Source organism: Salmonella sp. SJTUF15591 (assembly GCF_043356435.1).
GTDB classification, from domain to species: domain Bacteria; phylum Pseudomonadota; class Gammaproteobacteria; order Enterobacterales; family Enterobacteriaceae; genus Salmonella; species Salmonella enterica.
In genome coordinates this window covers 1-115,343 of the sequence record NZ_JBEUJO010000007.1, presented here as the reverse complement: position 1 = coordinate 115,343, position 115,343 = coordinate 1, and the positions used below count along the sequence as shown (strand labels likewise).

Sequence of the window (115,343 nt, the reverse complement as noted above, 5' to 3'; positions counted from 1 at the left end):
CGCGTCCCTGCTGGCTAATGTAATCTTTCTTGAACTGTTCCCACGCAGGCCAGCTACAGGCCGCCTGCGCATTTATTGCCGTCAGCATGACGATCATCGTTATCCATCCGCGCAGCATAGTCATCATGCGTTACTCATGGTCAGGGTCGAGACGACGGCGACTGAGAATACGTAGCAGACGCCACAATACCCACGCCAGTAATACCACACTGAGGGCCGCCAGTACCGCCAGCAGCACCGGGTGATTCGCCAGCGCATACCACAGCCGCTCAAACCACGGCAGATGTCCGACGTAATAGATATCGCCAACGCGCAGACTGTGAACGCCGGACTCGCGGATCACCGCCACGGAACCAAACATCGCGGCGCGTTTACCGCTGTCGTTCACAGCGTCGTTCAGTAGCTGGTAACCGCGCGGGCTATCAGCCAGCAGAGCAATCACGCTGCGCTGATCATTAAACGGCGACTGGAAGCCCACCATCGCCGCCATCGGGCCGCTGGCGGTGACGGTGGACTGCGCATCCGCCGCGCGATCGGCCTCATCCGGCATAATCGACGGGAAAGCGGTCTGCCGCATCGGGGTTTTTACCCAGCTTTGTGTCGCCTGCACCAACAGATCGATACGCTTATCGTCTTTTAGCTTGCCCGGAATAGCGCCAATAATCAGCAGGTCGGCGTCTTTGTCGGCTATCTGAGCGCTATCATCGGTGATGGTCAGATTAATTGCCGGGAAACCGGTCTGCCCGCCAATGGCGCCGACCGTATTCAGCAGCGTTTCCATTTGCGCTTCGGTTGGGGTCTTCGGCATCACCGCCAGCGTGTCAGACAAGTCGGCCATCCGGCTGAACGGGAAACCCGCATTGGCGAACGCGCGTAAATCCGGCATCGCGATAAAGTGGTAATATTTCGAAAAATCGATAGTGGAGTCATCCCCTATCACCACATGATTCGGTACCGGCTGGAAGGTAATACAGTTGTCCACCGACCCGCCCGGCATCGGATTCATGTAGCGGAAGTCAAAACGTAGTTGGTTCATCGCCCCCAGTTTGAGCGCCGGAATAGACACATCCGTTTTACCATCCAGCAGTCCCTGAAGTACCGGCAGGCGCAACAGGAGTCGATTAGTTTCCTGCGTGCTGTTAAGGCTAAAGGCTTGCAGGAACTGGTTATTCAGACTGATATCCAGCCGTGAACTGTCTTTGGTCGGCGGCGAGGTATAACGGTAGTTGAGATCCATATCAATACCGTTGCTACGCAGCAAATAGAGGTCCGGCGGCAGATTCAAAGAAACGTTGATGGGCGCCGGCTCCAGCCCACTCGACTGGAGCTGCTCTTCATAGGTTTTCAGCTCGCCAAAAGTGACCGGGCGATCGGTACGCACCCAGTTCGGCGCATCATACGGTTTGCGCGCCAGCAGCGGTTTTACATCGTTGACCACCACGCTGGAACCACGGAAGAGAATATTCCCTTGCGCGATACCTTTTGCCGCCTGCAACAGGTCTTTATCATCTCGACCAAACACAACCAGCAACTTCACATACGGATTATCCGGATGGCTCATCATCTCGATAACCGGCGCGTTAACCGCAGGATGATCGCGCAGGAAATCGGGGCGTCGATCGTTGGTGGCGAACACGATCGCATTGCGATCCGGCAGGTGATTATACAACACCGGGAAACGCTGACCGCGCCAGCCCGCCCGCGATCCAAACCAGGACGCGACAATAGAAGCCGCCTGCTGCTGCGCCAAATCAGGCATATCAGCAAACACTATCGGCAACGTCACCGGACGGTTATCCCGCGGGTCGAAAAACGGCACCGGGAAGTGGGACAGATCGTTATTCACCGCCAGCATGTTATAGGTCAGATCCAGGGCGCTATTTCGCCCGATGTCTAACCACAGAGTACTGCTGGCCGGGTTTTCACACACGTCGCGATAGTGGCCGACAAACTCCAGCCGCACCCGGTTAAAGTCGGTGATAAATAGCGGATTGATAGGTACCTGCGCCAGCGTCTTTTTCCCCAACTGCTCTTTTGTCACCGGCAGTACGCCCATCAGTTCATCATTGAGATAAACCTTGAGCTGCGACTGAACCGGCAGGAGCGACGGCGAGGGCGTATATTCCAGATTCAGCACCGCTTTCGACGCCACTTCATCGCTGCGCATACCAAATTCAATGCCGCCGTTAGGGTTAACGCCACGCAGCGCCATACTGCCCGGCGGCGGCGCGATTTGCGCAAAGGTCAGCTTGACCTCGCGCGAAGGCGCGGTCTGCGTCACGACGGGCGCCTCAGTTGCGGGCGACTGCGCAGGCTCGGTGGGTTCAGCATTTATCAATGGCGGCGTAGCAGGCGCCGCCGCCGTCATAAAAGCAGGAAACGCGCTTAATCCTATTACCGCCGCACAAATCCAGGACAATTTTCTTTTCATCGCATTATCATCATTGTTGAGCCTGAGCCATAACCCGATCCGACGGCTGTATCGCCGCTTGCCGCTCCGGGCGACGCGGAATAAACGATACAATCCAGGCAATTAACGCCGTCAACGATCGGAAAATTACTTTTACTGAAGGCGGCGCGAACTCCGCGAGGTGGCGATATCCGCGGAAGCCCAGCTTCAGAATATCCAGCAAGCTTTCCAGCGGTTTATCTTCCGGGAAGCTATCTTGCCAAAGCGCCCACGTATCGGCGCGCGCGAAGGTACACTGCACAAAATCAATATGTTGTTTGGTGGTGAGCGGCATCAGTTGTAGTCCGACCTCATTGCCCGTTACGCGCACCACCTGCGTTGGAAAGACATATTCCTGCTGCCCGCGTTTAAGCAACAGATTCACTTTCTGCCCTTCCAGCACCTGCGCCTGACCGTTGATCTTGATGCCTAACCCGCCGTCGGAGAAGTCATGTACGGTACAGGAGAACAAATGTCCATCTTCGCGGGCGATGGCCCCCGGCATGGCAATCTCGACCCGATGCGCGCGCCTGACCTGTTTACTCTCTACCGAAACCGCAACCGCGCCGCCGAGAATGACCAGGTTATAGAAGACCCACACCAGGCTAACGATGACGGTCAGCGTTTCATTTTCCGGCCCGTAATAGTATCGCCATACGCCCGCCGCCACGCCGAGCAGGTTAAGCAAGACAAGGAAGATATACGGACGCGAGATTACCCAGTCGACGTACTTCTCTTCCACCAGCCCGCCTTTCGCCGTGACGTTAAATTTCCCTTTGTGCGGATTGATCAACGCGACCAGAGTCGGCGGTGCGATATACCATGCCAGTACCGTTTCATAGATTTCACTCCAGAAAGAGTGACGATACTTGCCCTGAATCTTCGAGTTAGTCAGGCTGGCGTGGACCATGTGCGGTATCACAAATAGCGCAATCATCAACGCAGGCGCATAAATGATATAGGCGTGCAGCAGCAGAAAAGCCAGCGGCGCGGTCAGAAAGATCAGACGCGGAATGCCGGACAAGAAATGGAACATCGCGTTGAGGTAGCACAGCCGCTGCGCCAGTTTTAAGCCTTTACCAAACAGAGGGTTATCGAGGCGGAAAATTTGCACCATGCCCCGCGCCCAACGAATACGCTGCCCGATATGCGCCGACAGGCTTTCCGTCGCCAGCCCCGCCGCCTGCGGAATGCGCATATACGCTGAGGTATAACCTCGCCGGTGCAGCCGGAGCGAAGTATGCGCATCTTCCGTCACCGTCTCAACGGCGATACCGCCAATCTCATCCAGCGGCTTACGGCGAATCACCGCGCACGATCCGCAAAAGAAAGTGGCGTCCCACATATCGTTACCGTCCTGCACCAGTCCGTAAAACAGCGTGCCTTCGTTAGGCGTTTTACGAAAACGTCCCAGGTTGCGCTCAAACGGGTCCGGGGAGAAGAAATGATGCGGCGTCTGCATCATCGCCAGCTGTTTTTCTTTCAGGAACCAGCCCATTGTCATTTGCAGAAACGAGCGCGTCGGCACATGGTCGCAATCGAAGATCGCCACAAACTCGCCTTTCGCGTGTTTTAGCGCATTGTTGATGTTGCCGGCTTTGGCGTGTTCATGCGTGGCGCGGGCAATGTAATGCACGCCAACATGTCGGGCAAAATGACGAAATGATTCACGCCCGCCGTCATCAAGGATCCAGATATTCAGCTTGTCCTTCGGCCAGTCAATGCCAAGCGAAGCGTAAATGGTATTTTTGACCACGTTAAGGTCTTCGTTATAGGTCGGTACAAAAATATCCACCGTCGGCCACTGCGACATCTCTTTCGGCAACGGCACCGGTTGACGATTTAACGGCCACACCACCTGGAAGTACCCCAGCACCAGCACAATCCAGGCGTAGGTTTCCGCAAACAGTAGGATCAGCCCGCACACCAGACTGACCGGGTCGTCCCAATTTAGCGTCGAGGTATAGCGCCACCAGATATAACGACAGGAGACCGTTAGCGACAGCACGATGAGCATCAGCGCGGAAAAGCGTCCCGGCATACGTCGTACCAACAGCGCAACGCCCCACAGCAACAGCAGAAAGATAAATTGCGATAGCGGGTTAAATGGCTGCGTAATACAGATCAGCGCCAGTATCAGTGAAAAGGTCACGATAACGCCCAGAATAAAACGCCGGGCGCCGTTGCTAAGATGTCCCAGCTCTTTTTCCTTTTCCAGGTGCGTTGTCTTTTGGCGCACCCGTTCCGGTAAGGTATCCATCCATTGATGGTAACGTCCACGAACGTCCTTCAGGCGCGCAAATGACCGCCAGCGCGGTTCATGACGTTCTTTAGTCGACGAGATCATCACCAGCCAGAGGGTCTGAATGAGGTAACGGGCCGGGTCCAGCGGGCGCGGGCGGGCGGCGTTAATATGCGGATAAAGCGCTTTATGCCCGTCGCGAATACGCTGCCAGCGCGGATGCTCAAGCGGAAACACTATCCACGCCAGAATCATCCACAGGCAGCCGAGCGCTGCGCTAAACGGCGACGCGCCGTGGCGGCGGTAACCCTGATAGCGCTCGCTCAAACGCGAGCTAACCGGCGGGATAAGCAGCCACCGGGAAAGGGCGCTCATCGCAGGCTCCCGGCGGACGTTTTGTCGCCCGCATCATGCAGCAGGCACCAGTTCGCCAGCGTTAACACCTCTTCGGCGGCTAACGAATCGCTGCGATATTCGCCTAACGGCTGTTTCGACGCCATGCACTCCGCCATCGCCTCATCGCGATGGATCACAATGGGCAGCAACCGGCGCTGGCTTTGCAGCCAGACCTGGTACAGATCGTCCTGTAACTGGCTGCCAATGCGTAAGTCATTGATCAGAATATGCGCCCCGGCAGGCAACGCCTGCTGATGAAGGCGAATATGGCAGTTAGCGTCAACCTGGGCTATCGCCAGCGTATGGTCGCAGAGGCTCACCAGCTGCCGTGTCAGCGGTGACGCGCCGTAGGGCAAGTCCAGTAAAATCCAGCTATAACGCCCGCTCGCTTTCAGCGCCTGGATAGCCGATCCGATCTCTCCCAGCGTCTCCTGCCAGGCCTGCGGATTTTCCCGCTCCTGCGCGGTGAGCTGTCCAAACGGCAGTAGATCAAGCTGTGAGGTATAACGTAATCCGGCATCGCGCCAGTCCTGGCCGTCCAGCAACGATCGCGCCCAACCGCCCTGATGGACGAAGTCGACGTTAAACGACATGCGCAGCAGGTTATCGGGGCTGGCGTCAATCACCAGGACATTTTCCCCTAAGATTTGTAACGCCCAGGCGAGTGCTGCGGTGAGAGATGTGGTTCCCACCCCGCCACGCACGCCCTGCAGTCCCAGAATCGCCATTCATGGCTTCCTTAATGAATGTGGTTGCGCAAATTCAGCCAGGAGTGGCCATCTTTTAATCGCCGCCGCCAACTGTTCACGTTGGGAAATATCGGTGTAATCTATTTCGGGTAGTGAAAACGCCTGGCTTAATGCCAGAAAATCATTTTGAAAAGTGTAGCCCAACGTTGGATCGGACTGAGCGCCAGGTTCATTGTTATACATTCTGGTTGCTCCTTTTTAAATATTTCTCACTGGCAGCATTACGCCCCGTCGTCAATACGGGAGAACGCGCATTTTTCATCTTTCCGTGACATCATTTATAATGTGTAAAAATGCAAAGCGCAGAGTTACAGGGCATCCTGCCGGACAAATTGATTCACATGCTAAATCTGATGCGTTTTAATTTCAATGTTAGGTTTATTTCTGTGCTTTCGCTAGTAAACTGATAAACAGTTAAAATACTGACATGAGGGACACTGTGGACCCCGTATTTTCTCTCGGCATCTCATCATTATGGTATGAACTGCGCCATATGCCAACCGGCGGCGTCTGGTGGGTTAACGCCGATCGCCAGCAAGATGCCATCAGCTTGGTGAATCAAACGATTGCGTCACAAACGGAGAATGCAAATGTCGCCGTCATCGGCATGGAAGGCGATCCTGGCAAAGTAATCAAATTAGATGAATCTCACGGTCCGGAGAAAATCCGCTTATTTACCATGCCGGATTCAGAAAAAGGGCTATACTCTTTGCCCCACGATTTGCTTTGTTCTGTGAACCCGACGCATTACTTTTTCATTCTTATTTGTGCAAATAACACGTGGCGGAATATAACGTCAGAAAGCCTGCATAAATGGCTGGAAAAAATGAATAAATGGACTCGTTTTCATCACTGTTCATTGTTGGTTATTAACCCTTGTAATAATAGCGATAAACAGTCCTCGTTGTTGATGGGCGAGTATCGCTCACTTTTTGGCCTCGCCAGTTTACGTTTTCAGGGCGACCAACATTTGTTCGATATTGCCTTCTGGTGTAACGAAAAAGGCGTCAGCGCCCGACAGCAGTTATTGCTGTGTCAGCAGGACGAACGCTGGACGCTATCCCATCAGGAGGAGACGGCAATTCAGCCGCGTAGCGACGAAAAACGCATTCTTAGCCACGTCGCCGTCCTTGAAGGCGCGCCGCCGCTCTCGGAACACTGGACGCTTTTCGACAATAACGAAGCGCTATTCAACGACGCGCGCACGGCGCAGGCCGCGACAATTATTTTTTCGCTTACACAGAACAACCAAATCGAGCCGCTTGCTCGTCGCATTCATACTTTGCGACGCCAGCGGGGAAGCGCGCTGAAAATTGTCGTGCGCGAAAATATCGCCAGTTTGCGCGCCACCGATGAGCGCCTGCTGCTGGGCTGCGGCGCGAATATGATCATTCCCTGGAACGCCCCGCTTTCACGCTGTCTGACGCTTATTGAAAGCGTGCAGGGGCAGCAGTTCAGCCGTTACGTACCGGAAGACATCACTACGCTACTGTCGATGACGCAGCCGTTGAAACTGCGCGGTTTTCAGCCGTGGGATACCTTCTGCGATGCCATCCATACGATGATGAGCAACACCCTGCTCCCCGCCGACGGGAAAGGCGTTCTGGTCGCGCTGCGCCCGGTGCCGGGCATTCGGGTTGAGCAGGCGTTGACATTATGTCGACCAAACCGAACCGGCGATATTATGACCATCGGCGGCAACCGTCTGGTGCTGTTTTTATCATTTTGCCGGGTCAACGATCTGGATACCGCGTTAAACCATATTTTCCCTTTGCCGACGGGCGATATTTTCTCTAATCGTATGGTCTGGTTCGAAGATAAACAAATCAGCGCCGAGCTGGTGCAGATGCGCTTATTGTCGCCGGAACTGTGGGGAACGCCGCTACCGCTGGCAAAACGCGCCGACCCGGTAATAAATGCCGAACACGATGGCCGCATCTGGCGTCGTATTCCTGAACCCCTGCGATTGCTCGACGACACCGCGGAGCGTGCATCATGATGACCATCAGCGATATCGTGCAAATTATTCTTTTTTGCGCGCTGATTTTCTTTCCGCTGGGGTATCTGGCGCGTCATTCGCTACGCCGTATCAGTGATACAACCCGGCTGCTATTTGCCAAACCTCGTTATGTAAAACCAGCCGGAACTCTGCGCCGCGCTACGAAAGTCAAGGCAGACAAAAAATGACTCAGCATACTCAAACTCCTTCAATGCCTTCTCCGCTCTGGCAATACTGGCGCGGTCTTTCCGGCTGGAACTTCTATTTTCTGGTCAAGTTTGGCCTGCTGTGGGCAGGCTATCTGAATTTTCATCCTTTACTGAATCTGGTATTCATGGCGTTTCTGCTCATGCCAATACCAAAGTATCGCCTTCACCGGTTGCGCCACTGGATTGCCATTCCCGTCGGCTTCGCGCTGTTCTGGCATGATACCTGGCTACCCGGCCCGCAAAGCATTATGAGCCAGGGGACGCAGGTGGCGGAATTCAGCTCCGGTTATCTGCTCGATCTGATCGCCCGTTTTATTAACTGGCAAATGATCGGCGCCATCTTCGTACTGCTGGTTGCCTGGCTATTTTTATCACAGTGGATTCGGGTCACGGTGTTTGTGGTCGCCATCATGGTATGGCTGAATGTCCTGACATTAACCGGCCCGGTTTTTACGCTGTGGCCGGCAGGCCAGCCAACCGATACGGTGACGACGACTGGCGGTAATGCGGCCGCTACCGTCGCGACAGCGGGCGATAAACCAGTCATCGGCGATATGCCTGCGCAAACCGCGCCGCCGACGACCGCGAATCTGAACGCCTGGTTGAACACCTTCTATGCCGCGGAAGAAAAGCGGAAAACGACGTTCCCGGCGCAGCTTCCGCCTGATGCGCAGCCGTTCGACCTGTTGGTCATCAATATTTGTTCGCTCTCCTGGTCGGATGTCGAAGCGGCAGGCCTGATGTCACATCCGCTATGGTCGCACTTTGACATTTTGTTTAAACACTTTAATTCCGGTACGTCTTACAGCGGCCCGGCGGCCATTCGTCTGCTGCGCGCCAGCTGTGGTCAACCATCGCATACCCGACTTTATCAACCAGCCGATAACGAATGTTATCTGTTTGATAATCTGGCGAAGCTGGGCTTTACTCAGCATCTGATGATGGATCATAACGGTGAATTTGGCGGCTTCCTGAAAGAAGTTCGCGAAAACGGCGGTATGCAGAGCGAACTGATGAACCAGTCCGGCCTGCCAACCGCCCTGCTGTCATTCGACGGCTCGCCGGTATATGACGATCTGGCGGTCCTGAACCGCTGGTTGACAGGGGAAGAACGTGAAGCCAATTCCCGCTCCGCGACTTTCTTTAACCTGCTGCCGCTACACGATGGCAACCACTTCCCCGGCGTCAGCAAAACGGCGGATTATAAAGTCCGCGCGCAGAAACTGTTCGATGAACTGGACGCCTTCTTTACCGAACTGGAGAAATCCGGGCGTAAGGTGATGGTGGTGGTCGTACCGGAGCATGGCGGCGCGCTGAAGGGCGACAGAATGCAGATCTCAGGCCTGCGCGATATTCCCAGCCCCTCCATCACCAACGTCCCGGCGGGCGTGAAATTTTTTGGCATGAAAGCCCCGCATGAGGGCGCGCCGATTGATATTAATCAGCCGAGCAGCTACCTGGCGATTTCCGAACTGGTCGTACGCGCCGTGGACGGTAAGCTCTTTACCGAAGACAGTGTGAACTGGAACAAGCTGACCAGCAATCTGCCGCAAACCGCGCCGGTTTCAGAAAACGCTAATGCGGTGGTGATTCAGTACCAGGGTAAGCCCTACGTTCGTCTGAATGGCGGCGACTGGGTGCCTTACCCGCAGTAAACCGAAAAAGGCCGCAAGGTTTCCCCTGCGGCCTGGTTCGGGCGCATGTTGCCATTACGGCGGGCAAACGCTCAAAACGCGTTACTTCCTGTCACGTAGCCAGTTGACGATCACACTGGCGATAATGCCAGCAATGATCGGCGCCGCCAGATCGTGCCAGAAGGCCACGCCCAACTGCGTAAGCGTCATATAGCCGCCTTGTTGCAATGGCAACCGTTCGCGGCTATCCTTGATGTGTTGAGGTTCAAGTTAGCCCCCGTCAGGTTGCCAGGTTTATACCAGTCAACGTGCGGGGGTTTTCTCTATCCAGCAACCTATGCCGCCGGGGATCAAGCCCCCGCAACATTGCGCCTCACCGGGTAAACCCGGCTTGCTGCTGATATTACGGCAAAATCCCCGTCCCGGCACGGCGCTAACGTGCAATCTGCGTGACGCTTCGCAGACGATTACTTTTATTTGCCAGAATACATTCAGCATTTCTGAGGCTGGCAGTCAGCCGCTCAATTCTGTAAATTATGCCTCCTCGCGGCCAGTCCCGGTGATACCGAAACCCTCGTTCAGCATCCTGCGTCTATGACATATTCGCCTGTTGCGCCAGAGGAATGGCTAAAAGCAGGTATTACCGACGAACTTATCCGTCTTTCAGCGGGACCTGAAGATCCCGACGATATTATTCATGACCTTGAACGCGCCAGCAGAAAAGCAGCATTCTGACGATTGCTCGGCGAACCGCTGTCACCGGTTTGCCGCATCGGGTATCAAGGCACTATAGCCTGGTTATAGGCAGCATTCTTTATGAGAGAGCTGCGTATATTTTGGGCAGGGGGCTCTATGCAGGACGACACATTACCATTAAATAACAGTAACGCTACGACCACACCGCTTTCAACGAGATTACCGTTTACAAAATATGATTTTGGCTGGGTGCTCTTGTGTATCGGTATGGCGATCGGCGCCGGTACCGTCTTAATGCCAGTGCAAATCGGTCTCAAGGGGATCTGGGTATTTATTACCGCTTTTATCATCGCCTATCCCGCTACCTATATTGTGCAGGATATTTATCTAAAAACGTTATCTGAAAGCGAAACCTGTGACGATTATACGGATATTATCAGTCACTATCTTGGCAAAAACTGGGGCATTTTTCTCGGTGTAATCTATTTTCTTATGATTATCCACGGGGTGTTTATTTATTCCCTGTCGGTGGTGTTTGATAGCGCCTCCTATATCAAAACCTTCGGCCTTACTGAGGCCGATCTTTCGCAGTCTATTATCTATAAAGTCGTGATTTTCGCCGTGCTGGTGGCGATTGCCTCCGGCGGGGAAAAGTTATTATTTAAAATTTCCGGCCCGATGGTGGTGGTAAAAGTCGGGATCATTGTGATATTCGGTTTCGCGATGATCCCACACTGGAATCTTGATAATATTTCCGCCTTTCCCGCCGCATCGGTTTTCTTTCGCGACGTACTGCTCACTATCCCATTTTGCTTCTTTTCTGCGGTCTTCATTCAGGTGCTAAACCCAATGAACATCGCCTATCGTAAGCGCGAGCCTGACCGTGTGCTGGCCACCCGGATGGCGATTCGCACGCATCGCATTAGCTATATTACGCTGATTGCCATTATTCTCTTTTTCTCGTTCTCGTTTACCTTTTCGATTAGTCATGAAGAGGCGGTATCAGCATTCGAGCAGAATATTTCCGCCCTTGCGCTGGCAGCTCAGGTAATCCCTGGCCATATCATCCACATTACCTCTACCATCCTCAATATTTTTGCCGTACTTACCGCGTTCTTTGGTATTTATTTAGGTTTTCACGAAGCGCTTAAAGGTATTGTACTGAATGTATTGAGTCGTATTATGGATGTCAAAAATGTCAACCCACTGTTACTGACATCTGGAATCTGTGTCTTTATCGTGGTTACTCTGGTTATTTGGGTTTCGTTTCGCGTCTCAGTATTGGTCTTTTTCCAGTTAGGCAGTCCGCTTTATGGCATTGTCGCGTGTATTATTCCCTTTTTCCTGATTTATAAAGTAACGCAACTGGAAAAATTACGCGGCCTGAAAACCTGGCTTATTCTGTTATATGGAATATTGTTGTGCCTGTCGCCGTTATTAAAATTGCTTGAATAAGTCGTACCGGAGAGCCATGCCCGGTGGCGCTACGCTTACCAGGCCTACAGGTACGGTGTAGGCTTGATAAGGCGCAGCCGCCATCCGGCATAAAACGCAATTAACTCAGCGGTTTCTGCGGATTTTCATCCTGATCGACGGCAAAGCAGGCCACCAACTGGCCGTCGTACTCTTTAAGCTGCGGCTGTAACTGCGTACAGGGTCCGAAGCGACGGCTGCAGCGGGCGTTGAAGGCGCAGCCCGGCGGCGGGTTCAGCGGGCTCGGCAACTCGCCGGTCAGCTTAATCCGCTCACGGCGATCGTCCGGATTCAGCCGCGGCGTGGCGGAGAGCAACGCCTGGGTATAGGGATGACGTGGATTGTTAAAAATCTGCTCTTTGGTCCCTTTCTCCACGCAGCGGCCTAAGTACATGACCATCACTTCATCGGCGATGTGTTCCACCACCGACAGGTCGTGCGAGATAAAGACATAAGACAGCCCCATATCCTGTTGCAAATCCATCATTAGGTTCAGCACCTGGGCGCGCACCGACACGTCGAGCGCGGAGACCGGTTCGTCGGCAATCACTACGTCCGGATCAAGCATCAGACCGCGGGCGATAGCGATACGCTGACGCTGGCCGCCGGAGAACATATGCGGATAGCGGTCGTAGTGCTCGGTTTTCAGCCCCACCTTCGCCATCATCGCCAGCGCTTTTTCACGACGCTGCGCTTTACTCAGGCTGGTATTGATCAGCAACGGCTCTTCCAGAATTTGCCCCACTTTCTTGCGTGGGTTCAGGGAACCGTAGGGGTTCTGAAACACAATCTGAATTTTCTGCCGCCGCAGTTTCTGCGCGTGCGGATCGTGTTTGAGCAGATCCTGCCCCTGGTAATAAAGCTCGCCGCCGGTTGGCGTTTCAATCATCGTCAGCAGGCGACCCAGTGTGGATTTTCCACAACCGGACTCCCCCACTACGGCCAGCGTTTTACCGCGTTCGAGATTAAACGACACGCCGTCCAGCGCTTTTACCAGCCGTTCCGGAGAAAAGATCCCCTTCTTCACCGGATAGTGTTTTTTCAGGTCGATAGCCCGCAACAGCGGCTGTTGCAAGGTGGCCTCATGCGTGCTCATAGTGTGGGCCTCCCGGCATCATCGAGTGGGTAATGACATTTTGACTGACGTCCATCGTCCAGTTGGTTGAGAGCAGGTTCTTCCGCACGACATCTGTCCGTGGCGTAGGGGCAGCGCGGGTTAAGCAGACAACCCGTCGGTCGGTCATATTTCCCCGGCACCACGCCCGGCAGCGACGCCAGACGCGCTTTATCTTGCGCAAACTCTGGTAACGCACGTAGCAATGCCTGGGTATACGGATGACGCGGCGCGCGGAAAATATCCTGCGCAGCGCCTGTTTCGACGACCTGCCCGGCGTACATGACGATAATTTTGTGCGCCGCTTCCGCCACCAGCGCCAGGTCATGGGTAATCAGCACCAGCGCCATGTTCTCTTTTTGCTGCAACTCCAGCAGCAGCTCAATAATTTGCGCCTGAATGGTCACATCCAGCGCCGTGGTCGGTTCATCAGCAATTAACAGCTTTGGTCGACAGGCTATTGCCATCGCAATCATCACACGCTGACTCATGCCGCCAGAAAGCTGGTGCGGATAGACATCCAGACGAGAAGCCGGATCGGGAATACCCACCTGGTTCAACAGGTCAATCGCTCGCTGACGACGGGTTTTCTTGTTCCCGCCCTGATGTACCTTGATGGCTTCCATAATCTGAAAGCCAACGGTATAGCAAGGATTGAGGCTGGTCATCGGGTCCTGGAAAATCATCGCCACTTCAGCGCCCACCAGGTTGCGACGTTCCTTCTCGGAAATGCGCTTCAGATCCTGTCCGTTAAAGAGCAGGTTTTCCGCCATCACGCGGCCTGGGTAATCGATAAGCCCCATAATCGCCAGCGAGCTGACGGATTTGCCGGAACCAGACTCGCCGACAATACCGACCACCTCACCCTGCTTCACGCTGTAGCTAATGCGGTCGACGGCTTTGAACGGTGTCCCTTCGTCGCCGAAGTGCACCGATAATTGATCTACATTTAATAACGCCATCTCGAACCTCTTACTGCTTCAGTTTGGGATCGAGCGCGTCACGCAGACCGTCACCCATCAGGTTAAATGCCAGTACCGTCAGCAGAATCGCCAGCCCCGGGAAGGTCACGACCCACCAGGCGCTTTGCGCGAACTGCAATACGTCAGAGAGCATGGTGCCCCATTCCGGCGTAGGCGGCTGTGCGCCCATGCCAAGAAAGCCGAGGGCGGCCATATCGAGAATGGCGTTAGAGAAACCGAGCGATGCCTGAACAATCAGCGGCGCAAGGCAGTTCGGGAAAATATTGACGAACATCTGACGCATCGCGCCTGCGCCCGCCACGCGGGAGGCAGTCACATAATCGCGGTTCACCTCTACCAGAACCGCCGCGCGGGTTAAGCGGACATAGTGCGGCAGCGCCACAAACGTCAACGCCAGCGCAGCGTTGCCGATGGAGGGGCCGAAGATCGCCACCAGCACCAGCGCCAGCAGCAGGCTCGGCAGGGCCAGCATAATATCGACCACGCGCATGATGATGTTATCGACCAGACCGCCGAAGTAGCCCGCGACCAGGCCGAGAATAATCCCCATTACCAGCGACAGGACGACCACCAGACAGCCGACCAGCAGTGACAAACGCGCGCCATACATCAGGCGCGAGAGGACATCGCGACCAACATCATCCGTTCCCAGAATATGCGCCCAACTGCCGCCTTCCTGCCAGACCGGCGGCGCCAGCAGCGCATCGCGGAACTGCTCTGCCGGGTTGTACGGCGCAATAAAGTTGGCAAACACCGCAATCAGGATCACGATGAGAACATACGCCAGCCCGACGACCGCGCCTTTGTTGCGTTTGAAATAGTGCCAGAACTCCCGCAATGGCGTCATGGGCGCCGGTGCGGCATTAACATTATTTTCAGTAACCTGTGACATGATGGCCCCTTACTTCTTATGCCGAATACGCGGGTTCACCACGCCGTACAGCAGGTCTACCAGCAGGTTGACGAGAATAATCATCGTCGCTACCAGTAACACGCCGCCCTGCACTACCGGATAATCGCGGCGTTGCAGCGCATCGATCAGCCAGCGCCCCAGACCGGGCCACGAGAAGATAGTTTCTGTCAGAATCGCGCCCGCCAGCAGCGTCCCGACCTGCAGGCCGATCACGGTGACGACTGGCAGCATGGCGTTACGCAGAGCATGGACGATAATGACGCGCATCCTGGTCAACCCTTTGGCGCGTGCGGTACGGATGTAATCCTCCCCCAGCACTTCCAGCATCGACGAACGGGTCATACGCACAATGACGGCCAGCGGGATTGTGCCGAGCACCATCGCAGGCAGGATCATATGCGCCAGCGCATCAATAAAGTTACCCTCTTCGCCCCAGATAGCGGTGTCGATCAGCATAAAGCCCGTCAACGGATTGGTATCATCAAGGAACACCATATCGCTCACGCGCCCGGAAACCGGCGTCAGGTTCCAGTGGACGGAGACCAGCATGATCAGCATCATGCCCCACCAGAAGATAGGCATAGAGTAACCGGTCAGCGCCAGGCCAACAGCAGTGTGATCGAAGATAGAACCGCGCTTCACTGCGGCCAGCACGCCCACCGGAATCCCCACGGCGACGGCAAAAATCATGGCGCAGACGCCAAGTTCCAGCGTCGCTTTAAAGCGAGGCACGAACTCGTCCCACACAGGGATTCGGCTTTTCAGCGAGATGCCTAAATCGCCATGCATCACCCCCCGGATATAATGGAGGTACTGCTGCCACATCGGTTTATCAAGACCGAGTTCAGCCAGCAGTTGAGCATGACGCTCAGGGGAAATACCTCGCTCACCCGCCATGATCATCACCGGATCGCCGGGGATCATGTGGACAAAGGCAAAGGTGAGAAGGGTAATACCGATAAACGTCGGGATAACGAGTCCCAAACGTCGGAGAATGAACTGCAACATAACCCGAATTCTCTCTCATGACCCACGGCCTGGAACCGTGAGTCTGTATTGCTCACAAATCTTATCCCACGCAAACTGCATCGCGGATAAAGCATTACGCCGGATGGCGCTGCGCTTATCCGGCCTACACAACACCGGGGCGCAGCGCTCTTTTAATTATTCGACAGAGACGTTTTCGAAGTGATGTTTGCCTAATGGATCAACCACATAGCCTTTAACTTCTTTACGCACTGGCTCATAAACCGTGGAGTGAGCGATGATCAGCGCTGGCGCCTGGTCATGCATCACGACCTGGGCCTGTTTATAGAGCTCAATACGCTTGTTGTGGTCATCGGTCGCACGCGCAGGCTGAATCAGGTCTTCAAACGGCTTATAACACCATTTTGAATAGTTGGAGCCTTGCTGGGCGGCATCGCAGCTGAACAGAGTGGCGAAGAAGTTATCCGGATCGCCATTATCGCCGGTCCAGCCCATCATCACCGTCTGGTGCTCGCCATCTTTAGCGCGCTTGAGGTATTCGCCCCATTCATAGGTGACAATTTTGGCCTGAACGCCAATCTTCGCCCAGTCCGCCTGGATCATTTCCGCCATACGACGCGCATTCGGGTTATAGGGACGCTGTACCGGCATCGCCCACAGATCGATGGTGAAGCCTTTTTCCAGACCGGCTTCTTTCAGCAGCGCCTTCGCTTTTTCCGGATCGTAGCCGTAGTCTTTAATATCGTCGTTGTAGCCCCACATTGTCGGCGGGATCAGGTTTTTCGCCGCAACGCCCGCGCCCTGATAAACGGCTTTGATGATGGCCTCTTTATTCACGGCATAGGTCAACGCCTGGCGAACTTTGACATCATCCAGCGGTTTTTTCTGCACGTTATAGGAGAGATAACCCACGTTCAGACCGGCCTGCTCCATCAGGTTGATGTTTTTATCTTCTTTCATGCGCGCAATATCCGCCGGGTTCGGATACGGCATCACCTGACATTCGTTCTTCTGCAGTTTGGCGTAACGCACAGAGGCGTCAGGCGTGATGGAGAAGACCAGACGGTCGATCTGCGGCTTCGTGCCCCAGTAGCCGTCAAAGGCTTTGTAGAGAATGCGGGAATCTTTCTGATATTGCACCAGTTGGAACGGGCCAGTGCCGACCGGGTTCAGATCCACTTTTTCCGGCGTACCGGCTTTCAGCATGTTGTCAGCATATTCTTTGGAAAGAATAGAGGCGAAGTCCATGGCTAAATCGGCAAGGAACGGCGCTTCCGGACGCGTCAGCACAAACTGCACCGTGTGATCGTCTACCTTCTTCACTTCGCTAATCAGATCCGGCAGCCCCATGCCTTCAAAGTATTCATAGCTGCCGCCAGACACTTTATGGTACGGGTTCTGCTCGTTTTTCTGCCGGTCAAAAGAGAACACGACATCATCGGCGTTCAGCTCGCGCGTGGGTTTGAAATCCTTGCTGGATTGCCATTTCACCCCTTTACGTAGGTGGAACGTATAGGTTTTACCGTCTTCGCTGATATCCCACTTCTCAGCAAGACCCGGGATCACTTCCGTGGTGCCGGTTTTGAATTCAACCAGACGGTTATAGATAGGTACGGAGCTGGCATCATAGGTGGTGCCAGACGTAAAGAGCTGTGGGTTAAAGCCTTCCGGCGAGCCTTCTGAACAATAAACCAGGGTTTTGGCCTGTACGCTTGCTGCAACGGTCATGGCCACCAGGCTCAAACCAAGCTTCAGCATCCCTGACTTCTTCAAGGAAATACTCATTCTTCTGCTCCAATTGTGATGTATGTTGTTTTGCCCTTTGCAAAGGCTTTTACCGCCCGGCCTTTTTTGTTTTTTACCTGGTCAGGTCAGTAGTGAGAGGTGGGGATTCCGTTCGCATAATCGACTGAGTTGCAGTGCGGATTCTCCATAAAATGCCCCTCATTCCCTACAATCTGTCAATAGAATGTCAAAACGTCAATACAGGTAACCAGCTTTTACAACAACGGTGAGAATTAACAAACAAAGATTAAAAAAAGTTCAGAAGGGTATTTTCAGCAGGGAAATTTGTGCTATAGGCAGAAAGGCAGAGTTATTCACTTAATATTTTGCAACAGTTAGTGATTAACAATTAGACATTAATTGAAAAATTTCTTTCGATATGTTGATTATCTGAGCGATTAATACCACTAACGCTAAAACGCACAGGCGAAAATGCTGAGGTTATCCATAAGCCGTGTGCAAAAAAGAGTTATCCGGACATTGAAAAACACCATCGAATATGTCACAAAATTGTAAATAAGTAGGCCGTCGTGCGGCCTACCGCGATCACAAAAACTAACTTTTGACCCTGGCCTGCGTGCGCTTTTCGCTCCAGTTAAACAACGAGTTCACCAGAATCGCCGTCAACGTCCCCGCTGCCATGCCGTTGCCAAAGACCATCTGTACGCCCGCCGGGAAATTCTGATACAGGCCGGGTACCAGTATAGGTAGCATTCCCATGGCCAGCCCCATCGCCAGCGCGTAGGTTTTACCCGGCGTATGCAGTGGCTCACGCGCAATCATATCAATACCGATAACCCCGATAATGCTGAAGACAATCACCGCCGTACCGCACACCACCGAACCTGGCAGACAGGTCGCCAGACGTACCAGCGGCGCGAATATGGCAATCAGGATTAACAATCCTCCGGCAGCCGCAGTCACGAAACGCGATTTCACATTAGTGGTGCGTACCACCCCAATATTTTCGCCGGAGGTGATAATTAAGGAGGTGCCAAAAATCCCCCCCAGCAGCGACATTACCGCATCACCACGAATGGTACGTGGAATCGCCTGCTGCACATTTTGCGTGGAATTGACTATTTCCGCGGTCGCAATCGTTTGCCCGGTTGCTTCAGCCATAGAGATGACCGCGTAAATCAGCAACGGCAGCGAGGCGGAGAGATCAAAAATCGGCCAGCCGAACGGCAAAAGCTGTGGGAAACTAAACAGCGGCCCGTGACCAACACCGCTAAAATCGGTGCTGCCCAGCGCCATTCCCAGCAGCGTTCCCGCTAAAAGGCCGAACATCACCGCCAGCTGGCGCAAAATACCGCTAAACGCCAGCGCGAAAATCAGCGTTATCAGGATAGTCCCCAGCGATAAAATGATACTGGTTGGATGAGCGAAGTCGGCGCTCCCTGGCTGGCCAATGATCAACCCGCCGTACAGGCGAATAAGGTTAATCGACACCATTAGCAGCATGATGCCAATGATAAAGGGGGGAAAATGGTGCAGGCAGCGGCGGAAAATCGGCAACGCGATAAAGTAGAACAGCGAGGTCAGAATTACGGCGCCAATCGCGGTCTGGATATTGGTCTGTAAAGCGATCGCAACGAAAATCGCAATCGGCGCGCCCCCCGGTACCATAATAAACGGCAAACGCGCGCCCACCCCTTTCACACCCAGGCTTTGCAAAATAGCGCCCAGACCGCACATCAGAAAGGTCGCGCTAAGTACCGAGGCGGTCACCGTATCGGTAAAGTGGAGCGCTTTGGCAATCAGAAAGACGGAGGTAATGGGGGTGGCGGCAACGACCAGCACATGCTGAAGCGCCAAAAGTAAGGTGGTTTGCCAGGGTAATGCATCGTTATCCGGCGTAGTAAGGCCAGGCTGCGGCATGATTAACTCCCATAAAACATCAAAAAAATAACCGCCAGCGCGGGCTGGCGGTCTGTATTATTTCAACCAACTAATGGCATCAGCGGCATAGCGATGCGCACGGAAGGCGCTGTTCTGTTTTCCAGGAATAATGCCTTTACTGAGGTGCTCCGGATATTCATTAAAGAACGGAATGATATATTCCCATACCGTTTCGCCTTCCGGGGTGACTTCAAACAGGCGGCCAAACGCCGATTCACAGATAAAGGTGTTGCCGTTCGCCAGCCGCTGCGCGCTCCCCATATACGGCGAGAAAAACGCCGGCGGGAAGATATCGCGATACTGCCAGGTAATCGCTTTGGTCTGCGGATCGAACTCCAGCACCGTGGAATGCGGCGAGGTGACGCCGGGACGCAGGTTGCCGTTATCGAAAACCAGAATCGACCCGTTCTCCATCTCAACCGGCGTGTGCTGCTGCGCTACGACTTCCGGCCCTGCATGCCAGATAACCTTCCCGCTCTCTTTATCCACGGCAATGACGCCGGAAGTGGTACGCAGGCTCATCAGTACCAGGCCATCACGGGTGACGGACAGGCCGTTAATCATCGGCCAGTGGCGGCGGTCGAAAATATCATGAATCGGGAAATCTTCCGGATTCAAATGCTCCCAGGCACGCCACTCCCAGACCACTTCACCGTCGCGATTGACCTCTTTGACGACGTCACTCTGAATCACGCCGTCTGGCGCATCGCGGCGCGGGTCGCCGCCGGTAACACGGGCGGCGATATCGGCAGGTAACGGCGACGCGGCGGTATACAGCAGATTACCGTTCGCCAACCATTGCGCATCATGGTGATGGAAGATGTCTTCATAGTGCCAGACGATTTCGTTATCCGGCGTCACTTCGTAGAAGTCGCCGCCGTGCCAGAGATCCCACGCCGGATAGAGGTTCGCTGAAGTGCGGTGGCTGCCGTTATAACCCAGATTACCATTCGGCAGCAGCACTGCATCACGCCCGGCGCGAACCGGAAGCTGCCACTGATGCGCGACTTCGCCCTGCTCGTCCACCAGGTAAACCCGCCCTTCGGCGGTTTGCGGCGCAAAAAGCGTATAGCCGCCAAAGCTCTTCGCCTTATCAGCGTAGATAAGGCCCGCCAGACGGCGTCCAAGGGTGAAAGTCGAATCCTGAGTTAAGTGTGCCACATCGCCTCCTGAGGAATAAATTTGCGCCAAAATACCCCATTAAAACGTTTTAATGAAGAGTTTTTTACGATCCTCACCGAAAAAAAGCAAACGTTACCGTCTGGTAAATATGCTACCCTGTGCGCAAATTTTCGCAGGTCAGGAAGCAGATGGCTGTTCAAAATAAAAAACGCGCAAAGTTGATTGATGTTGCCCGCCATGCAGGCGTGTCGCCAGGGACGGTATCCAATGCCTTGCACAACACCCGCTTTGTCGAGCCGCAGACGCGACGGCGTATTGAAGAGGCCATTGTTGCGCTCAACTACACGCCGAATATTCGCGCCCGCCAGTTACGAACCGGCAAAACCAATACCATTGCCTTGCTCTCTTCGGTGCCGCTGGCGATTGCCTCCGGCGCGTCACGACTGGGATTTATGATGGAGGTGGCGTTAACGTCCGCGATGATGGCGCTGGAAAAACAGCATGCGCTGATTCTGGTGCCGCCGGGGGCAAATCCACTGGATGCCGTCAGCTTTGACGCGGCGATCCTGATTGAGCCGGCGGAGAACGACCCGCAGCTCCAGGCGCTGGCGCAAGCGGGCATTCCCTGCGTCACCATTGGCCGCACGCCGGGGACCGACACGCCTGTGCCGTGGGTTGAGCTGCACTCGGCGGCAACAGCACAGCTTCTGCTAACGCATCTGGAGGCCTCCGGCGCCAGAAAATGTGCGTTATTTGTCGGTAACACACGGCGAACATCAGTTCTGGAGAGCGAAGCGGCTTACCAGCGCTGGTGCGCGGGGCGCCAGGCCCCCGTCGTCTACTCTCTCAATGAAAGCGAGGGTGAAAATGCCGGCTACCAGGCCGCGCAGCAGCTATTACAGGCGCATCCCGACGTTGACGGCGTGCTGGTGCTGATCGATACCTTTGCCAGCGGCGCGGTACGCGCTTTCCAGGAACAGGCAGTCGCTATCCCGGAGCGGATGCGCGTGGTCACCCGCTATGACGGTATCCGCGCGCGCGAATCGCTGCCGCCGCTGACGGCTGTGAATATGCATCTTGATGAGGTGGCGCGACAGGCAATCACGCTATTATTTGATTTGCTGGCGGGCAAGAAGGTCAGTCACAGCGACGGGATCATGCCTGAACTGGTGGTGCGAGCGTCAACCTGCCGGTGATAGAGGATGGCTCGCCCTGCGGGCCGTTGCTGACGCAACGTTCTCTCGCTTCGCTCGGGTCGAACCTCTTGCCCCCGGAGGTTCTCATCCTCGTCAGGCTTCAGATACAAAAAAACCCTGCTCGTTGAGCAGGGTTTCTGAATTTGGTCGGTGATAGAGGATGACTCGCCACTGCGTGGCTCGCCCTGCGGGCCGTTGCTGACGCAACGTTCTCTCGCTTCGCTCGGGTCGAACCTCTTGCCCCGGAGGTTCTCATCCTCGTCAGGCTTCCGATACAAAAAAACCCTGCTCATTGAGCAGGGTTTCTGAATTTGGTCGGTGATAGAGGATTCGAACCTCCGACCCCTTCGTCCCGAACGAAGTGCGCTACCAGGCTGCGCCAATCACCGAATGCGGGCGCATCTTACTGCTCAGGCGCACGCCCGTCAATCCCTTAGTCGCAAAATACAATTCAATCGGCGAGAAAGTCGGCAGACAACCTACTTCGCGGCGACTTTCTGCGCATCGGGAATATGGCACCAGTTGTTGTTCTGGTTAATGCCGCCATCCGGCGATGTATACCCCAGGCAGCCCATTATCGTATCGTACAGCTCCACATGACGACGCGGCACTTTGATCTCCGCCTGCTGTTTCAGGTGAGCGAACATCTGCGCATGTTGCGGACTGGCAAGATATTTATCCGACATCCATACCAGCATCGGAACACGGAATTGCTCCGGCGGCGCCATATTGCGCGGCGTACCGTGCAAATGTTCGCGTTCGTTAATCGACTCGCCGTGGTCAGCCGCGTAGAACACAATCGCTTTTTTATCACGTAGCTGATCGAACACACTGGTAATAAAGTGATCCACATAGGTCACGGAGTTATCGTAAGAGTTGATCATCTGCGCTTTCGTGCAGCCGCTATCGACCCCAATACATTCGGGCTTCCACTGAGCGTAGCTGCGCGGATAACGCTGCGTATAGTTAAAATGCGATCCCTTGGTATGCAGGATAATCAGATGCTTACCCTCCGGATTCTGGGCAAGCGAGTTCTGCATCTCATCAATCAACAGCATGTCATCCACCGTTTTACCGCGGTTACGCGGCTCGGCGCCGATCTGCTCGCGGTAGGAGATATTATCCGCCATGGTATTGCTATAGAACCACATCTCGCTCTGCATGGCGTACAGATCGGAACTGAATCCGAGCTGTTTGAGTACGGCAAAAACATTCTGCTCTTTTAAGGTACGCTGCGGGTTATTATCCGCCCCGCCTTCCCGTACAAACATACAGCGTAAAGAAAGCTTCGTCGCGGTATCGCAAGAATAGCCGCGGAACGCCGCCAGATTTTTTTCCTGCGCCAGCTTCGGCGTGGTATTACGCTCGTAGCCGAAAATCCCCATGTGATCCCAACGGGTCGTCTCACCGATAATGAAAACGACGTAGGTGTCATCCCCATCCTTCGGCGCAACATAGGTAAATTTCCTGGCCGGGTTTATTAACGAATTATTGTCCGACGACTCATCTACCTGCGCCCAGGCATACAGCCCTAACGCAGATAACCAGTTTGAAGGCAGATAGGAGTTCGCCACCACGCCGCCATAGCTGGGTAAGTCGATACCTGTCGCCCGTTCAACCTTTTTTTGCTGTACATCCAGCAGGCGGATAGGCGCCCACACCATTACGCCTGCGAGTATCACTACAGCGGCGCTGCGAAAACGCTGCCCCGGCGTACGTAGCTGGCGCAACAACGTGTAGCGACAGTGGTTACTCCAGATAAAGATGAGCGGAAGCACGCTCACGGCAATCAGCCACAATACGAAGTGCAGCCCCACCACCTCTTTCGAGAGATCGATATCGGTGGTCATAACAGACGCAATAATGCCGTAGCCAATCACCACGTTCAGGAAGGTCATGTAATAACTGGCGCCAGCGGAAAACAGCACCACCAGCGTGGCCAGCACACGCCAGGCACGTCGGCCAAACAGTGAAAGAAGACGAAGTAAGAAGAAAGTGACCAGCACCGTGGCGCCAAGTTCGACAACTGCGGAAATGCCTTTCCAAATGGTAAATTCTTGCGCATAACTGCCGAAACGGCGGTAAAACACGGCGCAATTCATAAACAGACCGATATAGAGCGCAAGCAAGAAACTAAGTTTCTGTTGCGTCATCGATTTAATGTATCTCATGCAAACAAACCCTGGGAATCGGGATAAAAACGACCTGTACAACGATTCTTTAATCAAACAGGTAAATATGCGGCTAACGCAGATGTAAGAAAGTCTACAAGCACGGTTAAGTAGACCACAAGCAGAGGGGAAAGTGGCAACGGAGAGTGTGATCGGAGAAGATTTTTACAAAAAATCACTAAAAATGGAAAAGGGCCAGCGAACTGGCCCTCAGTGATTATTCGTATGTGACGCTAAAATTCACCGTCGCATTCGCTGGGCCAACGGTGGCATCCGGCTTAACAGGCACATAGCTGGCGATATAGTTCAGCTTGTTAGTACCATCAAACCAGACGGTGTGTTCTACGGGCGTAGAGTCGGTACTGGAGGGGTATTGTTGCACCTCGCCAGACGTTTTAATTTTTAACGCCACGCCCGTCGCGCCGCCGCTATCCAGGGCAAAAAGCGAGGGGTCAGTCGGGTCTGGAGAACCGTCCATCGTAACGCTGGCCTTTGTGGCATACGCGCAATCTTTTAAGCCGATGCTAAAGTTTTTCTGGTTCAGCTCTTTACCCACTTTTACCGGGCGCTGAAGCACCACAGTCTCCATATTGACGTCGATACTGTCGTTTTCCAGTTCACAGGTAGCCGCCTTAATAGTAATGGTAAAGTGGATATCACCAGCAGAACCGATATTCGACGGTGCCGCCATCGCGGAAGTGGTAAGCAGTAAACACGCTGGCATCAAAGCATGAAGGTTTTTCATCCTGCTTACTCCACATCAATACGCATGGTGGCAATTCCCTCGAAATCCCCGGCGGCCGGCAATTTGCCGGTGGTACTGATGGGGTAAGCCGAAATGGTCGTTGAGGCGGTACGGTGCGTGTCGTCAACAAGACCCGATACGCTCAGCTCCTGATTAACACTGGCGTCATTTGGCACCAAAATTTTACCGTTAGCGCCCTCAATGATGGCACCGATATCCGGGTTGCCCATGTCGATGGCATTCGAATCATTAGCGTTTGGCGTTCCCTCAATACGCAGGAAGATCTTTACGCCATCGGAAATATTGGTGCATTTAAACTGCAGCTCTTTGGTGAATTTCGTGGCGTTCTTTGCAACTTGTCCTTTGCGATCTTTAAAATCAGTGGCCTTAAATTCCCCAAACGGAATTTCCAGCGTGCTGCCGCTGGAGAGTTCACAGCCCTGTGGAACAATGATGCTCCCACTTAAATATACGGATGCCAACGGACTGGCATTATAAACGTCTACTTTGTGGGTTCCAAACAAGTCCAGTATCTTTGTACTCGGTATTTGCAGCTCACCGACAAATGGATGATTAATATAAAGAGATAATTTTCCTTTGCTTCCTGTTGTAAACCGTACATCACCCACAGTGCAGCCTGCTCTGGCGGCGGACAGATTATCTAAATTAGAAAATGGCGCTGTTTTATAATCCTGATAGTGTCCCTGAACCCAAACATCGACTGAAATCTGGATATTATTATTGATAATAAAATATTGGCGTTCGCCTTCGCTGTGGCCAGGAGCGAGGGGGGAAGTAGCTTTATAATATGTCGATGCCGTAGCAGTCCCCTCTGGACATTCACAAACAGCATCGTAATCCCCCCCTAAATCCCACGACCAAAAATCACGGAAAACCATACCTGAGGCATTCTTGGACGTATCGGTGATGGTTTTGTTCAGCGTGGCCGAAAAAACATGAGTCCCGCCGTCAGGCGTACACGCCCCCCAATCCGCTGCCGCCAGCGCCTGGCCAGAAAACAGCACCGACCCGCCCAGCAGGCCCGCAAACATCATCAACTTTTTCAACATAATCGTTTCCTTCCCTGTTACCGGCAGACGGCATTCGCCATCACCACGCCGGTATTATCCTGTTGTTCCGGCAGCGTAAACGCCACGCGGCATTGCTGTGCCTGGTCTTTACCCCAGTTCACCTGAAGGGCACCTTTCTCCGGCATCCCGCTGATATAAAGCTGACCGTCTTCACCCACAATGCTGCTGGACTCTTTTGTGGTATCCAGCAGCGTGGCGGTAGCACCAAACGGCACCGCTTTGCCATTGGCCTGCGTCAGGTTCATCAGCACGCGATAGCCCACTCGGGTATCGAAGCGGGCACGAACAATCGCGCCGCGCGTCGGCACTACGTTGACGGAGGCGGTATCCAGGTCAACCTGGTTGTTCAGGCTGTCGCTTCGCAGTGAGACTTCCGTTTCACGGTACGGAGTGAGATAAGGCACGACCGCATTACCCATCCAGTCCACTTCCACACCACCGTTGTTGATCACGTGCGCGCCGCGCGCCCCCGGCGCGGAGATAATGGCCATAGATTCACCCAGCGGTTGAGAAAGAGTGATACCTTCGCTATGGGCTATTACACCGCCGCGCAAACCGTAGTTCACCTGCTGGCCGTCACGGTTGTAGTTGTAACCCAGACTGGCGCTACCCACGCCGCCCTGGTAATCCAGGTTCACGCTGCCGCTGTTACCCACGCCGTTGCTGCCGTAGCCTTCCTGCACGCTATAGTTCAGGTTGTGGTCTTCCAGCGCGGTGCCGCTCACCCCTAACTGCTGGTTGGTTCGGCCATGCTGATCGGTCGTGAGGTGGTAGTTACTCCACACGCGTCCCAGTGGAATCGACATGGAGAATGACAGTAAACGATCGCTCTCATCCCACTCCGGGCTTTTCGTCCAGGTGTAAGCAATGCTGTAGTTCACGCGGCCAATACGGCCGTTATAACCGGCATTCAGCGAACGCTGTTTACCTTCATCGTTCCAGTAGTCCTGCTGCGTGACGTTAAAATAGACCGAGCCCCAGGCGCCCAGTTGCTGCGTTACGTTGCCCTGAATCTGACTACGTTTGTGGTACTGGCTATAAGAGCTGTCCGCATCGCTGCGCACATCCGTCGCTTCCTGGAAGGTGTAATAGCCGCTGGTCGAATACTTGTAACCCAGCAGACGGAAATCGGTACCGCTGTTAAAGCTCTTGGAGTAGAGGAAACGATAAGACTGACCTTCCGAATTCTCCTCATTTGCCAGCTTGCTTTTTGCCTGGGTTACATCGATGGAGATCGCGCCGATATAACCGAAGTTTTTACCTAATCCTCCCGCCAGCGAGTAATAGTCGTCAGAGAAGATCGCACCACCGTAAACGGTAAAGCCATATGGCAGACCGTACATGGCATCAAGCTGCCCGAATTTCGGCTCGGCGCTGTTATAGTTCCCGGCACGGTATTCCCCAGCGGAAAGGCTGTACTTGAGATGGCCTTCACGCTGGAGGAGCGCCACCGAGGAGAACGGCTGAACGAACTTCTGCTCACTGCCGTCCGATTCTTTAATGGTGACCGTCAGGTCGCCGCTGTTTGAGGTTGGATACAGGTCGTTAATTTCAAACGCACCCGGCTGAACAAACGTACGGTAAATAACGTAGTTGTTCTGCTCAACGGTGACTTCGGCGTTACTTTTGGCAATACCCCGGATGACGGGCGCAAACCCGCGCTGGCTGTCAGGCAGCATCTCTTCGTCAGAAGTTAACTGCACCCCGCGCATCTGAACGCTGTCAAAAATATCACCGGCGGTGGAGGTATCCCCCAACGTCAGCTGTGATTTCAGCGGCACAATGGCGCGGCTTAGGGATGTGCCAATGTTATCCCATGTGTTGTTACCGTCGTTTCGCGTCCAGGTACTATAGTTACGTAATCGCCATGCCCCCAGGTTCATACCGCTGCGCAGGTTCAGATAGTAGCTGTCGCTGTTGTAGTTGGTCTCACTGTCGTGCGCGTCATAGCTGGCGTTGCTGCCGGAGAAGTTATAATCCACCAGCAGGGCATTCACCCCTTCGTCCCACTGCGATTCTGGCACCGTACCGCGCGCTGTCTGCTTCATCGCAGCCTGCGGGAAGCTCATGATCAGGGTCTGGTCTGCAAAATCGAAATGGCTGGCGGCCTGGGGAATAATGTCGTCAAAAGCAACACAGGCTTCAGGCGGGGCCATTTTCAGCGCCGGGAAGCTATCAATACGCACGCCCATATCTTCAAGCTGCACGCGGCTTAAGCACGGCACCAGGGATTCACCCATTTTTGCGCGCTGCGCCTCTGTCGCTGCCTTAAACTCCAGGGTGCGAGACTCCATTTTTTTTTCGTTGACCACCACCGAGACGCGGTATTTACCTGGCAGGTGTTCAGCTTTATTGGATTCATACATTGAAAGGTCAACGTGCTGATCAATACCCGGCACATCCTCCAGAAAGCGCGGGTTAAATGTTCCCGCATACGCGGGGAACGTACTCGCTATCATCAGCGCAAGCGCAGACTGCGTGAAACGCGAGGTCTTATTGCCCAGAGGAAGATGCGTCCATGTCATAGTAATAATCCTTTAAAACGTGTTAGTTAACGCGCTGTGTCAACATGTCGCCAGCCGTGCCAAAGTCATTAATAATGTTGTATTTAACTTCGCTTACCTTGCCGGTGCCGGCTGGCAGTTCAATATTCAATGAGCCTTTTGCCGGAACCATTCCCGTTTTTTCAATATCACGGCCGTTGGCATAAAATTTATTAAACGTCAGGTTAAAGGCAGATGGGTTTTCCACTTTGATCTGGTTAGCCCCTGCGCTGGTGAACTGCAGTTTGTTCCAGCCGTCCATGCTATTGCCTTTCAGGCCCGCCGGACGATAGAACAGTTTTAAGCGGGTACGTACGGCGATCTGCAGTACGTTTTTAGCTTCCGCGTCTTCACTTTTGGCAGGAATAGCTTTTACGTTAATCCAATAAACGGACTCGCGATCCTGCGGTAACGTGCTCGTCGTATTAACAATACGTAAAACGTTATTTTTAGTCGGACTTAATTTAAATAACGGTGGAGTGATGATAAAGGGCGTCTTTTTATTACCGTTAGCGTCATCAATCCATGACTGAATGAGAAATTCATCCGTGGTGCTTTTATTATTTACCGTAAGAGAAGCTTCCTTTCTACTACCGTCATAAATAACACGTGTGCTGCTTAATGCCACGCCACCGGCAAAACTGTTTTGAGCAATCAGCGCCAGCACCAGTGCTGTGCAAGATATCAAACGTGAGCGGTTCATGATTCTCTTCCTGAGCCTCCGCTGGAAAAAATGGCAACGGGATTTCCGTTGCCATTATGATTGACTGTATTAACGAAAATTCGATTATTCGTAGGACAGGTTGAAGTCCACTTCTGCGTTACCGTAACCAGTGGTTACAGTATCTTTTGTTGCAACGTAGTTAGCGGTGTAGTACAGCACGGTCTGACCAGCAGCCAGCGTAGTGGTGGATTTACCGGTGTTCATTTCAACAAGCTTGTTAGCGTTGTCGTAGATACCGATGCCCACGCCAGTTGCCGCACCTGCTTCAGTGTTAACAGAAACCAGTGTCGCGTCGTCTGCATCTCCAACGCCAGCGAAGCTCACGTTAACTTTGGTTTGAGAGGTGATGTCACAGTCTTCCAGTTTGATTTGGAAAGGCTTGGAAACAGATTTATCGCCAATGGCTTTGAAGATATTTTTCTTAACCTGACCCAGCACAACTTCCTGGTTCTGAGAGTCAGTAGAAACGACGCATGGCGCGTCAACGATTTCACCGGTGAATTTAATGGTGCCGTCACCAGATTCAGCAGCGAAAGCAGAAGTGGAAACTACAGCGAGAGCAGACAGAGCAAAAACAACTTTTTTCATTAAAAACTCCATTTATGACGGTAGATAACAGAACGCATCCTTAGGGTTATCTGCATTCTGTGAGGAAATGGAGTGTATAGAGATGGGTATTAGATACTATAATTAGTATATATAAAAATATTTTTTAGTTAAGCTTAAAAAAAATAGAAATCAATATGTTACAAATGTAACGTACATAAATGTAAATTTTTATTAAGAATAAATTAATATAAATAATATATTATTTCTTCTGATTCATAAATAAGTTAAATGCATTCCTTATTTATTAGACGTTTTTTTAACTCCAATTGATTAGGTATTTGTGCTAAATAAAAATAAAGAGCACCAAATGGGTGCGCTGTACGCCTGGTGTTGCATGTGTTACGCAGACGCTTCGCTAACCCTCTCCCGCTGCGGCTGGCGAATAGTGGTGGAAACTGCCAGCGAGATGATTAACAGCGCAAAGATAACGCAGAAGGTTAGCACCCTACTTCCGCCACAAGATCTGTTATCACAGCGTTTCGATGGTAGTTTTTAAGTTAAAACCTGGCGCTCACCCCCAGGGTATACAAATAATCGCTATCCGTAGCGCTATTTTCCGCCTGGGAAAACGCCGCATACGCCGCCATGTGCGGGTTAAGTAACACGTCCGCGCCTACGGTGACATCCAGCCAGTTTCCCGCCTGATTTCCTGCGGTCATACGACTCAACCCGGACTGCGCTTTCCAGATATTTTCCCCAAACTGTTGGTTATAGCTGATTTGCGCCCAGGGACGGACATCGCCGAACTGCGAGTTTACCCGCCAGCCTAACGTACTGACGCTGGCGTGCCATAACGGATCGGTAAGCGCTAATGTCGTCGCGCTATCGCCATATTCGTTATACATTGATGACGTCGAACCGTCGTAATGCAACGCCGCGACCGGCCCAGTGGTCACACGTCGGGAAAGCGGAAAATTCCAGCCCATACTGATACCGCTGGTCGCATCAAGCGGGGTTTCATCCGCCAGGCTAAGCACCGGCCCCACCGTATTTTGCGTAGACTGAATACGTTCGGCCAGTATGTCGTTGTAATTCGGTTGGTGATCGCTGTCCCAGGTATAGCGTTCCGTCGTATGCCCCGGAGCCGCTTCAGCGATATATTCTTGTTGCCAGGCATACGTGGTATTGATAAAAAACGAGCAGGCCATAAGGCCCGCCAGACAACGCAATGTCCGGCGACCACGGCGTTTTCTTACAATCATCAACGCGACTCCAGAGTAGAGCCGAATTCGGCGATATTATTGTCATTGAATGAAGGATGTCGGGCATCAGCCCTGTATTAACTATTGTCCTTTTAGCGGGCCCGTCAAGGCGGGTTGAAGGAAATTTTCGCGGTAACCACAATAACGAGGAAGTCTATGCAGCGTTGCGACTGGGTCAGCCAGGACCCCCTTTATATTGCCTATCATGATAACGAGTGGGGCGTACCGGAAACCGATAGCAGAAAGCTGTTTGAAATGATCTGTCTTGAAGGTCAACAGGCCGGTTTATCCTGGATCACCGTGCTTAAAAAGAGGGAGAACTACCGCGCCTGTTTTCATCAGTTTGACCCAGTACGCATCGCAGCTATGCAGGAGGAGGATGTTGAACGCCTGCTGCAGAACACGGGCATCATACGACATCGCGGTAAAATTCAGGCCATTATCAGTAACGCCCGCGCCTGGCTTGCGATGGAGCAAAACGGCGAGTCTTTCGCCGATTTTGTCTGGTCATTCGTTGATGGCCAGCCGCAGATCACCCAGGCGGCCAGCCTGGATGAGATTCCTACCTCAACACCTGCGTCCGATGCGCTTGCTAAGGCATTGAAAAAACGCGGTTTCAAGTTTGTCGGTACGACTATCTGTTACTCCTTTATGCAGGCGTGCGGACTGGTCAACGACCATATTACCGGCTGTTTTTGCCATCCGGGAGAAAAACATGATTCGCAAATCCCAGAGTGAAGACATGGCGTCTATTCTGGCGCTGTGGATGAAAAGTACCATTTATGCCCATCCCTTTATCGAAGAACGTTACTGGCACGAGAGCGAAGCAATTGTACGCGACGTCTATTTACCCGCCGCGCAAACCTGGGTATGGGAGGAAAATGGACAACTGAAAGGCTTCGTCAGCGTACTGGAAGCCCGTTTTGTCGGGGCGCTGTTTGTCGCCCCCGACGCGTTAAGACACGGCATTGGCAAAGCGCTTCTGGAATATGTCCAGCAACGTTTTCCTCTGCTGAGCCTTGAGGTTTACCAGAAAAATCAATCCGCCGTAAACTTCTACCATGCGCTTGGTTTTCGTATTGAAGATAGCGCCTGGCAGGAGGATACCGCCCACCCCACCTGGATTATGAGTTGGCAGGCGGATCAAACGCCGTAAGCGGTAGCGCCGGGCCGGTATATTTCTCAAACCAGACCAGCGCGGTGTTGCCCGCACAACCGTTCCCCAGCCGGGAACTGGGAAGATCTTTTGTCAGGACGTTTACCGCGCCGTTTTTGCATATGCCGCCTGCGGTAGGTTCAGGGTCCGGCCATGCGCCTTCGTGAATACAGATAACGCCAGGCCGAATTCCGTCGGTAACGACCGCTCCCGCCAGAACCTGCCCGCGATGATTCCAGACGCGTACCGTATCGCCATCGACGATTCCGCGCGTTGTCGCATCCTGCGGATGAATCGTCACCGGTTCGCGTCCGGCTACCGCATACCGCTCCCGTAATGAACTGTAGTTGAGCTGGCTATGCAGACGGTGCGCCGGATGCGCGGAAAGTAGCTGAACTTGCCCCGCATCGGCGTTCCCGTGCCACTCATCCGGCACCAGCCACATCGGATGACCGGGACAATCCGCGTAACCATAGCTGGCAATGCGCGCAGAATAGATTTCGATTTTGCCGCTGGCCGTTTTTAGCGGATGGTTATCAGGATCGCGGCGAAAATCCGCGAAGCGCACAAACTGCGCGTTGGCGGGATTTTCCGGCATCTCCAGTAAACGGTTAGCCTGCCAGAATGCGGCAAACGGCGGCAGCGTCACCCCCTGGCTGGCGCCACGCTGGGCGGCAATATTGTAGAAAGTCTCCAGCCACGCCAGCTCGCTTTTTCCTTCGGTGAACCGAGCGTAACCACCGGCTTCCCACCGTTCGCTCAGTTCAGCAAAAACGTCAAAATCATTCCGCGCCTCCCACCGGGGCGACACGACCTGCTTCATCGGCGCCAAATGTTGATTGCTATAGTCGCCGGTCATGGTTAAATCGTTACGCTCATAGCTGGTGGTCGCAGGCAGAACAATATCCGCGTGTTTCGCGGCGGCCGTCCAGAAACATTCCGAGATAACGACCAGTTCCGGTTTTTGCCACGCGCGAATCAGACGGTTGGTATCCTGATGATGGGTAAAGTTCGCGCCGCCCGCCCACCAGATAAAACGAATATCCGGGAAGCGGCGATCCATCCCATTGTGTTGGTAAAACCCACCGGGGTTTTCCAGCGCCTCGACAATACGCGCCACCGGTATTTTATCTACCGCATCGACCCCGCCAGGGATGCTTCCCTGCATCGAGGCTAACACGGCGGCGCGGCGCGTCGGGTTTCCGCCGTTAGCAAAATGATAAGAAAAACCAAACCCGCCGCCAGGCGTACCAATTTGCCCCAGCATTGCGGCCAGCGTAACGATCATCCAGTGCTTTTGCTCGCCGAACTGCTGACGCTGCATTCCCCAACCGGCCATCAACATGGTGGTGTTATGATGAAATATTTCCGCCAGTTCACGAATTTTCACCGCAGAAACGCCGCAAATTTCCGCCGCCCATTCCGCTGTTTTGGCCGTACCGTCGGTCGTGCCCAAAAGATAGTCGGCGAAACGGTCATAACCCGTCGTGCAGCGGGCAAGGAACGCTTCATCCTGCCAACCGTTTTCCACCAGCGTATGGGCGATCCCCAACATTAACGCCACATCGGTGCCCATATGCGGGGCGATCCACTCCATCTTATCGCCAAAAAAGTCGACGCTTTCCGATCGCATCGGATCGATGCAGATCAGGCGTTTGCCGCTTTGTCGCAACGCCGCAAAATAGTCGAGCCCCTGTTCATCCGAGGCGTTCCAGGCAATTTTCAGAGTATTCAGCGGGTTCGCGCTCCAGAGCACCACCACCTCGCTGTGTTCCAGCACCACCGGCCAGCTAGTCTGCTGCTGGTAAACCTCATTGCCCCCCACCACATAAGGCATGATAGCCTGCGCCGCGCCGGTGGAATAATCGCCAAGATGGCCGGTATACCCTCCCGCCAGCGCCATGTAACGCTGCAATAGCGTAGCCGCTTTATGCAATACGCCGTTCGAACGCCAACCGTAGGAGCCAGCGAAGATGGACGATGGCCCATAACTTTCGCGAATACGTTTGTGCTGAGCGTGGATCAGATCCAGCGCGTCATCCCAACTTACGCGAACAAACTCATCCTGCCCGCGTATGCCTTGCGGCTTATCGGGAGAAGCCAGGAACCCTTTACGCACCATCGGGAAGCGAACCCGCGTTTTACTGTGCACCTGGTCATGCACAACGGTTTGCAGGGAGTTCTGGTGTGCCGTCGGGAGTTCGCCATACGAGGCAAAAATGCGTTCTCCGTCGGTTTCAACGCGGACTGGCCCCCAGTGTGCGGCGGTCAATACCGAATGACGCGATGGTGCGTGGGTCAAGGTTCGCTCCTGAATTATTGGGATTATTTATTTTGCCGATCAATGTTACTTACAAATTTCAGAGTTTTCCCTGGAATTTTCTTCATGTGCAGACGTCATAATCAACCGCCACGGTCGCTGTGGTAAAAATAAAAAAGTGATAAGGATTTAAGATGAAAAAACGTGTATTTGTGATTGCTGCCATCGTGAGCGGCGCCCTGGCAGTATCTGGCTGCACAACAAACCCTTACACCGGCGAACGCGAAGCAGGTAAATCCGGCATTGGTGCGGGTATTGGATCGCTGGTCGGCGCAGGCATCGGCGCACTCTCCTCCTCCAAAAAAGATCGCGGTAAAGGCGCGCTGATTGGCGCGGCGGCTGGCGCGGCGCTGGGCGGCGGCGTGGGTTACTACATGGACGTACAGGAAGCGAAACTGCGTGACAAAATGCGGGGCACAGGCGTTAGCGTGACGCGAAGCGGCGATAATATCATTCTGAATATGCCGAATAATGTCACCTTCGACAGCAGCAGCGCGACGCTGAAACCGGCAGGCGCTAACACGCTGACCGGCGTGGCGATGGTGCTGAAAGAGTATCCCAAGACCGCCGTCAATGTGGTGGGCTACACCGACAGTACCGGTAGCCACGATCTGAATATGCGTCTGTCGCAGCAGCGTGCTGACTCCGTCGCCAGTTCGCTGATCACCCAGGGCGTCGACGCCAGCCGTATCCGTACCAGCGGAATGGGTCCGGCGAACCCGATCGCCAGCAACAGTACGGCAGAAGGTAAGGCGCAAAACCGCCGCGTCGAAATTACCTTGAGTCCATTGCAGTAAACGACAGTACCGGGTAAGGCGGCATGCTTTACCCGGCCTGCACTATTCCCTCTCCAGACCGGATACACGTCGCATCATTCGGTATTCATTCATTATTTACCACGACACGGCTGCCGACAGCGGGGAAATTGGCTGGTCGATGATGGCTAAACGGGTTAATAATAAGCCTGTTCCGGTTGGCGCATGCCGCGCTTACCTTTTGATTTACGGAGAGTCGCATGAAGCCGTCCATCATTCTCTACAAAACCCTGCCTGATGATTTGCTGCATCGCCTGGAGGCGCATTTTACCGTCACCCAGGTACCGAACCTGCATCCGGAAACGGTCGCGCGACACGCGCAGGCATTTGCCAGCGCGCAAGGCCTTCTGGGCGCCAGCGAAACCGTTAACCGCGCGCTGCTGGAAAAAATGCCGGCGCTACGCGCGGCGTCAACCATCTCGGTGGGATACGATAATGTCGAAGTGGACGCCCTTACTGCCCGCAAAATAGTCCTGATGCACACGCCTGCCGTTTTGACGGAAACCGTTGCCGATACGGTGATGGCGTTGATTCTGACCACTGCCCGCCGCGTGGTGGACGTCGCAGAACGGGTTAAAGCGGGTGAATGGACAGAAAGCATTGGCCCGGCGTGGTTTGGCGTCGATGTGCATCACAAAACACTCGGTATCGTTGGGATGGGGCGTATCGGGATGGCGCTGGCGCAGCGAGCGCACTTTGGGTTTACCATGCCGGTTCTCTATCACGCCCGTCGGCGGCATCAGGAGGCGGAAGACCGGTTTAACGCCCGCTACTGCGATCTGGATACGTTGTTGCAGGAGGCTGATTTTGTCTGCGTGATCCTGCCGCTAACGGCAGAAACGCGACATCTGTTTGGCGCAACACAGTTTGCCAGAATGAAATCGTCCGCCATTTTTATCAATGCCGGACGCGGCCCGGTGGTCGATGAAAACGCGCTGATTGCCGCGCTGCAAAACGGTGAAATATATGCGGCAGGTCTGGATGTCTTTGAGCATGAACCGCTATCCGTGGATTCGCCCCTGCTGAACATGTCTAATGTCGTCGCGGTGCCGCATATTGGCTCGGCAACGCATGAGACGCGCTACAATATGATGGCCTGTGCGGTGGATAATTTGATTGATGCGCTGCAGGGAAAAATAGAGAAGAACTGCGTCAACCCGCAGGCGGCGGGATAACGCTACAGGCCCGATAAGCGCTGGCTTGCGCTTATCGGGCAGACTGTCATTACTGGGTTGCGTTTACCGCCGCCGTCCAGGCCTGATTAAACGCCTGATGCTGCGAGGCCAACGGCCCAATCAGCGCATTATATTGGCTGGCCTGCTGTGAGGTCGGGAACTGAATGCCGTTCGCGACAAAGCTCACCTGCTCGCCCTGTTGCGCAATATAATCACCCACTTGTACCAACTGCTGCGTAAAGATCTGCGCCGCCGGGATCAGCGGCTGCAAAGCATCTGCCGGCACGGTGACTACTTTTTTGTAGACCTGATCAAACACAGGTTTCAGGTCATCGGCCTGCTTTAACGCGCCATGCGCGGCATCAGCCTGCAGTTTTGCATTCTGCAACTGTTGCGCCAGCACGCCTAACGAACCATTTGCCTGCCGCAGCGGCTCGCGTTGCGTCATATAATCCTGCGGAACGCGGATGGCGTTAACGCTATCGACCACCGGGCGCAGACCGGAATCCATCGCCTGGTTTACCTGCTGCGAGTAGCCATACAGTATCGCGTAATCAGACACGAACGGACCAAACTGTTTTTTCTGATCGGCCGTCAGCGTTGGTAAACGCTCTCCGCTACGCATTGCTGTATTCTGCAGGAAATCGACAAACGCTTTGCGCTGATCGCCTTCTTTATCAAAACACCCGCTCAGGCTAAACACCATTAATAACGCCACAACAGGCGCAAACCAGCGAGAGCAGGACTTACCTGTCGCCATTGTTAATACTCCTTTCACCCAAAAATGCGCACAACGACACCTGCGTGCCTGACGGCTTACAAGGATAGTCCAGGTCAGGCTTGCAGGATACCCTTTCCACGCGATCTTGTAGCGGAAAATTATGTTTATCTGCATCAATGCTTAATTTGTTATTTAATTGTTAATTTTTGGCCTGACACTGCGATAAAAAACGCGGCAAGAAAGCTTTCCAGCGGGGAGTGTAATATTTTTTTAATCTTTACAATTATTTTCTGAAAGACGGATATATCTTCATGGATCAAATTGTTAGCGTCCTAAAAGTCGCGTAGCGTAAGGCATCGAAACGAATCGATAGCGCTTCCTGGCGGCGCGTCGCCCCCCACCCACAAGTTTCCCGACTATTCTTAAGAGGCTTCGATGCATTTCACGATCCCGCTGTGTGATTTACAGGAGTTCTCAATGGAATATAAAGATCCGATGTTTGAGCTGCTGAGCAGCCTGGAACAAATTGTTTTTAAAGATGAAACGCGAAAGATCACCCTGACGCAAAAACCCAATCCTTTTACCGAATTTGAACAGTTACGGAGAGGAACGGGACTAAAAACAGATGAATTCGCCAGAGCGCTGGGCGTAACGGTTGCCATGGTTCAGGAATGGGAATCGAAACGCGAAAAACCCACGCCAGCAGAGCTTAAATTGATGCGCCTGATACAGGCGAACCCACGCTTAAGTAAGCAATTGATGGAGTAATTTTTACCCCTTTCTGTTTTAACGGTCCTGCGTAAGGACCGTTTTCCCCGCCCGATTCCTGACCTGGAGAAATAAAGTAAAATAAAAGTTGCATCGCCCGGCATTACATGAGTTAATGTGCTCAACGGTTTGACGTACAGACCATTAAAGCAGTTTAGTAAGGCAAGTCCCTTCAAGAGTTATCCATTAGATACCCCTCGTAGTGCGCATTTCCTTAACGCTTAAAAAATCTGTAAAGCACGCCATAACGCCGAAAGGCACACTTATTTTTTAAAAGGTAATACACTATGTCCGGTAAAATGACTGGTATCGTAAAATGGTTCAACGCTGATAAAGGCTTCGGCTTTATTACTCCTGATGACGGTTCTAAAGACGTGTTCGTACACTTCTCCGCTATTCAGAACGATGGTTACAAATCTCTGGACGAAGGTCAGAAAGTTTCCTTCACCATCGAAAGCGGCGCTAAAGGCCCGGCAGCTGGCAACGTAACCAGCCTGTAAGCTTAAAAAGCTCAGAATTTTGAATCCCTGCCTGATGGCGGGGATTTTTTTTATTCCAATTCCCCCTCTCCCCCCAGCATAACTTTGCATTACTTTACCCTGCGTCCCTTTGACCTTTCCCTTAGGGGAACCCCTATAGTAGGCAGGGAGATTGTTCACAAGGAATTGAAGTTATGTCGAAATCATCATGGTTATTACTTTTGGGTTTATGCGCCAGCGGCTCCGCGCTTGCGGCATCCTCAGAATCCGCTTTTCTGGCGCAACATGGGCTGGCGGGAAAAACGGTTGAGCAGATCGTGGATACGATTGATCAGACGCCGCAGAGCCGTCCTTTGCCTTACTCCGCGTCGATTACCAGTACTGAACTCAAATTATCTGACGGAGAGCAGATTTATACGCTGCCGTTAGGCGACAAATTCTATCTCTCTTTTGCGCCCTATGAATGGCGGACACACCCCTGTTTTAACCACAGCCTTTCCGGCTGTCAGGGAGAAATGCCGAATAAACCGTTCACTGTAAAAGTGACAGACAGTAAAGGCGCTGTCATCGTACAAAAAGAGATGCAAAGCTATCGAAACGGATTTATCGGTGTTTGGCTACCGCGCAATATGGAAGGGACGCTGGAAGTAAGCTACAACGGTAAAACGGCGTCACATGCCATTGCCACCAGAGATGACAGCCAGACCTGTCTGACGGAATTACCATTACGTTAAAAAAATGCCCGATAACATAATGGGTTATCGGGCCTATAAAACGCCAACAAGATAAAATTAACAGAGTGCCTTGAGAATGCATAACGCCACAAGAATGGCAGAGGTGGGCTCACTTTGTACTGACCCCAAAAACCTGGACAGATTAACCGAGGCATCAGCGAAAGAGTCCATTTAATACATGGGCTCTTTTTTGTTTCTGGCTATAACTAAATAACATTGTCCGCAATCGAATTATCCATTCCGTTGCTTTCTTGCATCACGCGGATTCCTGTCTCGTCAATATTTTGTTCGTCGTATTCTTCCTGAATTTAACCTTAGACGTTCTATCAAATTATCGCTTATAGCGATTTGAACATAACAGTCTTTGCATTCTATTGAGGGAGCCTAAGGAACAATGTTCGCTGCTGAGTTTGTGATGATTTGAAACCATGGTGAATGTAGAAATTTTTGGCTTCTTCGGTAAGTGCATGAACCATGATTGCACGTACACCAATATTCTCGGCAACCCGATAGCAACGAAGCACTGCATCATGAAGTAAATCAGCCCCAAGCCCTTTTCCATGGAATGAGAGCTCGACAGCAAGACGGGCAAGTATAATGACAGGGATGGGATCTGGCATGTTACGCCGAAGGTTGCCTGTCGCTTCTGTATGGTTGACGCTACCGGTGGCCAGAGAGTAAAAACCGGCTACTTGCTTCGTGTCTTTCTTGCACACCACAAATGTTCTGGCCGCTCCGAGAGCCTGGTTTTTGAGGCCCTTTTGCTTCAACCAGTCATCGAGCACAGCTTCACCGCTGACGAACTCAGCTACCTGATGAAAAGCGGACAAAGGTTCTGGTGCTGTTACACGTCCCACTGAGGTTTCCTTGCCAGCAGTTTTTCGATGACGGGATCATCTGCGACCGGTGCATCAAGCAGATTGATGAACTCCTCATATTGCTCATCGTTAAAGTTAAATACACGGCGGTCAAGGATCACTTTCTCGGCAGCCTGGCAGGCCGTTTCCAGAATGAAATCTGTACGTGACTTGTGAAGGATTTCCGCAGCTGCATCAATGAGCGCCCGCTGCGATTCCTTAGCTCTAAGGTTAAGTTGAACATCTGATTTCATGAGACACCCTTTGTATAGCATTTGCTTTACAAGAATAGCACAACCACCATGTATAGCAAACGATATACATCAAGTCGTCGTTTTTCATTTTTTGAATACTGATGTCCGCTTTGTGCCATGAGCGGAAATTGCTCATTGTAGCGGTTTACTGAGTTCAACAAGGCAAAAGAACAATGCTGCCTTTCTGCAGGCTGACTATTATTTCGCCAAACATTTCCTCATCAGAGCATTTTGTAATGTCACTCCACGGCAAATAGGAAAGCCTCGCTCCACTATATGAAAGCCGTGTCGTAGAAAGAACACTTCCGCAGCCTTACTTACATTTGAAGTAAGTTCACTAATTCCACGCTGTCTGGCTTCCTCATGAATGCAATTCATCAGTAGTGTCCCTACCCCCTGTCTTGAATAGGTTCCTGATACAAAGAAATGATCAATGTATCCATTTGGTTGAACATCTGCATATCCAGCTATTTCACCATCTAGCTCTACAACAAAAGGTTGTAATTCCTTAATGTGATTGGCCCATCGCTCCAGGTCGATATCTGCTGGGGCCCAAGCATCAATTTGTTCACGTGTGTAGTAGTGTGATGCGATCGTATGTACAGATGAGAAAAAAACTCTGAATAACGATATTTCATCCCCATTACTGAACCTTCTGATTTTCATAAAACCTCATTGTGAGAGTTACTTGTAGAACAATACTAATTTTTGTGAAATAGGGCGTCCGTTCCTCGCTCATAGCAGACATTTACGTGAGCGTATCCACCAACGTTCAGGTTTCCTGATAGCATCCCTGTACAGACCTTGTTAATTTCTGCCTGGATAGCTCGTTAGGTGGTATTCAACCGGGCTGAGTCCGTTAAATATAAGGCTAATTCGTCGGGGATTGTAGTATCGTATGTAATCCTCAATAGCTATCTTAAGTTCATCAATATCCTTAAATTTACTGGTGTAAAAACTTTCTGATTTTAAAGTCCCGAAAAAACATTCTGCACAGGCATTATCAAGGCAGTTGCCTTTGCGGGACATACTTTGGATGATGCCAAACTCTCGTAACTGATACTGGTACCATCAATGACGGTATTGCCAGCCCTGATCTGAATGAAGAACCGGATTGGTACCCGCATCAAGTCTGGCAAATGCCTTCATGAGTATGTCATCGATCATCGGCATGGTTGGACGTTCTGAAATACTGCAGGAGATCGCTTCGTTATTGAAGAGATCAATAATGGGCGCAGTGCACTTTTGATTTATATACCCTTCATACTTCAAGTTGCTTATGTGTTGGCTACGGATTACTCGGCCCATCCATGGGCCTCGCCCTGACGGGCCGTCGCACGCGACGTTCAAATCTGCTCCCGGCAGATTTGTCGCTCACCCCAGTCACATAGTTATCTATGCTCTTGGGGACTCACTCCCTTGCCGCCTTTAAGCAACTCGAATTATTTTGGGTATAGTCAGGTGGGGATTTTCTCTGTCTGCCTTTTGGTGAATACCTGAGACAAACAGTCTCAAGCACCCGCAGCTATTCTAACGCCAATATCCGTACCGCCAGCGTTAATGTATTCCTGAAATATTTTTTGCCAATCAATAGAAATAACCACGGCTATGAGTTACAGAATTATTAGCGAATCAACTAATACTATTTACGTTATAAAAAAACCTGCCCGAAAGCAGGTTTTTTTTTAATTAACTGAACGCTTATTGTAGTAACGAAATATCCGCAACCTGCAGGAACAGTTCGCGTAGTTTCGACAACAGCGTCAGGCGGTTGATACGGATATCTTTCTCTTCCGCGTTAACCATGACATTTTCGAAGAATTCATCCACCGGCGCGCGCAGTGCCGCCAGCTCAATCAACGCTTCCTGATAACGACCATCGGCAAAGTACGGCTGAAGCTTATCACGCAGCACAACCAGATGTCTGGCCAACTCAATTTCCGCCGCTTCTTTCAGTACGGAGGCGTGGACGATATCGTTCAGCGGCTCAGTGGCTTTCGCCAGGATGTTGGAGACGCGCTTGTTCGCCGCCGCCAGCGCAGAGGCTTCTTCCAGGGTACGGAAGTGCGATACCGCTTTCATACGAGCATCGAAATCTGCCGGACGGGTCGGACGACGCGCCAGTACCGCCTGGATAGTGTCGACGGTGTAACCTTCATCCTGATACCAGGCGCGGAAGCGACCCAGCATAAAATCGATGACATCATCGACTACGTTGGCATTGGTCAGCTTGTCGCCATACAGACGCACCGCTTCCTCGGTCAGCGTTTGCAGATCAAGGTTGAGGTTCTTCTCAACGATGATGCGCAGCACGCCCAGCGCGGCACGACGCAGCGCAAACGGGTCTTTGTCGCCTTTCGGATGCTGACCAATACCGAAGATACCCGCCAGAGTGTCCATCTTATCGGCGATCGCCAGCGCACAGGCTACCGGGTTAGACGGCAGGTCATCACCGGCAAAGCGCGGCTGATACTGTTCGTTCAGCGCCACAGCCACATCTTCCGCTTCACCATCATGGCGCGCGTAGTGCATCCCCATCACACCCTGGGTGTCGGTGAACTCGAAGACCATGTTGGTCATCAGGTCGCACTTGGAGAGCAGGCCCGCACGAGTGGCGTGGTTGACGTCAGCGCCAATCTGACCGGCAATCCAGCCCGCCAGCGCCTGAATACGATCGGTCTTGTCGCGCAGCGTGCCCAGCTGTTGCTGGAACAGCACGGTTTGCAGACGCGGCAGATGGTCTTCCAGACGTTTTTTACGGTCGGTATTGAAGAAGAATTCAGCATCTGCCAGACGCGGACGCACCACTTTCTCGTTACCGGAGATAATCTGGGTCGGATCTTTCGACTCGATGTTGGCGACGAAGATAAAGTTCGGCAGCAGCTTGCCCGCGTTGTCATAAACCGGGAAATACTTCTGGTCGCCCTTCATGGTGTACACCAGCGCTTCGGCAGGCACGGCGAGGAATTTCTCTTCGAATTTTGCCGTCAATACCACCGGCCATTCCACCAGCGAGGCCACTTCTTCCAGCAGGCTTTCGCTCAGGTCGGCATTACCGCCAATCTTGCGTGCTGCTTCTTCGGCGTCCGCTTTGATTTTGGCTTTACGCGCTTCGTAGTCGGCAATGACTTTACCGCGCTCCAGCAGAATTTGCGGGTACTGGTCAGCATTGTCGATAGTAAACTCAGGCTCACCCATAAAGCGGTGGCCGCGAATGACGCGGTCAGACTGAATGCCCAGGATGGTCGCCGGAATCACTTTATCGCCCAGCAGCAGAGTCACGGTGTGCACCGGACGCACGAAGTGGACGTCAGACGCACCCCAGCGCATCAGTTTCGGGATCGGTAGTTTTGCCAGCGAGGTGGCTACCATGTTCGGCACCAGCGCTTCGGTACTTTCGCCCTTCACGTGGGCGCGATACAGCAGCCATTCGCCTTTGTCGGTCTTCAGACGCTCGGCCTGATCAACGGTGATCCCGCAGCCGCGCGCCCAGCCTTCTGCCGCTTTGCTCGGTTTGCCTTCGGCGTCAAACGCCTGAGCAATCGCCGGACCACGTTTTTCGACTTCGCGATCGGGCTGAGATTCAGCAAGATTCGCCACTTTCAGCGCCAGACGGCGCGGGGCGGCAAACCATTCAACGTTACCGTGCGCGAGGCCGGCGTTATCCAGCTCCGCAGTGAAGTTCGCAGCAAAGGACTCAGCCAAACTGCGCAGTGCTTTTGGTGGCAGCTCTTCAGTGCCGATTTCCACCAGAAAAGTTTTCTCAGACATGGCCGCCTCTTACTTGTCTTTGTTGCACATCGGGAAGCCGAGGGCTTCACGGGAAGCATAATAAGCCTCTGCCACTGCTTTGGTCAGGGTGCGAATACGCAAAATGTAGCGCTGACGTTCGGTGACGGAGATAGCTTTACGCGCATCCAGCAGGTTGAAGCTATGGGCGGCTTTCAGAATACGCTCGTAGGCCGGCAGCGGCAGCGGGTTTTCCAGTGCTAGTAGCTGCTGGGCTTCTTTCTCATACTGCTCGAAGCAGGTGAATAAGAAATCCACATCGGCGTATTCAAAGTTATAGGTGGACTGCTCCACTTCGTTTTGATGGAACACGTCACCGTAGGTGGTTTTACCCAGCGGGCCATCGCTCCAGACCAGGTCGTAAACGCTGTCCACGCCCTGGATATACATCGCCAGACGTTCCAGACCGTAGGTGATTTCACCGGTCACCGGCTTGCACTCCAGGCCGCCGACCTGCTGGAAGTAGGTGAACTGCGTCACTTCCATGCCATTCAGCCACACTTCCCAGCCGAGTCCCCAGGCGCCCAGCGTCGGGTTCTCCCAGTTATCTTCCACGAAACGGATGTCGTGAATGGTCGGGTCCATACCCAGCTCTTTCAGAGAACCGAGGTACAGCTCCTGAATGTTGTCCGGAGACGGCTTAATCACTACCTGGAACTGATAGTAGTGCTGTAAGCGGTTCGGGTTTTCGCCGTAGCGGCCATCGGTCGGACGACGAGAAGGCTGCACATAGGCAGTCGCCATCGGCTCTGGCCCCAGCGCGCGCAGGCAGGTCATTGGATGAGAAGTTCCCGCGCCGACTTCCATGTCCAATGGTTGAACAATGGTGCAGCCCTGGCGAGCCCAGTAATCCTGTAAGGTCAGGATCAAGCCCTGGAAGGTCCTGGTATCAAACTTTTGCATATTATTTCGTGCTGGATACGTGTGGATTTAAAGGAAGGAGCCAGTATACCCGCTGGATGCGAGATATACAGTATGAAACCGGCTTGTTTAGCGAAAATTGCCGGATTTCGCGGCATCACACCTCACCAGGCGCGGCTTTTACCGCATAGAAAGATGTAAAAACTGCCCATCTGCATCAAAAGAGCAGACAAAACTCTCTTTACGGAAGGTATTACCACGCATCTCATAGCTCCCCTGAAACTGTTCGAAGCCGGTAACAGCAATTTTCTGTGCGCCAGTGTTGTAACGCTGCGCCGCCTGAGCTTTACACAATGCTTCCATATCCAGCGTGCGTGTTGGGCTCACTTTACTCTGCTGGGCTTTTTGCGTCGGTGGCGGTGTCGCTGTGCATCCCACCAGAGCGATGGCTATCATCACAGTACAGAAATACTTCATTATCATTTTTATTACCGTCTGGTTTGCTGGTCAGTCTTATTATTAAGGTTTGTGGGTAGCAGACACATTGTGCGAATCTCCTTACGCCATCACAAGATGTAGCGTAGAAAGTCGGATTTTTCCAGTGAGCCACCGCGCTGGAACTCTATTCAAACGGAAGCTGAGGAACTGATGCAGCCTAAAATTAACTGGATTGATAACCTGCGAGGGATCGCCTGTTTAATGGTAGTGATGATCCATACTACAACGTGGTACATCACCAACGCCCACAGCGTCAGCCCGCTAAACTGGGATATTGCGAACGTCCTGAATTCGGCTTCGCGCGTTAGCGTTCCTCTGTTTTTTATGATTTCAGGCTATCTTTTTTTTGGCGAGCGCTGCGCGCAACCGCGGCATTTTTTACGTATCGCCCTGTGCCTTATCTTTTACAGCGTTGTCGCCCTGGCTTACATTTCACTTTTTACTTCGATCAACGTCGAGCTTTCGCTAAAAAATGCGCTGCAAAAACCCGTGTTTTACCACCTGTGGTTTTTCTTTGCGATTACGGTGATCTACCTGGTATCGCCATTAATCCAGGTAAAAAACGTGAGCGGCAAAATGCTCCTGATGCTGATGGTGATCATTGGTATTATTGCTAACCCAAATACTGTGCCGCAAAAAATCGGCGGCGTTGAATGGTTGCCCATCAATCTGTATATCAGCGGCGACACGTTCTACTACATTCTCTACGGTATCCTGGGCCGCGCCATTGGAATGATGGAGACGCAAAAGTCATCGCTGACGCTTATCTGCGCTGCCCTGTTCATCATCGCGGTATTTGTTATTTCTCGCGGCACATTGCATGAATTACGCTGGCGCGGAAATTTTGCCGATACCTGGTATCTGTATTGCGGTCCCATGGTGTTTATTTGCGCTGTCTCACTGTTCACGATAGTTAAAAATAAGCTGAATGCGCGGACGTTACCTGGACTGGGACTTATCTCCCGCCACTCGCTGGGTATTTATGGTTTCCACGCGCTGATTATCCATGCGCTACGTACTAATGGTCTGGAGTTAAAACGTTGGCCGCCGTTAGACATCGTGTGGGTTTTTGCCGCGACGGTGACAGGAAGCCTGCTACTTTCCATGCTGTTACAGCGTATTGATAAACGGAAATGGGTTAGCTAAACGACAATGATGGCTCCGGCCATCATTCATCATCACTGTAGGAAGCGTAAAGATCGGTTCCATATATACTGACCCCCAGCGCCACCAGACACAGTATTTTCAGCGCGCCCGCCAGCGCCAGGTTAAATACGCCGACCGCGACCATGCCGATGCCAAGCAACAGCAAAGATTTGCAACGAGAAAGCAAGCGGTCATTCCCCGTGTGTTCCTGGCGAATTAAGACTGGAAAACCGCACATGACGATTGCCGCAAAAAAATATCCCTTTTCGCTTAATGTATGACAGCCTGGCCACAGTCCCACCAGGTATACCACTGCACCGACAACTAACATTCCCAGGCCGAACATCCGTTTCCTGCGTGCAACGTGATCGTCCATCTCACTCTCCTTGTGGTTGTGTGAGACACATTAAGCGAAGAAATAGAGATGAAAAAGGCGCCTGCTCAGCAATAATATAAAAATCAGAAAACACACATACTTACTTCGATATAATTCAATAGAATTAATATTTACGGGGAATGCCTTTCAGCCAAAACCGAAAGGCATTCTGACTTATGACATCAACGGCAACAGCTGCTGATAGAGTCGACGGAAGGTTTCACGACGTTGTTGATAAACCGCATGACGCTGCGCATCGGGATAATGCGCCTGCTCCAGCGGCAACTGCGGCAATACATCGGCGAGCGGAGTCTGTTTATTCACCGCAATTTGCGCCAGACGCGCCGCGCCCAGCGCTGGCCCCACATCGCCGCCAGTACGATAATCAAGCTGTAGCCCGCTAATATCAGATAGCATCTGACGCCAGTATTCGCTGCGCGCCCCGCCGCCGATAAGCGTCACGCTGGCGGGTTTGACGCCGCAGGCGTGAACCACATCCATGCCATCCGCCAGAGCATATCCCACGCCTTCCAGTACCGCCCGCGCCAGTTCCGCCGGGCCATGCTGATGGGTTAAACCAAAGAAAACGCCTTTTGCCTGCGGATTATTGTGCGGCGTGCGCTCGCCGGACAGGTACGGCAAAAACCAGATCGGATCGGTATGCTCATCCGCCAGCTGCGCGGCGGCAATCAGCGTCGGGACGTTCTTCTGCCCGGTGAGTTTAGCCGCCCAGTCCAGACAAGAGGCGGCGCTCAACATTACAGACATTAAATGCCAGCGTTCCGGCAGCGCATGGCAAAAACTGTGTACTGCGCTCTCCGGTTTACTCAGAAAGCCGTCGCTGACGGCAAAATAGACGCCCGATGTTCCAAGTGAGAGCATCGCCTGTCCGGCATCGATCATTCCTACGCCGACTGCGCCAGCCGCATTGTCGCCGCCGCCCGCCACCACAGGTACTGCTGGCATTCCCCATGCGCTGGCTACCTCTGGCAGCAACGTTCCGGTAATGTCACTACCTTCAAATAACGCTGGCATCTGCTGTCGGGTTAAATGACAGGCGTTGAGCATAACGTCGCTCCAGTCGCGCTTTTTCACGTCCAGCCACATCGTTCCCGCTGCATCCGACATATCGCTGGCAAAGACGCCCGTCATTCGCAGCCGCAGAAAATCTTTCGGCAGCAGAACTTTGTCTATCTGGCGGAAAATATCCGGTTCGTGGCGCTGCACCCAGACTAATTTGGGCGCGGTAAAACCGGGCATCATCAGATTACCGGTTATCGCACGCGACTGCGGCACCTGTTTTTCCAGCCAGGCGCACTCTTCGCTACAGCGTCCGTCATTCCATAAAATCGCTGGTCGCAGAACCTGCTGACGGCTATCAAGCAATGTCGCGCCATGCATTTGTCCGGCGATGCCCAACGCCCGGACGCCACTTAACGACTGTTGCCGACCTAAACCTTTAACCGCACGATCCGTCGCCTGCCACCACTGCTCTGGTTCCTGTTCCGACCATAAGGGATGCGGACGCGATACGGTCAGTTTTTCAGTATGCGTAGCCAGCACATCGCCCTGCTCATTCAACAGGATAGCTTTTACACCCGATGTACCAAGATCGATCCCGATATACATAGTGTGGGTTCCTTTACTGAAAGCGCCCGGCAGCGCTACGCTTACCGGGCTAATCACGACTACAGGCCGGGCTAACGCGGAGTCGCCCGGTAGATAAGGTTATTTATCAAACAGATAACGGTTAACCAGATTTTCTAACAGCTCCTGATGACCGCTTTGATGTACTGGCGCCAGATTATGCTGCTCCGCATACTGCGCCAGTTCGCCTAAGGAGAGTTGTCCTTTCAGAATCTGCTGCCCCAGCTCGCCATTCCAGCCGGCATAGCGCTTCGCCACGCGTTTATCCAGCTCGCCGTCTTCAACCATACGCGCGGCGATTTTCAGCGACAACGCCATCGTATCCATCGCGCCGATATGACCGTAGAACAGATCGTATTTATCGGTGCTCTGGCGACGAACTTTGGCGTCGAAGTTGAGACCGCCCGTCGTGAATCCGCCCGCTTTCAGGATTTCGTACATCACCAGCGCGTTCTCTTCAACGCTAATCGGGAACTGATCGGTATCCCAGCCCAGTTGCGCATCGCCGCGGTTGGCGTCAACGGAGCCAAAAATACCCAGCGCGATAGCGGTCGCGATTTCATGGTGGAACGAATGACCCGCCAGCGTCGCGTGGTTCGCCTCAATGTTCACTTTGATCTCTTTTTCCAGGCCGAACTGTTTGAGGAAGCCATAAACCGTTGCAACGTCATAATCATACTGATGTTTAGTCGGTTCCTGCGGTTTCGGTTCAATCAGCAGCGTGCCCTGGAAACCCATTTTATGTTTGTGCTCGACCACCATTTGCATAAAGCGGCCAATCTGTTCGCGTTCCTGGCGCAGATCGGTATTCAGCAACGTTTCATAACCTTCGCGCCCGCCCCACAGGACGTAATTTTCGCCGCCCAGTTTATGCGTGGCGTTCATTGCCGTAACCACTTGCGTCGCTGCCCAGCTAAAGACTTCCGGATCCGGGTTAGTGGCGGCGCCTGCGCCATAGCGCGGGTTGGTAAAGCAGTTCGCCGTTCCCCACAGCAGTTTTACGCCGCTCTGTTCCTGTTTCGCCGCCAGCACATCCACCATCTGCGCGAAGTTGTTTTTATATTCTTTCAACGACGCGCCTTCCGGCGACACATCCACGTCATGGAAGCAATAAAAAGGCACATTCAGTTTGTGGAAAAATTCAAACGCCACGTCCGCTTTGCGTTTCGCCAGCTCCAGCGCTTCGCCCGGTTGCTGCCACGGACGATTAAACGCGCCTACACCAAACATATCCGCGCCGTTCCAGCAGAAGGTATGCCAGTAACAGGCCGCGAAACGCAGGTGATCTTCCATACGTTTACCTAAAACCAGCTCGTCGGGATTGTAATGACGAAATGCCAGCGGGTTAGTCGATTGAGGGCCTTCATAGCGAACACGATCGAGTTGGTCAAAATAAGCCTGCATAGTGAGCTCCATAATCAGATAAGACGGCAAGTAAACGACATAACGTCATACTGGAATTTCCTGATTTATTGCTCAATTACGTTATTTCACACCGCTATTAAGAGAATCCCCAAATGTGCTCTGGCTCTCAAAAAAACGCTGAAAACCACAGAAGAAAAAAGCGATCGCGATCGAATCCTGGCAAATAAACAAAAAACCGTAATATATAGATAAGAAATGACAATTGTCATCCGCCGTTTGCTGTGATGAATTTCGCATAACGTTTCAGGCGCAAAATAATTTGTCATCATTCGCCAGACCGTTATGTCAGCCGTTTTGATAGTATCCATGAGTCCAGGTTCACTTTTGCAGGATATATCCTCATGTTTGATAAACGTCACCGCATCACTCTGTTATTTAACGCGAATAAAGCCTATGACCGTCAGGTAGTGGAGGGGGTGGGTGAATATTTACAAGCCTCGCAATCCGAATGGGATATATTTATTGAGGAAGATTTCCGTGCCCGTATCGATAACATTAAAGAGTGGTTAGGCGACGGCGTTATTGCAGATTACGATGATGACGATATCGCGCAATTATTAGCCGATGTCGACGTACCCATTGTCGGGGTCGGCGGTTCTTACCATCTTGCTGAAAATTATCCCGCCGTTCATTACATCGCCACCGATAATCATGCGCTCGTTGAAAGCGCTTTCCTGCATTTAAAAGAAAAAGGCGTTAACCGCTTCGCGTTTTACGGTTTGCCCGACTCCAGCCGCAAACATTGGGCGGCGGAACGGGAATACGCCTTTCGCCAGCTGGTCGCCGAGGAAAAATACCGCGGCGTAGTCTATCAGGGGCTGGAAACCGCGCCGGAAAACTGGCAGCACGCGCAAAATCGCCTCGCCGACTGGCTTCAGACGCTGCCGCCGCAAACCGGCATCATTGCCGTAACGGATGCCCGCGCCCGTCACGTATTGCAGGCCTGTGAACACCTGCATATTCCGGTGCCGGAAAAACTTTGCGTTATCGGTATTGATAACGAAGAGTTAACCCGTTATCTGTCGCGCGTCGCGCTTTCCTCCGTCGCGCAGGGGGCGCGGCAAATGGGCTATCAGGCGGCGAAGCTGCTGCACCGTTTGCTGGCGCGCGAAGAGATGCCGTTACAGCGCATTCTGGTGCCGCCGGTGCGCGTCATTGCGCGCCGCTCGACAGACTATCGCTCCCTGACCGATCCGGCGGTTATCCAGGCGATGCACTTTATTCGTAACCATGCCTGTAAGGGCATTAAAGTCGAGCAGGTGCTGGACGCGGTTGGGATTTCACGTTCAAACCTGGAAAAACGTTTTAAGGAAGAAGTTGGCGAGACGATACATGCGCTGATCCACGCCGAAAAGCTGGAAAAAGCGCGTAGTTTGTTGATTTCTACCACGTTGGCGATAAACGAAATTTCGCAAATGTGCGGCTACCCGTCACTGCAATATTTCTATTCGGTGTTTAAAAAGGAGTACGTCACTACGCCTAAGGAGTATCGCGACCAGCATAGTGAAGCGTTGTTGTAGTTTATCCAGCCTACAGATGCCTTGTAAGCCGGATAGCGTAGCGCCATCCGGCACACAGAATTACATATGCGCGGCGATCAGACGCTGGTTGTCCTGGTACATCGCGAACAAGTAGTTGTTATAGCGCGACCCCTGGGTAGAGTAACCCTTTAGCTTATGAATCATCGCCGTGGCGGTGACTTCCTGATCCGCCTTACGCAGTTGGGCGCGCGACTTGCGGAAAGAAGAATAAGCCGGATGCGTGTTCAGGTTGGCGACATACGCGCTCACCGACTCCTCAACCGACGCGAATTGCGAGTAACCTTTCACCTTACCCGGCGTATTGGTACAACGCCCTTTCATGCACTTCATGCCGAACAGGTTATTGTTGCTACGCGCCAGTTTAGAGGTTCCCCAGCCGCTTTCCGCCGCCGCCATCGTCGCCACCATGCTGGTTGGGATAATGTCGACGCGCTCCAGCAACGTATTCCACGGAATACGACGCGTGTTGCCGGACCAGCTCACTTTATAGCGCTTCGCGATATCTTTCATACGCGCGCGTTCAGACGGCGACCAGCGGTTCTGGTACTGTTTTGAGATCAGCCAATTACGGTCCGCGGTAATCGCGGCATTTTGGCTGGTGATGTAAGGCATAACGGTCCGGAGAAACGCTTTTTTTCTGGGGGTTCCGGAAGGGTATTTTCGCAAATCAGGAAGTGAACTGCTCTTTGCACTATTGCGAGAATACTCTTGTTTACTGCTAACCTGTTTATAACTTGTCTCAGTTATGTGGGACTTTTGACTCGTTTGTGTTGCGTGCGTCTTTGCCAGCACCTCACCCGAAAATGCGATGGTGAGTAACATAAGAATCATTGCCCCATATCGTCGCATGGGAGTCAATATCATTAGGTCTCCTGGTCGGATTGATACATTCCAACACCTTTTATTTTTCACGAAGTTAAGGTTTGAACCCCAAATTCTAGCAAAAATAGGCTTAAAAAGCACCTCAGGGAATAGTCTTAATCCGAAACTATGTCAACTATTAACGATAACAGGCAGCAATAATGCCAATAAAATGTGGTGCTTATCGCAAATAGAGGCGTTTTTTTGCGCCTCGTCGCTCACCCTCGCGCCTCCTCCTGCGCGACTCTCTGCTGAGGAGGAGTTCATTCGCCTAAAAACCAGGCAAGCTGATGAATATTGCCCACAAAGGATAGCGTGATGAAACTTGCCGCCTTCGCTCTGACGCTGATACCCGGTATCGCGATCGCCTCATCATGGACCTCGCCCGGTTTTCCGACGTTCTCGACGCAGGAAACCGGGCGCTTTACCAGCCATGCTGCATTAACAAAAGGTACACGCGCGTTAACGCTCCATATTGACCAGCAGTGCTGGCAGCCCTCCGGCGCCATAAAACTCAACCAAATGTTGTCGTTAAAACCTTGCGAAGGCGCGCCGCCGCAATGGCGTTTGTTTAAAGATGGCGACTATACGATAACGGTAGATACCCGCTCCGGTACGCCGACCCTGTTGTTATCGATAAAAACTGAACCTGAACGCACCGCGCAGCTCGCCCGTCAGTGTCCCGTCTGGGATGGTTCGCCGCTCACGCTGGATGTTCGCCAGACCTTTCCGGAAGGGACGGTAGTGCGCGATTATTACAGTGGTCAAACCGATACCGTCCAAAACGGGCAAATCACGCTGCAACCTGCCGACAGCCACGGGCTTTTATTGCTGGAGCGCGCGGAAACCCATGCATCAGCGCCTTTTAACTGGCGCAACGCCACCGTTTATTTTGTGCTTACGGATCGCTTTCGCAATGGCGAGCCAACCAACGACCACAGCTATGGTCGCCATAAGGATGGTATGCAAGAGATTGGCACTTTCCACGGCGGCGATTTACGTGGGTTGACGAGTCAACTGGACTATCTACAGCAATTAGGCGTGAACGCCTTGTGGATAAGCTCGCCGTTTGAACAGATCCACGGCTGGGTCGGCGGCGGAACAAAAGGCGATTTTCCTCATTACGCCTATCACGGCTATTACACTCAGGACTGGACGACGCTGGATGCCAATATGGGCAGCGAAGCCGATCTCCGCGCGCTGGTCGACGGCGCACACCAGCGCGGCATCCGTATTTTATTTGACGTAGTAATGAATCATGCCGGTTACGCCACGCTGGCGGATATGCAGGAGTATCAGTTCGGCGCGCTCTATTTATCCGGCGCGGAACGGCAAAAAATTCTCGGCGATCGCTGGACAAACTGGCGACCCGCCGCCGGACAAAGCTGGCACAGCTTTAACGACTACATCAACTTCAGCGACAGCGCCGCCTGGGAAAAATGGTGGGGGAAAAAGTGGATTCGTACCGATATTGGCGACTACGACAGTCCGGGATTTGACGATTTAACCCTGTCGCTGGCCTTCCTGCCGGATATAAAAACGGAATCTACCACGCCTTCCGGCCTACCCGAGTTCTATGCCAACAAACCTGATACTAAAGCAAAGTTCATTGAGGGCTATACGCCACGGGATTATCTGACTCACTGGTTAAGCCAGTGGGTGCATGATTACGGCATTGACGGGTTCCGGGTCGATACGGCCAAAAACGTTGAGCTTCCTGCCTGGCAACAGCTAAAAACCCAGGCCAGCGCGGCGTTACATGAATGGAAGCAGGCCAATCCGGACAAAGCGCTGGATGATAGCCCGTTCTGGATGACTGGCGAAGCGTGGGGCCACGGCGTCATGAAAAGTGATTATTATCGCTATGGTTTCGACGCGATGATCAATTTTGATTATCAGGAGCAGGCGGCGAAGGCGGTCGATTGCCTGGCGGAAATGGGGCCAGTCTGGCAGCAGATGGCGGATAAAATGCAGGATTTCAACGTATTAAGTTACCTCTCCTCGCATGATACGCGCCTTTTCCGTGAGGGCGGTGATAAGGCGGCGGAACTGCTGCTGCTTTCGCCGGGCGCGGTGCAGATCTTTTACGGCGATGAATCCGCTCGTCCCTTCGGCCCCACCGGCTCCGACCCGCTGCAAGGCACCCGTTCAGATATGAACTGGCAGGACGTGAGCGGAAAGTCAGCCGCAGCCGTCGCGCACTGGCAGCGTATTAGCCAGTTCCGCGCCAGACATCCCGCCATCGGCGCAGGCCAACAAACCACGCTGACGCTAAAACACGGGTACGGTTTTGTACGCCAGTACGGCGACGATACGGTGATGGTCGTCTGGGCGGGCCGCCGCTAATCGTGGCGCTACCGGTCTCCTCGCGTACCGGTAGCCCCTTCAAAATAAAAAACTAACCTGATAAAAATTTGTAGCATAAAACATCAATACCACCGCCTGACCCCCATTTGCGCCCCGCCATTTGTAGCGTTATGGTTATCCACTTTGACAGACAGTTCGATAGATCACCCGTTATGACATTTTCACTTTTCGGCGATAAATTTACCCGCCATTCAGGCATTACCCGCCTGATGGAGGATCTCAACGACGGCTTACGCACGCCAGGCGCCATCATGCTTGGCGGCGGTAACCCGGCACACATCTCTGCAATGCAGGATTATTTCCAGACGCTACTGACAGATATGGTAGAAAGCGGCAAAGCCGCTGATGCGCTTTGTAATTATGACGGTCCCCAGGGAAAAACGGCGCTACTGAATGCACTGGCCGTACTGCTACGTGAAACGCTGGGATGGGATATCGAACCACAGAATATTGCGCTGACAAATGGCAGTCAGAGCGCGTTTTTCTACTTATTTAATCTCTTCGCCGGACGTCGCGCCGACGGCAGTACGAAAAAGGTACTATTCCCGCTTGCGCCGGAATACATCGGCTATGCAGATTCCGGTCTGGAAGACGACCTCTTCGTTTCGGCGCGCCCGAATATTGAGCTGCTGCCGGAAGGCCAGTTTAAGTATCACGTCGATTTTGAGCATCTGCACATCGGCGAAGAAACGGGGATGATTTGCGTCTCGCGCCCGACCAACCCAACCGGTAACGTTATCACCGACGAAGAGCTGATGAAGCTGGACAGACTGGCGAATCAGCACAACATCCCACTGGTGATTGATAACGCTTACGGCGTACCGTTTCCGGGCATTATCTTTAGCGAGGCGCGCCCTCTGTGGAACCCCAATATTATCCTATGCATGAGCCTCTCGAAGCTGGGGCTGCCCGGTTCCCGCTGCGGGATTATCATCGCCAATGATAAGACGATTACCGCCATTGCCAACATGAACGGCATTATCAGCCTTGCGCCCGGCGGCATGGGTCCGGCGATGATGTGCGAAATGATTAAGCGTAACGATCTGCTGCGGCTGTCGGAAACGGTTATCAAACCTTTCTACTATCAGCGCGTTCAACAGACTATCGCGATCATTCGTCGCTATTTATCCGAAGAACGCTGCCTGATTCATAAACCGGAAGGCGCAATATTTTTGTGGCTGTGGTTTAAAGATCTGCCGATAACCACCGAGCTACTCTATCAACGCTTGAAAGCGCGCGGCGTGCTGATGGTGCCGGGCCACTATTTCTTTCCCGGGCTGGATAAACCCTGGCCGCACACACACCAGTGTATGCGGATGAACTACGTGCCTGAACCGGACAAAATCGAGGCGGGCGTAAAAATTCTGGCAGAAGAGATAGAACGCGCCTGGCGTGAAGGCTGACGGCTATTCCGGCCATCATGCAGGCCGGAACGACATTCAGAAAGGTTGAGAATAGAGGCGCTGGCGCTGCACGTGTGCTGCGTCAACGCACTGTAACGCACTGGTCGGGCAGGCTTCCACGCACGCCGGCCCCGCTTCCCGATGCCAGCAAAGATCGCATTTAATCGCCTGCGCGCCTGACGCGAACGCCACCACGGTCATCGCACCAAACGGGCAAGCCAGCATACAGCTTTTACAACCAATGCAGCGCGATGGCGTCACGAAGATATGCCCCCGATCACGGCGAATCGCCTGTACCGGGCAGACATTCGCGCACGGCGCGTCCTCACACTGATGGCAGACCGTGGCCGTGGTGAAGCTATCCTCTTTTATCACCCGGATACGCGGCACAAAGTCCGCCGTCGTCACCGCCGCGCTATTCTGCTGTTCCTGGTGCGACACCACGCAGGCGACCTCGCAGGTACGACACCCGATACACGCCGACGCATCCGCCATAATAAACCGGTTCATTGTTCTCCCCCTGCGTTAAAACGCCAGAATGCCAGAGAGCCATTCCCCGCCGCTTTGATCCCACTACGCAAACGGACAAATTTTGTCAGATGCCTGATAAAACCTGGCGAGCTGTCTTATTCGCGAACGGTAAATCCCAGCTCATTAGAGATAGCCTGTGCGGTTTCACGCAACGGTTTGAGCAGATTTTTCTCGCCGATCTGTTTTAGCCGTGACGTCGACAGCGAAATAGAAATGGCGTAAGGCACTCGATGGTGAATATCAAACACAGGCACAGCAATACAGGAAACGCCCAGTTCATTTTCTTCGCGATCCATCGCCATGCTGGTTTCACGAATTTGCGCCAGCTCATCGTACATTGCTGGTAAATCGGTAATGGTATTACGAGTCAGCGGCTGGATCTGTTCTTTATGGCTTTCCCAGTAAGACGCCACATAATCCGGCTGACCAAACGCCATATAAATTTTCCCCATCGCCGAGCAGTACAGCGGCATATGCTGGCCAATGTAGGCACGCGTGCGCAGCATACCGGTGGTCGGTTCCAGCTTATAAATCAGGATAGCGTGGTCATCTTCACGGCTGGAAAAATTCACCGTCTCGCCAGTGGCCAGGTTGAGCGCCTCAAGGTGCGGTGCCGCAACGTGGATGATATTCAGCGATGACAGGGCTTTTTGGCCGACGGCAATAAACTTTGTCGTCAGACGGTAGCTCCCGGCCGCCGGCGCTGGCGTCACATATCCGCAGGATTGAAGCCCCTGCAACAAACGATGGACGGTACTCTTGTTCAACCCCGCCAGCTCCGACAGGTGCGCCAGTGGGCAACCGTTCGGGTAGTTACTCAAAATTTCTATCAACATCAGGCCACGAAACAGGCTCTGACTCCCCGCAGGCTTCTCTTTATCGTTGTTCTGGCTCATCAGAAAACTCTCTCCTTTCTTGGGCGATCAGATGGTAGCTCAAAGTGTGTTGCAGTTCACGATATCAGCATAAAAAACATAAGCCGATGATTTTAATCGTTTTTAAAAACCTTCTCTGGCGTTGCCATGTCAATTTTTGATCTATATATTTGGAACTGCATTTCGCATTATGAAATTTATAGACAAAAAAACATACTAAATTTTCTAACAATCGACCAGGAGAACAGGGATGAAAGTAGCTTTCGAAGAGTTAAAAGGGGCCTTCTACCGCGTCTTGCGGTCGCGGAATATTGCGGAAGATACCGCCGACGAGTGCGCGGAAATGTTCGCTCGCACCACCGAGTCCGGTGTCTATTCCCACGGCGTGAACCGTTTTCCCCGCTTCATCCAGCAACTGGATAACGGCGACATTATTCCTGATGCTAAACCGCAGCGAGTTACCAGCCTCGGCGCCATCGAACAGTGGGATGCTCAGCGCGCTATCGGCAACCTGACGGCGAAAAAGATGATGGACCGGGCCATCGAGCTGGCTTCCGATCATGGTATTGGCCTGGTGGCGTTACGTAATGCTAACCACTGGATGCGCGGCGGCAGCTACGGCTGGCAGGCGGCGGAAAAAGGCTATATCGGCATTTGCTGGACCAACTCCATCGCCGTCATGCCGCCGTGGGGGGCGAAAGAGTGCCGTATCGGTACCAATCCGCTGATCGTCGCCATCCCGTCTACGCCGATCACGATGGTGGATATGTCGATGTCGATGTTCTCCTACGGAATGTTAGAAGTTAACCGTCTGGCGGGCCGCGAACTGCCGGTGGATGGCGGTTTCGACGATAACGGTCAGTTGACCAAAGAACCGGGCGTTATCGAGAAAAATCGCCGCATTTTACCAATGGGTTACTGGAAAGGATCTGGTCTGTCGATTGTGCTGGACATGATTGCCACCCTGCTTTCCAACGGTTCTTCCGTTGCCGAAGTGACCCAGGAAAACAGCGATGAGTATGGCGTCTCACAGATTTTCATCGCCATAGAAGTGGATAAGCTGATCGATGGCGCAACCCGCGATGCCAAACTGCAGCGGATTATGGATTTCATCACCACTGCTGAACGCGCCGACGACAACGTCGCGATTCGGCTGCCCGGCCACGAATTTACCAAATTGCTGGATGACAACCGCCGTCACGGTATCACCATTGACGACAGCGTCTGGGCCAAAATTCAGGCGCTGTAAGGAGCCACATCATGATTTTTGGACATATTGCGCAGCCTAATCCGTGCCGGCTACCGTCGGCCATAGAGCAGGCGCTCGATTTCCTGCGCAATACGGACTTTCGCACGCTGGAACCTGGCGTAGTGGAAATCGACGGCAAAAATATCTTCGCGCAGATTATCGATATGATCACCCGCGATGCTGCTGAAAATCGTCCGGAAGTCCATCGCCGCTATCTGGATATTCAGTTTCTGGCATGGGGCGAAGAGACAATTGGGGTTGCCATTGATACCGGTAATAATCAAATCAGCGAGTCATTATCAGAACAGCGCGATATTATTTTTTATCACGACAGTGAACATGAATCATTCATTGAAATGATACCGGGAAGTTATGCCCTGTTTTTCCCGCAGGATGTTCATCGTCCCGGTTGTAATAAAAGCATTGCTACGCCGATACGGAAAATAGTCGTAAAAGTCGCCATAGACGTTTTATAAAATAGAGTTTACTGGAGCACAAAATGAAAAATAATACCGGTTATATTATCGGTGCGTACCCTTGTGCACCCTCATTTCACCAGAAGAGTGAAGAGGAAGAGACGGAATTCTGGCGGCAACTCTCTGATACTCCGGATATCCGGGGGCTGGAGCAGCCTTGTCTTGAACATCTTCACCCGCTCGGCGACGAGTGGTTATTGCGCCATACACCAGGGAACTGGCAAATCGTGGTCACCGCGATAATGGAAACCATGCGCCGCCGTAGCGAAAACGGCGGTTTTGGATTAGCGTCCAGTGACGAGGAACAGCGTAAAGCCTGCGTGGAATACTACCGTCATCTTTATCAGAAGATAAATAAACTCAATGCGAAAACCCCCGGCAAAGTTATAGCCCTTGAGCTTCATGCCGCCCCACTGGCGGGCAATCCGAACGTAGCGCAGGCAACCGACGCCTTTGCGCGCTCATTAAAAGAGATTGCCAACTGGGACTGGTCCTGCGACCTGGTGCTTGAACACTGCGACGCGATGACCGGCCCCGCACCGCGCAAAGGATTCTTACCGTTAGTAAACGTACTGGAAATTATTGCCGACTATGACATAAGCGTCTGCGTTAACTGGGCGCGCTCGGCTATTGAAGGGCGGGATACCTCTCTACCGCTGATCCACACGCAGCAGGCCAAACATGCTGGAAAACTCGGGGCGCTGATGTTCTCCGGCACGACACAAAGCGGAGAATACGGCGAATGGCAGGACCTCCATGCTCCGTTTGCACCTTTCTGTCCACAAAGCCTGATGACGGAGAAACATGTTAAAGAACTCATTACCGCCGTAGCTCCCGATCTGTTGCAGTTTACCGGTATTAAATTGTTGGAAATCAATGCCAGCGCCGATATTAATCACCGCATCAATATATTACGCGATGGTATTAACATGATGAAAAAGGCCACACGCCGCTAACCTGAATTAAACATCATCACCTTAATTCTCGGCCTGCAATTCAACGTTGCGCCGACCTAATATAAACCAAACATAAGAAATTAAGTTCCACTATTCAGCATCGAAAGAAATAAGTTTCTATAACCTGATGGAGTCGTTATGAAGCGGGTACTTGAGGGCATACTTGCGGTATTAATTGCCGTACTTTCCTGCATTGTATTTATTAACGTTATTTTACGTTACGGTTTTGAGAGCAGTATTTTGTCGGTAGATGAACTATCACGTTATCTATTTGTATGGCTGACGTTTATTGGCGCCATCGTTGCATTTATGGATAACGCTCACGTTCAGGTCACTTTTGTGGTGGAAAAACTTTCGCCAGCGAATCAGCGTCGACTCTCGCTGCTGACGCATTCACTGATTTTATTGTTATGCCTCGCATTAGGCTGGGGCAGCCTGCAAAAAGCGTTGCAGGACTGGAGCGATCACTCGCCAATCCTCGGTTTACCGATCGGCCTGATGTATATCGCCTGTCTGCCCACAAGCGTTGCTATCGCGTTAATCGAGCTGCGTCGGCTTTATCACTTAATAACGCGTAACGATTCCTTTCAACAACCACAGCAAGGAGCCTAATCATGGCCGTGGTGATATTTCTCTGCTGCCTGCTCGGCGGGATCGCGATAGGTTTACCCATCGCCTGGTCGCTGCTGCTTTGCGGCGCTGCTCTGATGGCATACCTGGATATGTTTGACGTGCAGATTATGGCGCAAACCCTGGTTAACGGCGCGGACAGTTTCTCCCTACTGGCCATTCCCTTTTTTGTTTTGGCCGGTGAAATCATGAACGCGGGCGGCCTGTCAAAGCGAATTGTCGACCTGCCGATGAAGCTGGTCGGCCATAAGCCCGGCGGCCTGGGCTACGTGGGCGTCATTGCAGCAATGATTATGGCCAGCCTTTCCGGCTCTGCGGTAGCAGATACCGCTGCGGTCGCCGCGCTGCTGGTGCCGATGATGCGCTCCGCAAACTACCCGATCAACCGCTCCGTTGGGTTAATCGCTTCCGGCGGGATCATTGCGCCAATTATTCCACCCTCAATTCCTTTTATTATCTTCGGCGTTTCCAGCGGCTTGTCGATCAGCAAGCTGTTTATGGCCGGGATCGCACCGGGCATCATGATGGGCGCGGCGCTTATGCTCACCTGGTGGTGGCAGGCTGGGCGATTAAATCTCCCTTCTCAGCCTAAAGCAACACCGCGTGAAATCTGGCAATCATTGGTTTCAGGTATCTGGGCGCTGTTTTTACCGGTGATTATTATCGGCGGCTTCCGTTCCGGACTTTTCACGCCAACGGAGGCAGGGGCGGTTGCCGCGTTTTACGCCCTCTTTGTCGCCGTGGTTATCTATCGGGAATTAACGTTTTCCAGTCTCTACCACGTGCTGGTCAATGCCGCCAAAACGACGTCAGTCGTCATGTTTCTGGTGGCCGCGGCTCAGGTATCCGCCTGGCTGATTACGATCGCGGAGTTACCCATGATGGTGTCAGATTTGCTGCAGCCGCTGGTCGACTCTCCGCGACTCTTATTTATCGTCATTATGATCTCAATTATGGTCGTCGGTATGGTGATGGATTTAACGCCAACGGTGTTAATTCTTACCCCTGTATTATTGCCATTAGTTAAAGAAGCCAATATTGACCCGATTTATTTCGGCGTCATGTTCATTATTAACTGCTCTATTGGATTAATCACACCGCCCGTTGGCAACGTCCTCAACGTTATTTCCGGGGTAGCAAAATTGAAATTTGATGACGCGGTAAGAGGCGTATTCCCTTACGTTGTCGTACTGATGTCGCTGCTGGTTTTATTTATTTTTATTCCCGAGCTAATTATCACACCGCTTAAATGGATTAATTAAAGGATAATATTATGAAATTACACGTTATTGCTCGTTCATTATTGATAGCTGGTCTGACGGTTTTCAGCGTGTCGTCTCTGGCGGCGCAATCTTTACGTTTTGGTTATGAAACACCGCAAACTGACTCCCAACATATTGCCGCGAAAAAATTTAACGAATTATTAAAAGAAAAAACCAACGGCGAATTAACGCTAAAACTCTTTCCTGACAGCACATTAGGTAACGCCCAGGCAATGATCAGCGGGGTGCGCGGCGGAACCATTGATATGGAAATGTCCGGTTCGAACAATTTCACCGGTCTGGCCCCTGTATTCAACTTACTTGATGTCCCCTTCCTGTTTCGCGATACCGCGCATGCGCATAAAACGCTCGACGGCAAAGTCGGCGATGAACTGAAAAAATCACTCGATTCAAAAGGGTTAAAAGTCCTCGCCTACTGGGAAAACGGCTGGCGCGACGTCACCAACTCCCGCGCGCCGGTAAAAACGCCGGGCGATTTGAAAGGCTTAAAAATCCGCACTAACAACAGCCCAATGAATATCGCGGCCTTTAAAATCTTCGGCGCCAACCCTATTCCGATGCCGTTCTCCGAAGTCTATACCGGCCTCGAAACCCGTACGATTGATGCCCAGGAACACCCTATCAACGTCGTGTGGTCAGCGAAATTCTATGAGGTACAGAAATACCTCTCCCTCACTCATCACGCCTATTCGCCTCTGCTGCTGGTGATCAATAAAGCCAAATTCGACGCTTTAAGCCCGCAGTTCCAGGAGGCACTGCTGAGTTCCGCCAAAGAAGCGGGTGACTATCAGCGCAAACTGGTCGCCGAAGATCAGCAAAAAATTATCGATGGCATGAAAGAAGCCGGAGTTGAAGTCCTGACCGATATCGACCGTAAAGCCTTCAGCGATGCGCTGGGCAGCCAGGTGCGCGATATGTTCCTGAAAGACAACCCGCAGGGCGCCGATCTCCTGAAAGCCGTGGACGAGGTGCAATAAGTCATGAGCAACTACTGGCTGGGGTTAGATTGTGGTGGGAGTTGGCTAAAAGCCGGGTTGTACGATGGCGCAGGCCGGGAAGTAGCGGTGCAACGCCTGCCGCTGCACGCTTTAAGCCCGCAGCCAGGCTGGGTTGAACGCGATATGACCGAACTGTGGCAACAGTGCGGCTCGGTCATCAGCAAACTGCTGGCGCACACGGGGGTGAGCGGCTCACAAATCCGCGGTCTGGGTATTTCCGCTCAGGGTAAGGGCCTGTTCCTGTTAGATAAAAGCGATCGGCCATTAGGTAAAGCGATACTCTCTTCCGACCGTCGTGCCATGGAAATTGTCCAGCGCTGGCAAAAAGAAGCGGTTCCGCAAAAACTCTACCCGCTGACCCGGCAAACCCTGTGGACCGGGCATCCGGTCTCCCTTTTACGCTGGGTAAAAGAGAATGAGCCGCAGCGCTACGCGCAGATAGGCTGCGTCATGATGACGCATGACTATCTGCGCTGGTGCTTAACCGGCGTGAAAGGCTGCGAAGAGAGCAACATCTCCGAGTCCAACCTCTACAACATGGCGACGGGCCAGTACGACCCGCGTCTGACCAAATGGCTGGGCATCAGTGAAATCGATAGCGCGCTGCCCCCCGTGGTGGGTTCAGCCGAAATATGCGGGGAGATCACCGCTCAGGCAGCCGCCATCACCGGTCTGGCGGCGGGCACCCCCGTCGTCGGCGGCCTGTTTGATGTGGTTTCCACCGCCCTTTGCGCCGGTATTGAGGATGAATCAACGCTCAATGCGGTGATGGGTACCTGGGCCGTCACCAGCGGCATCGCTCACGGTCTGCGCGACCATGAGGCCCACCCTTACGTCTATGGCCGCTACGTCAATGACGGACAGTATATCGTTCACGAAGCCAGCCCGACCTCCTCCGGCAACCTTGAATGGTTTACCGCCCAGTGGGGCGACCTCTCTTTTGACGAGATCAACCAGGCGGTCGCCAGCCTGCCGAAAGCCGGTAGCGACCTCTTTTTTCTGCCGTTTCTCTACGGCAGCAATGCCGGGCTGGAGATGACCTGCGGCTTTTACGGCATGCAGGCGCTGCACACCCGCGCCCACCTGCTGCAAGCGATTTATGAAGGCGTGGTCTTCAGCCATATGACCCACCTCAACCGCATGCGTGAACGCTTTACCGACGTTTGCGCCCTGCGCGTTACCGGCGGCCCGGCCCACTCCGACGTCTGGATGCAGATGCTGGCGGACGTCAGCGGGTTACGCATCGAGCTGCCGCAGGTTGAGGAGACCGGCTGCTTTGGCGCAGCGCTGGCGGCCCGCGTCGGCACCGGCGTATATCGCGATTTCCGCGAGGCCCAACGCGACCTGCAGCACCCGGTGCGCACGCTGCTGCCGGACATGACCGCGCACGCCCTCTACCAGCGCAAATACCGCCAATACCAGGATTTGATTGAAGCACTACAGGGCTATCACGCCCGTATTAAGGAGCACGCATTATGAGCCGACCATTACTGCAACTGGCGCTCGACCACACCAGTCTGGAAGCAGCCCAGCGCGATGTCGCCCTGCTACAGGATCATGTCGATATCGTTGAGGCCGGAACCATCCTTTGTTTAACCGAAGGCCTTAGCGCGGTGAAAGCCCTGCGAGCGCAGTGCCCGGAAAAAATCATCGTCGCCGACTGGAAAGTGGCCGATGCCGGTGAAACCCTGGCGCAGCAGGCTTTTGGCGCTGGCGCTAACTGGATGACTATCATCTGCGCCGCACCGCTCGCCACGGTCGAGAAAGGCCACGCCGTCGCGCAATCCTGTGGCGGTGAAATTCAAATAGAACTGTTCGGCAACTGGACGCTGGACGACGCCCAAGACTGGTATCGCGTCGGGGTTCGTCAGGCGATTTACCACCGCGGGCGCGACGCGCAGGCCAGCGGACAGCAGTGGGGCGAGGCGGACCTGGCGCGTATGAAGGCGTTGTCCGACATCGGCCTTGAACTATCGATTACCGGCGGCATTACCCCAGCGGATCTGCCGCTGTTCCGCGACATTAACGTTAAGGCATTTATCGCCGGACGTGCGCTGGCAGGTGCCGCCCATCCGGCGCAGGTCGCAGCCGAATTCCACGCCCAAATTGACGCCATTTGGGGAGAAAAGCATGCGTAATCATCCATTAGGTATTTACGAGAAAGCACTGGCGAAAGATCTCAGTTGGCCAGAGCGGCTGGTGCTGGCAAAAAGCTGCGGTTTTGATTTTGTTGAGATGTCGGTGGATGAAACCGACGAACGTCTCTCACGCCTGGAGTGGACCTCGGCCCAACGCGCTTCGCTGGTGAACGCGATGCTGGAAAGCGGCGTCGCCATCCCGTCGATGTGCCTCTCCGCCCATCGTCGATTCCCTTTTGGCAGCCGCGACGAAGCGGTACGCCAGCGGGCGCGTGAAATCATGACCAAAGCCATTCGCCTGGCGCGCGACCTGGGGATCCGCACCATCCAGTTGGCAGGTTACGACGTCTATTACGAAGAGCACGACGAAGGCACCCAGCAACGTTTCGCCGAAGGGCTGGCGTGGGCGGTGGAACAGGCCGCAGCGGCGCAGGTGATGCTGGCGGTGGAGATCATGGATACCGCGTTTATGAACTCCATCAGCAAGTGGAAAAAGTGGGACGAGATGCTTTCGTCACCGTGGTTCACCGTCTACCCGGACGTCGGCAACCTCAGCGCCTGGGGGAACGACGTCACCGCCGAGCTGAAGCTGGGTATCGACCGTATCGCCGCTATCCACCTGAAAGACACGCTGCCGGTGACCGGTGACAGCCCCGGCCAGTTCCGCGACGTGCCGTTTGGCGAAGGATGCGTTGATTTTGTGGGCATTTTTAAAACGCTGCATGAGCTGAATTATCGCGGTTCATTTCTGATTGAGATGTGGACAGAGAAAGCCAGTGAGCCGGTGCTGGAAATTATCCAGGCCCGCCGCTGGATTGAATCACGGATGCAGGAAGGAGGTTTCACATGTTAGAGCAACTGAAAGCCGAGGTGCTGGCGGCAAACCTGGCCCTCCCGGCGCACGGGCTGGTCACCTTTACCTGGGGCAACGTCAGCGCGGTCGATGAGACGCGCAAGCTGATGGTCATTAAGCCTTCCGGCGTCGAATATGAGGTGATGACCGCCGACGATATGGTGGTGGTAGAGATCGCCAGCGGTAAGGTCGTTGAAGGCAACAAAAAACCGTCGTCCGATACCGCGACCCATCTGGCGCTCTATCGCCGCTATCCGCAGATCGGCGGGATCGTGCATACCCATTCCCGCCATGCGACGATCTGGTCGCAGGCCGGGCTCGATCTGCCCGCCTGGGGCACCACCCACGCCGACTATTTCTATGGCGCGATCCCCTGTACCCGGCTGATGACCGTTGAGGAAATTAACGGCGAGTACGAGTATCAGACCGGCGAGGTGATTATTAAAACCTTTGAAGAGCGCGGTCTCGATCCGGCGCAAATCCCGGCGGTATTAGTTCATTCACACGGCCCGTTTGCCTGGGGTAAAAATGCCGCCGATGCCGTCCACAACGCCGTGGTGCTTGAGGAGTGCGCTTATATGGGGCTGTTCTCGCGCCAGCTGGCCCCGCAGCTACCGGATATGCAGCCTGAACTGCTCGATAAACACTATCTGCGTAAACACGGCGCGAATGCCTATTACGGGCAGTAATGCCGGCAGCCACAGCCTGTGTCAGATGGCGGCTGCGCCTTATCCGACCTACAAGATTTGCAATATCAATACGTTGTGATGAACTCTTGTAGGCCCGATAAGCAAAGCGCCATCGGGCATTCAGTTTGCAACCGCGTTGTCAGAGGGCCAAAGATTATACTCAAGAATTAACGTGTTCCTTACTGTAGCGCCGCTTCCAGGCGGTAGGCGTCAGGCCGGTGTGCTTGCGGAAGATCTGGCGAAAGTAACCAACGTCATTAAAACCGCACCGCTCCGCCACCTCTTTTAACGAACGCGCGTCGCTAATCAGCAACTTTTCCGCCTCGCGCACCCGCTGGCGGTGGATGGCTTCCGTTAGCGTAAGGTGAAATACCCGCCGATAAACGCGTCCCAGATAATCCACATTGCAATGCAGTTCTTTCGCCAGAACCGAGCTGGAAAGCGGCAGGTGATAGTGCGTTCGAATCAACTGCTGTACTTTCCAGGCCAGCGACACGCCAGCGGCCTCGGCGTTTTCATTCTGCCGGGCGTCAACGGTGAGCTGCTGCAAAATCAGCAGCACGATGAACTCCAGCGCCGGGCTGCGCTGGTGCTTTTCCTGCTCGTTCATAAACTGGCGAAAAAGCGCAATCAGCGCCTGCGGATCGGCAACCTGGGTATGCTGCGGCACGGAAAGATGCGTCAGCCAGCGCGGGTCGCTGTCCGGCGCTTTGACCTCAAAATGGAGCCAGTAAAATTTAAGATCGGCGGGAAACTCCTCAACGCCAATATGGCGGCGATGCGGCCAAAGCAACAGGCTTTCCCCGGCTTCGACACAGAAAACACATTCTTCTTCCTGAATTTTCAGGCAGCCTTTTTCCACAAATATAATTTCCCACGATTGCAGACGCCTGGCAGGATGACGCCCAATGCCGCGAGAAATAAATAATCCGCCGTTTTGGACTTTAATCGGTAATGTCATGGATAGTTCGAGCATTAATATGTCATTTCCCGCTCATTCAGCACCGTATTTCATATTAGCTTTTGATTATTAACTAAAAATAGTCATTTCACTCGATCCATCTCACATTTTTAAATACGGGTCGGAATCGTCATCTTTTTTTACTCTTTTATCGCCTTGTCGCTCACCGCTATCTGGGCAAAATGAATCAGGTCATAACGCGAAAATAAAAATTACTGCCATAAAATACCCCGTCAGCGAGGAATATCTATGACCTCTACAGCCTTAAGGAGCACGAAATGAACGTACTGGAAGTCGATCTGCATAAACTGACGGTCAGCGATCCGTTCCTCGGACAGTATCAACAACTGGTTCGCGATGTGGTTATTCCTTACCAGTGGGATGCGTTAAACGATCGTATTCCAGAGGCTGAACCCAGCCATGCCATTGAAAATTTCCGCATTGCCGCAGGCCAGCAGACGGGCGACTTTTACGGCATGGTCTTTCAGGACAGCGACGTGGCGAAATGGCTGGAAGCGGTTGCCTGGTCACTGTGCCAGAAGCCCGATCCCGCGCTTGAGAAAACCGCCGATGAGGTGATTGAACTGGTGGCTGCCGCGCAGTGTGACGATGGCTATCTCAATACGTACTTTACGGCAAAAGCCCCGCAAGAACGCTGGAGCAACCTGGCGGAGTGCCACGAGCTTTATTGCGCCGGGCATCTGATTGAAGCGGGCGTCGCCTTCTTTCAGGCCACCAGCAAGCGTCGGCTGCTAGACGTCGTTTGTCGCCTGGCCGATCATATCGACAGCACTTTCGGCCCTGGCGAAAATCAGCTGCATGGCTATCCGGGCCACCCGGAAATTGAGCTGGCGCTGATGCGTCTGTATGAGGTAACAGAGCAGCCGCGCTATATGATGCTGGCAAGCTACTTTATCGGACAGCGCGGCACCCAACCGCACTTCTACGACGAAGAGTACGAAAAACGCGGCCAAACCTCTTACTGGCATACCTACGGCCCGGCGTGGATGGTCAAAGACAAAGCCTACAGCCAGGCGCATCTGCCAATTTCGCAGCAGCAGACGGCCATTGGCCACGCGGTACGTTTTGTCTATCTGATGACTGGCGTGGCGCATCTCGCTCGCCTGAGCAACGATGAAGGCAAACGCCAGGACTGCCTGCGCCTGTGGAAAAATATGGCGCAGCGTCAGCTGTATATCACCGGAGGCATCGGTTCACAGAGCAGCGGCGAAGCCTTTAGCAGCGATTACGATTTACCCAATGATTCGGTCTATGCGGAAAGCTGCGCTTCAATCGGCCTGATGATGTTCGCCCGCCGGATGCTGGAAATGGAAGCCGATAGCCAGTACGCCGACGTGATGGAGCGCGCGCTGTACAACACCGTCCTCGGTGGTATGGCGCTGGATGGCAAGCATTTCTTCTACGTCAACCCGCTGGAAGTGCATCCAAAATCGTTAAAATTCAACCATATTTACGATCACGTTAAGCCCATTCGCCAGCGCTGGTTTGGCTGCGCCTGCTGCCCGCCGAACATCGCCCGCGTGCTCACCTCCCTTGGTCACTACATCTACACGCCGCGTGCGGATGCGCTGTACATCAATATGTACGTGGGTAACAGCATGGAAATACCCGTTGAAAATGGCGCGCTCAAACTGCGAATCAGCGGGAACTACCCGTGGCATGAGCAGGTGAAGATCGCCATCGACTCTGTGCAGCCGGTACATCACACGCTGGCGCTACGCCTGCCGGACTGGTGCCCTGAGGCAAAAGTGACGCTCAACGGGCTGGAAGTGGAACAGGATATTCGCAAAGGTTATCTGCATATCCGTCGAACCTGGCAGGAGGGCGATACGATAACCCTGACGCTGCCGATGCCGGTTCGCCGCGTGTATGGCAATCCGCTGGCGCGTCACGTCGCCGGTAAGGTCGCCATTCAGCGCGGGCCGCTGGTCTATTGCCTTGAGCAGGCCGATAACGGCGAAGAACTGCATAATCTGTGGTTACCGAAAGAGAGTGAATTCCGGGTCTTTGAGGGCAAAGGGCTTTTTGCGCATAAGATGCTGATTCAGGCTGAAGGCGAGAAGCAAAGCGCCCCAGATGCGCAGCATCAGGCGTTGTGGCACTACGATAACGCGCCGTCATCGCGCCAGCCGCAGACGCTAACCTTCATTCCGTGGTTTAGCTGGGCCAACCGTGGCGAGGGCGAAATGCGGATTTGGGTTAACGAGCGGTAATACTGTGCCGGATGGCGGCTGCGCCTTATCCGGCCTACAAGCTTTGCAATATCAGTACATTGCGATGAATTTTTGTAGGCCCGATAAGCGAAGTGCCATCGGGCATTACCACCAGGCTGATATCAATGCGGTAGGCCCGATAAACGCAGCGCCATCGGGCATTACCTCTTGCGTCAGAACAGCCCCAGCGGCTTATCGGAATAACTCACCAGCAGGCACTTGGTTTGCTGGTAGTGTTCCAGCATCATCTTATGCGTTTCGCGCCCGATGCCCGACTGTTTATAGCCGCCGAACGCCGCATGTGCCGGATAGGCGTGATAGCAGTTGGTCCATACGCGCCCGGCCTGAATGCCGCGCCCCATCTTATAGGCCAGATTGCCGTTGCGGCTCCAGACGCCGGCGCCGAGGCCATACTGCGTATCGTTAGCGATTTCCAGCGCCTCCTCCATGGTTTTAAAGGTGGTTACCGCCAGCACCGGGCCAAAGATCTCCTCCTGAAAGACGCGCATATTGTTCTTACCAAACAGAATGGTAGGCTCAAGGTAATAGCCCTCTTTAAGTTCGCCATCCAGCTCCTTGCGTCGCCCACCGGTCAGAATATCGGCCCCCTCTTTTTTACCGATATCGATATAATTGAGGATAGTCTCAAGCTGGCCGTGGGAGACCTGCGCCCCCATCTGTGTACCGCTATCTAGCGGGTTCCCGCTGCGAATGCTCTCTACCCGGCGAATAGCGCGCTCCATAAAGCGCTCATAGATGGACTCCTGGACCAGCGCACGGCTTGGACAGGTACACACCTCGCCCTGGTTAAAGGCAAACAGGGCAAATCCCTCCAGCGCTTTATCAAAGAACGCATCTTCCTCATCCATCACGTCAGCAAAGAAGATATTGGGCGATTTACCGCCTAACTCCAGCGTTACCGGAATAATATTCTGCGTGGCGTACTGCATGATCTGTTGACCCACTTCCGTCGAACCGGTAAACGCCACCTTCGCGATACGTTTCGAGGTCGCCAGATATTCGCCAATCTCGCCGCCCGCGCCGTTCACGACGTTGACGACGCCCGGCGGTAACAGATCGCCAATGACTTCCATTAACAGCAGAACGGAAAGCGGCGTCAGGCGTGCCGGTTTAAGCACCACACAGTTACCCGCCGCCAGCGCTGGCGCCATTTTCCAGCTTGCCATCAACAACGGAAAGTTCCACGGGATTATCTGCCCCACGACGCCAAGCGGTTCGTGAAAATGGTAGGCCACGGTTTCGCTATCAACTTCGCTGATCCCGCCCTCCTGCGCACGTATACAGGAGGCGAAATAGCGGAAATGATCGATCGCCAGCGGTACGTCGGCGGCGCTGGTTTCACGAATCGGTTTACCGTTATCCCAGGTTTCCGCTGTCGCCAACAGTTCGAGGTTTTGTTCCATCCGATCGGCGATCTTAAACAAGATAGCGGCACGGTCTTGTACTGACGTATGCGCCCACTTATCTTTCGCCTTATGCGCGGCGTCGAGCGCTAAATCGATATCTTTTTTACCGGAGGAAGCGACTTCACATAGCGGCTGGCCGGTCACTGGCGTCAGGTTTTGATAATATTCGCCGTCGGCGGGCGCAACCCAGTCACCGCCAATAAAATTGTCATAGCGGGCTTTTAACTTCAGTGGGTACCCGTATTCACCTGGCTGAATACGTGTTGAAGGGGGATTGTTCGTCATGACCAACTCCTTATTGTAAAGGTACTCCACAAGGGTAGACGGTACTGGTGAATTTTTCGCCAATGGTTTCCCGCTTTACGACAGCAATCACGAATTACTTTCCTTTACGTTTCTCCGTCTGGTTTTAGCCATACTAAACAGGTGCCTGTTTAACGTACGGAGAACACTATGCAGCAATATATCGGTATTGATGTGGGAGGAACTCACGTCAAATATGGCGTGATTAACAGTGACGGCGAAGAATTAACCCATCATCAATTCGATACGCCAGAGGACGCCTCCACGTTTACCCGCAAATGGCAGGATGTGGTGGCGCGTTGCCAACAGGACTATGACATTGCGGCAATCGGGGTCAGTTTCCCCGGCCATATTAATCCCCATAACGGTCATGCGGCAAAAGCGGGCGCGCTGGCTTACCTGGATGACGTCAACCTGATGGAGTTGTTCAGCGGGCTGACCGATCTGCCGCTGGTCGTGGAGAACGACGCGAACTGCGCGGCGCTGGGCGAAATGTGGCGAGGCGCCGGGCAGCATTATGACAATCTGGTCTGCATTACCATTGGAACCGGCATTGGCGGCGGTATTATCGTCGGACGAGAACTGTATCGCGGCGCACATTTCCATGCCGGTGAATTCGGCGTCATGCCGGTCGGGAATAATGGCGAAAGTATGCATAAAATCGCGTCAACCAGCGGATTAATGGCGTCGTGCCGCCAGGCGCTGGCGCTGCCTGCCGAAGAGATGCCGCCTGCGGATGTGATCTTCGAACGAATGGCGACCGATGTTCATCTGCGTGAGGCGGTCAATGACTGGGCGCGTTATCTATCACGCGGCGTTTACAGCGTGATCTCTATGTTTGATCCGGGCGTGGTGCTGATCGGCGGAGGAATAAGCGAACAGGAAAAGCTCTACCCGCTCCTGACGCGGCATCTTGAAACGTTTGAAATGTGGGAGGCGCTCCAGGTGCCGATTCAGCCCTGCCAACTGGGAAATCAGGCGGGCAGGCTGGGCGCCGTCTGGCTGGCGCAGCAAAAGCTCGCCCGAAGCTAACGTGTTACGCCTTATCCGGCCTGCATCGTCTACGCAGGCCCGGTAAGCGTCCGCGCCACCGGGCAAAGGCGTTACATCGCCGCGCGATAAAGTTCCACAATCTCATCGTGAGTCGCCTGACTAAGGCGCAAAGAATATGGGCAAAACTATTCTGATAACAGGTTCACGATGGCTATTTTAAGAAGTCAGAAAAATAAAAAGCACATCTGGTTCATTTCCTGATGTGCTTTTTATAAAGCAACGCAATAATTGTATTGCTTCATTTGTTATTTAATTTAACCATTTCATTCTTTTTGCGGAAATAATAACGCATCACGTAATAAATGATCATTCCCACGACGTCGTGTAAATCCAATCCGGTCAAAATATTCAAGGATCTGAATAGCCAGTTTCCGCCCTACATTCAGCCTGTCGCGAAAATCCGCCGCACACGTTGATCCTCTCTCTTGATCCAGCTCGCGGATCATATTGGCGAAAGCGACAATCCGATCGTTACGATAGTACCGATCTTTTACGATCGCGGTAATGATGCCTTGCTGTGCCGCCTGCCGCAGCACCAGCCGCATCAATTGTTCTTCCGTTCCGGTCTCTTTCGCCAGATCGCGTACCCACCAGGGCTCATCGCCAAATAGCGGTTCGACTTTTTGCCAGACGGCCTGCTGCTCATCGCTAAATCCTGCTTTATGATCCGGCAGATGCAACCAACCGTGATGGCTATGAATCAGGCCGTCGTCGCGCATCCGCTCGATCAGCATCAGGACCAGCGCTTCATCCTCCATTGGCAGGGCCATGCGGCGTAAACGCTCGCGTCCCGGCCCCGGTTCATCGCGGTGCTGTTCGTGGTAGGTCGCCAGCGTATCAAGAATCTTACGCTGCCAGCGGGCGGCGACGGGCGCGCTTAACAGATTGTCTCCGGCCTGGATAAAACCATGTTGCTCAATAAGCTGACGCATACCGACAGGATTAAGCTGACGCGCCCAACCGAAATCCGGCAGGTTGACGGCGCCGCGTTCCAGATGAATGGCCAACGCCGCGCTATCGTCCTGCGCGGCAGCAAGCGTTGAAAGCCAGTGCAAATAATCTGGCTTACGTTTACCGCGACGCGGCGCCTTAAGCGTCACCACGCGTGCGCCGGCAAGGGTGGCGCGTGCGGAAATATCACGCAGCACCAGTCTGTCATTATCGGCCAGCCACAACGGCGTATCAAAGATCAGCTCGGCCAGCCCGCCTTCCAGCAAAGAGACGCGACCGGTCACATGGCTGGCGGCATGGTGAATATGTAGCGGCTGCCATTGGGAAAGCGGCGCATGAAGCGCCAGAGAAACGATCACCCGGGAAAAAGCTTCCCCCACCGGCGCATCGGAAAGCAGCCAGTCGCCGCGGTTAAGCTGCTCCTTCTCCGCATCGCCCGCAATATTGAGCGCAATACGTTGCCCGGCATACGCATGGTCGGTAGGCTGATTTTGCGCGTGTAGACTTCGTACGCGCATCGGCGTATTAACGCCGGTCAACCATAGCGTATCGCCCACGTTTACCTCTCCGCTCAGCGCCGTTCCGGTCACCACCAGTCCCGCCCCTTTCACCGTAAACGCACGGTCGATAGCCAGGCGGAAGCGATGCTGCGCGGCGTGCGAACGTGCAGGAAGCTGCTGTAAATGAGCGCGAAGTTCTGCAATACCGCGTCCTTCATTGGCGGCGGTGACAAATAAAACGGTATCGGCGAAGCCATAGTTGTCGAGCGCCGCCAGTACCTCTTCACGTACTTCACCGATACGCGCCTCGTCCACGCGATCGGCTTTGGTCAGCGCTACGGTGAGCTGGAGATTGCCCGTCAGTTGCAGGATCTGTAAATGCTCGCGCGTTTGCGCCATGACGCCGTCATCACAGGCGACCACCAGCAAAGCGTGATCAATACCGCCTACGCCCGCCAGCATGTTAGAGAGGAATTTTTCATGTCCAGGCACATCGATAAAGCCCAGCACACGACCATCCGGCTGCGGCCAATAGGCGTAGCCCAGATCGATAGTCATCCCGCGTTTTTTCTCTTCCGGCAGGCGATCGGCATTGACTCCGGTAATCGCCTGGAGCAACGTCGTTTTACCGTGGTCTACGTGTCCGGCAGTTGCAATAATCATTTCAGCATCATCTCCATAAACCGGCTTTCGTCTTCAAGACAGCGCATATCCAGCCATAAACGGCCATCATAAATTCGGCCAATGACCGGTACAGGCAGCGTGCGCCAGCGGGCCGCCAGCGCCTCCAGCCGACTACCGCGCCCGTCGTGCGGGGTAAAGGTCATGGCGGCGCTGGGAAGGCGGTCTACCGGTAATGAACCGCTGCCGATTTGCGACAGGCAGGGTTTAACCTCCAGCGCAAATTCATCGCCGTAACGTGCCGCCAGCCGCGCCTGTAACCGCTGCGCTTGTTCGCGAATCGACGCTTCGCTGCGGGTTAACAGACGCAGGGTGGGTAATTTCTCCGCCAACGCTTCCGGGTGCAGATACAGACGTAACGTTGCCTCCAGCGCCGCCAGCGTCATTTTATCCGCGCGCAGAGCGCGTTTCAGCGGATGGCTTTGCAGTTGGGCAATCATCGCTTTTTTGCCGACGATGATCCCGGCCTGCGGCCCGCCCAGCAACTTATCGCCGGAGAAGCTTACCAGGCTGACGCCTGCGGCAATGAGCTGCTGCGGCATCGGCTCTTTGGGTAAGCCATATTGACTTAAATCCACCAGCGAACCGCTGCCCAGATCCGCCACCACCGGAATATCCAGCTCTCGCCCGATTTCCGCCAGTTCCGCTTCCTCTACCGTTTTGGTAAAGCCCTCAATGCTGTAATTACTGGTATGCACCTTCATCAACAGACCGGTATTTTCATTTACCGCCTGACGGTAATCTTTCGCGTGCGTCCGGTTGGTGGTGCCTACTTCATGCAGCGTACAGCCCGCCTGGCGCATAACATCAGGAATACGAAACGCGCCGCCGATTTCGACCAGCTCGCCACGCGAAACCACCACCTCTTTGCCGCTGGCTGTCGCCGCCAGCATCAGCAATACCGCCGCCGCATTGTTATTGACGATACAGGCGTCCTCCGCCCCGGTGATACGGCATAACAGCGTCGCCAGCGCCCGGTCGCGATGCCCCCGCCCGGCGCCATCTAAATCGTATTCCAGCGTCACCGGCGCGCGCATCGCCTGCGTTACCGCCTCAATCGCTTCTTGCGCCTGCAATGCGCGGCCAAGATTGGTGTGCAACACCGTCCCCGTCAGGTTAATCACCGGGCGCAGCGCGCTTTGCGCCGCATTTTCCAGCCGGAGTTTCGCCTCTTGCGCCCAGTCCGCGTACCAGTCGGGAAGTGTTTGCGTATTCCGGATGACGTCGCGCGCGTCGTCAAGCATCCGCCTAAGCAGATCAACCACCTGGGTATGGCCATACCGATCGCGCAGAGAAAGAAAAGCGCTATCGTGCAATAAGCGATCGATAGCAGGAAGCTGGCTGTAGAGTGTACGCGTTTCGCTTGTCATGAAAATGCCTGGCTGTTGGTGGCCCTCTCCTGGCGGGAGAGGGATATCGACATAAGGGGGATTGTAACGTGAGTTTGCTCAGGCGGACATAATGCGCGTCAAGCCTTTGGTGCTTCGGTGCGGGCAAAGCTTTCGCGCTGAAAAAGCGTTTCGACCAGTTTGACCAGGTGGGGGCGGCTAACACACCAGCCAGGCGCGACCCGGCGGAAGTTGAGATAGCCTACCGCACAGGCAATCGCGATAGTCGCCAGATTGACCGTATCCGTTTTTAGCGTCCCGTCGCTCAGATAACTTTCGAGCATATCCAGGCTGCGGTTGATTTTTTCCCGCTGGCGCAGCAGTTCCGTTTCCGATTGTTGCGCCGCCGGACGCGCCTGTTCGCGTACAGAAACCAACGCTGCATCCATAATGCCGTCAGCCAACGCTTCAAGCTGGCGAACTTTAAGCGCTGCCATCGGGTCACGCGGGAGCATCGCTGGCGCGATATCCAGCAGTTCAATATATTCCGCGATGATCGGCGAATCGAACCAGTACTCGCCTTTCTCCGTCACCAGCGCTGGCACCTTACCCAGAGGGTTGTATTGCGCCACGCCGTTATCCGCCTCGTAGGGTAGTTCATTAATAAATTCGAAGGTAATGCCTTTTTCGAGCAGCAGAACAGAGATTTTGCGCACAAAAGGGCTGGTGTAGCTACCGATGAGTTTCATGCCGTGTCCTTTTTGCCAACCAGTAAAAATCATAGTATGGCTCAAATAAGACGAAAAGAGACGCAAAAGGAGGTTGCTGAATGACATAACGTGAGAGGGCTCGCAACAAAATGTTTGCCGGATCGTATTGGCGTTACCCGGGCTTAAAATTTCTTGTGAAGATGATCACAAAAATTCAACAAAGCACCAAAATAAAAATGTGAAATATCTCACATAAAATGGTCTTTTAAGGGCTAAAAATTAGATTCGTTGTTTTTTTACACAGCCACTTTGTGATCAATATCACATCAATTACCTCTCTACCCCCTATATTTATGTGACACAAATCACATAAATTGTCTCTGTCTGGACAGTTGAACGATTCAGTGCCAGATTGCGCAGTATCTACACTACAGGGTCCGGCTACCTCTGCCGCTACATTAACAAACCTCGGGCTTTCAGCCTGCGCGACAGCAACATAAGAAGGGGTGTTTTTATGTCATCCGATATTAAGATCAAAGTGCAAAGCTTTGGTCGATTCCTCAGCAATATGGTGATGCCTAATATCGGCGCGTTTATCGCGTGGGGTATTATCACCGCATTATTTATTCCAACAGGGTGGTTGCCTAACGAAACGCTGGCGAAACTGGTTGGTCCGATGATCACCTACCTGCTGCCGCTGCTCATCGGTTATACCGGCGGTCGTCTGGTTGGCGGCGAACGCGGCGGCGTGGTGGGCGCTATCACTACCATGGGCGTTATTGTCGGCGCGGATATGCCGATGTTCCTCGGCTCGATGATCGCCGGTCCATTAGGCGGCTACTGCATTAAGAAATTCGACAGTTGGGTAGACGGTAAGATCAAATCCGGTTTTGAGATGCTGGTGAACAACTTCTCCGCTGGCATCATCGGTATGATCCTCGCCATCCTGGCGTTCCTCGGTATTGGTCCGGCGGTTGAAGTCCTGTCCAAAATTCTGGCGGCTGGCGTTAACTTCATGGTGGCGCACGATATGCTGCCGCTGGCGTCCATTTTTGTTGAACCGGCGAAAATCCTGTTCCTCAATAACGCGATTAACCACGGCATCTTCTCACCGCTGGGTATCCAGCAGTCCCATGAGATGGGTAAATCCATCTTCTTCCTGATTGAAGCTAACCCGGGTCCGGGGATGGGCGTCCTGCTGGCGTACATGTTCTTCGGTCGCGGCAGCGCTAAACAGTCTGCGGGCGGCGCGGCAATTATCCACTTCCTGGGCGGTATCCATGAGATCTACTTCCCGTACGTGCTGATGAACCCACGCCTGATTCTGGCGGTGATTCTCGGCGGTATGACCGGCGTATTCACCCTGACCATCCTGAACGGCGGTCTGGTCTCTCCGGCATCTCCAGGTTCCATTCTGGCGGTACTGGCGATGACGCCAAAAGGCGCTTACTTCGCTAACATCGCTGCCATCGTGGCGGCAATGGCGGTTTCCTTCGTGGTGTCTGCAATTCTGCTGAAAACCAGCAAAGTGAAAGAAGAAGATGACATTGAAGCGGCCACCCGTCGTATGCATGACATGAAAGCGGAATCTAAAGGCGCCTCTCCGCTGGCGGCTGGCGACGTGACTAACGACCTGAGCCATGTGCGTAAAATCATCGTGGCTTGCGATGCCGGTATGGGTTCCAGCGCGATGGGCGCAGGGGTACTGCGTAAGAAAGTACAGGATGCGGGCCTGAGCCAGATCTCCGTCACCAACAGCGCCATTAACAATCTGCCGCCGGATGTGGATCTGGTCATTACTCACCGTGACCTTACCGAGCGCGCGATGCGTCAGGTACCGCAGGCGCAGCATATTTCGCTGACCAACTTCCTGGATAGCGGCCTGTACACCAGCCTGACCGAACGTCTGGTTGCTGCACAGCGCCACAATACTAATGAAGAGAAAGTACGCGACCATCTGAAAGACAGCTTTGAGGAGGGTGATAACAACCTGTTCAAACTGGGTGCGGAGAATATCTTCCTGGGCCGTAAAGCCGCTAACAAAGAAGAGGCGATTCGCTTTGCCGGTGAACAACTGGTGAAAGGCGGCTATGTTGAGCCGGAATACGTCGAGGCGATGCTGGACCGCGAAAAGCTGACGCCGACTTACCTCGGTGAATCCATCGCAGTACCGCACGGTACAGTGGAAGCGAAAGATCGCGTGCTGAAAACCGGCGTGGTGTTCTGCCAGTATCCGGAAGGCGTACGCTTCGGTGAAGAAGAAGACGATATTGCCCGTCTGGTCATTGGTATCGCCGCACGTAACAATGAGCACATCCAGGTCATCACCAGCCTGACCAACGCGCTGGATGATGAATCCGTGATCGAACGTCTGGCGCACACCACCAGCGTGGATGAAGTGCTGGAACTGCTGGCAGGTAAAAAAGCTTAACAGTTAAGTATCCCCAAAATAGTTCGAGCTGCAGGAAGGCGGCAACGCAGTGAATCCCCAGGAGCGTACATAAGTACGTGACTGGGGTGAGCGAGGAGAGCCAACGCATCTGCAGTTCGAAATATGAAGGCGATACCCTCTCCCTTGTGGAGAGGGTTAGGTTGAGGGGAAATCTATGCAGTCCCTCACCCCAGCCCTCTCGGGTAAAAACATTAATGAAGGTTAATACTATGAAAGCATTACATTTTGGCGCAGGTAATATCGGTCGTGGCTTTATCGGCAAACTGCTGGCTGACGCGGGGATACAACTGACGTTTGCGGATGTAAACCAGGTCGTACTCGATGCCCTGAATGCCCGTCATAGCTATCAGGTTCATGTTGTGGGTGAAAATGAGCAGGTGGATACCGTTTCCGGCGTCAACGCTGTCAGCAGCATCGGCGATGATGTTGTCGACCTGATTGCCCACGTTGATTTAATCACTACTGCCGTGGGTCCGGTTGTGCTTGAGCGTATCGCTCCGGCCATCGCTAAAGGGCTGGTAAAACGTAAGGCGCAGGGCGTGGATGCCCCGCTGAACATCATCGCTTGTGAAAACATGGTACGCGGCACAACGCAGCTGAAAGGCCACGTAATGAACGCGCTGGCGGATGGCGATAAAGCCTGGGTTGAACAGCACGTTGGCTTTGTCGATTCCGCCGTTGACCGTATTGTGCCGCCATCTGCTTCTGCGACCAACGATCCGCTGGAAGTGACGGTAGAAACCTTCAGCGAGTGGATCGTCGATAAAACCCAGTTTAAAGGCGCGTTGCCAAACATTCCGGGGATGGAGTTAACGGATAACCTGATGGCATTTGTCGAACGTAAACTCTTCACGCTGAACACGGGTCATGCTATAACCGCGTACCTCGGCAAATTAGCCGGTCATCAAACCATTCGCGACGCTATTCTCGATGAGAGTATTCGCGCGGTGGTGAAAGGCGCGATGGAAGAAAGCGGCGCGGTGCTGATCAAACGCTACGGTTTTGATGCCGACAAACATGCGGCATACATTCAGAAAATCCTCGGTCGTTTTGAAAACCCGTATCTGAAAGATGACGTCGAACGCGTAGGTCGTCAGCCGCTACGCAAACTCAGCGCGGGCGACCGTCTGATCAAACCGCTGCTTGGCACCCTGGAATATGGTCTGCCGCATGTGAATCTGGTCAAAGGGATCGCGGCGGCGATGCATTTCCGTAGTGATGAAGATCCGCAGGCGCAGGAGTTGGCGGCTCTGATTACCGAAAAAGGCCCGCAGGCCGCGCTGGCGCAAATTTCCGGGCTGGATGCCAATAGCGATGTGGTGGCTGAGGCGGTTAACGCATATAACGCGACCAAATGACGCAGAACCCGGCGCAGGTTAGCCTGCGCCCAAATAACAGATTGTCAGATATGCAGGCAATAATGGAACAAACCCAGGCCTTTGAAAATCGTGTGCTTGAGCGTCTGAATGCTGGCAAAACCGTACGGAGCTTCCTGATTACCGCCGTCGAGTTATTGACCGAGGCGGTGAATATTCTGGTGCTCCAGGTGTTTCGCAAAGACGACTATGCGGTGAAATACGCTGTGGAACCGTTGCTGGATGGCGACGGGCCGCTGGGCGATCTTTCGGTACGTCTGAAACTTATCTATGGCCTGGGCGTACTCAGCCGCACCGAATATGAAGATGCGGAGCTGTTAATGGCGCTGCGCGAAGAGCTGAATCACGACGGCAATGAGTACGCCTTTACCGACGATGAAATTCTCGGGCCGTTTGGCGAACTGCACTGCGTCATGGCGCTGCCGCCGCCGCCGCATTTTGATACGTCCGACGCGGCGCTCTACGCCATGCAAATTCAGCGCTACCAGCAGGCGGTGCGTTCGACGATGGTCCTCTCTCTGACCGAGCTGATTTCTAAAATCAGCTTAAAAAAGGCCTTTCAAAAGTAAATCCCGCCGTTAACCTCTTTCTTCTTCTTTTGGTCGGTACAGCCGTCGGTAATATTCCAGACGCTGCAAATAAATGGGCGCGTTCTCCGACGGCACTTCGGAAGGAACATAATCACGCGGCGGCGTTTTATTCAGGTATTCACGGAACGCCTGGCTGGACGCCATAAAATCGACGGCTTTATCAATAAGAAGTGGTACGTTCTCACCTATTTTTGCCATGATAGATCCTCCATGTGGGACCCGCGTCTGACTCCCGCGGTCGCTTATTTGAGTTTAGGATCAATTTAGCGTTGTCATTGAGGAAAATGTGCTTAATCGCTTTTCTTGCCGACAAAAGGACGCTTCATCTTTTCTTTCGACAAAAAGGATTTTATTCTCAACGAGATAATTAAATAGTGAGCAGTGTAATACTTGCCATAATTGATTATCTTTACGTCATGAGTTGTGAAGAATCACTCACTGCGCGCATACTATAAGGTATCTATCCCATTTCTATCAGAAGCTATCCCATGAAAGAAGTCGAAAAAAACGAAATTAAACGCCTGAGCGATCGTCTTGACGCTATTCGCCACCAGCAGGCAGGTCTCTCTCTGGTTGAATCCGCCGATAAATACGCGGAGCTGGAAAAAGAAAAAGAGACGCTGGAAGCAGAAATTATCCGTCTGCGCGAAGTACACAGCCAGAAACTGAGTAAAGAAGCGCAGAAGCTGATGAACCTGCCGTTTCGCCGCGCGATCACTAAAAAAGAGCAGGCCGATATGGGCAAACTCAAAAAAAGCGTACGCGGCCTGATCGTGGTCCACCCGATGACGGCGCTGGGCCGGGAAATGGGGCTCAAAGAGATGACAGGCTTCGCGAAGAGCGAGTTCTAAACCTTCCGCATCCCAGGTTCTCAGGACACCCGTTGTACGGAGGGTGTCTTGAGAGCATCGGGCTATATTCCGAATTTTTCCTGGAAGTATTTACACCGCTTATATACAAGTTCATTTTTAACGGTAGTCCCTGCTTTTTCAGGATGAAAAATTCCACTATCATGCCTGTTTGTATTTATACAATGAATTTTTTTCATCCTCTTTTCTTATATCCCGCAGAATATGATTGACCCGCAAAATTAAATAACATTATCATCCCTGAAAAAAAACCCCATACATAAACATTATAATTATATTTTTATAAAGCATTGCTATGAGTAATTGATAAACAACGTCGGGTATTCGCACACTCCTATAGAAGCAATGAATGTTTTAATTATAACCATATATTATGGTTATTGGCAATGCTCGCAAAATGATGAGTTAGCTGTATAAATAACAGGTTAACTATTTATATTACATAAATTATTAACAAGGATATTTTATATGCACAAAAATGGAAAATTTATCCCCCTGCTTGCGTTGGGATTCACATTCTTTTTATCTGGTTGTGACTACTTTGCAGATAAACACCTTGTTGAAGAGCTGAAAAAACAACAAAAAGAACAAGAAACAAAGATAAACCTGTTAGAAAAACAACAAAAAGAACAAGAAGCAAAGATGAATTTGCTAGAAAAACAACAAGCTACGGTTATCAACACAACTCAAAAGGTCGCCGAAGTCGTTGGCCGCGTTGAACGCAAACAACGGCTATTCGACTATACAGAACTGGACCCATCACAAACGCACTATTTTATTATTAACAACGGCAATATCGGATTAGCCGGGCGTATTCTATCTATTGAACCAATAGATAATGGAAGTGTTATTCATCTTGATTTAGTTAACTTACTCAGCATTCCCGTATCAAACCTTGCGTTTAATATGACATGGGGTACGAAAAAACCTTCCGAGGCAAAAGATCTGCCTCGCTGGCGACAACTCCTGCTCAACACAAAAATGGATTCGACAATCGAACTCTTACCGGGAGCATGGACAAACGTCACGCTAACATTAAAAGGCGTATCGCCCAATAATCTTAAGTATCTAAAAATAGGTATTAACATGGAGAATGTCATATTCGACAGCATACAACCTATTAATGATACGAAAAAGAAGCCAAAAAAATAATAGCCATTGATACAATTATTTTAGAAAAGGAAAGCACTTATTCATGAACAGAATATTTAGAGTCCTCTGGAATGCCGCTACGGGAACATTTGTTGTCACCAGCGAAACCGCAAAAAGCCGCGGCAAAAAAAGCGGCCGCAGAAAGCTGGCGGTTTCCGCACTCATCAGTCTTAGCAGCATTATGGTTTCTGCGGACGCACTGGCCAATGCTGGGAACGATACAGGGAAAGGGATCGGCACTGAGAATGGATGGATAGCCATTGGCGAAGGCGCCGAAGCTGATTCAACAATAACAACTAAAGAAAAGGTCGCAGAAGATCCGTCCAAAGGATATGTAGCGGGTGCCGGTATTGCAATAGGTTACTATAGTAAGGCATCTGGGGCTTCCAGCACTGCGTTGGGCGGATATAGCCTTGCTGAGAGTATAGGCTCAGTGGCGCTAGGGGCAGGTGCACATACCACTTCTACGGCTAAATACTCTATGGCAGTAGGTACAAACGCAGTTGCCTCAAATCTTTACGCCATCGCACTGGGAACAAATGCAAATGCCTCAGGGAAAAATTCAATAGCGCTTGGACGCGATACCGTATCATCAGCAGAAAGAAGCCTGACGGTAGGATTAGGGGCGAATGCCGCATCTCTGGATAGCATGGCTTTCGGTTACAATACATCCGTAACGTCAGATGCGGCAAATGGCATTGCCTTCGGTAGTGGGGCGGTAACCTCTGCAAAAAATTCCGTCGCGATAGGGAGCAATTCTACAGCGACCGAAGAAAACGTAGTTTCTGTAGGGAGTGATGCCCTAAAGCGCAAAATTGTCAACGTTGGTAACGGAGCCATATCAGAAAGCAGCACCGACGCCGTTAACGGCTCTCAGCTATTTGCAACCAACGCCAATGTGACGCAGAACACCACTGATATTGCTGCCAATACCGACAGCATTAACCAAAACACAACCGATATCGCCACCAACACCACCAATATCAACTCATTGAGGGCTATACGCCACGGGATTATCTGACTCACTGGTTAAGCCAGTGGGTGCATGATTACGGCATTGACGGGTTCCGGGTCGATACGGCCAAAAACGTTGAGCTTCCTGCCTGGCAACAGCTAAAAACCCAGGCCAGCGCGGCGTTACATGAATGGAAGCAGGCCAATCCGGACAAAGCGCTGGATGATAGCCCGTTCTGGATGACTGGCGAAGCGTGGGGCCACGGCGTCATGAAAAGTGATTATTATCGCTATGGTTTCGACGCGATGATCAATTTTGATTATCAGGAGCAGGCGGCGAAGGCGGTCGATTGCCTGGCGGAAATGGGGCCAGTCTGGCAGCAGATGGCGGATAAAATGCAGGATTTCAACGTATTAAGTTACCTCTCCTCGCATGATACGCGCCTTTTCCGTGAGGGCGGTGATAAGGCGGCGGAACTGCTGCTGCTTTCGCCGGGCGCGGTGCAGATCTTTTACGGCGATGAATCCGCTCGTCCCTTCGGCCCCACCGGCTCCGACCCGCTGCAAGGCACCCGTTCAGATATGAACTGGCAGGACGTGAGCGGAAAGTCAGCCGCAGCCGTCGCGCACTGGCAGCGTATTAGCCAGTTCCGCGCCAGACATCCCGCCATCGGCGCAGGCCAACAAACCACGCTGACGCTAAAACACGGGTACGGTTTTGTACGCCAGTACGGCGACGATACGGTGATGGTCGTCTGGGCGGGCCGCCGCTAATCGTGGCGCTACCGGTCTCCTCGCGTACCGGTAGCCCCTTCAAAATAAAAAACTAACCTGATAAAAATTTGTAGCATAAAACATCAATACCACCGCCTGACCCCCATTTGCGCCCCGCCATTTGTAGCGTTATGGTTATCCACTTTGACAGACAGTTCGATAGATCACCCGTTATGACATTTTCACTTTTCGGCGATAAATTTACCCGCCATTCAGGCATTACCCGCCTGATGGAGGATCTCAACGACGGCTTACGCACGCCAGGCGCCATCATGCTTGGCGGCGGTAACCCGGCACACATCTCTGCAATGCAGGATTATTTCCAGACGCTACTGACAGATATGGTAGAAAGCGGCAAAGCCGCTGATGCGCTTTGTAATTATGACGGTCCCCAGGGAAAAACGGCGCTACTGAATGCACTGGCCGTACTGCTACGTGAAACGCTGGGATGGGATATCGAACCACAGAATATTGCGCTGACAAATGGCAGTCAGAGCGCGTTTTTCTACTTATTTAATCTCTTCGCCGGACGTCGCGCCGACGGCAGTACGAAAAAGGTACTATTCCCGCTTGCGCCGGAATACATCGGCTATGCAGATTCCGGTCTGGAAGACGACCTCTTCGTTTCGGCGCGCCCGAATATTGAGCTGCTGCCGGAAGGCCAGTTTAAGTATCACGTCGATTTTGAGCATCTGCACATCGGCGAAGAAACGGGGATGATTTGCGTCTCGCGCCCGACCAACCCAACCGGTAACGTTATCACCGACGAAGAGCTGATGAAGCTGGACAGACTGGCGAATCAGCACAACATCCCACTGGTGATTGATAACGCTTACGGCGTACCGTTTCCGGGCATTATCTTTAGCGAGGCGCGCCCTCTGTGGAACCCCAATATTATCCTATGCATGAGCCTCTCGAAGCTGGGGCTGCCCGGTTCCCGCTGCGGGATTATCATCGCCAATGATAAGACGATTACCGCCATTGCCAACATGAACGGCATTATCAGCCTTGCGCCCGGCGGCATGGGTCCGGCGATGATGTGCGAAATGATTAAGCGTAACGATCTGCTGCGGCTGTCGGAAACGGTTATCAAACCTTTCTACTATCAGCGCGTTCAACAGACTATCGCGATCATTCGTCGCTATTTATCCGAAGAACGCTGCCTGATTCATAAACCGGAAGGCGCAATATTTTTGTGGCTGTGGTTTAAAGATCTGCCGATAACCACCGAGCTACTCTATCAACGCTTGAAAGCGCGCGGCGTGCTGATGGTGCCGGGCCACTATTTCTTTCCCGGGCTGGATAAACCCTGGCCGCACACACACCAGTGTATGCGGATGAACTACGTGCCTGAACCGGACAAAATCGAGGCGGGCGTAAAAATTCTGGCAGAAGAGATAGAACGCGCCTGGCGTGAAGGCTGACGGCTATTCCGGCCATCATGCAGGCCGGAACGACATTCAGAAAGGTTGAGAATAGAGGCGCTGGCGCTGCACGTGTGCTGCGTCAACGCACTGTAACGCACTGGTCGGGCAGGCTTCCACGCACGCCGGCCCCGCTTCCCGATGCCAGCAAAGATCGCATTTAATCGCCTGCGCGCCTGACGCGAACGCCACCACGGTCATCGCACCAAACGGGCAAGCCAGCATACAGCTTTTACAACCAATGCAGCGCGATGGCGTCACGAAGATATGCCCCCGATCACGGCGAATCGCCTGTACCGGGCAGACATTCGCGCACGGCGCGTCCTCACACTGATGGCAGACCGTGGCCGTGGTGAAGCTATCCTCTTTTATCACCCGGATACGCGGCACAAAGTCCGCCGTCGTCACCGCCGCGCTATTCTGCTGTTCCTGGTGCGACACCACGCAGGCGACCTCGCAGGTACGACACCCGATACACGCCGACGCATCCGCCATAATAAACCGGTTCATTGTTCTCCCCCTGCGTTAAAACGCCAGAATGCCAGAGAGCCATTCCCCGCCGCTTTGATCCCACTACGCAAACGGACAAATTTTGTCAGATGCCTGATAAAACCTGGCGAGCTGTCTTATTCGCGAACGGTAAATCCCAGCTCATTAGAGATAGCCTGTGCGGTTTCACGCAACGGTTTGAGCAGATTTTTCTCGCCGATCTGTTTTAGCCGTGACGTCGACAGCGAAATAGAAATGGCGTAAGGCACTCGATGGTGAATATCAAACACAGGCACAGCAATACAGGAAACGCCCAGTTCATTTTCTTCGCGATCCATCGCCATGCTGGTTTCACGAATTTGCGCCAGCTCATCGTACATTGCTGGTAAATCGGTAATGGTATTACGAGTCAGCGGCTGGATCTGTTCTTTATGGCTTTCCCAGTAAGACGCCACATAATCCGGCTGACCAAACGCCATATAAATTTTCCCCATCGCCGAGCAGTACAGCGGCATATGCTGGCCAATGTAGGCACGCGTGCGCAGCATACCGGTGGTCGGTTCCAGCTTATAAATCAGGATAGCGTGGTCATCTTCACGGCTGGAAAAATTCACCGTCTCGCCAGTGGCCAGGTTGAGCGCCTCAAGGTGCGGTGCCGCAACGTGGATGATATTCAGCGATGACAGGGCTTTTTGGCCGACGGCAATAAACTTTGTCGTCAGACGGTAGCTCCCGGCCGCCGGCGCTGGCGTCACATATCCGCAGGATTGAAGCCCCTGCAACAAACGATGGACGGTACTCTTGTTCAACCCCGCCAGCTCCGACAGGTGCGCCAGTGGGCAACCGTTCGGGTAGTTACTCAAAATTTCTATCAACATCAGGCCACGAAACAGGCTCTGACTCCCCGCAGGCTTCTCTTTATCGTTGTTCTGGCTCATCAGAAAACTCTCTCCTTTCTTGGGCGATCAGATGGTAGCTCAAAGTGTGTTGCAGTTCACGATATCAGCATAAAAAACATAAGCCGATGATTTTAATCGTTTTTAAAAACCTTCTCTGGCGTTGCCATGTCAATTTTTGATCTATATATTTGGAACTGCATTTCGCATTATGAAATTTATAGACAAAAAAACATACTAAATTTTCTAACAATCGACCAGGAGAACAGGGATGAAAGTAGCTTTCGAAGAGTTAAAAGGGGCCTTCTACCGCGTCTTGCGGTCGCGGAATATTGCGGAAGATACCGCCGACGAGTGCGCGGAAATGTTCGCTCGCACCACCGAGTCCGGTGTCTATTCCCACGGCGTGAACCGTTTTCCCCGCTTCATCCAGCAACTGGATAACGGCGACATTATTCCTGATGCTAAACCGCAGCGAGTTACCAGCCTCGGCGCCATCGAACAGTGGGATGCTCAGCGCGCTATCGGCAACCTGACGGCGAAAAAGATGATGGACCGGGCCATCGAGCTGGCTTCCGATCATGGTATTGGCCTGGTGGCGTTACGTAATGCTAACCACTGGATGCGCGGCGGCAGCTACGGCTGGCAGGCGGCGGAAAAAGGCTATATCGGCATTTGCTGGACCAACTCCATCGCCGTCATGCCGCCGTGGGGGGCGAAAGAGTGCCGTATCGGTACCAATCCGCTGATCGTCGCCATCCCGTCTACGCCGATCACGATGGTGGATATGTCGATGTCGATGTTCTCCTACGGAATGTTAGAAGTTAACCGTCTGGCGGGCCGCGAACTGCCGGTGGATGGCGGTTTCGACGATAACGGTCAGTTGACCAAAGAACCGGGCGTTATCGAGAAAAATCGCCGCATTTTACCAATGGGTTACTGGAAAGGATCTGGTCTGTCGATTGTGCTGGACATGATTGCCACCCTGCTTTCCAACGGTTCTTCCGTTGCCGAAGTGACCCAGGAAAACAGCGATGAGTATGGCGTCTCACAGATTTTCATCGCCATAGAAGTGGATAAGCTGATCGATGGCGCAACCCGCGATGCCAAACTGCAGCGGATTATGGATTTCATCACCACTGCTGAACGCGCCGACGACAACGTCGCGATTCGGCTGCCCGGCCACGAATTTACCAAATTGCTGGATGACAACCGCCGTCACGGTATCACCATTGACGACAGCGTCTGGGCCAAAATTCAGGCGCTGTAAGGAGCCACATCATGATTTTTGGACATATTGCGCAGCCTAATCCGTGCCGGCTACCGTCGGCCATAGAGCAGGCGCTCGATTTCCTGCGCAATACGGACTTTCGCACGCTGGAACCTGGCGTAGTGGAAATCGACGGCAAAAATATCTTCGCGCAGATTATCGATATGATCACCCGCGATGCTGCTGAAAATCGTCCGGAAGTCCATCGCCGCTATCTGGATATTCAGTTTCTGGCATGGGGCGAAGAGACAATTGGGGTTGCCATTGATACCGGTAATAATCAAATCAGCGAGTCATTATCAGAACAGCGCGATATTATTTTTTATCACGACAGTGAACATGAATCATTCATTGAAATGATACCGGGAAGTTATGCCCTGTTTTTCCCGCAGGATGTTCATCGTCCCGGTTGTAATAAAAGCATTGCTACGCCGATACGGAAAATAGTCGTAAAAGTCGCCATAGACGTTTTATAAAATAGAGTTTACTGGAGCACAAAATGAAAAATAATACCGGTTATATTATCGGTGCGTACCCTTGTGCACCCTCATTTCACCAGAAGAGTGAAGAGGAAGAGACGGAATTCTGGCGGCAACTCTCTGATACTCCGGATATCCGGGGGCTGGAGCAGCCTTGTCTTGAACATCTTCACCCGCTCGGCGACGAGTGGTTATTGCGCCATACACCAGGGAACTGGCAAATCGTGGTCACCGCGATAATGGAAACCATGCGCCGCCGTAGCGAAAACGGCGGTTTTGGATTAGCGTCCAGTGACGAGGAACAGCGTAAAGCCTGCGTGGAATACTACCGTCATCTTTATCAGAAGATAAATAAACTCAATGCGAAAACCCCCGGCAAAGTTATAGCCCTTGAGCTTCATGCCGCCCCACTGGCGGGCAATCCGAACGTAGCGCAGGCAACCGACGCCTTTGCGCGCTCATTAAAAGAGATTGCCAACTGGGACTGGTCCTGCGACCTGGTGCTTGAACACTGCGACGCGATGACCGGCCCCGCACCGCGCAAAGGATTCTTACCGTTAGTAAACGTACTGGAAATTATTGCCGACTATGACATAAGCGTCTGCGTTAACTGGGCGCGCTCGGCTATTGAAGGGCGGGATACCTCTCTACCGCTGATCCACACGCAGCAGGCCAAACATGCTGGAAAACTCGGGGCGCTGATGTTCTCCGGCACGACACAAAGCGGAGAATACGGCGAATGGCAGGACCTCCATGCTCCGTTTGCACCTTTCTGTCCACAAAGCCTGATGACGGAGAAACATGTTAAAGAACTCATTACCGCCGTAGCTCCCGATCTGTTGCAGTTTACCGGTATTAAATTGTTGGAAATCAATGCCAGCGCCGATATTAATCACCGCATCAATATATTACGCGATGGTATTAACATGATGAAAAAGGCCACACGCCGCTAACCTGAATTAAACATCATCACCTTAATTCTCGGCCTGCAATTCAACGTTGCGCCGACCTAATATAAACCAAACATAAGAAATTAAGTTCCACTATTCAGCATCGAAAGAAATAAGTTTCTATAACCTGATGGAGTCGTTATGAAGCGGGTACTTGAGGGCATACTTGCGGTATTAATTGCCGTACTTTCCTGCATTGTATTTATTAACGTTATTTTACGTTACGGTTTTGAGAGCAGTATTTTGTCGGTAGATGAACTATCACGTTATCTATTTGTATGGCTGACGTTTATTGGCGCCATCGTTGCATTTATGGATAACGCTCACGTTCAGGTCACTTTTGTGGTGGAAAAACTTTCGCCAGCGAATCAGCGTCGACTCTCGCTGCTGACGCATTCACTGATTTTATTGTTATGCCTCGCATTAGGCTGGGGCAGCCTGCAAAAAGCGTTGCAGGACTGGAGCGATCACTCGCCAATCCTCGGTTTACCGATCGGCCTGATGTATATCGCCTGTCTGCCCACAAGCGTTGCTATCGCGTTAATCGAGCTGCGTCGGCTTTATCACTTAATAACGCGTAACGATTCCTTTCAACAACCACAGCAAGGAGCCTAATCATGGCCGTGGTGATATTTCTCTGCTGCCTGCTCGGCGGGATCGCGATAGGTTTACCCATCGCCTGGTCGCTGCTGCTTTGCGGCGCTGCTCTGATGGCATACCTGGATATGTTTGACGTGCAGATTATGGCGCAAACCCTGGTTAACGGCGCGGACAGTTTCTCCCTACTGGCCATTCCCTTTTTTGTTTTGGCCGGTGAAATCATGAACGCGGGCGGCCTGTCAAAGCGAATTGTCGACCTGCCGATGAAGCTGGTCGGCCATAAGCCCGGCGGCCTGGGCTACGTGGGCGTCATTGCAGCAATGATTATGGCCAGCCTTTCCGGCTCTGCGGTAGCAGATACCGCTGCGGTCGCCGCGCTGCTGGTGCCGATGATGCGCTCCGCAAACTACCCGATCAACCGCTCCGTTGGGTTAATCGCTTCCGGCGGGATCATTGCGCCAATTATTCCACCCTCAATTCCTTTTATTATCTTCGGCGTTTCCAGCGGCTTGTCGATCAGCAAGCTGTTTATGGCCGGGATCGCACCGGGCATCATGATGGGCGCGGCGCTTATGCTCACCTGGTGGTGGCAGGCTGGGCGATTAAATCTCCCTTCTCAGCCTAAAGCAACACCGCGTGAAATCTGGCAATCATTGGTTTCAGGTATCTGGGCGCTGTTTTTACCGGTGATTATTATCGGCGGCTTCCGTTCCGGACTTTTCACGCCAACGGAGGCAGGGGCGGTTGCCGCGTTTTACGCCCTCTTTGTCGCCGTGGTTATCTATCGGGAATTAACGTTTTCCAGTCTCTACCACGTGCTGGTCAATGCCGCCAAAACGACGTCAGTCGTCATGTTTCTGGTGGCCGCGGCTCAGGTATCCGCCTGGCTGATTACGATCGCGGAGTTACCCATGATGGTGTCAGATTTGCTGCAGCCGCTGGTCGACTCTCCGCGACTCTTATTTATCGTCATTATGATCTCAATTATGGTCGTCGGTATGGTGATGGATTTAACGCCAACGGTGTTAATTCTTACCCCTGTATTATTGCCATTAGTTAAAGAAGCCAATATTGACCCGATTTATTTCGGCGTCATGTTCATTATTAACTGCTCTATTGGATTAATCACACCGCCCGTTGGCAACGTCCTCAACGTTATTTCCGGGGTAGCAAAATTGAAATTTGATGACGCGGTAAGAGGCGTATTCCCTTACGTTGTCGTACTGATGTCGCTGCTGGTTTTATTTATTTTTATTCCCGAGCTAATTATCACACCGCTTAAATGGATTAATTAAAGGATAATATTATGAAATTACACGTTATTGCTCGTTCATTATTGATAGCTGGTCTGACGGTTTTCAGCGTGTCGTCTCTGGCGGCGCAATCTTTACGTTTTGGTTATGAAACACCGCAAACTGACTCCCAACATATTGCCGCGAAAAAATTTAACGAATTATTAAAAGAAAAAACCAACGGCGAATTAACGCTAAAACTCTTTCCTGACAGCACATTAGGTAACGCCCAGGCAATGATCAGCGGGGTGCGCGGCGGAACCATTGATATGGAAATGTCCGGTTCGAACAATTTCACCGGTCTGGCCCCTGTATTCAACTTACTTGATGTCCCCTTCCTGTTTCGCGATACCGCGCATGCGCATAAAACGCTCGACGGCAAAGTCGGCGATGAACTGAAAAAATCACTCGATTCAAAAGGGTTAAAAGTCCTCGCCTACTGGGAAAACGGCTGGCGCGACGTCACCAACTCCCGCGCGCCGGTAAAAACGCCGGGCGATTTGAAAGGCTTAAAAATCCGCACTAACAACAGCCCAATGAATATCGCGGCCTTTAAAATCTTCGGCGCCAACCCTATTCCGATGCCGTTCTCCGAAGTCTATACCGGCCTCGAAACCCGTACGATTGATGCCCAGGAACACCCTATCAACGTCGTGTGGTCAGCGAAATTCTATGAGGTACAGAAATACCTCTCCCTCACTCATCACGCCTATTCGCCTCTGCTGCTGGTGATCAATAAAGCCAAATTCGACGCTTTAAGCCCGCAGTTCCAGGAGGCACTGCTGAGTTCCGCCAAAGAAGCGGGTGACTATCAGCGCAAACTGGTCGCCGAAGATCAGCAAAAAATTATCGATGGCATGAAAGAAGCCGGAGTTGAAGTCCTGACCGATATCGACCGTAAAGCCTTCAGCGATGCGCTGGGCAGCCAGGTGCGCGATATGTTCCTGAAAGACAACCCGCAGGGCGCCGATCTCCTGAAAGCCGTGGACGAGGTGCAATAAGTCATGAGCAACTACTGGCTGGGGTTAGATTGTGGTGGGAGTTGGCTAAAAGCCGGGTTGTACGATGGCGCAGGCCGGGAAGTAGCGGTGCAACGCCTGCCGCTGCACGCTTTAAGCCCGCAGCCAGGCTGGGTTGAACGCGATATGACCGAACTGTGGCAACAGTGCGGCTCGGTCATCAGCAAACTGCTGGCGCACACGGGGGTGAGCGGCTCACAAATCCGCGGTCTGGGTATTTCCGCTCAGGGTAAGGGCCTGTTCCTGTTAGATAAAAGCGATCGGCCATTAGGTAAAGCGATACTCTCTTCCGACCGTCGTGCCATGGAAATTGTCCAGCGCTGGCAAAAAGAAGCGGTTCCGCAAAAACTCTACCCGCTGACCCGGCAAACCCTGTGGACCGGGCATCCGGTCTCCCTTTTACGCTGGGTAAAAGAGAATGAGCCGCAGCGCTACGCGCAGATAGGCTGCGTCATGATGACGCATGACTATCTGCGCTGGTGCTTAACCGGCGTGAAAGGCTGCGAAGAGAGCAACATCTCCGAGTCCAACCTCTACAACATGGCGACGGGCCAGTACGACCCGCGTCTGACCAAATGGCTGGGCATCAGTGAAATCGATAGCGCGCTGCCCCCCGTGGTGGGTTCAGCCGAAATATGCGGGGAGATCACCGCTCAGGCAGCCGCCATCACCGGTCTGGCGGCGGGCACCCCCGTCGTCGGCGGCCTGTTTGATGTGGTTTCCACCGCCCTTTGCGCCGGTATTGAGGATGAATCAACGCTCAATGCGGTGATGGGTACCTGGGCCGTCACCAGCGGCATCGCTCACGGTCTGCGCGACCATGAGGCCCACCCTTACGTCTATGGCCGCTACGTCAATGACGGACAGTATATCGTTCACGAAGCCAGCCCGACCTCCTCCGGCAACCTTGAATGGTTTACCGCCCAGTGGGGCGACCTCTCTTTTGACGAGATCAACCAGGCGGTCGCCAGCCTGCCGAAAGCCGGTAGCGACCTCTTTTTTCTGCCGTTTCTCTACGGCAGCAATGCCGGGCTGGAGATGACCTGCGGCTTTTACGGCATGCAGGCGCTGCACACCCGCGCCCACCTGCTGCAAGCGATTTATGAAGGCGTGGTCTTCAGCCATATGACCCACCTCAACCGCATGCGTGAACGCTTTACCGACGTTTGCGCCCTGCGCGTTACCGGCGGCCCGGCCCACTCCGACGTCTGGATGCAGATGCTGGCGGACGTCAGCGGGTTACGCATCGAGCTGCCGCAGGTTGAGGAGACCGGCTGCTTTGGCGCAGCGCTGGCGGCCCGCGTCGGCACCGGCGTATATCGCGATTTCCGCGAGGCCCAACGCGACCTGCAGCACCCGGTGCGCACGCTGCTGCCGGACATGACCGCGCACGCCCTCTACCAGCGCAAATACCGCCAATACCAGGATTTGATTGAAGCACTACAGGGCTATCACGCCCGTATTAAGGAGCACGCATTATGAGCCGACCATTACTGCAACTGGCGCTCGACCACACCAGTCTGGAAGCAGCCCAGCGCGATGTCGCCCTGCTACAGGATCATGTCGATATCGTTGAGGCCGGAACCATCCTTTGTTTAACCGAAGGCCTTAGCGCGGTGAAAGCCCTGCGAGCGCAGTGCCCGGAAAAAATCATCGTCGCCGACTGGAAAGTGGCCGATGCCGGTGAAACCCTGGCGCAGCAGGCTTTTGGCGCTGGCGCTAACTGGATGACTATCATCTGCGCCGCACCGCTCGCCACGGTCGAGAAAGGCCACGCCGTCGCGCAATCCTGTGGCGGTGAAATTCAAATAGAACTGTTCGGCAACTGGACGCTGGACGACGCCCAAGACTGGTATCGCGTCGGGGTTCGTCAGGCGATTTACCACCGCGGGCGCGACGCGCAGGCCAGCGGACAGCAGTGGGGCGAGGCGGACCTGGCGCGTATGAAGGCGTTGTCCGACATCGGCCTTGAACTATCGATTACCGGCGGCATTACCCCAGCGGATCTGCCGCTGTTCCGCGACATTAACGTTAAGGCATTTATCGCCGGACGTGCGCTGGCAGGTGCCGCCCATCCGGCGCAGGTCGCAGCCGAATTCCACGCCCAAATTGACGCCATTTGGGGAGAAAAGCATGCGTAATCATCCATTAGGTATTTACGAGAAAGCACTGGCGAAAGATCTCAGTTGGCCAGAGCGGCTGGTGCTGGCAAAAAGCTGCGGTTTTGATTTTGTTGAGATGTCGGTGGATGAAACCGACGAACGTCTCTCACGCCTGGAGTGGACCTCGGCCCAACGCGCTTCGCTGGTGAACGCGATGCTGGAAAGCGGCGTCGCCATCCCGTCGATGTGCCTCTCCGCCCATCGTCGATTCCCTTTTGGCAGCCGCGACGAAGCGGTACGCCAGCGGGCGCGTGAAATCATGACCAAAGCCATTCGCCTGGCGCGCGACCTGGGGATCCGCACCATCCAGTTGGCAGGTTACGACGTCTATTACGAAGAGCACGACGAAGGCACCCAGCAACGTTTCGCCGAAGGGCTGGCGTGGGCGGTGGAACAGGCCGCAGCGGCGCAGGTGATGCTGGCGGTGGAGATCATGGATACCGCGTTTATGAACTCCATCAGCAAGTGGAAAAAGTGGGACGAGATGCTTTCGTCACCGTGGTTCACCGTCTACCCGGACGTCGGCAACCTCAGCGCCTGGGGGAACGACGTCACCGCCGAGCTGAAGCTGGGTATCGACCGTATCGCCGCTATCCACCTGAAAGACACGCTGCCGGTGACCGGTGACAGCCCCGGCCAGTTCCGCGACGTGCCGTTTGGCGAAGGATGCGTTGATTTTGTGGGCATTTTTAAAACGCTGCATGAGCTGAATTATCGCGGTTCATTTCTGATTGAGATGTGGACAGAGAAAGCCAGTGAGCCGGTGCTGGAAATTATCCAGGCCCGCCGCTGGATTGAATCACGGATGCAGGAAGGAGGTTTCACATGTTAGAGCAACTGAAAGCCGAGGTGCTGGCGGCAAACCTGGCCCTCCCGGCGCACGGGCTGGTCACCTTTACCTGGGGCAACGTCAGCGCGGTCGATGAGACGCGCAAGCTGATGGTCATTAAGCCTTCCGGCGTCGAATATGAGGTGATGACCGCCGACGATATGGTGGTGGTAGAGATCGCCAGCGGTAAGGTCGTTGAAGGCAACAAAAAACCGTCGTCCGATACCGCGACCCATCTGGCGCTCTATCGCCGCTATCCGCAGATCGGCGGGATCGTGCATACCCATTCCCGCCATGCGACGATCTGGTCGCAGGCCGGGCTCGATCTGCCCGCCTGGGGCACCACCCACGCCGACTATTTCTATGGCGCGATCCCCTGTACCCGGCTGATGACCGTTGAGGAAATTAACGGCGAGTACGAGTATCAGACCGGCGAGGTGATTATTAAAACCTTTGAAGAGCGCGGTCTCGATCCGGCGCAAATCCCGGCGGTATTAGTTCATTCACACGGCCCGTTTGCCTGGGGTAAAAATGCCGCCGATGCCGTCCACAACGCCGTGGTGCTTGAGGAGTGCGCTTATATGGGGCTGTTCTCGCGCCAGCTGGCCCCGCAGCTACCGGATATGCAGCCTGAACTGCTCGATAAACACTATCTGCGTAAACACGGCGCGAATGCCTATTACGGGCAGTAATGCCGGCAGCCACAGCCTGTGTCAGATGGCGGCTGCGCCTTATCCGACCTACAAGATTTGCAATATCAATACGTTGTGATGAACTCTTGTAGGCCCGATAAGCAAAGCGCCATCGGGCATTCAGTTTGCAACCGCGTTGTCAGAGGGCCAAAGATTATACTCAAGAATTAACGTGTTCCTTACTGTAGCGCCGCTTCCAGGCGGTAGGCGTCAGGCCGGTGTGCTTGCGGAAGATCTGGCGAAAGTAACCAACGTCATTAAAACCGCACCGCTCCGCCACCTCTTTTAACGAACGCGCGTCGCTAATCAGCAACTTTTCCGCCTCGCGCACCCGCTGGCGGTGGATGGCTTCCGTTAGCGTAAGGTGAAATACCCGCCGATAAACGCGTCCCAGATAATCCACATTGCAATGCAGTTCTTTCGCCAGAACCGAGCTGGAAAGCGGCAGGTGATAGTGCGTTCGAATCAACTGCTGTACTTTCCAGGCCAGCGACACGCCAGCGGCCTCGGCGTTTTCATTCTGCCGGGCGTCAACGGTGAGCTGCTGCAAAATCAGCAGCACGATGAACTCCAGCGCCGGGCTGCGCTGGTGCTTTTCCTGCTCGTTCATAAACTGGCGAAAAAGCGCAATCAGCGCCTGCGGATCGGCAACCTGGGTATGCTGCGGCACGGAAAGATGCGTCAGCCAGCGCGGGTCGCTGTCCGGCGCTTTGACCTCAAAATGGAGCCAGTAAAATTTAAGATCGGCGGGAAACTCCTCAACGCCAATATGGCGGCGATGCGGCCAAAGCAACAGGCTTTCCCCGGCTTCGACACAGAAAACACATTCTTCTTCCTGAATTTTCAGGCAGCCTTTTTCCACAAATATAATTTCCCACGATTGCAGACGCCTGGCAGGATGACGCCCAATGCCGCGAGAAATAAATAATCCGCCGTTTTGGACTTTAATCGGTAATGTCATGGATAGTTCGAGCATTAATATGTCATTTCCCGCTCATTCAGCACCGTATTTCATATTAGCTTTTGATTATTAACTAAAAATAGTCATTTCACTCGATCCATCTCACATTTTTAAATACGGGTCGGAATCGTCATCTTTTTTTACTCTTTTATCGCCTTGTCGCTCACCGCTATCTGGGCAAAATGAATCAGGTCATAACGCGAAAATAAAAATTACTGCCATAAAATACCCCGTCAGCGAGGAATATCTATGACCTCTACAGCCTTAAGGAGCACGAAATGAACGTACTGGAAGTCGATCTGCATAAACTGACGGTCAGCGATCCGTTCCTCGGACAGTATCAACAACTGGTTCGCGATGTGGTTATTCCTTACCAGTGGGATGCGTTAAACGATCGTATTCCAGAGGCTGAACCCAGCCATGCCATTGAAAATTTCCGCATTGCCGCAGGCCAGCAGACGGGCGACTTTTACGGCATGGTCTTTCAGGACAGCGACGTGGCGAAATGGCTGGAAGCGGTTGCCTGGTCACTGTGCCAGAAGCCCGATCCCGCGCTTGAGAAAACCGCCGATGAGGTGATTGAACTGGTGGCTGCCGCGCAGTGTGACGATGGCTATCTCAATACGTACTTTACGGCAAAAGCCCCGCAAGAACGCTGGAGCAACCTGGCGGAGTGCCACGAGCTTTATTGCGCCGGGCATCTGATTGAAGCGGGCGTCGCCTTCTTTCAGGCCACCAGCAAGCGTCGGCTGCTAGACGTCGTTTGTCGCCTGGCCGATCATATCGACAGCACTTTCGGCCCTGGCGAAAATCAGCTGCATGGCTATCCGGGCCACCCGGAAATTGAGCTGGCGCTGATGCGTCTGTATGAGGTAACAGAGCAGCCGCGCTATATGATGCTGGCAAGCTACTTTATCGGACAGCGCGGCACCCAACCGCACTTCTACGACGAAGAGTACGAAAAACGCGGCCAAACCTCTTACTGGCATACCTACGGCCCGGCGTGGATGGTCAAAGACAAAGCCTACAGCCAGGCGCATCTGCCAATTTCGCAGCAGCAGACGGCCATTGGCCACGCGGTACGTTTTGTCTATCTGATGACTGGCGTGGCGCATCTCGCTCGCCTGAGCAACGATGAAGGCAAACGCCAGGACTGCCTGCGCCTGTGGAAAAATATGGCGCAGCGTCAGCTGTATATCACCGGAGGCATCGGTTCACAGAGCAGCGGCGAAGCCTTTAGCAGCGATTACGATTTACCCAATGATTCGGTCTATGCGGAAAGCTGCGCTTCAATCGGCCTGATGATGTTCGCCCGCCGGATGCTGGAAATGGAAGCCGATAGCCAGTACGCCGACGTGATGGAGCGCGCGCTGTACAACACCGTCCTCGGTGGTATGGCGCTGGATGGCAAGCATTTCTTCTACGTCAACCCGCTGGAAGTGCATCCAAAATCGTTAAAATTCAACCATATTTACGATCACGTTAAGCCCATTCGCCAGCGCTGGTTTGGCTGCGCCTGCTGCCCGCCGAACATCGCCCGCGTGCTCACCTCCCTTGGTCACTACATCTACACGCCGCGTGCGGATGCGCTGTACATCAATATGTACGTGGGTAACAGCATGGAAATACCCGTTGAAAATGGCGCGCTCAAACTGCGAATCAGCGGGAACTACCCGTGGCATGAGCAGGTGAAGATCGCCATCGACTCTGTGCAGCCGGTACATCACACGCTGGCGCTACGCCTGCCGGACTGGTGCCCTGAGGCAAAAGTGACGCTCAACGGGCTGGAAGTGGAACAGGATATTCGCAAAGGTTATCTGCATATCCGTCGAACCTGGCAGGAGGGCGATACGATAACCCTGACGCTGCCGATGCCGGTTCGCCGCGTGTATGGCAATCCGCTGGCGCGTCACGTCGCCGGTAAGGTCGCCATTCAGCGCGGGCCGCTGGTCTATTGCCTTGAGCAGGCCGATAACGGCGAAGAACTGCATAATCTGTGGTTACCGAAAGAGAGTGAATTCCGGGTCTTTGAGGGCAAAGGGCTTTTTGCGCATAAGATGCTGATTCAGGCTGAAGGCGAGAAGCAAAGCGCCCCAGATGCGCAGCATCAGGCGTTGTGGCACTACGATAACGCGCCGTCATCGCGCCAGCCGCAGACGCTAACCTTCATTCCGTGGTTTAGCTGGGCCAACCGTGGCGAGGGCGAAATGCGGATTTGGGTTAACGAGCGGTAATACTGTGCCGGATGGCGGCTGCGCCTTATCCGGCCTACAAGCTTTGCAATATCAGTACATTGCGATGAATTTTTGTAGGCCCGATAAGCGAAGTGCCATCGGGCATTACCACCAGGCTGATATCAATGCGGTAGGCCCGATAAACGCAGCGCCATCGGGCATTACCTCTTGCGTCAGAACAGCCCCAGCGGCTTATCGGAATAACTCACCAGCAGGCACTTGGTTTGCTGGTAGTGTTCCAGCATCATCTTATGCGTTTCGCGCCCGATGCCCGACTGTTTATAGCCGCCGAACGCCGCATGTGCCGGATAGGCGTGATAGCAGTTGGTCCATACGCGCCCGGCCTGAATGCCGCGCCCCATCTTATAGGCCAGATTGCCGTTGCGGCTCCAGACGCCGGCGCCGAGGCCATACTGCGTATCGTTAGCGATTTCCAGCGCCTCCTCCATGGTTTTAAAGGTGGTTACCGCCAGCACCGGGCCAAAGATCTCCTCCTGAAAGACGCGCATATTGTTCTTACCAAACAGAATGGTAGGCTCAAGGTAATAGCCCTCTTTAAGTTCGCCATCCAGCTCCTTGCGTCGCCCACCGGTCAGAATATCGGCCCCCTCTTTTTTACCGATATCGATATAATTGAGGATAGTCTCAAGCTGGCCGTGGGAGACCTGCGCCCCCATCTGTGTACCGCTATCTAGCGGGTTCCCGCTGCGAATGCTCTCTACCCGGCGAATAGCGCGCTCCATAAAGCGCTCATAGATGGACTCCTGGACCAGCGCACGGCTTGGACAGGTACACACCTCGCCCTGGTTAAAGGCAAACAGGGCAAATCCCTCCAGCGCTTTATCAAAGAACGCATCTTCCTCATCCATCACGTCAGCAAAGAAGATATTGGGCGATTTACCGCCTAACTCCAGCGTTACCGGAATAATATTCTGCGTGGCGTACTGCATGATCTGTTGACCCACTTCCGTCGAACCGGTAAACGCCACCTTCGCGATACGTTTCGAGGTCGCCAGATATTCGCCAATCTCGCCGCCCGCGCCGTTCACGACGTTGACGACGCCCGGCGGTAACAGATCGCCAATGACTTCCATTAACAGCAGAACGGAAAGCGGCGTCAGGCGTGCCGGTTTAAGCACCACACAGTTACCCGCCGCCAGCGCTGGCGCCATTTTCCAGCTTGCCATCAACAACGGAAAGTTCCACGGGATTATCTGCCCCACGACGCCAAGCGGTTCGTGAAAATGGTAGGCCACGGTTTCGCTATCAACTTCGCTGATCCCGCCCTCCTGCGCACGTATACAGGAGGCGAAATAGCGGAAATGATCGATCGCCAGCGGTACGTCGGCGGCGCTGGTTTCACGAATCGGTTTACCGTTATCCCAGGTTTCCGCTGTCGCCAACAGTTCGAGGTTTTGTTCCATCCGATCGGCGATCTTAAACAAGATAGCGGCACGGTCTTGTACTGACGTATGCGCCCACTTATCTTTCGCCTTATGCGCGGCGTCGAGCGCTAAATCGATATCTTTTTTACCGGAGGAAGCGACTTCACATAGCGGCTGGCCGGTCACTGGCGTCAGGTTTTGATAATATTCGCCGTCGGCGGGCGCAACCCAGTCACCGCCAATAAAATTGTCATAGCGGGCTTTTAACTTCAGTGGGTACCCGTATTCACCTGGCTGAATACGTGTTGAAGGGGGATTGTTCGTCATGACCAACTCCTTATTGTAAAGGTACTCCACAAGGGTAGACGGTACTGGTGAATTTTTCGCCAATGGTTTCCCGCTTTACGACAGCAATCACGAATTACTTTCCTTTACGTTTCTCCGTCTGGTTTTAGCCATACTAAACAGGTGCCTGTTTAACGTACGGAGAACACTATGCAGCAATATATCGGTATTGATGTGGGAGGAACTCACGTCAAATATGGCGTGATTAACAGTGACGGCGAAGAATTAACCCATCATCAATTCGATACGCCAGAGGACGCCTCCACGTTTACCCGCAAATGGCAGGATGTGGTGGCGCGTTGCCAACAGGACTATGACATTGCGGCAATCGGGGTCAGTTTCCCCGGCCATATTAATCCCCATAACGGTCATGCGGCAAAAGCGGGCGCGCTGGCTTACCTGGATGACGTCAACCTGATGGAGTTGTTCAGCGGGCTGACCGATCTGCCGCTGGTCGTGGAGAACGACGCGAACTGCGCGGCGCTGGGCGAAATGTGGCGAGGCGCCGGGCAGCATTATGACAATCTGGTCTGCATTACCATTGGAACCGGCATTGGCGGCGGTATTATCGTCGGACGAGAACTGTATCGCGGCGCACATTTCCATGCCGGTGAATTCGGCGTCATGCCGGTCGGGAATAATGGCGAAAGTATGCATAAAATCGCGTCAACCAGCGGATTAATGGCGTCGTGCCGCCAGGCGCTGGCGCTGCCTGCCGAAGAGATGCCGCCTGCGGATGTGATCTTCGAACGAATGGCGACCGATGTTCATCTGCGTGAGGCGGTCAATGACTGGGCGCGTTATCTATCACGCGGCGTTTACAGCGTGATCTCTATGTTTGATCCGGGCGTGGTGCTGATCGGCGGAGGAATAAGCGAACAGGAAAAGCTCTACCCGCTCCTGACGCGGCATCTTGAAACGTTTGAAATGTGGGAGGCGCTCCAGGTGCCGATTCAGCCCTGCCAACTGGGAAATCAGGCGGGCAGGCTGGGCGCCGTCTGGCTGGCGCAGCAAAAGCTCGCCCGAAGCTAACGTGTTACGCCTTATCCGGCCTGCATCGTCTACGCAGGCCCGGTAAGCGTCCGCGCCACCGGGCAAAGGCGTTACATCGCCGCGCGATAAAGTTCCACAATCTCATCGTGAGTCGCCTGACTAAGGCGCAAAGAATATGGGCAAAACTATTCTGATAACAGGTTCACGATGGCTATTTTAAGAAGTCAGAAAAATAAAAAGCACATCTGGTTCATTTCCTGATGTGCTTTTTATAAAGCAACGCAATAATTGTATTGCTTCATTTGTTATTTAATTTAACCATTTCATTCTTTTTGCGGAAATAATAACGCATCACGTAATAAATGATCATTCCCACGACGTCGTGTAAATCCAATCCGGTCAAAATATTCAAGGATCTGAATAGCCAGTTTCCGCCCTACATTCAGCCTGTCGCGAAAATCCGCCGCACACGTTGATCCTCTCTCTTGATCCAGCTCGCGGATCATATTGGCGAAAGCGACAATCCGATCGTTACGATAGTACCGATCTTTTACGATCGCGGTAATGATGCCTTGCTGTGCCGCCTGCCGCAGCACCAGCCGCATCAATTGTTCTTCCGTTCCGGTCTCTTTCGCCAGATCGCGTACCCACCAGGGCTCATCGCCAAATAGCGGTTCGACTTTTTGCCAGACGGCCTGCTGCTCATCGCTAAATCCTGCTTTATGATCCGGCAGATGCAACCAACCGTGATGGCTATGAATCAGGCCGTCGTCGCGCATCCGCTCGATCAGCATCAGGACCAGCGCTTCATCCTCCATTGGCAGGGCCATGCGGCGTAAACGCTCGCGTCCCGGCCCCGGTTCATCGCGGTGCTGTTCGTGGTAGGTCGCCAGCGTATCAAGAATCTTACGCTGCCAGCGGGCGGCGACGGGCGCGCTTAACAGATTGTCTCCGGCCTGGATAAAACCATGTTGCTCAATAAGCTGACGCATACCGACAGGATTAAGCTGACGCGCCCAACCGAAATCCGGCAGGTTGACGGCGCCGCGTTCCAGATGAATGGCCAACGCCGCGCTATCGTCCTGCGCGGCAGCAAGCGTTGAAAGCCAGTGCAAATAATCTGGCTTACGTTTACCGCGACGCGGCGCCTTAAGCGTCACCACGCGTGCGCCGGCAAGGGTGGCGCGTGCGGAAATATCACGCAGCACCAGTCTGTCATTATCGGCCAGCCACAACGGCGTATCAAAGATCAGCTCGGCCAGCCCGCCTTCCAGCAAAGAGACGCGACCGGTCACATGGCTGGCGGCATGGTGAATATGTAGCGGCTGCCATTGGGAAAGCGGCGCATGAAGCGCCAGAGAAACGATCACCCGGGAAAAAGCTTCCCCCACCGGCGCATCGGAAAGCAGCCAGTCGCCGCGGTTAAGCTGCTCCTTCTCCGCATCGCCCGCAATATTGAGCGCAATACGTTGCCCGGCATACGCATGGTCGGTAGGCTGATTTTGCGCGTGTAGACTTCGTACGCGCATCGGCGTATTAACGCCGGTCAACCATAGCGTATCGCCCACGTTTACCTCTCCGCTCAGCGCCGTTCCGGTCACCACCAGTCCCGCCCCTTTCACCGTAAACGCACGGTCGATAGCCAGGCGGAAGCGATGCTGCGCGGCGTGCGAACGTGCAGGAAGCTGCTGTAAATGAGCGCGAAGTTCTGCAATACCGCGTCCTTCATTGGCGGCGGTGACAAATAAAACGGTATCGGCGAAGCCATAGTTGTCGAGCGCCGCCAGTACCTCTTCACGTACTTCACCGATACGCGCCTCGTCCACGCGATCGGCTTTGGTCAGCGCTACGGTGAGCTGGAGATTGCCCGTCAGTTGCAGGATCTGTAAATGCTCGCGCGTTTGCGCCATGACGCCGTCATCACAGGCGACCACCAGCAAAGCGTGATCAATACCGCCTACGCCCGCCAGCATGTTAGAGAGGAATTTTTCATGTCCAGGCACATCGATAAAGCCCAGCACACGACCATCCGGCTGCGGCCAATAGGCGTAGCCCAGATCGATAGTCATCCCGCGTTTTTTCTCTTCCGGCAGGCGATCGGCATTGACTCCGGTAATCGCCTGGAGCAACGTCGTTTTACCGTGGTCTACGTGTCCGGCAGTTGCAATAATCATTTCAGCATCATCTCCATAAACCGGCTTTCGTCTTCAAGACAGCGCATATCCAGCCATAAACGGCCATCATAAATTCGGCCAATGACCGGTACAGGCAGCGTGCGCCAGCGGGCCGCCAGCGCCTCCAGCCGACTACCGCGCCCGTCGTGCGGGGTAAAGGTCATGGCGGCGCTGGGAAGGCGGTCTACCGGTAATGAACCGCTGCCGATTTGCGACAGGCAGGGTTTAACCTCCAGCGCAAATTCATCGCCGTAACGTGCCGCCAGCCGCGCCTGTAACCGCTGCGCTTGTTCGCGAATCGACGCTTCGCTGCGGGTTAACAGACGCAGGGTGGGTAATTTCTCCGCCAACGCTTCCGGGTGCAGATACAGACGTAACGTTGCCTCCAGCGCCGCCAGCGTCATTTTATCCGCGCGCAGAGCGCGTTTCAGCGGATGGCTTTGCAGTTGGGCAATCATCGCTTTTTTGCCGACGATGATCCCGGCCTGCGGCCCGCCCAGCAACTTATCGCCGGAGAAGCTTACCAGGCTGACGCCTGCGGCAATGAGCTGCTGCGGCATCGGCTCTTTGGGTAAGCCATATTGACTTAAATCCACCAGCGAACCGCTGCCCAGATCCGCCACCACCGGAATATCCAGCTCTCGCCCGATTTCCGCCAGTTCCGCTTCCTCTACCGTTTTGGTAAAGCCCTCAATGCTGTAATTACTGGTATGCACCTTCATCAACAGACCGGTATTTTCATTTACCGCCTGACGGTAATCTTTCGCGTGCGTCCGGTTGGTGGTGCCTACTTCATGCAGCGTACAGCCCGCCTGGCGCATAACATCAGGAATACGAAACGCGCCGCCGATTTCGACCAGCTCGCCACGCGAAACCACCACCTCTTTGCCGCTGGCTGTCGCCGCCAGCATCAGCAATACCGCCGCCGCATTGTTATTGACGATACAGGCGTCCTCCGCCCCGGTGATACGGCATAACAGCGTCGCCAGCGCCCGGTCGCGATGCCCCCGCCCGGCGCCATCTAAATCGTATTCCAGCGTCACCGGCGCGCGCATCGCCTGCGTTACCGCCTCAATCGCTTCTTGCGCCTGCAATGCGCGGCCAAGATTGGTGTGCAACACCGTCCCCGTCAGGTTAATCACCGGGCGCAGCGCGCTTTGCGCCGCATTTTCCAGCCGGAGTTTCGCCTCTTGCGCCCAGTCCGCGTACCAGTCGGGAAGTGTTTGCGTATTCCGGATGACGTCGCGCGCGTCGTCAAGCATCCGCCTAAGCAGATCAACCACCTGGGTATGGCCATACCGATCGCGCAGAGAAAGAAAAGCGCTATCGTGCAATAAGCGATCGATAGCAGGAAGCTGGCTGTAGAGTGTACGCGTTTCGCTTGTCATGAAAATGCCTGGCTGTTGGTGGCCCTCTCCTGGCGGGAGAGGGATATCGACATAAGGGGGATTGTAACGTGAGTTTGCTCAGGCGGACATAATGCGCGTCAAGCCTTTGGTGCTTCGGTGCGGGCAAAGCTTTCGCGCTGAAAAAGCGTTTCGACCAGTTTGACCAGGTGGGGGCGGCTAACACACCAGCCAGGCGCGACCCGGCGGAAGTTGAGATAGCCTACCGCACAGGCAATCGCGATAGTCGCCAGATTGACCGTATCCGTTTTTAGCGTCCCGTCGCTCAGATAACTTTCGAGCATATCCAGGCTGCGGTTGATTTTTTCCCGCTGGCGCAGCAGTTCCGTTTCCGATTGTTGCGCCGCCGGACGCGCCTGTTCGCGTACAGAAACCAACGCTGCATCCATAATGCCGTCAGCCAACGCTTCAAGCTGGCGAACTTTAAGCGCTGCCATCGGGTCACGCGGGAGCATCGCTGGCGCGATATCCAGCAGTTCAATATATTCCGCGATGATCGGCGAATCGAACCAGTACTCGCCTTTCTCCGTCACCAGCGCTGGCACCTTACCCAGAGGGTTGTATTGCGCCACGCCGTTATCCGCCTCGTAGGGTAGTTCATTAATAAATTCGAAGGTAATGCCTTTTTCGAGCAGCAGAACAGAGATTTTGCGCACAAAAGGGCTGGTGTAGCTACCGATGAGTTTCATGCCGTGTCCTTTTTGCCAACCAGTAAAAATCATAGTATGGCTCAAATAAGACGAAAAGAGACGCAAAAGGAGGTTGCTGAATGACATAACGTGAGAGGGCTCGCAACAAAATGTTTGCCGGATCGTATTGGCGTTACCCGGGCTTAAAATTTCTTGTGAAGATGATCACAAAAATTCAACAAAGCACCAAAATAAAAATGTGAAATATCTCACATAAAATGGTCTTTTAAGGGCTAAAAATTAGATTCGTTGTTTTTTTACACAGCCACTTTGTGATCAATATCACATCAATTACCTCTCTACCCCCTATATTTATGTGACACAAATCACATAAATTGTCTCTGTCTGGACAGTTGAACGATTCAGTGCCAGATTGCGCAGTATCTACACTACAGGGTCCGGCTACCTCTGCCGCTACATTAACAAACCTCGGGCTTTCAGCCTGCGCGACAGCAACATAAGAAGGGGTGTTTTTATGTCATCCGATATTAAGATCAAAGTGCAAAGCTTTGGTCGATTCCTCAGCAATATGGTGATGCCTAATATCGGCGCGTTTATCGCGTGGGGTATTATCACCGCATTATTTATTCCAACAGGGTGGTTGCCTAACGAAACGCTGGCGAAACTGGTTGGTCCGATGATCACCTACCTGCTGCCGCTGCTCATCGGTTATACCGGCGGTCGTCTGGTTGGCGGCGAACGCGGCGGCGTGGTGGGCGCTATCACTACCATGGGCGTTATTGTCGGCGCGGATATGCCGATGTTCCTCGGCTCGATGATCGCCGGTCCATTAGGCGGCTACTGCATTAAGAAATTCGACAGTTGGGTAGACGGTAAGATCAAATCCGGTTTTGAGATGCTGGTGAACAACTTCTCCGCTGGCATCATCGGTATGATCCTCGCCATCCTGGCGTTCCTCGGTATTGGTCCGGCGGTTGAAGTCCTGTCCAAAATTCTGGCGGCTGGCGTTAACTTCATGGTGGCGCACGATATGCTGCCGCTGGCGTCCATTTTTGTTGAACCGGCGAAAATCCTGTTCCTCAATAACGCGATTAACCACGGCATCTTCTCACCGCTGGGTATCCAGCAGTCCCATGAGATGGGTAAATCCATCTTCTTCCTGATTGAAGCTAACCCGGGTCCGGGGATGGGCGTCCTGCTGGCGTACATGTTCTTCGGTCGCGGCAGCGCTAAACAGTCTGCGGGCGGCGCGGCAATTATCCACTTCCTGGGCGGTATCCATGAGATCTACTTCCCGTACGTGCTGATGAACCCACGCCTGATTCTGGCGGTGATTCTCGGCGGTATGACCGGCGTATTCACCCTGACCATCCTGAACGGCGGTCTGGTCTCTCCGGCATCTCCAGGTTCCATTCTGGCGGTACTGGCGATGACGCCAAAAGGCGCTTACTTCGCTAACATCGCTGCCATCGTGGCGGCAATGGCGGTTTCCTTCGTGGTGTCTGCAATTCTGCTGAAAACCAGCAAAGTGAAAGAAGAAGATGACATTGAAGCGGCCACCCGTCGTATGCATGACATGAAAGCGGAATCTAAAGGCGCCTCTCCGCTGGCGGCTGGCGACGTGACTAACGACCTGAGCCATGTGCGTAAAATCATCGTGGCTTGCGATGCCGGTATGGGTTCCAGCGCGATGGGCGCAGGGGTACTGCGTAAGAAAGTACAGGATGCGGGCCTGAGCCAGATCTCCGTCACCAACAGCGCCATTAACAATCTGCCGCCGGATGTGGATCTGGTCATTACTCACCGTGACCTTACCGAGCGCGCGATGCGTCAGGTACCGCAGGCGCAGCATATTTCGCTGACCAACTTCCTGGATAGCGGCCTGTACACCAGCCTGACCGAACGTCTGGTTGCTGCACAGCGCCACAATACTAATGAAGAGAAAGTACGCGACCATCTGAAAGACAGCTTTGAGGAGGGTGATAACAACCTGTTCAAACTGGGTGCGGAGAATATCTTCCTGGGCCGTAAAGCCGCTAACAAAGAAGAGGCGATTCGCTTTGCCGGTGAACAACTGGTGAAAGGCGGCTATGTTGAGCCGGAATACGTCGAGGCGATGCTGGACCGCGAAAAGCTGACGCCGACTTACCTCGGTGAATCCATCGCAGTACCGCACGGTACAGTGGAAGCGAAAGATCGCGTGCTGAAAACCGGCGTGGTGTTCTGCCAGTATCCGGAAGGCGTACGCTTCGGTGAAGAAGAAGACGATATTGCCCGTCTGGTCATTGGTATCGCCGCACGTAACAATGAGCACATCCAGGTCATCACCAGCCTGACCAACGCGCTGGATGATGAATCCGTGATCGAACGTCTGGCGCACACCACCAGCGTGGATGAAGTGCTGGAACTGCTGGCAGGTAAAAAAGCTTAACAGTTAAGTATCCCCAAAATAGTTCGAGCTGCAGGAAGGCGGCAACGCAGTGAATCCCCAGGAGCGTACATAAGTACGTGACTGGGGTGAGCGAGGAGAGCCAACGCATCTGCAGTTCGAAATATGAAGGCGATACCCTCTCCCTTGTGGAGAGGGTTAGGTTGAGGGGAAATCTATGCAGTCCCTCACCCCAGCCCTCTCGGGTAAAAACATTAATGAAGGTTAATACTATGAAAGCATTACATTTTGGCGCAGGTAATATCGGTCGTGGCTTTATCGGCAAACTGCTGGCTGACGCGGGGATACAACTGACGTTTGCGGATGTAAACCAGGTCGTACTCGATGCCCTGAATGCCCGTCATAGCTATCAGGTTCATGTTGTGGGTGAAAATGAGCAGGTGGATACCGTTTCCGGCGTCAACGCTGTCAGCAGCATCGGCGATGATGTTGTCGACCTGATTGCCCACGTTGATTTAATCACTACTGCCGTGGGTCCGGTTGTGCTTGAGCGTATCGCTCCGGCCATCGCTAAAGGGCTGGTAAAACGTAAGGCGCAGGGCGTGGATGCCCCGCTGAACATCATCGCTTGTGAAAACATGGTACGCGGCACAACGCAGCTGAAAGGCCACGTAATGAACGCGCTGGCGGATGGCGATAAAGCCTGGGTTGAACAGCACGTTGGCTTTGTCGATTCCGCCGTTGACCGTATTGTGCCGCCATCTGCTTCTGCGACCAACGATCCGCTGGAAGTGACGGTAGAAACCTTCAGCGAGTGGATCGTCGATAAAACCCAGTTTAAAGGCGCGTTGCCAAACATTCCGGGGATGGAGTTAACGGATAACCTGATGGCATTTGTCGAACGTAAACTCTTCACGCTGAACACGGGTCATGCTATAACCGCGTACCTCGGCAAATTAGCCGGTCATCAAACCATTCGCGACGCTATTCTCGATGAGAGTATTCGCGCGGTGGTGAAAGGCGCGATGGAAGAAAGCGGCGCGGTGCTGATCAAACGCTACGGTTTTGATGCCGACAAACATGCGGCATACATTCAGAAAATCCTCGGTCGTTTTGAAAACCCGTATCTGAAAGATGACGTCGAACGCGTAGGTCGTCAGCCGCTACGCAAACTCAGCGCGGGCGACCGTCTGATCAAACCGCTGCTTGGCACCCTGGAATATGGTCTGCCGCATGTGAATCTGGTCAAAGGGATCGCGGCGGCGATGCATTTCCGTAGTGATGAAGATCCGCAGGCGCAGGAGTTGGCGGCTCTGATTACCGAAAAAGGCCCGCAGGCCGCGCTGGCGCAAATTTCCGGGCTGGATGCCAATAGCGATGTGGTGGCTGAGGCGGTTAACGCATATAACGCGACCAAATGACGCAGAACCCGGCGCAGGTTAGCCTGCGCCCAAATAACAGATTGTCAGATATGCAGGCAATAATGGAACAAACCCAGGCCTTTGAAAATCGTGTGCTTGAGCGTCTGAATGCTGGCAAAACCGTACGGAGCTTCCTGATTACCGCCGTCGAGTTATTGACCGAGGCGGTGAATATTCTGGTGCTCCAGGTGTTTCGCAAAGACGACTATGCGGTGAAATACGCTGTGGAACCGTTGCTGGATGGCGACGGGCCGCTGGGCGATCTTTCGGTACGTCTGAAACTTATCTATGGCCTGGGCGTACTCAGCCGCACCGAATATGAAGATGCGGAGCTGTTAATGGCGCTGCGCGAAGAGCTGAATCACGACGGCAATGAGTACGCCTTTACCGACGATGAAATTCTCGGGCCGTTTGGCGAACTGCACTGCGTCATGGCGCTGCCGCCGCCGCCGCATTTTGATACGTCCGACGCGGCGCTCTACGCCATGCAAATTCAGCGCTACCAGCAGGCGGTGCGTTCGACGATGGTCCTCTCTCTGACCGAGCTGATTTCTAAAATCAGCTTAAAAAAGGCCTTTCAAAAGTAAATCCCGCCGTTAACCTCTTTCTTCTTCTTTTGGTCGGTACAGCCGTCGGTAATATTCCAGACGCTGCAAATAAATGGGCGCGTTCTCCGACGGCACTTCGGAAGGAACATAATCACGCGGCGGCGTTTTATTCAGGTATTCACGGAACGCCTGGCTGGACGCCATAAAATCGACGGCTTTATCAATAAGAAGTGGTACGTTCTCACCTATTTTTGCCATGATAGATCCTCCATGTGGGACCCGCGTCTGACTCCCGCGGTCGCTTATTTGAGTTTAGGATCAATTTAGCGTTGTCATTGAGGAAAATGTGCTTAATCGCTTTTCTTGCCGACAAAAGGACGCTTCATCTTTTCTTTCGACAAAAAGGATTTTATTCTCAACGAGATAATTAAATAGTGAGCAGTGTAATACTTGCCATAATTGATTATCTTTACGTCATGAGTTGTGAAGAATCACTCACTGCGCGCATACTATAAGGTATCTATCCCATTTCTATCAGAAGCTATCCCATGAAAGAAGTCGAAAAAAACGAAATTAAACGCCTGAGCGATCGTCTTGACGCTATTCGCCACCAGCAGGCAGGTCTCTCTCTGGTTGAATCCGCCGATAAATACGCGGAGCTGGAAAAAGAAAAAGAGACGCTGGAAGCAGAAATTATCCGTCTGCGCGAAGTACACAGCCAGAAACTGAGTAAAGAAGCGCAGAAGCTGATGAACCTGCCGTTTCGCCGCGCGATCACTAAAAAAGAGCAGGCCGATATGGGCAAACTCAAAAAAAGCGTACGCGGCCTGATCGTGGTCCACCCGATGACGGCGCTGGGCCGGGAAATGGGGCTCAAAGAGATGACAGGCTTCGCGAAGAGCGAGTTCTAAACCTTCCGCATCCCAGGTTCTCAGGACACCCGTTGTACGGAGGGTGTCTTGAGAGCATCGGGCTATATTCCGAATTTTTCCTGGAAGTATTTACACCGCTTATATACAAGTTCATTTTTAACGGTAGTCCCTGCTTTTTCAGGATGAAAAATTCCACTATCATGCCTGTTTGTATTTATACAATGAATTTTTTTCATCCTCTTTTCTTATATCCCGCAGAATATGATTGACCCGCAAAATTAAATAACATTATCATCCCTGAAAAAAAACCCCATACATAAACATTATAATTATATTTTTATAAAGCATTGCTATGAGTAATTGATAAACAACGTCGGGTATTCGCACACTCCTATAGAAGCAATGAATGTTTTAATTATAACCATATATTATGGTTATTGGCAATGCTCGCAAAATGATGAGTTAGCTGTATAAATAACAGGTTAACTATTTATATTACATAAATTATTAACAAGGATATTTTATATGCACAAAAATGGAAAATTTATCCCCCTGCTTGCGTTGGGATTCACATTCTTTTTATCTGGTTGTGACTACTTTGCAGATAAACACCTTGTTGAAGAGCTGAAAAAACAACAAAAAGAACAAGAAACAAAGATAAACCTGTTAGAAAAACAACAAAAAGAACAAGAAGCAAAGATGAATTTGCTAGAAAAACAACAAGCTACGGTTATCAACACAACTCAAAAGGTCGCCGAAGTCGTTGGCCGCGTTGAACGCAAACAACGGCTATTCGACTATACAGAACTGGACCCATCACAAACGCACTATTTTATTATTAACAACGGCAATATCGGATTAGCCGGGCGTATTCTATCTATTGAACCAATAGATAATGGAAGTGTTATTCATCTTGATTTAGTTAACTTACTCAGCATTCCCGTATCAAACCTTGCGTTTAATATGACATGGGGTACGAAAAAACCTTCCGAGGCAAAAGATCTGCCTCGCTGGCGACAACTCCTGCTCAACACAAAAATGGATTCGACAATCGAACTCTTACCGGGAGCATGGACAAACGTCACGCTAACATTAAAAGGCGTATCGCCCAATAATCTTAAGTATCTAAAAATAGGTATTAACATGGAGAATGTCATATTCGACAGCATACAACCTATTAATGATACGAAAAAGAAGCCAAAAAAATAATAGCCATTGATACAATTATTTTAGAAAAGGAAAGCACTTATTCATGAACAGAATATTTAGAGTCCTCTGGAATGCCGCTACGGGAACATTTGTTGTCACCAGCGAAACCGCAAAAAGCCGCGGCAAAAAAAGCGGCCGCAGAAAGCTGGCGGTTTCCGCACTCATCAGTCTTAGCAGCATTATGGTTTCTGCGGACGCACTGGCCAATGCTGGGAACGATACAGGGAAAGGGATCGGCACTGAGAATGGATGGATAGCCATTGGCGAAGGCGCCGAAGCTGATTCAACAATAACAACTAAAGAAAAGGTCGCAGAAGATCCGTCCAAAGGATATGTAGCGGGTGCCGGTATTGCAATAGGTTACTATAGTAAGGCATCTGGGGCTTCCAGCACTGCGTTGGGCGGATATAGCCTTGCTGAGAGTATAGGCTCAGTGGCGCTAGGGGCAGGTGCACATACCACTTCTACGGCTAAATACTCTATGGCAGTAGGTACAAACGCAGTTGCCTCAAATCTTTACGCCATCGCACTGGGAACAAATGCAAATGCCTCAGGGAAAAATTCAATAGCGCTTGGACGCGATACCGTATCATCAGCAGAAAGAAGCCTGACGGTAGGATTAGGGGCGAATGCCGCATCTCTGGATAGCATGGCTTTCGGTTACAATACATCCGTAACGTCAGATGCGGCAAATGGCATTGCCTTCGGTAGTGGGGCGGTAACCTCTGCAAAAAATTCCGTCGCGATAGGGAGCAATTCTACAGCGACCGAAGAAAACGTAGTTTCTGTAGGGAGTGATGCCCTAAAGCGCAAAATTGTCAACGTTGGTAACGGAGCCATATCAGAAAGCAGCACCGACGCCGTTAACGGCTCTCAGCTATTTGCAACCAACGCCAATGTGACGCAGAACACCACTGATATTGCTGCCAATACCGACAGCATTAACCAAAACACAACCGATATCGCCACCAACACCACCAATATCAACAGCCTGAGCGACTCCGTCACCACGCTCACCGACGATGCCCTGTTGTGGGATGCAGCCTCTGGCGCATTCAGCGCTAACCACAACGGAAGCGACAGCAAAATCACCAATCTGGCGGCGGGTACCCTGGCCGCTGACAGCACCGACGCCGTTAACGGCTCTCAGTTGTTTGATACAAATGAGAAAGTGGATAAGAACACTGCTGATATCGCCACCAATACCGACAGCATCAACCAAAACACTGCCGATATTACCGCTAATACCGACAGCATTAACCAGAACACAACCGATATCGCCGCCAATACCGACAGCATTAACCAAAACACAACCGATATCGCCACCAACACCACCAATATCAACAGCCTGAGCGACTCCGTCACCACGCTCACCGACGATGCCCTGTTGTGGGATGCAGCCTCTGGCGCATTCAGCGCTAACCACAACGGAAGCGACAGCAAAATCACCAATCTGGCGGCGGGTACCCTGGCCGCTGACAGCACCGACGCCGTTAACGGCTCTCAGTTGTTTGATACAAATGAGAAAGTGGAT

At 53.1% G+C, this 115,343-nt stretch carries 101 protein-coding genes, 1 tRNA gene, 2 other RNA genes and 3 pseudogenes (1 of these 107 running past the window's edge); 55 read left to right on the top strand and 52 right to left on the bottom strand.

Annotation, left to right across the window (positions count from 1 at the left end):
• The 5 genes in view from bcsZ to bcsR are tightly spaced (at most 10 nt apart) and all read right to left on the bottom strand, a layout consistent with a single transcriptional unit that may run on beyond the window.
• Positions 1 to 127, bottom strand: the beginning of a protein-coding gene (bcsZ, locus tag ABVM99_RS16925) for a cellulose synthase complex periplasmic endoglucanase BcsZ (protein WP_000988802.1). 983 nt of this gene lie to the left of the window's left edge; the window shows 127 of its 1,110 coding nt (coding positions 1-127); it begins with the start codon at positions 125 to 127; its stop codon lies off the left edge, out of view.
• Between the two features lie 3 nt (positions 128 to 130).
• A complete protein-coding gene (gene bcsB, locus ABVM99_RS16920; protein WP_023195890.1) occupies positions 131 to 2,431 on the bottom strand; it encodes a cellulose biosynthesis cyclic di-GMP-binding regulatory protein BcsB in 2,301 nt (766 codons plus the stop codon).
• Between the two features lie 10 nt (positions 2,432 to 2,441).
• A complete protein-coding gene (gene bcsA, locus ABVM99_RS16915; RefSeq protein ID WP_023195891.1) occupies positions 2,442 to 5,066 on the bottom strand; it encodes a UDP-forming cellulose synthase catalytic subunit in 2,625 nt (874 codons plus the stop codon).
• On the bottom strand, positions 5,063 to 5,815 hold the full coding sequence (gene bcsQ / locus ABVM99_RS16910) for a cellulose biosynthesis protein BcsQ (RefSeq protein ID WP_000996118.1): 753 nt from the start codon (positions 5,813 to 5,815) through the stop codon (positions 5,063 to 5,065). Before bcsQ ends, bcsA begins: the two co-directional genes overlap by 4 nt.
• Positions 5,816 to 6,019, bottom strand: coding sequence for a cellulose biosynthesis protein BcsR (gene bcsR / locus ABVM99_RS16905; RefSeq protein ID WP_000282616.1), 204 nt, complete (start codon positions 6,017 to 6,019; stop codon positions 5,816 to 5,818).
• A 244-nt stretch (positions 6,020 to 6,263) separates the two neighbouring features.
• Here bcsR and bcsE point away from each other — a divergent pair, with 244 nt between their 5' ends.
• The 3 genes from bcsE to bcsG are packed head-to-tail and all read left to right on the top strand — an operon-like array spanning position 6,264 to position 9,699.
• A complete protein-coding gene (bcsE, locus tag ABVM99_RS16900) occupies positions 6,264 to 7,835 on the top strand; it encodes a cellulose biosynthesis c-di-GMP-binding protein BcsE (protein WP_023195892.1) in 1,572 nt (523 codons plus the stop codon).
• Positions 7,832 to 8,023 carry a cellulose biosynthesis protein BcsF gene (gene bcsF, locus ABVM99_RS16895; RefSeq protein ID WP_000988321.1) on the top strand — a complete coding sequence of 64 codons (192 nt, stop codon included), beginning with the start codon at positions 7,832 to 7,834 and terminating at the stop codon, positions 8,021 to 8,023. The genes bcsE and bcsF overlap by 4 nt, the downstream gene beginning before the upstream one ends.
• Positions 8,020 to 9,699: a cellulose biosynthesis protein BcsG gene (bcsG, locus tag ABVM99_RS16890; protein ID WP_023195893.1), complete on the top strand. Its 1,680-nt coding sequence runs from the start codon at positions 8,020 to 8,022 to the stop codon at positions 9,697 to 9,699. Before bcsF ends, bcsG begins: the two co-directional genes overlap by 4 nt.
• 81 nt (positions 9,700 to 9,780) lie before the next feature.
• Here the strand turns inward: bcsG and ABVM99_RS16885 are convergent, their stop codons facing one another.
• Positions 9,781 to 9,888 (bottom strand): type I toxin-antitoxin system toxin Ldr family protein, encoded by a 108-nt coding sequence (locus ABVM99_RS16885; protein WP_001537650.1) that lies wholly within the window; start codon positions 9,886 to 9,888, stop codon positions 9,781 to 9,783.
• A 372-nt stretch (positions 9,889 to 10,260) separates the two neighbouring features.
• Here ABVM99_RS16885 and ABVM99_RS16880 point away from each other — a divergent pair.
• Together ABVM99_RS16880 and ABVM99_RS16875 are read left to right on the top strand one after the other, a co-directional pair.
• Positions 10,261 to 10,413: pseudogene (locus ABVM99_RS16880) on the top strand (PLP-dependent transferase); the annotation flags it as partial.
• A gap of 117 nt (positions 10,414 to 10,530) precedes the next feature.
• Positions 10,531 to 11,829: an aromatic amino acid transport family protein gene (locus ABVM99_RS16875; protein ID WP_023195894.1), complete on the top strand. Its 1,299-nt coding sequence runs from the start codon at positions 10,531 to 10,533 to the stop codon at positions 11,827 to 11,829.
• Positions 11,830 to 11,929: 100 nt separating this feature from the next.
• Here the strand turns inward: ABVM99_RS16875 and dppF are convergent, their stop codons facing one another.
• The 7 genes from dppF to ABVM99_RS16840 all read right to left on the bottom strand — a co-directional run bounded on the left by dppF (position 11,930) and on the right by ABVM99_RS16840 (position 20,692).
• Positions 11,930 to 12,943, bottom strand: coding sequence for a dipeptide ABC transporter ATP-binding subunit DppF (gene dppF, locus ABVM99_RS16870; protein WP_000103563.1), 1,014 nt, complete (start codon positions 12,941 to 12,943; stop codon positions 11,930 to 11,932).
• Positions 12,940 to 13,923 (bottom strand): dipeptide ABC transporter ATP-binding protein, encoded by a 984-nt coding sequence (dppD, locus tag ABVM99_RS16865; protein ID WP_001196509.1) that lies wholly within the window; start codon positions 13,921 to 13,923, stop codon positions 12,940 to 12,942. The genes dppF and dppD overlap by 4 nt, the downstream gene beginning before the upstream one ends.
• Positions 13,924 to 13,933: 10 nt before the next feature.
• Entirely contained in the window at positions 13,934 to 14,836 is a 903-nt protein-coding gene (dppC, locus tag ABVM99_RS16860) for a dipeptide ABC transporter permease DppC (RefSeq protein ID WP_000084690.1), read from the bottom strand.
• Positions 14,837 to 14,845: 9 nt separating this feature from the next.
• Positions 14,846 to 15,865: a dipeptide ABC transporter permease DppB gene (dppB, locus tag ABVM99_RS16855; protein ID WP_023195895.1), complete on the bottom strand. Its 1,020-nt coding sequence runs from the start codon at positions 15,863 to 15,865 to the stop codon at positions 14,846 to 14,848.
• A gap of 156 nt (positions 15,866 to 16,021) precedes the next feature.
• Positions 16,022 to 17,629, bottom strand: a complete 1,608-nt coding sequence (dppA, locus tag ABVM99_RS16850; protein ID WP_000028047.1) for a dipeptide ABC transporter periplasmic-binding protein DppA — start codon at positions 17,627 to 17,629, stop codon at positions 16,022 to 16,024.
• Between the two features lie 555 nt (positions 17,630 to 18,184).
• On the bottom strand, positions 18,185 to 19,510 hold the full coding sequence (locus tag ABVM99_RS16845) for a uracil-xanthine permease family protein (RefSeq protein ID WP_001136076.1): 1,326 nt from the start codon (positions 19,508 to 19,510) through the stop codon (positions 18,185 to 18,187).
• A 57-nt stretch (positions 19,511 to 19,567) separates the two neighbouring features.
• The gene (locus ABVM99_RS16840) at positions 19,568 to 20,692 is read right to left on the bottom strand and encodes an aryl-sulfate sulfotransferase (protein WP_023195896.1); all 1,125 of its coding nucleotides are present in this window, start codon (positions 20,690 to 20,692) and stop codon (positions 19,568 to 19,570) included.
• A 149-nt stretch (positions 20,693 to 20,841) separates the two neighbouring features.
• Between ABVM99_RS16840 and ABVM99_RS16835 the strand changes: the two genes are divergently transcribed.
• Positions 20,842 to 21,849 carry a substrate-binding domain-containing protein gene (locus ABVM99_RS16835; RefSeq protein WP_023195897.1) on the top strand — a complete coding sequence of 336 codons (1,008 nt, stop codon included), beginning with the start codon at positions 20,842 to 20,844 and terminating at the stop codon, positions 21,847 to 21,849.
• Here ABVM99_RS16835 and ABVM99_RS16830 read toward each other — a convergent pair.
• The 10 genes from ABVM99_RS16830 to ABVM99_RS16785 all read right to left on the bottom strand — a co-directional run bounded on the left by ABVM99_RS16830 (position 21,840) and on the right by ABVM99_RS16785 (position 30,934).
• Positions 21,840 to 21,958: non-coding RNA, RtT sRNA (locus ABVM99_RS16830), on the bottom strand. The genes ABVM99_RS16835 and ABVM99_RS16830 overlap by 10 nt on opposite strands.
• A gap of 35 nt (positions 21,959 to 21,993) precedes the next feature.
• Positions 21,994 to 22,126: non-coding RNA, RtT sRNA (locus ABVM99_RS16825), on the bottom strand.
• 35 nt (positions 22,127 to 22,161) lie between these two features.
• Positions 22,162 to 22,238 (bottom strand) — tRNA-Pro (locus ABVM99_RS16820).
• Positions 22,239 to 22,328: 90 nt separating this feature from the next.
• On the bottom strand, positions 22,329 to 24,020 hold the full coding sequence (gene eptB, locus ABVM99_RS16815) for a kdo(2)-lipid A phosphoethanolamine 7''-transferase (protein ID WP_052938219.1): 1,692 nt from the start codon (positions 24,018 to 24,020) through the stop codon (positions 22,329 to 22,331).
• Positions 24,021 to 24,237: 217 nt separating this feature from the next.
• Positions 24,238 to 24,765 carry a long polar fimbrial protein LpfE gene (gene lpfE, locus ABVM99_RS16810; RefSeq protein WP_017441629.1) on the bottom strand — a complete coding sequence of 176 codons (528 nt, stop codon included), beginning with the start codon at positions 24,763 to 24,765 and terminating at the stop codon, positions 24,238 to 24,240.
• Between the two features lie 5 nt (positions 24,766 to 24,770).
• Complete coding sequence (gene lpfD / locus ABVM99_RS16805; RefSeq protein WP_023195899.1) at positions 24,771 to 25,835, bottom strand: long polar fimbrial protein LpfD; 1,065 nt, start codon at positions 25,833 to 25,835, stop codon at positions 24,771 to 24,773.
• Between the two features lie 17 nt (positions 25,836 to 25,852).
• Complete coding sequence (gene lpfC, locus ABVM99_RS16800) at positions 25,853 to 28,381, bottom strand: outer membrane usher protein LpfC (protein WP_052938220.1); 2,529 nt, start codon at positions 28,379 to 28,381, stop codon at positions 25,853 to 25,855.
• Between the two features lie 22 nt (positions 28,382 to 28,403).
• Positions 28,404 to 29,102: a long polar fimbrial chaperone LpfB gene (lpfB, locus tag ABVM99_RS16795; RefSeq protein ID WP_001082125.1), complete on the bottom strand. Its 699-nt coding sequence runs from the start codon at positions 29,100 to 29,102 to the stop codon at positions 28,404 to 28,406.
• A gap of 84 nt (positions 29,103 to 29,186) precedes the next feature.
• Complete coding sequence (gene lpfA, locus ABVM99_RS16790; RefSeq protein ID WP_001518613.1) at positions 29,187 to 29,711, bottom strand: long polar fimbria major subunit LpfA; 525 nt, start codon at positions 29,709 to 29,711, stop codon at positions 29,187 to 29,189.
• A 518-nt stretch (positions 29,712 to 30,229) separates the two neighbouring features.
• Positions 30,230 to 30,934, bottom strand: a complete 705-nt coding sequence (locus ABVM99_RS16785) for an autotransporter outer membrane beta-barrel domain-containing protein (RefSeq protein ID WP_000637073.1) — start codon at positions 30,932 to 30,934, stop codon at positions 30,230 to 30,232.
• A gap of 156 nt (positions 30,935 to 31,090) precedes the next feature.
• Here ABVM99_RS16785 and tag point away from each other — a divergent pair, with 156 nt between their 5' ends.
• Both tag and ABVM99_RS16775 read left to right on the top strand, forming a co-directional pair.
• The gene (gene tag / locus ABVM99_RS16780; protein ID WP_001188416.1) at positions 31,091 to 31,672 is read left to right on the top strand and encodes a DNA-3-methyladenine glycosylase I; all 582 of its coding nucleotides are present in this window, start codon (positions 31,091 to 31,093) and stop codon (positions 31,670 to 31,672) included.
• Complete coding sequence (locus tag ABVM99_RS16775) at positions 31,650 to 32,090, top strand: N-acetyltransferase (protein ID WP_000619902.1); 441 nt, start codon at positions 31,650 to 31,652, stop codon at positions 32,088 to 32,090. The genes tag and ABVM99_RS16775 overlap by 23 nt, the downstream gene beginning before the upstream one ends.
• Here ABVM99_RS16775 and ABVM99_RS16770 read toward each other — a convergent pair.
• The gene (locus tag ABVM99_RS16770) at positions 32,059 to 34,392 is read right to left on the bottom strand and encodes a molybdopterin guanine dinucleotide-containing S/N-oxide reductase (protein WP_000148455.1); all 2,334 of its coding nucleotides are present in this window, start codon (positions 34,390 to 34,392) and stop codon (positions 32,059 to 32,061) included. The genes ABVM99_RS16775 and ABVM99_RS16770 overlap by 32 nt on opposite strands.
• A 152-nt stretch (positions 34,393 to 34,544) precedes the next feature.
• Between ABVM99_RS16770 and ABVM99_RS16765 the strand changes: the two genes are divergently transcribed.
• Entirely contained in the window at positions 34,545 to 35,207 is a 663-nt protein-coding gene (locus ABVM99_RS16765) for an OmpA family lipoprotein (protein WP_000747548.1), read from the top strand.
• 218 nt (positions 35,208 to 35,425) lie between these two features.
• The gene (gene ghrB, locus ABVM99_RS16760) at positions 35,426 to 36,400 is read left to right on the top strand and encodes a glyoxylate/hydroxypyruvate reductase GhrB (protein WP_023194434.1); all 975 of its coding nucleotides are present in this window, start codon (positions 35,426 to 35,428) and stop codon (positions 36,398 to 36,400) included.
• 49 nt (positions 36,401 to 36,449) lie between these two features.
• Here ghrB and ABVM99_RS16755 read toward each other — a convergent pair whose 3' ends face one another.
• The gene (locus tag ABVM99_RS16755; RefSeq protein ID WP_000190524.1) at positions 36,450 to 37,160 is read right to left on the bottom strand and encodes a DUF3053 domain-containing protein; all 711 of its coding nucleotides are present in this window, start codon (positions 37,158 to 37,160) and stop codon (positions 36,450 to 36,452) included.
• A 438-nt stretch (positions 37,161 to 37,598) separates the two neighbouring features.
• On the opposite strand from ABVM99_RS16755, the gene ABVM99_RS16750 reads away from it, so the two are divergent.
• The 3 genes from ABVM99_RS16750 (at position 37,599) to cueP (ending at position 39,102) form a co-directional block, all read left to right on the top strand.
• A complete protein-coding gene (locus ABVM99_RS16750; RefSeq protein ID WP_000455790.1) occupies positions 37,599 to 37,889 on the top strand; it encodes an HTH-type transcriptional regulator in 291 nt (96 codons plus the stop codon).
• A gap of 287 nt (positions 37,890 to 38,176) precedes the next feature.
• Positions 38,177 to 38,389, top strand: coding sequence for an RNA chaperone/antiterminator CspA (gene cspA / locus ABVM99_RS16745; protein WP_000014594.1), 213 nt, complete (start codon positions 38,177 to 38,179; stop codon positions 38,387 to 38,389).
• A gap of 173 nt (positions 38,390 to 38,562) precedes the next feature.
• Entirely contained in the window at positions 38,563 to 39,102 is a 540-nt protein-coding gene (cueP, locus tag ABVM99_RS16740; protein ID WP_000047148.1) for a copper-binding periplasmic metallochaperone CueP, read from the top strand.
• A 371-nt stretch (positions 39,103 to 39,473) separates the two neighbouring features.
• Here cueP and ABVM99_RS16735 read toward each other — a convergent pair whose 3' ends face one another.
• The 7 genes and pseudogenes from ABVM99_RS16735 to ABVM99_RS16705 form a co-directional block, all read right to left on the bottom strand.
• Positions 39,474 to 39,959, bottom strand: a complete 486-nt coding sequence (locus ABVM99_RS16735) for a GNAT family N-acetyltransferase (protein ID WP_000533910.1) — start codon at positions 39,957 to 39,959, stop codon at positions 39,474 to 39,476.
• Positions 39,947 to 40,234: a DUF1778 domain-containing protein gene (locus ABVM99_RS16730; RefSeq protein ID WP_000965886.1), complete on the bottom strand. Its 288-nt coding sequence runs from the start codon at positions 40,232 to 40,234 to the stop codon at positions 39,947 to 39,949. Before ABVM99_RS16730 ends, ABVM99_RS16735 begins: the two co-directional genes overlap by 13 nt.
• Positions 40,235 to 40,411: 177 nt before the next feature.
• A complete protein-coding gene (locus ABVM99_RS16725; protein ID WP_000702452.1) occupies positions 40,412 to 40,879 on the bottom strand; it encodes a GNAT family N-acetyltransferase in 468 nt (155 codons plus the stop codon).
• A 141-nt stretch (positions 40,880 to 41,020) separates the two neighbouring features.
• Positions 41,021 to 41,449 (bottom strand): annotated as a pseudogene (locus tag ABVM99_RS16720) (transposase); the annotation flags it as partial.
• Positions 41,450 to 41,914: 465 nt separating this feature from the next.
• Entirely contained in the window at positions 41,915 to 43,984 is a 2,070-nt protein-coding gene (gene glyS, locus ABVM99_RS16715) for a glycine--tRNA ligase subunit beta (RefSeq protein ID WP_001291739.1), read from the bottom strand.
• Positions 43,985 to 43,993: 9 nt separating this feature from the next.
• A complete protein-coding gene (gene glyQ / locus ABVM99_RS16710) occupies positions 43,994 to 44,905 on the bottom strand; it encodes a glycine--tRNA ligase subunit alpha (protein ID WP_001168551.1) in 912 nt (303 codons plus the stop codon).
• A 138-nt stretch (positions 44,906 to 45,043) separates the two neighbouring features.
• Positions 45,044 to 45,346, bottom strand: coding sequence for a YsaB family lipoprotein (locus tag ABVM99_RS16705; protein WP_000605592.1), 303 nt, complete (start codon positions 45,344 to 45,346; stop codon positions 45,044 to 45,046).
• Positions 45,347 to 45,511: 165 nt separating this feature from the next.
• On the opposite strand from ABVM99_RS16705, the gene ABVM99_RS16700 reads away from it, so the two are divergent.
• Positions 45,512 to 46,507, top strand: a complete 996-nt coding sequence (locus tag ABVM99_RS16700) for an acyltransferase (protein WP_023194857.1) — start codon at positions 45,512 to 45,514, stop codon at positions 46,505 to 46,507.
• Positions 46,508 to 46,529: 22 nt separating this feature from the next.
• Here the strand turns inward: ABVM99_RS16700 and ABVM99_RS16695 are convergent, their stop codons facing one another.
• From ABVM99_RS16695 to xylA, 3 genes are all read right to left on the bottom strand, one after another.
• The gene (locus ABVM99_RS16695) at positions 46,530 to 46,883 is read right to left on the bottom strand and encodes a YiaA/YiaB family protein (RefSeq protein ID WP_001635944.1); all 354 of its coding nucleotides are present in this window, start codon (positions 46,881 to 46,883) and stop codon (positions 46,530 to 46,532) included.
• A 174-nt stretch (positions 46,884 to 47,057) separates the two neighbouring features.
• Positions 47,058 to 48,512, bottom strand: coding sequence for a xylulokinase (gene xylB, locus ABVM99_RS16690; protein WP_000275322.1), 1,455 nt, complete (start codon positions 48,510 to 48,512; stop codon positions 47,058 to 47,060).
• A gap of 99 nt (positions 48,513 to 48,611) precedes the next feature.
• Complete coding sequence (gene xylA / locus ABVM99_RS16685) at positions 48,612 to 49,934, bottom strand: xylose isomerase (RefSeq protein ID WP_001149561.1); 1,323 nt, start codon at positions 49,932 to 49,934, stop codon at positions 48,612 to 48,614.
• 362 nt (positions 49,935 to 50,296) lie between these two features.
• On the opposite strand from xylA, the gene xylR reads away from it, so the two are divergent.
• A complete protein-coding gene (gene xylR / locus ABVM99_RS16680) occupies positions 50,297 to 51,475 on the top strand; it encodes a D-xylose utilization transcriptional activator XylR (RefSeq protein WP_000459824.1) in 1,179 nt (392 codons plus the stop codon).
• A gap of 60 nt (positions 51,476 to 51,535) precedes the next feature.
• Here xylR and ABVM99_RS16675 read toward each other — a convergent pair whose 3' ends face one another.
• Positions 51,536 to 52,360: a protein bax gene (locus ABVM99_RS16675; RefSeq protein WP_023194858.1), complete on the bottom strand. Its 825-nt coding sequence runs from the start codon at positions 52,358 to 52,360 to the stop codon at positions 51,536 to 51,538.
• 315 nt (positions 52,361 to 52,675) lie between these two features.
• Between ABVM99_RS16675 and ABVM99_RS16670 the strand changes: the two genes are divergently transcribed.
• A complete protein-coding gene (locus ABVM99_RS16670) occupies positions 52,676 to 54,703 on the top strand; it encodes an alpha-amylase (protein ID WP_023181755.1) in 2,028 nt (675 codons plus the stop codon).
• Positions 54,704 to 54,876: 173 nt separating this feature from the next.
• Complete coding sequence (gene avtA, locus ABVM99_RS16665; protein WP_023181756.1) at positions 54,877 to 56,127, top strand: valine--pyruvate transaminase; 1,251 nt, start codon at positions 54,877 to 54,879, stop codon at positions 56,125 to 56,127.
• A 36-nt stretch (positions 56,128 to 56,163) separates the two neighbouring features.
• Here avtA (ABVM99_RS16665) and ABVM99_RS16660 read toward each other — a convergent pair whose 3' ends face one another.
• On the bottom strand, positions 56,164 to 56,637 hold the full coding sequence (locus ABVM99_RS16660; RefSeq protein WP_023194859.1) for a 4Fe-4S dicluster domain-containing protein: 474 nt from the start codon (positions 56,635 to 56,637) through the stop codon (positions 56,164 to 56,166).
• Positions 56,638 to 56,753: 116 nt separating this feature from the next.
• Complete coding sequence (gene yiaJ, locus ABVM99_RS16655; RefSeq protein ID WP_001627094.1) at positions 56,754 to 57,554, bottom strand: IclR family transcriptional regulator YiaJ; 801 nt, start codon at positions 57,552 to 57,554, stop codon at positions 56,754 to 56,756.
• Positions 57,555 to 57,783: 229 nt separating this feature from the next.
• Here yiaJ (ABVM99_RS16655) and yiaK (ABVM99_RS16650) point away from each other — a divergent pair, with 229 nt between their 5' ends.
• The 10 genes from yiaK (ABVM99_RS16650) to araD (ABVM99_RS16605) all read left to right on the top strand — a co-directional run bounded on the left by yiaK (ABVM99_RS16650) (position 57,784) and on the right by araD (ABVM99_RS16605) (position 66,805).
• Positions 57,784 to 58,782 (top strand): 3-dehydro-L-gulonate 2-dehydrogenase, encoded by a 999-nt coding sequence (gene yiaK, locus ABVM99_RS16650; protein ID WP_000861183.1) that lies wholly within the window; start codon positions 57,784 to 57,786, stop codon positions 58,780 to 58,782.
• An 11-nt stretch (positions 58,783 to 58,793) separates the two neighbouring features.
• A complete protein-coding gene (locus ABVM99_RS16645) occupies positions 58,794 to 59,258 on the top strand; it encodes a YhcH/YjgK/YiaL family protein (RefSeq protein ID WP_023194860.1) in 465 nt (154 codons plus the stop codon).
• A 23-nt stretch (positions 59,259 to 59,281) separates the two neighbouring features.
• Positions 59,282 to 60,214 carry a DUF4862 family protein gene (locus tag ABVM99_RS16640; RefSeq protein ID WP_023194861.1) on the top strand — a complete coding sequence of 311 codons (933 nt, stop codon included), beginning with the start codon at positions 59,282 to 59,284 and terminating at the stop codon, positions 60,212 to 60,214.
• Positions 60,215 to 60,352: 138 nt separating this feature from the next.
• Complete coding sequence (gene yiaM / locus ABVM99_RS16635; RefSeq protein ID WP_000832316.1) at positions 60,353 to 60,826, top strand: 2,3-diketo-L-gulonate TRAP transporter small permease YiaM; 474 nt, start codon at positions 60,353 to 60,355, stop codon at positions 60,824 to 60,826.
• A 2-nt stretch (positions 60,827 to 60,828) separates the two neighbouring features.
• A complete protein-coding gene (gene yiaN, locus ABVM99_RS16630; protein ID WP_000301822.1) occupies positions 60,829 to 62,106 on the top strand; it encodes a 2,3-diketo-L-gulonate TRAP transporter large permease YiaN in 1,278 nt (425 codons plus the stop codon).
• Between the two features lie 11 nt (positions 62,107 to 62,117).
• A complete protein-coding gene (yiaO, locus tag ABVM99_RS16625) occupies positions 62,118 to 63,104 on the top strand; it encodes a 2,3-diketo-L-gulonate TRAP transporter substrate-binding protein YiaO (RefSeq protein ID WP_000766337.1) in 987 nt (328 codons plus the stop codon).
• Between the two features lie 3 nt (positions 63,105 to 63,107).
• Positions 63,108 to 64,604, top strand: a complete 1,497-nt coding sequence (locus ABVM99_RS16620; protein ID WP_023194862.1) for an FGGY-family carbohydrate kinase — start codon at positions 63,108 to 63,110, stop codon at positions 64,602 to 64,604.
• Positions 64,601 to 65,263, top strand: coding sequence for a 3-keto-L-gulonate-6-phosphate decarboxylase UlaD (ulaD, locus tag ABVM99_RS16615; RefSeq protein ID WP_023194863.1), 663 nt, complete (start codon positions 64,601 to 64,603; stop codon positions 65,261 to 65,263). Before ABVM99_RS16620 ends, ulaD (ABVM99_RS16615) begins: the two co-directional genes overlap by 4 nt.
• Entirely contained in the window at positions 65,256 to 66,116 is an 861-nt protein-coding gene (locus ABVM99_RS16610; RefSeq protein WP_001244035.1) for an L-ribulose-5-phosphate 3-epimerase, read from the top strand. Before ulaD (ABVM99_RS16615) ends, ABVM99_RS16610 begins: the two co-directional genes overlap by 8 nt.
• Positions 66,110 to 66,805, top strand: coding sequence for an L-ribulose-5-phosphate 4-epimerase (gene araD, locus ABVM99_RS16605; RefSeq protein ID WP_000893174.1), 696 nt, complete (start codon positions 66,110 to 66,112; stop codon positions 66,803 to 66,805). Before ABVM99_RS16610 ends, araD (ABVM99_RS16605) begins: the two co-directional genes overlap by 7 nt.
• A gap of 160 nt (positions 66,806 to 66,965) precedes the next feature.
• On the opposite strand, the gene ABVM99_RS16600 is transcribed toward araD (ABVM99_RS16605), so the two are convergent.
• Positions 66,966 to 67,781 (bottom strand): helix-turn-helix domain-containing protein, encoded by an 816-nt coding sequence (locus ABVM99_RS16600; protein WP_000891816.1) that lies wholly within the window; start codon positions 67,779 to 67,781, stop codon positions 66,966 to 66,968.
• A gap of 263 nt (positions 67,782 to 68,044) precedes the next feature.
• On the opposite strand from ABVM99_RS16600, the gene ABVM99_RS16595 reads away from it, so the two are divergent.
• Complete coding sequence (locus tag ABVM99_RS16595; protein ID WP_023194986.1) at positions 68,045 to 70,000, top strand: glycoside hydrolase family 127 protein; 1,956 nt, start codon at positions 68,045 to 68,047, stop codon at positions 69,998 to 70,000.
• A 173-nt stretch (positions 70,001 to 70,173) separates the two neighbouring features.
• Here ABVM99_RS16595 and aldB (ABVM99_RS16590) read toward each other — a convergent pair whose 3' ends face one another.
• Positions 70,174 to 71,712 carry an aldehyde dehydrogenase AldB gene (gene aldB / locus ABVM99_RS16590; protein WP_000183988.1) on the bottom strand — a complete coding sequence of 513 codons (1,539 nt, stop codon included), beginning with the start codon at positions 71,710 to 71,712 and terminating at the stop codon, positions 70,174 to 70,176.
• 168 nt (positions 71,713 to 71,880) lie between these two features.
• Between aldB (ABVM99_RS16590) and ABVM99_RS16585 the strand changes: the two genes are divergently transcribed.
• The gene (locus tag ABVM99_RS16585; protein WP_001188269.1) at positions 71,881 to 72,762 is read left to right on the top strand and encodes an ROK family protein; all 882 of its coding nucleotides are present in this window, start codon (positions 71,881 to 71,883) and stop codon (positions 72,760 to 72,762) included.
• A gap of 284 nt (positions 72,763 to 73,046) precedes the next feature.
• Here the strand turns inward: ABVM99_RS16585 and selB (ABVM99_RS16580) are convergent, their stop codons facing one another.
• The 3 genes from selB (ABVM99_RS16580) to ABVM99_RS16570 all read right to left on the bottom strand — a co-directional run bounded on the left by selB (ABVM99_RS16580) (position 73,047) and on the right by ABVM99_RS16570 (position 76,992).
• Positions 73,047 to 74,897 (bottom strand): selenocysteine-specific translation elongation factor, encoded by a 1,851-nt coding sequence (gene selB, locus ABVM99_RS16580; RefSeq protein ID WP_000582395.1) that lies wholly within the window; start codon positions 74,895 to 74,897, stop codon positions 73,047 to 73,049.
• A complete protein-coding gene (gene selA, locus ABVM99_RS16575) occupies positions 74,894 to 76,285 on the bottom strand; it encodes an L-seryl-tRNA(Sec) selenium transferase (protein WP_000200188.1) in 1,392 nt (463 codons plus the stop codon). Before selA (ABVM99_RS16575) ends, selB (ABVM99_RS16580) begins: the two co-directional genes overlap by 4 nt.
• 98 nt (positions 76,286 to 76,383) lie before the next feature.
• Positions 76,384 to 76,992 (bottom strand): glutathione S-transferase, encoded by a 609-nt coding sequence (locus ABVM99_RS16570; protein WP_000766681.1) that lies wholly within the window; start codon positions 76,990 to 76,992, stop codon positions 76,384 to 76,386.
• 475 nt (positions 76,993 to 77,467) lie between these two features.
• On the opposite strand from ABVM99_RS16570, the gene mtlA (ABVM99_RS16565) reads away from it, so the two are divergent.
• The 3 genes from mtlA (ABVM99_RS16565) to mtlR (ABVM99_RS16555) all read left to right on the top strand — a co-directional run bounded on the left by mtlA (ABVM99_RS16565) (position 77,468) and on the right by mtlR (ABVM99_RS16555) (position 81,350).
• Positions 77,468 to 79,384, top strand: coding sequence for a PTS mannitol transporter subunit IICBA (gene mtlA / locus ABVM99_RS16565; RefSeq protein WP_000093287.1), 1,917 nt, complete (start codon positions 77,468 to 77,470; stop codon positions 79,382 to 79,384).
• Positions 79,385 to 79,614: 230 nt separating this feature from the next.
• Positions 79,615 to 80,763, top strand: a complete 1,149-nt coding sequence (mtlD, locus tag ABVM99_RS16560) for a mannitol-1-phosphate 5-dehydrogenase (protein WP_000645391.1) — start codon at positions 79,615 to 79,617, stop codon at positions 80,761 to 80,763.
• The gene (gene mtlR / locus ABVM99_RS16555) at positions 80,760 to 81,350 is read left to right on the top strand and encodes a mannitol operon repressor MtlR (RefSeq protein ID WP_000193201.1); all 591 of its coding nucleotides are present in this window, start codon (positions 80,760 to 80,762) and stop codon (positions 81,348 to 81,350) included. The genes mtlD (ABVM99_RS16560) and mtlR (ABVM99_RS16555) overlap by 4 nt, the downstream gene beginning before the upstream one ends.
• Positions 81,351 to 81,359: 9 nt before the next feature.
• Here mtlR (ABVM99_RS16555) and ABVM99_RS16550 read toward each other — a convergent pair whose 3' ends face one another.
• On the bottom strand, positions 81,360 to 81,569 hold the full coding sequence (locus ABVM99_RS16550; protein WP_023194985.1) for a hypothetical protein: 210 nt from the start codon (positions 81,567 to 81,569) through the stop codon (positions 81,360 to 81,362).
• Positions 81,570 to 81,859: 290 nt separating this feature from the next.
• Between ABVM99_RS16550 and ABVM99_RS16545 the strand changes: the two genes are divergently transcribed.
• The 5 genes and pseudogenes from ABVM99_RS16545 (at position 81,860) to avtA (ABVM99_RS16525) (ending at position 86,544) form a co-directional block, all read left to right on the top strand.
• Positions 81,860 to 82,222: a YibL family ribosome-associated protein gene (locus ABVM99_RS16545; RefSeq protein ID WP_000665687.1), complete on the top strand. Its 363-nt coding sequence runs from the start codon at positions 81,860 to 81,862 to the stop codon at positions 82,220 to 82,222.
• A 486-nt stretch (positions 82,223 to 82,708) separates the two neighbouring features.
• Positions 82,709 to 83,392, top strand: a complete 684-nt coding sequence (locus tag ABVM99_RS16540; protein WP_000549449.1) for a DUF3251 domain-containing protein — start codon at positions 82,709 to 82,711, stop codon at positions 83,390 to 83,392.
• Between the two features lie 43 nt (positions 83,393 to 83,435).
• Positions 83,436 to 84,413 (top strand): ESPR-type extended signal peptide-containing protein, encoded by a 978-nt coding sequence (locus ABVM99_RS16535; RefSeq protein WP_393927100.1) that lies wholly within the window; start codon positions 83,436 to 83,438, stop codon positions 84,411 to 84,413.
• Positions 84,377 to 85,120, top strand: a pseudogene (locus ABVM99_RS16530) (alpha-amylase family glycosyl hydrolase); the annotation flags it as partial. The gene ABVM99_RS16535 and the pseudogene ABVM99_RS16530, both read left to right, overlap by 37 nt.
• Positions 85,121 to 85,293: 173 nt before the next feature.
• A complete protein-coding gene (gene avtA, locus ABVM99_RS16525) occupies positions 85,294 to 86,544 on the top strand; it encodes a valine--pyruvate transaminase (protein WP_023181756.1) in 1,251 nt (416 codons plus the stop codon).
• Between the two features lie 36 nt (positions 86,545 to 86,580).
• Here avtA (ABVM99_RS16525) and ABVM99_RS16520 read toward each other — a convergent pair whose 3' ends face one another.
• Together ABVM99_RS16520 and yiaJ (ABVM99_RS16515) are read right to left on the bottom strand one after the other, a co-directional pair.
• Positions 86,581 to 87,054: a 4Fe-4S dicluster domain-containing protein gene (locus tag ABVM99_RS16520; RefSeq protein WP_023194859.1), complete on the bottom strand. Its 474-nt coding sequence runs from the start codon at positions 87,052 to 87,054 to the stop codon at positions 86,581 to 86,583.
• Between the two features lie 116 nt (positions 87,055 to 87,170).
• Positions 87,171 to 87,971 (bottom strand): IclR family transcriptional regulator YiaJ, encoded by an 801-nt coding sequence (gene yiaJ / locus ABVM99_RS16515; RefSeq protein ID WP_001627094.1) that lies wholly within the window; start codon positions 87,969 to 87,971, stop codon positions 87,171 to 87,173.
• A gap of 229 nt (positions 87,972 to 88,200) precedes the next feature.
• Here yiaJ (ABVM99_RS16515) and yiaK (ABVM99_RS16510) point away from each other — a divergent pair, with 229 nt between their 5' ends.
• The 10 genes from yiaK (ABVM99_RS16510) to araD (ABVM99_RS16465) all read left to right on the top strand — a co-directional run bounded on the left by yiaK (ABVM99_RS16510) (position 88,201) and on the right by araD (ABVM99_RS16465) (position 97,222).
• Positions 88,201 to 89,199 carry a 3-dehydro-L-gulonate 2-dehydrogenase gene (yiaK, locus tag ABVM99_RS16510; protein WP_000861183.1) on the top strand — a complete coding sequence of 333 codons (999 nt, stop codon included), beginning with the start codon at positions 88,201 to 88,203 and terminating at the stop codon, positions 89,197 to 89,199.
• A gap of 11 nt (positions 89,200 to 89,210) precedes the next feature.
• Positions 89,211 to 89,675 (top strand): YhcH/YjgK/YiaL family protein, encoded by a 465-nt coding sequence (locus tag ABVM99_RS16505; RefSeq protein WP_023194860.1) that lies wholly within the window; start codon positions 89,211 to 89,213, stop codon positions 89,673 to 89,675.
• A gap of 23 nt (positions 89,676 to 89,698) precedes the next feature.
• On the top strand, positions 89,699 to 90,631 hold the full coding sequence (locus tag ABVM99_RS16500; protein WP_023194861.1) for a DUF4862 family protein: 933 nt from the start codon (positions 89,699 to 89,701) through the stop codon (positions 90,629 to 90,631).
• Between the two features lie 138 nt (positions 90,632 to 90,769).
• The gene (gene yiaM / locus ABVM99_RS16495; protein WP_000832316.1) at positions 90,770 to 91,243 is read left to right on the top strand and encodes a 2,3-diketo-L-gulonate TRAP transporter small permease YiaM; all 474 of its coding nucleotides are present in this window, start codon (positions 90,770 to 90,772) and stop codon (positions 91,241 to 91,243) included.
• 2 nt (positions 91,244 to 91,245) lie between these two features.
• The gene (yiaN, locus tag ABVM99_RS16490; protein ID WP_000301822.1) at positions 91,246 to 92,523 is read left to right on the top strand and encodes a 2,3-diketo-L-gulonate TRAP transporter large permease YiaN; all 1,278 of its coding nucleotides are present in this window, start codon (positions 91,246 to 91,248) and stop codon (positions 92,521 to 92,523) included.
• 11 nt (positions 92,524 to 92,534) lie between these two features.
• A complete protein-coding gene (gene yiaO, locus ABVM99_RS16485; protein ID WP_000766337.1) occupies positions 92,535 to 93,521 on the top strand; it encodes a 2,3-diketo-L-gulonate TRAP transporter substrate-binding protein YiaO in 987 nt (328 codons plus the stop codon).
• Positions 93,522 to 93,524: 3 nt separating this feature from the next.
• Complete coding sequence (locus ABVM99_RS16480) at positions 93,525 to 95,021, top strand: FGGY-family carbohydrate kinase (protein WP_023194862.1); 1,497 nt, start codon at positions 93,525 to 93,527, stop codon at positions 95,019 to 95,021.
• The gene (ulaD, locus tag ABVM99_RS16475) at positions 95,018 to 95,680 is read left to right on the top strand and encodes a 3-keto-L-gulonate-6-phosphate decarboxylase UlaD (protein WP_023194863.1); all 663 of its coding nucleotides are present in this window, start codon (positions 95,018 to 95,020) and stop codon (positions 95,678 to 95,680) included. Before ABVM99_RS16480 ends, ulaD (ABVM99_RS16475) begins: the two co-directional genes overlap by 4 nt.
• Positions 95,673 to 96,533, top strand: a complete 861-nt coding sequence (locus ABVM99_RS16470) for an L-ribulose-5-phosphate 3-epimerase (protein ID WP_001244035.1) — start codon at positions 95,673 to 95,675, stop codon at positions 96,531 to 96,533. The genes ulaD (ABVM99_RS16475) and ABVM99_RS16470 overlap by 8 nt, the downstream gene beginning before the upstream one ends.
• Entirely contained in the window at positions 96,527 to 97,222 is a 696-nt protein-coding gene (gene araD / locus ABVM99_RS16465) for an L-ribulose-5-phosphate 4-epimerase (protein WP_000893174.1), read from the top strand. Before ABVM99_RS16470 ends, araD (ABVM99_RS16465) begins: the two co-directional genes overlap by 7 nt.
• A 160-nt stretch (positions 97,223 to 97,382) precedes the next feature.
• On the opposite strand, the gene ABVM99_RS16460 is transcribed toward araD (ABVM99_RS16465), so the two are convergent.
• A complete protein-coding gene (locus tag ABVM99_RS16460) occupies positions 97,383 to 98,198 on the bottom strand; it encodes a helix-turn-helix domain-containing protein (RefSeq protein WP_000891816.1) in 816 nt (271 codons plus the stop codon).
• A 263-nt stretch (positions 98,199 to 98,461) separates the two neighbouring features.
• Between ABVM99_RS16460 and ABVM99_RS16455 the strand changes: the two genes are divergently transcribed.
• Positions 98,462 to 100,417 (top strand): glycoside hydrolase family 127 protein, encoded by a 1,956-nt coding sequence (locus ABVM99_RS16455; protein ID WP_023194986.1) that lies wholly within the window; start codon positions 98,462 to 98,464, stop codon positions 100,415 to 100,417.
• A 173-nt stretch (positions 100,418 to 100,590) separates the two neighbouring features.
• Here the strand turns inward: ABVM99_RS16455 and aldB (ABVM99_RS16450) are convergent, their stop codons facing one another.
• Positions 100,591 to 102,129: an aldehyde dehydrogenase AldB gene (gene aldB, locus ABVM99_RS16450; protein WP_000183988.1), complete on the bottom strand. Its 1,539-nt coding sequence runs from the start codon at positions 102,127 to 102,129 to the stop codon at positions 100,591 to 100,593.
• 168 nt (positions 102,130 to 102,297) lie between these two features.
• Between aldB (ABVM99_RS16450) and ABVM99_RS16445 the strand changes: the two genes are divergently transcribed.
• On the top strand, positions 102,298 to 103,179 hold the full coding sequence (locus ABVM99_RS16445) for an ROK family protein (protein WP_001188269.1): 882 nt from the start codon (positions 102,298 to 102,300) through the stop codon (positions 103,177 to 103,179).
• A 284-nt stretch (positions 103,180 to 103,463) separates the two neighbouring features.
• On the opposite strand, the gene selB (ABVM99_RS16440) is transcribed toward ABVM99_RS16445, so the two are convergent.
• The 3 genes from selB (ABVM99_RS16440) to ABVM99_RS16430 all read right to left on the bottom strand — a co-directional run bounded on the left by selB (ABVM99_RS16440) (position 103,464) and on the right by ABVM99_RS16430 (position 107,409).
• Positions 103,464 to 105,314, bottom strand: coding sequence for a selenocysteine-specific translation elongation factor (selB, locus tag ABVM99_RS16440; RefSeq protein ID WP_000582395.1), 1,851 nt, complete (start codon positions 105,312 to 105,314; stop codon positions 103,464 to 103,466).
• Positions 105,311 to 106,702, bottom strand: a complete 1,392-nt coding sequence (gene selA, locus ABVM99_RS16435; RefSeq protein WP_000200188.1) for an L-seryl-tRNA(Sec) selenium transferase — start codon at positions 106,700 to 106,702, stop codon at positions 105,311 to 105,313. Before selA (ABVM99_RS16435) ends, selB (ABVM99_RS16440) begins: the two co-directional genes overlap by 4 nt.
• Before the next feature lie 98 nt (positions 106,703 to 106,800).
• Positions 106,801 to 107,409, bottom strand: coding sequence for a glutathione S-transferase (locus tag ABVM99_RS16430; RefSeq protein WP_000766681.1), 609 nt, complete (start codon positions 107,407 to 107,409; stop codon positions 106,801 to 106,803).
• A 475-nt stretch (positions 107,410 to 107,884) separates the two neighbouring features.
• On the opposite strand from ABVM99_RS16430, the gene mtlA (ABVM99_RS16425) reads away from it, so the two are divergent.
• The 3 genes from mtlA (ABVM99_RS16425) (at position 107,885) to mtlR (ABVM99_RS16415) (ending at position 111,767) form a co-directional block, all read left to right on the top strand.
• Positions 107,885 to 109,801 carry a PTS mannitol transporter subunit IICBA gene (gene mtlA, locus ABVM99_RS16425; RefSeq protein WP_000093287.1) on the top strand — a complete coding sequence of 639 codons (1,917 nt, stop codon included), beginning with the start codon at positions 107,885 to 107,887 and terminating at the stop codon, positions 109,799 to 109,801.
• Between the two features lie 230 nt (positions 109,802 to 110,031).
• Positions 110,032 to 111,180: a mannitol-1-phosphate 5-dehydrogenase gene (gene mtlD / locus ABVM99_RS16420; RefSeq protein WP_000645391.1), complete on the top strand. Its 1,149-nt coding sequence runs from the start codon at positions 110,032 to 110,034 to the stop codon at positions 111,178 to 111,180.
• Positions 111,177 to 111,767, top strand: coding sequence for a mannitol operon repressor MtlR (mtlR, locus tag ABVM99_RS16415; RefSeq protein ID WP_000193201.1), 591 nt, complete (start codon positions 111,177 to 111,179; stop codon positions 111,765 to 111,767). The genes mtlD (ABVM99_RS16420) and mtlR (ABVM99_RS16415) overlap by 4 nt, the downstream gene beginning before the upstream one ends.
• Before the next feature lie 9 nt (positions 111,768 to 111,776).
• Here mtlR (ABVM99_RS16415) and ABVM99_RS16410 read toward each other — a convergent pair whose 3' ends face one another.
• A complete protein-coding gene (locus ABVM99_RS16410; protein ID WP_023194985.1) occupies positions 111,777 to 111,986 on the bottom strand; it encodes a hypothetical protein in 210 nt (69 codons plus the stop codon).
• Positions 111,987 to 112,276: 290 nt separating this feature from the next.
• Here ABVM99_RS16410 and ABVM99_RS16405 point away from each other — a divergent pair, with 290 nt between their 5' ends.
• From ABVM99_RS16405 to ABVM99_RS16395, 3 genes are all read left to right on the top strand, one after another.
• Positions 112,277 to 112,639, top strand: coding sequence for a YibL family ribosome-associated protein (locus ABVM99_RS16405; protein ID WP_000665687.1), 363 nt, complete (start codon positions 112,277 to 112,279; stop codon positions 112,637 to 112,639).
• 486 nt (positions 112,640 to 113,125) lie between these two features.
• A complete protein-coding gene (locus ABVM99_RS16400) occupies positions 113,126 to 113,809 on the top strand; it encodes a DUF3251 domain-containing protein (RefSeq protein ID WP_000549449.1) in 684 nt (227 codons plus the stop codon).
• A gap of 43 nt (positions 113,810 to 113,852) precedes the next feature.
• A partial coding sequence (locus ABVM99_RS16395; RefSeq protein ID WP_272709668.1) for an ESPR-type extended signal peptide-containing protein occupies positions 113,853 to 115,343 on the top strand: 1,491 nt, incomplete at its 3' end.

Bases quoted from the DNA above. Each gene is read 5' to 3' on its own strand.
- dppA (WP_000028047.1), bottom strand. From the start codon at position 17,629: ATGAGTATTTCCTTGAAGAAGTCAGGGATGCTGAAGCTTGGTTTGAGC.
- ABVM99_RS16845 (WP_001136076.1), bottom strand. From the start codon at position 19,510: ATGCCGCAGCCTGGCCTTACTACGCCGGATAACGATGCATTACCCTGG.
- xylR (WP_000459824.1), top strand. From the start codon at position 50,297: ATGTTTGATAAACGTCACCGCATCACTCTGTTATTTAACGCGAATAAA.
- yiaJ (WP_001627094.1), bottom strand. From the start codon at position 57,554: ATGAGCCAGAACAACGATAAAGAGAAGCCTGCGGGGAGTCAGAGCCTG.
- lpfB (WP_001082125.1), bottom strand. From the start codon at position 29,102: ATGAACCGCTCACGTTTGATATCTTGCACAGCACTGGTGCTGGCGCTG.
- yiaM (WP_000832316.1), top strand. From the start codon at position 60,353: ATGAAGCGGGTACTTGAGGGCATACTTGCGGTATTAATTGCCGTACTT.
- bcsA (WP_023195891.1), bottom strand. From the start codon at position 5,066: ATGAGCGCCCTTTCCCGGTGGCTGCTTATCCCGCCGGTTAGCTCGCGT.
- ABVM99_RS16725 (WP_000702452.1), bottom strand. From the start codon at position 40,879: ATGAAAATCAGAAGGTTCAGTAATGGGGATGAAATATCGTTATTCAGA.
- ABVM99_RS16660 (WP_023194859.1), bottom strand. From the start codon at position 56,637: ATGAACCGGTTTATTATGGCGGATGCGTCGGCGTGTATCGGGTGTCGT.
- bcsG (WP_023195893.1), top strand. From the start codon at position 8,020: ATGACTCAGCATACTCAAACTCCTTCAATGCCTTCTCCGCTCTGGCAA.
- lpfE (WP_017441629.1), bottom strand. From the start codon at position 24,765: ATGAAAAACCTTCATGCTTTGATGCCAGCGTGTTTACTGCTTACCACT.
- bcsQ (WP_000996118.1), bottom strand. From the start codon at position 5,815: ATGGCGATTCTGGGACTGCAGGGCGTGCGTGGCGGGGTGGGAACCACA.
- lpfA (WP_001518613.1), bottom strand. From the start codon at position 29,711: ATGAAAAAAGTTGTTTTTGCTCTGTCTGCTCTCGCTGTAGTTTCCACT.
- selB (WP_000582395.1), bottom strand. From the start codon at position 105,314: ATGATTATTGCAACTGCCGGACACGTAGACCACGGTAAAACGACGTTG.
- bcsR (WP_000282616.1), bottom strand. From the start codon at position 6,019: ATGTATAACAATGAACCTGGCGCTCAGTCCGATCCAACGTTGGGCTAC.
- ABVM99_RS16785 (WP_000637073.1), bottom strand. From the start codon at position 30,934: ATGATTGTAAGAAAACGCCGTGGTCGCCGGACATTGCGTTGTCTGGCG.
- ABVM99_RS16675 (WP_023194858.1), bottom strand. From the start codon at position 52,360: ATGATATTGACTCCCATGCGACGATATGGGGCAATGATTCTTATGTTA.
- ABVM99_RS16885 (WP_001537650.1), bottom strand. From the start codon at position 9,888: ATGACGCTTACGCAGTTGGGCGTGGCCTTCTGGCACGATCTGGCGGCG.
- cueP (WP_000047148.1), top strand. From the start codon at position 38,563: ATGTCGAAATCATCATGGTTATTACTTTTGGGTTTATGCGCCAGCGGC.
- araD (WP_000893174.1), top strand. From the start codon at position 66,110: ATGTTAGAGCAACTGAAAGCCGAGGTGCTGGCGGCAAACCTGGCCCTC.
- ghrB (WP_023194434.1), top strand. From the start codon at position 35,426: ATGAAGCCGTCCATCATTCTCTACAAAACCCTGCCTGATGATTTGCTG.
- ABVM99_RS16610 (WP_001244035.1), top strand. From the start codon at position 65,256: ATGCGTAATCATCCATTAGGTATTTACGAGAAAGCACTGGCGAAAGAT.
- ABVM99_RS16700 (WP_023194857.1), top strand. From the start codon at position 45,512: ATGCAGCCTAAAATTAACTGGATTGATAACCTGCGAGGGATCGCCTGT.
- araD (WP_000893174.1), top strand. From the start codon at position 96,527: ATGTTAGAGCAACTGAAAGCCGAGGTGCTGGCGGCAAACCTGGCCCTC.
- yiaN (WP_000301822.1), top strand. From the start codon at position 91,246: ATGGCCGTGGTGATATTTCTCTGCTGCCTGCTCGGCGGGATCGCGATA.
- ABVM99_RS16620 (WP_023194862.1), top strand. From the start codon at position 63,108: ATGAGCAACTACTGGCTGGGGTTAGATTGTGGTGGGAGTTGGCTAAAA.
- ABVM99_RS16595 (WP_023194986.1), top strand. From the start codon at position 68,045: ATGAACGTACTGGAAGTCGATCTGCATAAACTGACGGTCAGCGATCCG.
- ABVM99_RS16765 (WP_000747548.1), top strand. From the start codon at position 34,545: ATGAAAAAACGTGTATTTGTGATTGCTGCCATCGTGAGCGGCGCCCTG.
- ABVM99_RS16875 (WP_023195894.1), top strand. From the start codon at position 10,531: ATGCAGGACGACACATTACCATTAAATAACAGTAACGCTACGACCACA.
- aldB (WP_000183988.1), bottom strand. From the start codon at position 102,129: ATGACGAACAATCCCCCTTCAACACGTATTCAGCCAGGTGAATACGGG.
- glyS (WP_001291739.1), bottom strand. From the start codon at position 43,984: ATGTCTGAGAAAACTTTTCTGGTGGAAATCGGCACTGAAGAGCTGCCA.
- ABVM99_RS16500 (WP_023194861.1), top strand. From the start codon at position 89,699: ATGAAAAATAATACCGGTTATATTATCGGTGCGTACCCTTGTGCACCC.
- ABVM99_RS16545 (WP_000665687.1), top strand. From the start codon at position 81,860: ATGAAAGAAGTCGAAAAAAACGAAATTAAACGCCTGAGCGATCGTCTT.
- ABVM99_RS16750 (WP_000455790.1), top strand. From the start codon at position 37,599: ATGGAATATAAAGATCCGATGTTTGAGCTGCTGAGCAGCCTGGAACAA.
- ABVM99_RS16520 (WP_023194859.1), bottom strand. From the start codon at position 87,054: ATGAACCGGTTTATTATGGCGGATGCGTCGGCGTGTATCGGGTGTCGT.
- yiaM (WP_000832316.1), top strand. From the start codon at position 90,770: ATGAAGCGGGTACTTGAGGGCATACTTGCGGTATTAATTGCCGTACTT.
- selA (WP_000200188.1), bottom strand. From the start codon at position 76,285: ATGACAAGCGAAACGCGTACACTCTACAGCCAGCTTCCTGCTATCGAT.
- ABVM99_RS16470 (WP_001244035.1), top strand. From the start codon at position 95,673: ATGCGTAATCATCCATTAGGTATTTACGAGAAAGCACTGGCGAAAGAT.
- dppC (WP_000084690.1), bottom strand. From the start codon at position 14,836: ATGTCACAGGTTACTGAAAATAATGTTAATGCCGCACCGGCGCCCATG.
- mtlA (WP_000093287.1), top strand. From the start codon at position 107,885: ATGTCATCCGATATTAAGATCAAAGTGCAAAGCTTTGGTCGATTCCTC.
- ABVM99_RS16550 (WP_023194985.1), bottom strand. From the start codon at position 81,569: ATGGCAAAAATAGGTGAGAACGTACCACTTCTTATTGATAAAGCCGTC.
- bcsE (WP_023195892.1), top strand. From the start codon at position 6,264: ATGAGGGACACTGTGGACCCCGTATTTTCTCTCGGCATCTCATCATTA.
- mtlR (WP_000193201.1), top strand. From the start codon at position 111,177: ATGACGCAGAACCCGGCGCAGGTTAGCCTGCGCCCAAATAACAGATTG.
- ABVM99_RS16460 (WP_000891816.1), bottom strand. From the start codon at position 98,198: ATGCTCGAACTATCCATGACATTACCGATTAAAGTCCAAAACGGCGGA.
- mtlR (WP_000193201.1), top strand. From the start codon at position 80,760: ATGACGCAGAACCCGGCGCAGGTTAGCCTGCGCCCAAATAACAGATTG.
- ABVM99_RS16400 (WP_000549449.1), top strand. From the start codon at position 113,126: ATGCACAAAAATGGAAAATTTATCCCCCTGCTTGCGTTGGGATTCACA.
- yiaO (WP_000766337.1), top strand. From the start codon at position 62,118: ATGAAATTACACGTTATTGCTCGTTCATTATTGATAGCTGGTCTGACG.
- lpfD (WP_023195899.1), bottom strand. From the start codon at position 25,835: ATGTTGAAAAAGTTGATGATGTTTGCGGGCCTGCTGGGCGGGTCGGTG.
- mtlD (WP_000645391.1), top strand. From the start codon at position 110,032: ATGAAAGCATTACATTTTGGCGCAGGTAATATCGGTCGTGGCTTTATC.
- cspA (WP_000014594.1), top strand. From the start codon at position 38,177: ATGTCCGGTAAAATGACTGGTATCGTAAAATGGTTCAACGCTGATAAA.
- ABVM99_RS16455 (WP_023194986.1), top strand. From the start codon at position 98,462: ATGAACGTACTGGAAGTCGATCTGCATAAACTGACGGTCAGCGATCCG.
- selA (WP_000200188.1), bottom strand. From the start codon at position 106,702: ATGACAAGCGAAACGCGTACACTCTACAGCCAGCTTCCTGCTATCGAT.
- bcsF (WP_000988321.1), top strand. From the start codon at position 7,832: ATGATGACCATCAGCGATATCGTGCAAATTATTCTTTTTTGCGCGCTG.
- ABVM99_RS16585 (WP_001188269.1), top strand. From the start codon at position 71,881: ATGCAGCAATATATCGGTATTGATGTGGGAGGAACTCACGTCAAATAT.
- glyQ (WP_001168551.1), bottom strand. From the start codon at position 44,905: ATGCAAAAGTTTGATACCAGGACCTTCCAGGGCTTGATCCTGACCTTA.
- ABVM99_RS16410 (WP_023194985.1), bottom strand. From the start codon at position 111,986: ATGGCAAAAATAGGTGAGAACGTACCACTTCTTATTGATAAAGCCGTC.
- xylB (WP_000275322.1), bottom strand. From the start codon at position 48,512: ATGTATATCGGGATCGATCTTGGTACATCGGGTGTAAAAGCTATCCTG.
- ABVM99_RS16645 (WP_023194860.1), top strand. From the start codon at position 58,794: ATGATTTTTGGACATATTGCGCAGCCTAATCCGTGCCGGCTACCGTCG.
- ABVM99_RS16695 (WP_001635944.1), bottom strand. From the start codon at position 46,883: ATGGACGATCACGTTGCACGCAGGAAACGGATGTTCGGCCTGGGAATG.
- ABVM99_RS16445 (WP_001188269.1), top strand. From the start codon at position 102,298: ATGCAGCAATATATCGGTATTGATGTGGGAGGAACTCACGTCAAATAT.
- dppB (WP_023195895.1), bottom strand. From the start codon at position 15,865: ATGTTGCAGTTCATTCTCCGACGTTTGGGACTCGTTATCCCGACGTTT.
- aldB (WP_000183988.1), bottom strand. From the start codon at position 71,712: ATGACGAACAATCCCCCTTCAACACGTATTCAGCCAGGTGAATACGGG.
- ABVM99_RS16600 (WP_000891816.1), bottom strand. From the start codon at position 67,781: ATGCTCGAACTATCCATGACATTACCGATTAAAGTCCAAAACGGCGGA.
- dppD (WP_001196509.1), bottom strand. From the start codon at position 13,923: ATGGCGTTATTAAATGTAGATCAATTATCGGTGCACTTCGGCGACGAA.
- ABVM99_RS16540 (WP_000549449.1), top strand. From the start codon at position 82,709: ATGCACAAAAATGGAAAATTTATCCCCCTGCTTGCGTTGGGATTCACA.
- avtA (WP_023181756.1), top strand. From the start codon at position 54,877: ATGACATTTTCACTTTTCGGCGATAAATTTACCCGCCATTCAGGCATT.
- eptB (WP_052938219.1), bottom strand. From the start codon at position 24,020: ATGAGATACATTAAATCGATGACGCAACAGAAACTTAGTTTCTTGCTT.
- mtlD (WP_000645391.1), top strand. From the start codon at position 79,615: ATGAAAGCATTACATTTTGGCGCAGGTAATATCGGTCGTGGCTTTATC.
- bcsB (WP_023195890.1), bottom strand. From the start codon at position 2,431: ATGAAAAGAAAATTGTCCTGGATTTGTGCGGCGGTAATAGGATTAAGC.
- ABVM99_RS16835 (WP_023195897.1), top strand. From the start codon at position 20,842: ATGGCTGTTCAAAATAAAAAACGCGCAAAGTTGATTGATGTTGCCCGC.
- yiaN (WP_000301822.1), top strand. From the start codon at position 60,829: ATGGCCGTGGTGATATTTCTCTGCTGCCTGCTCGGCGGGATCGCGATA.
- selB (WP_000582395.1), bottom strand. From the start codon at position 74,897: ATGATTATTGCAACTGCCGGACACGTAGACCACGGTAAAACGACGTTG.
- ABVM99_RS16480 (WP_023194862.1), top strand. From the start codon at position 93,525: ATGAGCAACTACTGGCTGGGGTTAGATTGTGGTGGGAGTTGGCTAAAA.
- yiaK (WP_000861183.1), top strand. From the start codon at position 57,784: ATGAAAGTAGCTTTCGAAGAGTTAAAAGGGGCCTTCTACCGCGTCTTG.
- dppF (WP_000103563.1), bottom strand. From the start codon at position 12,943: ATGAGCACGCATGAGGCCACCTTGCAACAGCCGCTGTTGCGGGCTATC.
- ABVM99_RS16730 (WP_000965886.1), bottom strand. From the start codon at position 40,234: ATGCTATACAAAGGGTGTCTCATGAAATCAGATGTTCAACTTAACCTT.
- mtlA (WP_000093287.1), top strand. From the start codon at position 77,468: ATGTCATCCGATATTAAGATCAAAGTGCAAAGCTTTGGTCGATTCCTC.
- ABVM99_RS16775 (WP_000619902.1), top strand. From the start codon at position 31,650: ATGATTCGCAAATCCCAGAGTGAAGACATGGCGTCTATTCTGGCGCTG.
- tag (WP_001188416.1), top strand. From the start codon at position 31,091: ATGCAGCGTTGCGACTGGGTCAGCCAGGACCCCCTTTATATTGCCTAT.
- ABVM99_RS16755 (WP_000190524.1), bottom strand. From the start codon at position 37,160: ATGGCGACAGGTAAGTCCTGCTCTCGCTGGTTTGCGCCTGTTGTGGCG.
- ABVM99_RS16535 (WP_393927100.1), top strand. From the start codon at position 83,436: ATGAACAGAATATTTAGAGTCCTCTGGAATGCCGCTACGGGAACATTT.
- yiaO (WP_000766337.1), top strand. From the start codon at position 92,535: ATGAAATTACACGTTATTGCTCGTTCATTATTGATAGCTGGTCTGACG.
- ABVM99_RS16405 (WP_000665687.1), top strand. From the start codon at position 112,277: ATGAAAGAAGTCGAAAAAAACGAAATTAAACGCCTGAGCGATCGTCTT.
- ulaD (WP_023194863.1), top strand. From the start codon at position 95,018: ATGAGCCGACCATTACTGCAACTGGCGCTCGACCACACCAGTCTGGAA.
- ABVM99_RS16705 (WP_000605592.1), bottom strand. From the start codon at position 45,346: ATGATAATGAAGTATTTCTGTACTGTGATGATAGCCATCGCTCTGGTG.
- xylA (WP_001149561.1), bottom strand. From the start codon at position 49,934: ATGCAGGCTTATTTTGACCAACTCGATCGTGTTCGCTATGAAGGCCCT.
- avtA (WP_023181756.1), top strand. From the start codon at position 85,294: ATGACATTTTCACTTTTCGGCGATAAATTTACCCGCCATTCAGGCATT.
- yiaK (WP_000861183.1), top strand. From the start codon at position 88,201: ATGAAAGTAGCTTTCGAAGAGTTAAAAGGGGCCTTCTACCGCGTCTTG.
- ABVM99_RS16430 (WP_000766681.1), bottom strand. From the start codon at position 107,409: ATGAAACTCATCGGTAGCTACACCAGCCCTTTTGTGCGCAAAATCTCT.
- ABVM99_RS16640 (WP_023194861.1), top strand. From the start codon at position 59,282: ATGAAAAATAATACCGGTTATATTATCGGTGCGTACCCTTGTGCACCC.
- ulaD (WP_023194863.1), top strand. From the start codon at position 64,601: ATGAGCCGACCATTACTGCAACTGGCGCTCGACCACACCAGTCTGGAA.
- ABVM99_RS16570 (WP_000766681.1), bottom strand. From the start codon at position 76,992: ATGAAACTCATCGGTAGCTACACCAGCCCTTTTGTGCGCAAAATCTCT.
- yiaJ (WP_001627094.1), bottom strand. From the start codon at position 87,971: ATGAGCCAGAACAACGATAAAGAGAAGCCTGCGGGGAGTCAGAGCCTG.
- lpfC (WP_052938220.1), bottom strand. From the start codon at position 28,381: ATGACATGGACGCATCTTCCTCTGGGCAATAAGACCTCGCGTTTCACG.
- ABVM99_RS16670 (WP_023181755.1), top strand. From the start codon at position 52,676: ATGAAACTTGCCGCCTTCGCTCTGACGCTGATACCCGGTATCGCGATC.
- ABVM99_RS16505 (WP_023194860.1), top strand. From the start codon at position 89,211: ATGATTTTTGGACATATTGCGCAGCCTAATCCGTGCCGGCTACCGTCG.